The organism is Pseudomonas sp. Sample_10, assembly GCF_004321495.1.
Lineage (GTDB): Bacteria > Pseudomonadota > Gammaproteobacteria > Pseudomonadales > Pseudomonadaceae > Aquipseudomonas.
In genome coordinates this window covers 1-87,255 of the sequence record NZ_RCOE01000243.1, presented here as the reverse complement: position 1 = coordinate 87,255, position 87,255 = coordinate 1, and the positions used below count along the sequence as shown (strand labels likewise).

Below are 87,255 nucleotides of genomic sequence, written 5' to 3'. Positions count from 1 at the left end.
ATGTGCCGGCCTCTTCGCTGGCAAGCCAGCTCCCACAGGGTTTTGCGGCGTGCCTAAATCATGCGGCAACCACAGGACCTTGTGGGAGCTGGCTTGCCAGCGATGGCGGCTTTAGTGCCATCGATGCTGCATGTGCCGGCCTCTTCGCTGGCAAGCCAGCTCCCACAGGGTTTTGCGGCGTGCCTAAATCATGCGGCAACCACAGGACCTTGTGGGAGCTGGCTTGCCAGCGATGGCGGCGGATCAGGCGACAGGGATGCTGAATGCGTCGGCCTCTTCCGGCATCAAAGCCGAAACCGATCCACCGATTGCGACAATTGCCCGGCCAGGTTCGATAACTCGTCCGTCGTCGTAGCCGTTTGCCCGATTACTTTGCTGTTGCCTTCGGACATGCCGGCGATCATCTCGACCTGATGGGCGATTTCGTTGCTGGCCAGGCTCTGCTCGCCGATGGTGCGGCTGATATCGTTGACCAGTTGCGTGGTGTTGAGCGTGGCTTCGAGGATCTCGCGGATGGCGCGTTCGACGTCGGCAGTCACGGCCATGCCTTTGTCGACCTGGGCCACGCCCTCCTCCATGCTGATCACCGCTTCGCGGGTGCTTTGCTGGATGCGCGAGACCATGGCGGCGATTTCCTGGGTCGAGGCGCTGGTACGCCCGGCCAGGCTGCGCACTTCGTCGGCGACTACCGCGAAACCACGGCCCTGTTCGCCGGCACGGGCAGCCTCGATGGCGGCGTTGAGTGCCAGCAGGTTGGTTTGATCGGCGATGCCCTTGATGACCTGGATAATGCTGAAAATCCCTTCGGATTCCTTGTCCAGCGTGCGAATCACCTGCGCTGACTGCTGCGCCGAGCGGGCGATGCCGTCCATGTCGTTGACCACCTGATGGATCACCCGCCCACCATCCTTGGCCAAGGCTTCAGCCTGATTGGCCATATCCAGTGCGCGCTCGGCGTGCCGGGTGATTTCTTCGATGCTTGCCGTCATTTCACTGGCCGCCGCGGCCATGGTACTGGCGGCGGCGCTTTGCTGCTGGCTGCTGCCGGCGACTTCGTGGCAACCGCTGCTCAGTTGCTCGCTCATGCCGCTGACACCATGGGCATTGCTGCGTACCACTTCGATCATGCCGCGTAAATCGCGCTGCATGGTGGCGAGGCTGCGAATCAGCGTGCTGGCTTCGTCCTTGCGGGTCGGCTCGACGATGGTTTCGCTGAGGTTGCCGTGAGCGATGCGCTCGGCAATGCGGCTGGCCGTCTGCAAAGGCGCCATGATGCTGAGAATCACCCAGCGGCCCTGCGCCAACAGCAGCAACAGGCTGGCAACCAGAACGCAGGCAAGTGCGAAGTTAGCGTTGCTGATGGCTTGCGCTGTGCCTTGGCTGGTCTGTTGCGTGTTGCTCTCGATCAACTCGCTGAGCGCCGCCATCTGGTCTTCCAGTTGGCCGAAAGCCTGGTTGAACGTGCCCAGTTGCGCTTGCGCGGCTTGCGGATTCTCCAGCGCCAGCGCGACGATGCGTTCGGCGGTGCCGATGTAGGTGTCCAGGCTCGGCTTGATTTGGTTCAACGCGGTTTTCAAGGTGTCGTTGACCGGCAGCTTGAAATTTTCGCCCAATACTTCGCGAAAACGCGTGGAGTGCTCCTCGATGGAACTCCGTACCTCGGCCTGGCTGCTGGTGCTTTTGCCCAATCCCACCAACATCGCCGACAGCACATCGGCGCGCAAGGCGTCGTGCATCATGTCGGCTTCAAGGTGGTTACGCAGTGCAGTCATGCCGACGTCGTTGTCCTTCACCGCTTGCGCCATTTGGCCATTGCCCAGGTAACTGACCAGCCCCATGATCAAGGCAGTGATCACGCCTGTGCCGATCAGCAACAGTAAACGCAGTTTAATGGACACTCTGTGGTTCCTCTTCGTACGTTTATCGGGTGGCTTGCGCCAGCACAATTTGCATTGCTGAAGAGGTTATCGACTGCACCAAAAGGGAATTGAAGGGCTGACTTCACTGATTGCAGTTTTTGCGACACGCGGTAGGCAACGCGGGTTGGAACAGGCTGCTGCGCAGTGAAACCAGCGACAGGCTGATGAAGGCCCCAAGAATGGCGAGCGCCATGTCCTTTTGCGAATCCCACGGATCGTTTTGTGCACCAACGAAGGCTTTGGCAGTGTCGTCGCCGAGGTAAGCGCCGCCCACCCACTCCACCAGTTCATAAACCGCCGAGGTGGAAAGCATGATGTTCACGGTGACAAAAAACAGCCAGAACCCACGCAATGGCGTCAGCCGCGCCAGCACTTCACGAATGGGAAAGACCATCAACAGGCCGTAACTCAGATGCACCAGTCGATCGAAATGGTTGCGGTGCCAGCCAAAGGTTTTATCGAAACTGAACCCGGTAAGGGCGGAACACCATCGGTCGTAAGGCACCATGGAATAGGTGTAGTGCGAACCCAACTCGTGAATACACAGGAATACGAATACCAGGGTGATGGACGTCGCAGACAAACGAAACCGCCGATAAACCGCCAGCAATGTACCCACCAACAACAACACCAACAGATTTTCCAACGCCCAATCGATCCGGCTGCGCGGGGCAAAACCGGAAACCGCGACGATGACCAGAAATGTCACCAGCAACGTCAGTTCGTATCGCGGATGATCTTTGGGCTGCATGGCATTGATTCCTCGAAATCCGACACTTGAAATAAAAAACCGTGACGAACGTTTAACTTCGAGAAAAACCTGCGGCGCAAGTTCGCTTTTTTCCGCAAGCGCATGCTAGGTTGTACGATGACTGACAAATCTATTTTCAAGCTCAGTCACCCTAAACAACAACAAGGAAACCTTCATGAAAAAAACCACATTGCTGATCGGATTTTTCTGCCTGTTCAGCGGCTACGTTGCAGCCGCTCCTGCTGCCGCGGACAAGGAAGTAGCACAAGCTGTCGATCACCTGACCCAGGCCATGTTGCACAAGGACATCGCCGAACTGCAGGCATTGACCGCCGAGAACCTGACTTATGGTCATTCCAGCGGCAAGATCCAGGACAAGAAAGCTTTCATCGCCGACATCGAAACCGGCAAAAGTGCCTTCAAGACCCTTGAGATGCAGAACCAGACCATCACCTTGTCCGGCGATGTTGCATTGGTTCGCCACCACTTCTCGGCCCAGGCCCTCAAGGGCACCGAGGTGGTCCCGACTGAAATCGAGAACTTCCAGATCTGGCAAAAACAGCACGGGAAATGGCTGTTGGTAGGACGGCAGGCGTTCAAATTCTGATGCTTGGATAATCCCGCAAAAAAAGGGGACGAATCGGCGGCTACCCTCCGATCCCTCCCCTTTTGCGTGGCTGATGAAAAACGTGCCTCAGTGCCCGCGGATGTAATGTTCAAACTGACGAATCAGGTCGGCCTGCTCGACAATGGCTTGCTTGACCAGATCGCCGATCGACAGCAAACCGATCAGCTCGCCATTCTCAACAACCGGTAGATGCCGCAAATGGCTGTCAGTCATGACCGCCATGCAATGCTCGATGCTTTGTTGGCTATCAGCGGTAACCACCGGAGAACTCATGATGGCCCTGACCGGGGTGCCGACTGATGAACGCCCCAGCAGCACCACCTTGCGCGCGTAGTCACGCTCGCTGATCACACCAACGACTTCGCCCTTTTCGATCACCGGCAACGCGCCCACGTTCTTCTCGGCCATTTTCTTCACGGCCTCGAGCACCATGGCATCCGGTGCGATGCTGTGCACCTGCTGGTTTTCCACGACTTTGAGCTTGAGCAACTGTGCGGCTGTCTTCATGTGCGTCTCCTGATGCGAATCGCGTACAACGTCAGGCCAGCCCGACTTCCACCCGCCCTTCCTTCAACCGCACCGGCCAGACCCGCAAACGCTGTTGTGGATACTCCAGGCAGCTACCGTCTTCCAGGCGAAAATGCTGTTTGTAGATCGGCGACGCCACCACCAGATCCCCCTTGATACTGCCGACCAGGCCGCGCCCAATCACGTTGGCCCCGGATTGCGGGTCATGGTTGTCGATGGCGTAGAGTTTTTTGCCCTCCGCGCCCGGCAGGTAAAACAGCGCCACTTGCGCACCGTCGAGCCACACCACGACACCGGAATCGCTCACCAGATCCTGCTGGCTGCACACCGATTGCCAGGCATCGATATTCTCTACACGTGCAGCGCGCTGAGTATTGGACAGGCTCATCAGACAGTCTCCTCGGTGACAGGGATCAGGTTGAGTTCGGCGGCCATGATCGGCCGGCGTTGGCCGCGCTCCTGGACAAAGTGAATGTCCGGGTCCGGGCGTTTGTCGTTGACGAAGGTGCGGAAGCGCTTGAGTTTTTCCGGATCCTTGAGGGCGTTGGCCCACTCGCATTCATAGCGATTGACCACCAATTGCATCTGCGACTCGAGTTCGGCGCCCAGGCCAAGGCTGTCGTGGATGATCACGTCCTTGAGGTAATCCAGGCCGCCTTCCAGGCTTTCGCGCCAGACCGACGTGCGCTGCAATTTGTCGGCGGTGCGGATGTAGAACATCAGGAAGCGATCGATGTAACGGATCAGCGTCGCGTCATCCAGATCGGTGGCGAACAGTTCGGCGTGCCGTGGACGCATGCCGCCGTTGCCGGCGATGTAGAGGTTCCAGCCTTTCTCGGTAGCGATCACCCCCACGTCCTTGCTTTGGGCCTCTGCGCATTCACGGGTGCAACCGGACACCGCGAACTTGAGCTTGTGCGGCGAACGCAGGCCTTTGTAGCGGTCTTCGATGGTCAGCGCCATTTGCACGCTGTCTTGCACGCCATAGCGACACCAGGTGCTGCCGACGCAGGACTTCACTGTGCGGGTCGATTTGCCGTAGGCGTGGCCGGTTTCGAAACCGGCTTCGATCAGCTCCGCCCAGATGTCCGGCAATTCATGCAACTGCGCGCCGAACAGGTCGATGCGCTGGCCGCCGGTGATCTTGGTGTAGAGGTCGTATTTCTTCGCCACCACGCCGATGGCAATCAGTTTGTCGGCCGTGATCTCGCCCCCGGGAATGCGCGGTACCACTGAGTAGGTGCCGTTTTTCTGCATGTTGGCCATGAACGTATCGTTGGTGTCCTGCAACGGCACCAGCGACGGATCCATGATCGGCTGGTTCCAGCACGACGCCAGGATTGAGCCCACCGCCGGTTTACACACGTCGCAACCGGTGTGGCCACGGCCATGCTTGGCCAACAGTTCTTCGAAGGTGATCACCCCTTCTACCCGCACGAGTGCATACAACTCCTGACGGGTGTAGGCGAAGTGCTCACACAGACTCTTGTCGACGCTCACCCCACGGGCAATCAGCTCATGTTCGAAGACTTGCTTGAGCAACCCGGCGCATCCACCGCAACCAGTGCAGGCCTTGGTCTGCGACTTGAGCAGGCCGAGGTCGGTGCAGCCGCCGTCGATGGCCGAGCAAATGGCGCCCTTGGTCACGTTGTGGCAGGAACAGATGGTGGCAGCTTGCGGCAAGGCGCCCGGGCCGAGGGTCGGCGCACCTTCGGACGACGGCAGGATCAGCGCGGCCGGTTCCGACGGCAAGGCAATCGCGTTCTGCATGTATTGCAACAGCGTGTCGTAATAGCTGTTGTCGCCGATCAACACTGCACCGAGTACCCGTTTGCCGCTGGCATCGACCACCAGGCGCCGATAGCTGGCGGTGGTTTCGTCGATGAACTGGTAACTACGGGCGCCCGGGGTATTGGCATGGGCGTCACCGATGGAGCCGACATCGACGCCCAGCAGTTTGAGCTTGGTCGACATGTCGGCGCCCTGGAACGGTTCGGCGACGTCGTCGCACAACCGCGCCGCGACACTGCGAGCCATCTGGTAGCCGGGAGCGACCAGACCGAACAGGCTGCCGTTCCACGATGCGCATTCGCCGATGGCGTAAATGTTCGGATCGCAGCTCAGGCACGTGTCGTCGATCACTACGCCGCCGCGCGGGCCGATCTCCAGCGCGCATTGGCGAGCCAGGGCATCTTGTGCCCGAATACCAGCGGAAAACACGATCAGGTCGGTTTCAAGGAATTCGTCATTGGCAAAATTCATCCGATAGCGGTACTGCTCGCCAGCACTGATCGATTGCGTGGCGCGGGACAGGTGAACACCGACGCCCAATCGTTCGATCTGCGCCTTGAGCGCCAGCCCACCCAAATCGTCCAGTTGCACCGGCATCAGGCGCGGTGCGAACTCCACGACGTGTGCTTCCAGCCCCAGGCTTTTCAGGGCATTGGCCGCTTCCAGGCCGAGCAAACCACCGCCGACCACTACACCGCGCCTGGCGTTGGCTGCAGCAGCGCGAATGGCATCAAGGTCTTCAAGGGTGCGGTAGACCAGCCGCGAATCGCCTTCGGCGCCTTCGATCGGCGGTACGAACGGATAGGAACCGGTGGCCAGGACCAGTTTGTCGTAGGCAACAGAGCCTTGGGCGGTGATCACCTGTCGACGGGCACGGTCGATTTCCAGCACCGGCACTCCCAGGTGCAGGGTCACGCCCGGCGTCTGGTACAACGCCGCGTCACTCAGTGCCAGCGACTCGGCATCGCGACCGGAAAAGTATTCGGACAGATGCACACGGTCGTAGGCGCGCATCGGCTCTTCGCTGAATACGTGCAAGCGATAATGTTCAAGGGCACCGCGCTCGATCAACTGCTCGACACAGTGATGTCCGACCATGCCATTGCCGATGACGATCAGCGTTTGCTGCTTGTTCAAAGTGGCCACATTGGAATTCATAAACGACACCTGCCCAAAGCCCATCACGGTGAAAAAAAGCAAAAAAAAACGCCTGAAACCTTGCGGTTCCAGGCGTCTTTGCCTGTTCTTTTGCGGTGTTGAAACCAGACGGCCATGCCTGATCCACCGATATTGCCCACGACCTGTGCGGTTGATCGATCGTCGTTGACCGAGTGGGCGGTCCATCTTTTCCAGATGGCGCTGATGGGGTGGATGCAGTGTTTGTGCCAAGCGCGTACAGAAACTGGAAACAGACCTGCAGAGCCGTGTCCGCAACGCTTCTGGCGAAGTGAGCAGGATTGTCAGAGGTTGATGTTACAGGGGGGAATGGTTCAGGAAACCGCTTCGCACTGGTGCAAGTTGCCGGACATCGCGCTTTAAAAGTGCGCAAATCCCTGTAGGAGCCGAGCTTGCTCGCGATAGCGGTGCATCAGTCAGCCTTGATGTCACAGACATACCGCAATCGCGAGCAAGCTCAGCTCCTACAGGGGTTCTGGATGACCTTGTGGACGGGATCTTTGTCTCAGCAACACCGCGTATTACATTTCCCACGGCCAAACCGCGCTTCCTGACGCTCGCGGAAAAACGCCTCATAGCTCATCACCGGCTCGCCCGGCTGGTTGATCGCCATTTGCGCGACGTAATTGTCGTAGTCGGGCATGCCCACCATCAAACGTCCGCTCTGGCTCAGGAAACGCGCGGCTTGCTGCAGTTTACGAAACATGGCGATGCTCTCTTTGAGGTATTGGACGACCCTATCAAACCTGATGTTTGTATCTGCAATGTGTCGACAGCCGAGCGCTTTGTATTCTCTTGTATTTGACGGGCCCGCGACCTTTTGGCGCATGACCGGCCGGCCATCGATTGAGCGCCAACGGGCAACAGTTTGTTAACATCCCTGCGCTTTTTCTCGTCTGATTGATCAGCCACTGTAGATATCCAGTCGCTACACAGGATGCTTTTTTCCATGAGTACGTTGTATTCCCGTCGCACGGTCCTGCAAGGCATGAGCCTGCTGAGCCTCGGCCTGCTCGCCGGCTGCGATGACAGCAGCAAGCTGTCGTTCAAGTACGGCAAGGACCTGAGCGACAAGATCATGGGGCGTTCCTTCAAGCTCAAGGACACCCAGGGCGAAACCCGGATGCTCGGCAGCTATCAGGGCCTGATGCCGATGATCTTCTTCGGTTTCACCCAGTGCCCGGCCGTCTGCCCGACCACACTGGCCCGCGCCGCCCAGGCGAAAAAACTGATGGGCCGCGATGGCGAGCGCCTGCAAGTGATCTTCATCACCCTGGACCCGGAGCGCGATACCCCAGAATTGCTCGACCAATACGTCAAAGCCTTCGACCCGAGTTTCGAGGCGCTGTACGGCACGCTGGAAGAAACCGCGGCCACCGCCAAGGAATTCGGCGTATTCTTCGAGAAGGTCCCGAGCGGCGACACCTACACCCTGTCCCACACCGCCACCAGTTTCGTGTTCGACTCCCGGGGCAACCTGCGCCTTGGCCTGTCCGCGTCCCTTACCGCTCAAGAGTGCGCAGAAGACCTGCTCACCGTCATGGAGGTTTGTTGATGATTTCGTTCTGCGCGCCACGCATCAAACAATTGGCCCTGGGCCTTTCCCTGCTCGGCATGGCGTGGCAGGTGTCCGCGCAAACCGAGGTCAACGACGCCTGGGTCCGGGCAACCGTGGCCGACCAGCCTTCGAGCGGCGCCTTCATGACCCTCAAGGCAGACACCGACAGCAAGTTGTTGAGCGTGCAGTCGCCGGTGGCGAAGCTGGTGCAGATTCACCAGTCCAGCATGAAGGACGATGTGATGAGCATGCAGCAGGTCGACTCGGTTGCCCTGCCCGCCGGCAAGGCCGTGAGCTTTGACCCCCATGGCTATCACATCATGCTCATGAACCTGACGGCGCAGATCAAGGAGGGCGACAGCGTTCCCCTGACCCTGACCGTGGAAAACGCCAAGGGCGAGAAAGAAACGATCAAGGTCGATGCCCCGGCTCGTGCGCTTGGCACGATGGGTCATGGCAACATGGATCACAGCAAGATGGGTCACAGCAAGATGCAATGAGGGTCTGACGGCCTCCCCCACGAGGCCGTTATCTGATGGGAGGTGCATACCATGACGACGAACACCGAAACCGCCATTCTTGCCGGCGGCTGCTTCTGGGGCATGCAGGATCTGCTGCGACGCCAACCGGGCGTGATCACCACGCGGGTCGGCTACTCGGGCGGCGATGTGCCCAATGCAACTTACCGCAACCATGGCACCCACGCCGAAGCGATCGAAATCGTCTTCGACCCGACGCAGATCGGCTATCGACAGATCCTCGAGTTTTTCTTCCAGATCCACGATCCGAGCACCAAAAACCGCCAGGGCAACGATCTGGGCACCAGCTATCGCTCGGCGATTTACTACCTCAGCGAAGAGCAGAAACGCGTCGCGTTGGACACCGTAGCCGATGTGGACGCTTCGGGGCTCTGGCCCGGCAAGGTGGTCACCGAAATCGAGCCCGCTGGCCCCTTCTGGGAGGCAGAACCCGAACACCAGGATTATCTGGAACGGCTTCCTGAAGGTTACACCTGCCATTTCATCCGGCCGAACTGGACACTGCCCAAACGTGGTTGATGCAGCGAACGCATGGCCTGTCGGAGCTGTCGAGCGAAACGAGGCTGCCATCTCTGATTTTGTTTTTTAAAGCAAGATTCAAAGATCCAGCCTTCGGCAGCTCCCGCGTCAGACGCAATACCTCGACGAAATGCAGTGGGTGATCAAATTCAGCACAGGTAGCTGCGTTGCACCCAGATCCTGCGGTCAATCGCCTCTCGCAATCGATTCTGATGCTCAGCCCATACTTTTGGGTCAACCGTGGTGGTCGAGCGCATCAACTCGAGCATGGCCGCCTGAGCGGCTTGATACTCAGCCCGAGCATCATCGAATCTGATTTTGCGTCGCTGACTTTCAGTCAGTTCCATCCGCCGCAATGCCAGGATCGATTCGTCGGCGATCACCGTGCTCAACGTCAACTGCGGCCGATGGGGCGCCGTGAAAGGTTGCATGTCCAGAATAACTTCCCGAGCCCAGGACGCCCCCCACTTCAATGCTGAAGCCAGCGGTTCGCGGAAACCGCGATCCTGAAAGTCTTCAAACATCACGCCACCACGATTGTCGTAGATGCCGATGAAGACCTGCGTCATTCCTTCTTGCGTAATGCGTGATTGCACTTCGATCTGCCGACCGTCGTTCAGCGCATCTTCATAAATTTTGACCGGTAACCGATTGTTGAGCCATAACCAGAACTTTGCGCCTCTGTGTCGCATCCCCAGCCCTCCCCGGTATGGTTTTCGAGTAAGGCACAGGATCGAAGGCGGTGCCATGTCACCGGTCGCTCGATAAACGGAAGCATTGTCTTTCACACGTTCTGCCATCACATCGTCATTCGCGATCTAGACTCCATCTGTGAGGGTCAAAACCTCGCCGACTCCTGCAGAAGCCGATAAAAACAAGGACACTCAACCTTGAACATTTCTACCATCTGCCTTTTGGGGAACTTGTTTGTCTCGGCCGGGGCTTTTGCCAATGGCGTCATTCCTGTCCTCGAACTGGATTTCACCCGCTCAGCCACTGAAACCCTGAAAAAAAGTGGTATCCACGACGCCTGTATCATCGTCGCTGCCAACCCGAGCGGTTTTACCTATTGCCGGGAAGGTTCGGCAACGCTGTGGCAGTATCAGGCGCTGGACCTGGAGCAACAAGCGTCGTACCTCAAGGGTTCTGCGCTGGCTTCAATCAACAATGGAAGAATAAGCATCGCCGAAATCGACAGTGCCGCCTGCGAAGACGAGCTGCCCAAGCCGCGGATTGACCCGGTTTTCCTGAATGCATCTTCCCTTGGCCTGATCGCCCTGTTTATCCTGCTGGGCTTGCGCTACACCTACCGGGCCACCCTGGAAGGCCTCTTTGAGCGTCCCCTGGATTCAGGCATGCACTTGCCACGCTCCAGCGGCGCGCTGCGCACCAACCGATCGACGACGAAAGCGTTGGGCGCGTTCGCCCTCGCGGCGGGCATGGCTTTCATGTACTTCGGCTACATTGCGCTTTGATCCGCAGAGCCCGCGATCGCTGGTGCGGATCTTTTTCCGTTCAGGTCACGGATTGCGCCGCAGAACGTCGGTCCGCAATCGGCGCGTGCTGCGCCATCAGCTCAGCGACCCAATCGATGAATACGCGTACCTTGCGGCTGATATGCCGGTTCGGGGGGAACGCCACGTAGAGCGGCATCGGATCGAGCTGCCAATCCTCGAACAGCGCAACCAATTGGCCACTCGCCAGCCAGGGCCTGGACATGTAATCGGGCAACCAGAGGATGCCCATGCCGGCCAGGCCCGCTGCCATGTAAGCGTTGCCATCGTCGACCGCCAACACGTAGCGCCCCTTGATCTCCAGGCTTTCACTTTGATTGCGCATGGCATAGGGCAAAGCCTTGCCGGTTCGCGCCCACAGGAAACCGACGATGCGATGCTCGGAATCTTCCAGATCCTTTGGATGCGATGGCCTGCCGACACGCTCCAGATATCCCGGCGAAGCGAACACCCCCAATTGCAGGTCTCCCACCCTCCGGGCCATCAGCGATTGATCGGTCAACTCGCCTCCGCGCACAACGCAATCGACGTTCTCATCAATCAGATCGACGATGCGATCACTGACGCCCATGTCGACCTGGATATCCGGATAACGGGCATGAAATTCCGGCAATGCCGGGACCAGGATCAGACTGGCCAGTGGGCTGGGCACATCCACCCGAAGCCTGCCCCTGGGCACCGTCGAGGCACTCGACAGGCTGGTTTCGGCATCGTCCAGATCGGCCAGCAGTCGCACTACGCGCTCGTAATAGACGGCACCATCGGCGGTGACGTTGACCTTGCGTGTCGTACGGTTGAGCAATTTGACCCGCAAGCGCGCCTCCAACTGTTGCACCAGTTGCGTGACGCTGGTCTTGCTCAAGTGCAGCGTCTCGGCGGCTTTGGTGAAGCTGCCCGACTCCACTACCCGGGCGAACGCCTGCATTGCATCGAAACGGTCCATACCTGCCCCGAATTGCTATTCGATTGTTTGGGATTCGCAAACAGTGATAGTTGCAGTTGCGCGTTTATCGGGCAAGTGCCTGGCCTTAGAGTCTCCCCATCGTTAATCGAAGGAGGTTGTCATGACCCAACGTGATGTCGTTTTCCCACCCGCACGCCAGGCACTTTACGAGCGCAATCGCTACTCGCCGGCGATCCGTTCCAACGGTTTTTTGTTTGTGTCAGGGCAAGTGGGCAGTAACGAGGATGGCTCGCCCAAGGCAGACCTGGAGGAGCAAGTGCGGCAAGCGTTCAACAACCTGAACGGGATTTTGAATGCGGCCGGTTGCACCTTCGACGATGTAGTGGACGTCACCGTCTTCATGGTCGATCCCCAATCGACATTCGAGAGGATCTGGAAGGTAGTGCCAGAGTTCTGGGGCCAGGCACCGCATCCGACGTTGACCGCCGTCGGCGTCACCTGGCTCTATGGATTCGCGTTCGAAATCAAGGTTATCGCCAGGCTTGCAGAAACCGCTGCAAGCCAAGCGGCTCAATGATCACCGGCGCTTGCTGCGATCACTCCTTCGCCAGTGCGCCAGGCAGTGCGGCGCCTTGCTGGAAGATCACGGTTTGCGCCGGCATCGGCGCCGGGAAACCGGCTTCGCCAAGGGCATCCTTGATCACGCGATTGGTATCGAAATAGACCTGCCAGTAGTGTTCGTTATGGCAGTAAGGACGCACCGCCAACACCGGCCCTACCAGATTGAACTCGATGATTTCCACATCGACCGCAGGGGTCGCGAGCACATTGGGAATCGCCGCGATTTTTTCCTTGAGCAAAGCCGCCGCCGCTTTCCAGTCGCTCGCGCCCGACAGCTGCGCCTGGAGATCGACGCGGCGGAACGGGTTGTGGGTGAAGTTCTGGATGTTGTCGCTGAAGATTTTGTTGTTGCCCACCAGGGTCAGCACGTTGTCCGGGGTGTTGATTGCAGTGGCGAACAGACCGATCTCGGTGACCGTACCGGTGACCCCGCCAGCGCAAATGAAATCGCCGACCTTGAACGGCCGCAAGACAATAATGAATGCACCCGCCGCCAGATTGGCCAGCAACCCCGACCAGGCCATGCCGATGGCCAGGCCGACCGCAGCGAGCAGCGCGGCGAACGTGGTGGTCTGCATGCCGAGGTAACCGAGGATGGCAATCACCAGGATGATGTTCAGCGTCACGGTGATGGCCGACCCGACATATCGCAGCACGGTGGGGTCGACCTTCTGCTTGCCGAGGGCCTTCTGCACCATGCCGACCGCAAAACCGATCAGCCAGCGCCCGACGATCCAGAAGGCGATGGCGGTCAGCATCTTGACCGCAAAGGCGACGCCGTACGCCTGCACCACGGCGATCAGTGCGTTGAACTTCTCGGTGGTTACATTAACGATGGTCTCGTCCATGGCAGAGGCTCGCAAATGAGGGTTGACCTCAAGACGCTAGCACAGCTCGCGAAGCCCGCCAGTCGAGAACAAGCAAAGCGCGACGACCCGATCAACAGATTGCAACCTGCGGCAGTTCCTACAGTGGATTCCTGTAGGCGCTGCCGCAGGCTGCGATCTTTTCAGCTGCTACTCAGTGCGGAGCGCGGGGAATGGTCTTGAGCAGGTCTTCGGGGCTGATGTGGCCGACAACCGGTTGAACGCTGCCCGGTTGTGGCAAGCCAAGGATGTGGCCTTTCATCTTGCCGATGATGTGCATTTCACACGGCTTGCAGTCGAATTTCAGGGTCAGCACTTCATCGCCGTGGATCAGTTGCATCGGCGCGACCTTGGTGCGCACGCCAGTCACGCCCTTCGCCTGCTTGGGGCACAGGTTGAAGGAGAACCGCAGGCAGTGCTTGGTGATCATCACCGGCACCTCGCCGGTTTCCTCATGCGCCTCGTACGCCGCGTCGATCAGCTTGACCCCATGGCGGTGATAAAAATCGCGGGCCTTCTGGTTGTAGACGTTGGCCAGGAACGACAGGTGCGACTCCGGGTACACCGGTGGCGGTGTGGTTTCGGCTTTACGGCTGCCACGCGGGTGGGCGGCGATCCGTGCATCGGTCAAGGCTTCAATCACCTCGCGGCGCAAGGCCTTGAGCTGCGAATTCGGGACGAAGTACGCCTGTGGGGCGTCGAGCTTGATGTCGATGGCGTGATACTGAGTGGTCCCCAGCTGGCCGAGCAGGTCCTGCAATTGCTCCAGCGCCTGTTCCGGCTTGTTGGCGGCACCGAACGGGCCATTCAAGGTGACGCTGGCGCTGACGCCCTCTTCACTGGTGGCCGTCAATTCAAGCTGTTCTTCACGCAGACGAGCGACCCAGCGCAAGGCCACACGACGCTCGGCAGAAGTCTTTTGCAGCGCCTGTTGCCAGTTGTGATCGAGGTTGCGATTGAGCGGGTGGTTGGGACGCAGCTTGTACATGCCCTCCGGCATCTCGTTGGGCTCGACGCGATAGCGATAGCGCTTCTCGCCGTCCTCTTCGAACTCGCCTTTGGGCTCGGCGATGTTCGCGCGAAAACCCACCACTTCACGCTTGACCAGCACATTGAGGCCATCGCCGTTGGACAGTGGCTCGTGCGTCACGACCAGCATGTCGCGCTTGGCAACTTTCTCGACAACGCCGACTGGCAAACCGGTGAACGTCGGCGAGTCAAAGGCACCGATGTCGATCTTGCGGTCAGTGACGAAGTAATCAGTGCTGCCACGGTGGAAGGTTTTTTCCGGGTCGGGCAGGAAGAAGTGCGCGGTGCGGCCGCTGGAGGCGCGGGCCAGGTCCGGACGCTCTTCGAGCACGGCGTCGAGGCGCTGGCGGTAATAGGCGGTGATGTTCTTCACATAACCCATGTCCTTGTAGCGGCCTTCGATCTTGAACGATCGCACGCCTGCCTCGACCAGGGCGCGGATGTTGGCGCTCTGGTTGTTGTCCTTCATCGACAACAAGTGTTTTTCGTAAGCGATCACGCCACCCTTCTCATCCTTGAGGGTGTACGGCAAACGGCAGGCCTGGGAACAGTCGCCACGGTTGGCACTGCGGCCAGTCTGCGCGTGGGAAATGTTGCACTGCCCGGAGAACGCGACGCACAACGCGCCATGGATGAAAAACTCGATCGCCGCTTCCGTCTCGTCGGCGATGGCGCGGATTTCCTGCAGGTTCAACTCACGGGCCAACACCAGTTGCGAGAAGCCAGCCTGGTCAAGGAACTTCGCTCGCGCCAGGGTACGGATGTCGGTCTGGGTGCTGGCGTGCAGCTCGATCGGCGGGATGTCCAGTTCCATCACGCCCAGGTCCTGGACGATCAGCGCGTCGACACCGGCATCGTATAACTGGTGGATCAGCTTGCGGGCCGGCTCCAGTTCGTTGTCGTGCAGGATGGTGTTGATGGTGGTGAACACCCGGGCGTGATAACGACGGGCGAATTCCACCAGTTCGGCGATCTCGCTCACTTCATTGCAGGCATTGTGGCGGGCGCCGAAGCTCGGGCCACCGATGTAGATCGCATCGGCGCCATGCAAAATGGCCTCGCGGGCGATGGCTACGTCGCGGGCGGGGCTGAGCAATTCCAGGTGATGTTTGGGCAGGGACATAATATTTTTTTAGTCAGGCTGTCACGGTCGAGGCGCGCATTGTACCGGTGAAACGCCTGACCGGCACCCGTAGGCTGCCCGGTGGCTGCCTCGGGCAGGCCTGGAATGCCTCAAACCCTGTGGAAGCGCTGTAGCTGTGGCGAGGGAGCTTGCTCCCGCTGGGGCGTGAAGCGCCTCTGAAACAAGGACTGCTGCGCAGTCCAGCGGGAGCAAGCTCCCTCGCCACAGGATGCAAATTGTTCGACCAGGTTTGTGTGTGTGCTGCCGGGATCAGGCCTTGGCCGCCATTGCCGTGACTTCCACACGCATGCCTTCGACTGCCAGTGAAGCAACGCCTACGGCGGCGCGCACCGGCCATGGCTTGGCGAAGAAGCGCTTGTACACCTCGTTGAACGCGGCGCGGTCGGTCATGTCGGTGAGGTAAATGGTCAGGTGCAACACGCGGTCCATGGAACTGCCGGCACGCTCCAGCGCAACCTTGAGTGCTTGCAGGGTGCATTCGCTTTGCAGGGTAATGTCACCCAGCTCCAGGCTCCCGTCGGCGCGGGTGGGAATCTGCGTGGAGACCAGCATGCCGCCGAAACCGGCAACGTCGGAGGAAATGGAGTCTGCGTCGGGATCGGGGGTGAAAGTGATGTCTTGGTTGGCCATGGGACTCTCTTGCTTGCGAGGTAAAGGGGCACCGCCGCGATTCAACGCAGCGGCGCCTTTTGCGCAGGCAGTTTACCGCAAGTGAGTTAGCCGGATGCGATCAAGGATCCACCTGCCCCATCAACTCGGGCACCGATTCCGGGCGATTGGCGAAACGCTGCGCGAGGACCGCGCAGACCATCAATTGAATCTGATGGAACAACATCAATGGCAGGATCAGCACACCGATGGTGCTGCCGGCGAACAGCACCTGCGCCATCGGTACACCGGTGGCCAGGCTTTTCTTCGAGCCGCAGAAGAGGATGGTGATGCGGTCTTCCTGACTGAAGCCGCAGACTTTGCCCAGCACGGTAGAAGCCACCAGCACCAGCCCCAGCAACACACAGCAGGCAACCACCAGTCCGGCCAGATCACGCAACGGGATCTGGTGCCAGATGCCTTCGATCACCGCTTCGCTGAACGCGCCATAGACCACCAGCAAGATCGAACCTTGGTCGATAAATTTCAGCCAACCCTTGTTGCGTGCCACCCAGGCGCCGATCCAGCGGCGGGCGATTTGTCCGGCAACGAACGGCAGCAACAGTTGCACGCTGATTTTCAGGATGGCATCGACTGTCGAACCGCCATCGCCGTGCACGTCCATCAGCAACGTCACCAGCAACGGTGTGAGGAAGATCCCGAACAGACTCGACGCCGCCGCGCTGCAAATCGCCGCAGGGATATTGCCGCGGGCCAACGAGGTAAAGGCAATCGCCGACTGCACCGTGGCAGGCAGCGCACAGAGGTAAAGCATGCCCATGTACAGGTTGTCGCCGATCAACGGCGAGAGGAATGGCTTGAGTGCCAGGCCGAGCAACGGGAACAGCACAAACGTCAGGCCGAACACCAGCAAATGCAGGCGCCAGTGACCGGCGCCGGCGATGATCGATTCCCGCGACAGCTTGGCGCCGTGCAGGAAAAACAGCAGGGCAATGGCAATGTTGGTCAACCAGCCGAAGCCGACCGCGACCTGACCGCTGGCCGGTAGCAAACTGGCGAGAATGACCACACCGACCAGGGTCAGGGTGAAGTTGTCGGGTAAAAAGCGCGGGCGGGTCATCGGGATCATCCGGGTTGGCCAGGAACGTGATCTCGACTCTACCCCTGCGGCGAATTACCGACTAACGCTAATAAGCCAGTACATATCGCCTAAAGGACAAATCAGTCGGTCGAAAAGGCTAACTCGCGAATACCGACTGATTTTTCACTGAGTGGACTGAACAGTCGCTTTGAGCTTGGCCAGCGCGTCACTGGCGTTCTTTTCATCCGAGTCTTTCTTGTCGAACCAGCTGGTGCCGTTCTGCAGAATCTCGGCGAGGATCGGGAAATACAGTTGTTTTTTCTTCGCCAGCTCTACGGGATCGGCCGCCGTCGCTTGATCCAGCGCGGTTTGCAGCGTGTTGCGCTGGGACAGCCATTGCGGTGTGGCCTTCTCTTCGGTGCTCATGTTGTCCATGAAACTCAAGGCAGCCTTGGCTCGTCCGACCGGGTCATTGGCGAAAGGATCCCGCCAGTTCTTCTTCTGATCTTCCGGCCCGACGTAGTAGCCAGTGGCGAGCTGGGCCTGCTGGCGCATCACGTCCTGCGCTGCGGTTTGCTCTTGCTTGGTGAACTTCCCGCCTTCGTTGGTGGCGACCGCATACAACGAGCGCCGGTCAAGGTCGCCCATCAGCGCATTACGGTCGGCCATGCTGTTGTCGTAGGGCTTGCCGCTGCCCGACATCTGCGCATATTTTTCATCCATGCGCTTGCGGGCATCGAGGGCGACGTCGGCGAAGGTTTTGTCCCTGGAGCTGGAAATCGCACCGGGCTGGGCCACACCAAGAATCAACGCATCGGCGTTCATCCCCGCGCGCACCGGAAAGTACCGCGCGTTGCTGGCAATCGCATCGCTGTAATCAGTGGCCGCGCTGGAAAAGCTCACCGCGTCATCATTCTGCGTTTGATCCGGCGCTGCGCTGCTGTCCGCCACTTTGCCCCGGGCACTCGTCGTGCTGGTGTTGGCGGCAGAGGTATAGGCAGCGATCAAGGCGCTGGACGAGGACGAGGACGCAGTGACGTTCATGATTCTTCCCTGTTAGTGAGGCTCAAGTGCGGGCACCTCGGCGGGTGTCATTGTATATCGGCACGTCAGGCCGATCTTTATACCTTGGTGTTAAATCAACACACCGTTGTCTGGTGGTCAGCACCCGGTTTTATCCATAAATTCCTGCCGCCCGAAACCTGCACCATCCCCGGCATGACAATGAGGCGTTTTTTTTCCAGAAAAACGTGTCGCACTTTGTACAGCCGGAACTAAAATCTGAAGTAGCGGATGCGAGTTCATGTGACGCAGAGTCTTGCTGAAGTGGAGGTATACGACAACGGCCAAGGGATTGCATAGTCACGCCTTGCGCTGCAGTTCAATGCGCTCTACGACCATGCCTTTACTGCCTGCTTCGACAACGGACACTCATCCATGGACATAGCTCCACAATTCATCATCCATGAAACGGCACACTGGATACTCAACCATCACATGTCGTCAAAGCTCCCTGGCTATCTGGTGCTGGGGACGCGATACAACACCAGTTCACTGGCTGAACTTCCCGAAGCCGCGTTGATTGAACTCGGCAGCCTGCTCGGCAAAGTGCAGAAGATCCTGCAGACGCAACTGCAACCCAAATGGCTCTATATCAGCCGTTTTGGCCATGACCCGGCATTCCCCATTCATTTCCATTGCATCCCGGTCTATCACTGGGTCGAAGAATTGTTCTGGCAGGATGATCGCTACAGATTACTGAAGAACTTCGGTGCGGGTGCCCACGCTCATACACTGACCGATGGCGCCGAGCTGACGCTGTTCATCTGGCGCGAATTTGGCGAGAGCCCGGAACCGCCAAACATCCCGGGCCCGAGCGTCGAGCAAATCATTGACCGTTTGCGCCTGTCATTCCGGTAAGGACTGCGAAGGCCCGCCTTGGGCTGGTGCACCATTAAGTGCATCGCCATATAAAAGTGCACGCAGCACCCATGCCGATTTACCCTTTCCTGCCTTGAACCCCTGATTCGGCGCGGCCCCGGACATTCTGGCGCGCTGTTTGCTAAGTACCTCAAACGCAGTCAACGCTGATTGCACCTATACGACAAAGGCGCCGTGTAGCCCCCGTTTTTTACGGAGGGCCGCATGGCGCCTTTTGCGTTTGCGCACCGCTCAGGTGCCGGTAGAGATTCGAGGGGCGAGGATGGCAAATAAAACCGTGCGCAGTGTGTGTCCCTATTGTGGCGTGGGCTGCGGCATCGTCATGCACGTCGAAGACAACCGAGTGTTCAAAGTCACGGGTGACAAAAGCCATCCGGCCAACTTCGGCCGGCTTTGCACCAAAGGCACGACGTGCGGCAAGGCCATTGCCGAATCGGGGCGCATGGAAAATGCCTACCTGCGCCAGGAACGCAGTCGAGATCCGGTGCGTATGGCAATGGATTCGGCCATCACTGAGACAGCGACCCGTCTGCGCACCATTCTGGATAACCACGGTCCCGATGCGCTGTCGTTCTATGTGTCGGGGCAGATGTCGCTTGAAGCCCAGTACCTGATTACCAAACTGGCCAAGGGTTTTGTCCGCACCGCCAATATCGAGTCCAACTCGCGCTTGTGCATGGCCAGCGCCAGCAGCGGCTACAAGCTGTCGCTCGGCGCCGACGGGCCGCCGGGTTCCTATCAGGATTTTGACCGTTCGAATCTGTTTTTCGTGATCGGCGCCAACATGGCCGACTGTCATCCGATCCTGTTCCTGCGCATGATGGATCGGGTCAAGGCCGGCGCCCGACTGATCGTGGTCGATCCACGGCGCAGCGCCACGGCGGACAAGGCCGATCTGTATCTGCCGATCAAACCCGGCACCGACCTGGCCTTGCTCAATGGCCTGCTGCACCTGCTGGTGAAAAACGGCCACACCGACCCGGCCTTCATCGCCACCTTCACCGAAGGCTGGGAGGCGATGCCCGGTTTCCTAGAGGACTATTCGCCGGATGCCGTCGCAGAAATCACCGGCCTGCCCGAAGCGGACATCCGTCAGGCTGCGCAATGGATCGGCGAAGCCGCCGAGTGGATGAGCTGCTGGACCATGGGCCTGAACCAAAGCACCCACGGTACCTGGAACACCAATGCCCTGTGCAACCTGCACCTGGCCACCGGCGCGATCTGCCGCCCGGGCAGCGGGCCGTTTTCCCTGACCGGTCAACCAAATGCCATGGGCGGCCGCGAGATGGGCTACATGGGACCAGGCCTGCCCGGCCAGCGCTCTCTGCTGGTGGAGGCGGATCGCGCATTCATCGAGGATTTGTGGAACATCCCCCACGACAGCCTGCCGCGCGCAGCCGGTGCCGGCACCGTGGCGATGTTCGAACAGATGAGCGCCGGGCAGATCAAGGCCTGCTGGATCATCTGCACTAACCCGGTAGCGTCCGTGCCCAATCGCCAGAAAGTGATCGAAGGCTTGCAGGCCGCTGAACTGGTAATCACCCAGGACGCCTTTCTCGACACCGAGACCAATCGCTACGCCGATATCCTTCTGCCGGGTGCGTTATGGGCCGAGGCGGAGGGCGTGATGATCAACTCCGAACGCAACCTGACGCTGATGCAACAAGCCGTGCAGGCGCCCGGCGAAACCCTGCCCGACTGGCAAATCATTGCCAGGGTGGCGTGCGAAATGGGCTTCGCCGAGGCCTTCAGCTACACCGATGCCAATGAGGTGTTCGAAGAGATCAAACGCGCCTGGAATCCGCAGACCGGTTACGACATGCGTGGCGCCAGTCATGCCCGTCTGCGCGAACAGTCGTTGCAATGGCCGTGTGCCGACGCCAGCGCCGATATACGCAACCCGATCCGCTATGTGAATGACGGCGTAAGCCAGGCACTCAAGCTGGACGCCGACGGCAGCCGACCCGCCATCGTGTTCCCGAGCGCGAACGGCAAGGGCAAGTTCTTCGCCCGCCCGCACCTGTCACCGGCAGAGATGCCCGATGAAACCTTTCCCTTCGTGCTCAATACCGGTCGCTTGCAGCATCAGTGGCACACCCTCACAAAGACCGGCAAAGTCGACACCCTGAACAAACTCAACCCTGGGCCGTTCATCGAGATTCATCCTGAAGATGCCGCTCGCCTGGGCATCAAGGACAAGGACCCGGTCGAAGTGCGCTCGCTGCGCGGCCGCGCAGTATTGCCGGCGGTGGTGACCGAACGGGTGCGCGAGGGCAATTGCTTCGCGCCTTTCCACTGGAACGATGTGTTTGGCGACAACCTGGCCATCAACGCGGTCACCAGCGATGCCGTCGACCCGATCTCCCTGCAACCGGAATTCAAGTTTTGTGCCGTTGCCCTGCAACGAGTCGAACTGATCAACCATCAATTTCTCGATTCGCCTGCACCGGCCACCGCCCCACTCCCCGCTTGCACACTCTCCGAGGAACTCGTCATGTCGAGCATCGAGACCTTCGCCGATCTCGCGGGCATTCGCAGCCTGCCCTCCCCGTCACTCAGCGATAACGAACGCACCTACCTCGCCGGTTTTGTCAGTGGCCTGCAATCCACCGCGGGCCGCCAGATCGCTGGCGTACCGGTCATGCCGGCCAACGCGCCACTGGCTGCGACTACCCGGCTATGGCTTGACGGTGTGCTGGGTGGGTTGTTCAGTCGCGTCGAACTGGCCGACAGCCCGGCGCCAGCGACCCCGGTTGCGGCAGACCGTACACCCGCGCTGACCCTGTTGTGGGCCTCGCAAACCGGCAATGCCGAGGCACTGGCCGAGCGCTTTGCCAAGCGCCTGCGTGACGACGGGATAGCCGTGGAGCTGAGCCCGATGGCTGACTTTCCAGCCAGCAAACTGGCGACTACCGCCAACCTGGCGCTGATCAGCAGCACCTTCGGCGATGGCGACCCACCGGACAATGGCGAAGGTTTCTGGCACACCCTCAATAATGCCCAACTGCGCCTTGAATCCCTGCGTTTTGCGGTTTTGGCTTTGGGTGACCCGAACTACGACCAGTTCTGCCAGCACGGCAAGCAACTCGATCAACGCCTGCAGGAGCTGGGCGCTACCCGCCTGATCGAACGGGTCGATTGCGACACTGAGTTCGAAGAGCGTGCCGACAACTGGCTCGCTCAATTGCACAAAGTCCTCAAGCCTGCGCCTTCGGTGATCGACGAGCCGGCCATTATCGTAGCGCCCAGCACGGTCGAGGCACCCTGCAAGACCCGACCACATGCCTCGCGACTGCTGACCAATCTTCACCTCAACCGCCAGAGCAACAACAAGGAAACCCGCATGTTTTCCCTGGACCTGGCGGACTCTGGCCTCCGCTACGAGGCGGGTGACGCACTGGGGGTCTACCCGCGCAACTGCCCTGAACTGGTCGACGAATTGCTCGAACTGACGGGCATGAGCGCCGACGCCACCGTCACCCTCGACAAGCTCGGTGAGGTGCCGTTGCACCAGGCCCTGACCGAGCATCTGGAAATCGCTCGCCCCAGCCAGGAAACGCTGGCATTGATTGCCGAACGCAGTGCCAATCCCGCACTGAAACAACTGCTGGGCAGCGAGCGCAAGGCTGAGCTCAAAGACTGGCTGTGGGGCCGGCAACTGGCGGACGTGCTGCAAGCCTTTCCGGTCGATTGCTCGGCCAGCGAACTGCTCAGCACCTTCAAGCGCCTGCAACCGCGCCTGTATTCCATCGCGTCCAGCCCCAAGGCGCACCCGCAGGAAGTGCACCTCACCGTCGCCGCCGTGCGCTATGGCAAACGCAAAGGCGTGTCCTCGACGTTTCTTGCCGACCGCGCGCAAAACGGCGATGTGCCGGTTTTCGTCCAGCCGTCCAAGCACTTCCGCACGCCGGTCGATGGGGATGTACCGATGATCATGATCGGCCCCGGCACCGGCGTGGCGCCCTTTCGCGCCTTTCTGCAGGAGCGTCGGGCACGAGGTGATCAAGGCCATAACTGGCTGTTTTTTGGCGAGCAACATGCCGCCAGCGATTTCTACTACCGCGACGAATTGCAGGGCATGCAGCGCGATGGCTTGTTAACCCGATTGAGCCTGGCGTTTTCCCGCGATCAGGCGCAAAAAATCTACGTGCAGGACCGCATTCGCGAACAAGGCGCCGAACTGTGGCGCTGGTTGCAGGAAGGCGCGCAGGTGTACGTCTGCGGCGATGCCAGCCAGATGGCCAAGGACGTCGACCGGGCCTTGCGCCAGGTTGCGCAACAGCATGGCGGACTTGGCGCGGACTGCGCCGCCGATTACTGGCGGCAGATGAGCGAGCAAAAACGCTACCTGCGGGATGTTTATTGACGTTTGATCGCTGGCGTCTGGCGGTCCTTTCAGGTCGCCGGACGGCCTGATCAAACACACTGAATGCAAAGCAGGAGTTCATGCTCACCCTCCGTTTCGGCTACCCTCACACTGCGCCATGCCACTCACCGCCCATGCGGGACGCAGCGCCTTTTTTTGTAGTGAATGAAACGGAGAACTTTCATGCTCATGCGTACCCTGGCACTGGCCGTCGGCTTGACCCTGTCCATCAGCAGCTTGCTGGCGCAGGCCGCCGACACCCTTAAAGTCAGCGCCATTCCTGACGAAGCCCCCACCGAATTGCTGCGCAAGTTCAAGCCACTGGGCGCTTATCTGGAACAACAGTTGGGTATGAAAGTCGAGTTCGTGCCCGTCAGTGACTACCCGGCGGTGGTCGAAGCGCTGGCCACGGACCGCATCGACCTGGCCTGGCTTGGCGGGTTCACATTCGTCCAGGCCCGTTTGAAAACCGGCAACGCCATTCCCCTGGTCCAGCGTGAACAGGACGCGCAGTTCACCAGCAAATTCATCACCGCGGACCCGGCCGTCAAATCCCTCGCCGACCTCAAGGGCAAGACCTTCGCCTTCGGATCGGTGTCGTCCACGTCCGGCAGTCTGATGCCGCGCTACTTCATGCTCAAAGACGGCATCAAGCCGGAAACCTGGTTCAGCCGCGTCGGCTATTCCGGCGCCCATGACGCCACGGTTGCCTGGGTCCAGGCCGGCAAAGTCGATGCCGGCGTGCTCAACGCCAGCGTCTGGGAAAAACTGGTTGCTGCCGGCAAAGTCGATACCAACAAAGTCAAAGTGTTCGCCACCACGCCCGCCTATTTCGATTACAACTGGACCGTGCGCGGCACCCTCGACCCGGCGCTGGCCGCGAAAATCAAGGCAGCGTTCCTGGCCCTCGATCCGGCAAAACCGGCGGACAAGGCCATTCTCGACCTGCAGGCCGCCAACCGTTTCATCGAAACCAGCCCGGATAACTACAAGGGCATCGAGGAAGCCGCGCGCGCTGCCGACCTGCTCAAATGACCTTGCAGCTGACCCGGGTCAACCTGACCCATACCAATGGCGTCCACGCGCTGCATAACGTGGACTTGCACATCGCGGCGAGCGAACAGGTCGCCATCATCGGCCCGTCCGGTGCGGGTAAATCGAGCCTGCTCAATCTGCTGGGCACCGCCCTGCAACCGAGCAGCGGCGAGCTTCAACTGCTCGGCGAACGTGCGTGGCAACTGTCTGCCCGCCAACGCCAACGCTTGCGCGCGCGAATCGGCCTGGTCCACCAGTCGCCGCCGCTGCCGCCGCGCCAACGGGTGGTCACGGCGGTGCTGGCCGGCAAGATTGGCCAGTGGGGCCTGGGTAAAAGCCTGATGAACCTGCTGCATCCGCTGGATGTCGCCGGCGCACGGGCGGCGTTGGCCAGGCTGGACCTGGGCGACAAGTTGTTCGCCCAATGCCAGCAACTGTCCGGCGGCCAGCTTCAGCGCGTGGGCATTGCGCGCGTGCTGTATCAGGCGCCCGAGGTGTTGCTGGCCGATGAGCCGGTGTCGGCGATGGACCCGGTACTGGCCGAACACACCCTGTCAGTGCTGTGCCGTCATGCACGGGAACACAACGTCACGCTGGTCGCCAGCCTGCATGCAGTGGAACTGGCCCTGGCGCATTTTTCACGAATCATCGGCTTGCGCGACGGACAGATTATGTTCGACCTGCCGGCCAGCGCCGTCGACCGCGAACTGCTCGACAGGCTCTACGCCAACGAACAGTTGCTTTCGCCTCCGGTCCCACCGGTCCCTCTGGTTGTGCAGATTCCTCGATGCTGAAACGCGATACCCGAGACCCGGCCGCCCGACCGCGTCTGCTGCTGACGCTATCGGTCATTGCCTTGCTGTGGCCAGGCATTCACTTCAGTGAACTGGATTTGAGCGTGCTGGTGGCCAGCGACAGCCAAAGCGAGATGGGCCGTTTTGTCTCGGCGTTCTGGCCACCGGCCCATGGCGAAGAATTCTTCCAGTTGCTCCTGCAAGCCACCCTGCAAACCCTGGCCATCGCCACCGCAGGCATGGCCCTGGCGCTAATGCTGGCCGTGCCCGCCAGCCTGTTGGCCAGCCGGGCGTTGTCGTTGTCGGCGGCGTCCCGCGCAGGGCGTCCCGATTCCTGGGGTCAATGGCTGCGCTGGCCGGTGCGCGGCTTGCTGATCTTCCTGCGCAGCGTGCCGGAGATCGTCTGGGCGCTGTTGTTCGTGCGTGCCGTGGGCCTCGGGCCGACGGCCGGGGTCCTGGCCATTGCCATTACCTACAGCGGCATGTTGGGCAAGGTCTACGCGGAGATCTACGAGTCGGTGGACCAGCGCCCCGCCCATGCGTTGCTGCAAGCCGGCAGTGGTCGCCTCGCGGCCTTCGTCTACGGGATTGTGCCCAATGTCGCGGCGGAGCTGTTGTCGTACACGGTGTACCGCTGGGAATGCGCGATCCGCGCCTCGGTGGTGATGGGGTTTGTCGGTGCCGGGGGCCTCGGCCAGCAAATGGACCTGTCGTTGCGCATGTTCGCCGGGGGTGAAGTGGCCAGTCTGTTGCTGACGTTCCTGGTACTGGTGCTGTTCGCCGATCAACTCAGCCGTTTGCTGCGCTGGAGGCTGGCATGAATCGCTTGATCAACCTGGCGCTGTTGCTGGGCATCGTCGCCGCGGCCATCGCCTCTTTCGTCTACCTGGGCATCGACCTCGGCGAACTCGGCGCCACCGGCAATTTCGGGCGCATGGCCGATTATGCCCGGCGTTTCCTCAGCCCGGACTTGAGCCCAACTCACCTGCAAGCCATCGGTCATGGCGCAGTGGAAACCATCGCCATGTCGGCTTTGGGCACCTTGCTCGCGGCGGTATTCGGCCTGATGTTGGCATTGCCGGCGGCGGGACGGTTCGGCTGGCCGTTGCAGAGCGCGTCACGCCTGGTGCTCAACGCCCTGCGCGCAGTACCGGAACTGGTGTGGGCGGCGTTGATGGTGCTGGCCGCCGGGCTCGGTCCCAATGCCGGCACCCTGGCGCTGGCCCTGCACACCACTGGGGTACTCGGCCGGCTGTTCGCCGAAGCGCTGGAAAACACCCCGGCGCAACCCGCCGAAGCGATCCGCCTGCAAGGTGGCAACGCGATATGGGCGTTCTGTTACGGCACGCTGCCCAACCTGTGGCCGCAAATGGTGGCCTACATTCTGTATCGCTGGGAAAACAACATCCGCATGGCCAGCGTGCTCGGGTTCGTCGGTGCCGGTGGTCTGGGACAGATGCTGTACGTCAGTCTCAGCCTGTTTCAAGAGGCTCAGGCCAGCACAGTCATCCTGGCCATGCTATTACTGGTATTCGCTGTCGATACGTTGAGCAGCTGGAGCCGTCAACGCTGGGTCAAGGCCTGACGGCTTTTGCAAAACGGCTCGCCCTGAAAGATTTCGCCTATCGGCTGCCAATACTGCGGCTATTAGCTGACTTACCAAGGGGCGACTAGCATTATCTAACGCCGGTGCCATCTGGCCGGCCAAGACCTGATAACGAGATAAGAACGAGTCTGCAACTGACTGGGCGTACCGTGGGTCATCCTGTCGGCAATTGCGTTGCCTGTGTTCAGAATACCCGCATGGCCAGATCGATCAGAAGATCGTATTGCACGGCCGCAAGCCTGAGTCATTGATTTCAATCACCGCTGTCCGACCACAACCGGGGCGGTCAGCTGAATGACACGACCGAGGGTAGCTCACACATGGCAACTGAATCGAAATGCCCGTTTCATCAGGCCGCCGGCGGTGGCACAACCAACCGCGACTGGTGGCCGAATCAACTGAATCTGAAGATCCTGCACCAGCACTCGTCCCTCTCCGATCCCATGGACGAAGGCTTCAACTACGCCGAAGCCTTCAAGCAGCTGGACTTTGCAGCCGTCAAAAGAGACCTGACGGCACTGATGACCGACTCGCAAGATTGGTGGCCCGCCGACTTCGGCCACTATGGCCCGCTCTTTGTGCGCATGGCCTGGCACTCCGCCGGCACCTATCGCACCGGTGACGGCCGTGGCGGCGCAGGCTCCGGCCAGCAACGCTTTGCACCGCTCAACAGCTGGCCGGATAACGTCAGCCTCGACAAGGCTCGCCGGCTACTCTGGCCGATCAAGCAAAAATACGGCCGCAACATTTCCTGGGCCGACCTGATCGTGCTCACCGGCAACGTGGCGCTGGAGTCGATGGGCTTCAAGACGTTTGGTTTTTCCGGTGGCCGCCCGGACGTCTGGGAACCGGACGAAGATGTGTATTGGGGTTCGGAAAGCAAATGGCTGGCCGGTGATACCCGTTACGGCAAAAACGATCAACCGATGCAGAAACCCGGTGAAGGCCCGCTCGTTGCCGAGCCTGGGGAAAACGAAGACAGCCGTGTCGAGCCTGGCCGCAATCTGGAAAACCCGCTGGCCGCTGTGCAAATGGGCCTGATCTATGTGAACCCGGAAGGCCCCGAAGCCAATCCGGATCCGGTCGCCGCCGGCCTGGACATTCGCGAAACCTTCGGTCGCATGGCGATGAACGATGAAGAAACCGTGGCCCTGATCGCCGGTGGTCACGCCTTCGGCAAAACCCACGGCGCGGGTCCCGCGGACAATGTCGGGGCCGAGCCCGAAGCGGCCGGCCTGGAAGAGCAAGGGCTGGGCTGGCGGAACAAGTTCGGTACCGGTAAAGGCCCCGACACCATTACCAGCGGCCTGGAAGTCACCTGGACAACGACCCCGACCCAATGGAGCAACAACTTCCTGGAGAACGTGTTCGGCTTCGAGTGGGAACTGACCAAGAGCCCTGCTGGCGCGCATCAGTGGAAGCCAAAAAATGGAGCAGGCGCCGGCATCATCCCGGATGCCCACGATCCGTCCAAACGGCGTGATCCCACCATGCTGACCACCGACCTGGCGCTACGCTTCGACCCGATCTACGAGCCGATTTCACGGCGCTTCCTGGAGAACCCCGACCAACTGGCCGACGCCTTTGCCCGCGCCTGGTACAAACTGATCCACCGTGACATGGGTCCGCTTTCGCGCTACCTCGGCCCGGAAATGCCCAACGAAGAACTGCTGTGGCAAGACCCGATTCCAGCGGTCGATCATGAGCTGGTCAATGACAGTGATGTCGCTGCGTTGAAGAGCAAACTGCTGGCCTCGGGACTGTCAGTGTCGCAGCTTGTTTCCACAGCCTGGGCGGCGGCGTCGACCTTCCGCGGCTCCGACAAACGCGGCGGTGCCAACGGCGGGCGCCTGCGTCTGGCGCCACAGAAATTCTGGCAGGCCAATCAGCCGGAACAACTCTCGGGTGTGCTGGAAAAACTCGAAGGTATCCAGAAAGAGTTCAACGCTGGCGGCAAGAAAGTATCGCTGGCCGACCTGATCGTGCTGGCCGGTTGTGTCGGGGTCGAGCAGGCAGCGAAAAATGCCGGACACACCGTCACGGTGCCTTTCACACCCGGGCGGATGGACGCGAGCCAGGAGCAGACCGATGTCGAGTCTTTCGGCTTCCTTGAACCCATCGCCGATGGCTTCCGCAACTACCTCAAGGGCCGTTACACCGTCCCGGCGGAAAAGTTGCTGATCGACAAGGCCCAGTTGTTGACCCTCACCGCACCGGAAATGACTGCGCTCATTGGCGGCATGCGCGTGCTCAACACCAACGTCGGCAAAACCGCCCACGGCGTTTTCACCAGCCGCCCGCAAGCGCTGACCAACGATTTCTTCACCAACCTGCTGGACATGGGCGTGGAATGGAAACCGGTGTCGGAGGCCAATGAAGAATTCACCGGAACAGACCGCAAGACCGGGCAACAGAAATGGACCGCGACGCGGGTCGATCTGGTCTTTGGCTCCAACTCTCAACTGCGGGCGCTGGCCGAAGTTTATGCCAGCGCCGGCGGCCAGGAGAAATTGGTCAAGGACTTCGTGGCAGCGTGGACCAAGGTGATGAACCTGGATCGGTTCGACTTGAAAATGAAATAACGCAGTGTGTGTTGGCACCCCGGCATGAACGTGCCGGGGTGTTTTTTTTGGGGGACTTCGCTGATTATGGGATCACAGCGGCGGATCAATCTGATCCAGTACGCGGTTCGCCGTGATCTCCGCCAGCATGATGCTGTTGGAAATGCCCAGCAGCGCATTGCGGTCGCTCCCCTCCAGATGGTCGACCAATTGATGGACCATCACATCCACCGAGGCCAGCGTCTCCACCAGATACACCATCAGGGTTTCGGTCTTGACTTCGGGGTCTACCGTAAACAGCGTGCTGACTGTGCGCGGCATGGCTTTGATGTCGGCTGTCGAGGGGAAGTGGAAGTTGAGCGCACGCTCGGCGGCGTCGTTGAGCTTCTTCGAGTCGGATTCGTAGGGGGAAGCTGGATCGGTTTCTGGCGGATTCGGCGTGGGTTTGATCATGATGAAACTCCTTGTGTATTTAAAGGAGTCATCACCCTTGCTACCAAACGAAGGGTGGTGACCATACGAAGGTTGGTAGACCGGCACACAAGGCAAACCCGGCGCGCCCGAAGGCGCCCTGCGCATGGCCACCATAAAACAGGTGTCGAAAAGCACCTGCAAAAGGTGACGCTGTGCGCCTTGTGGTGGCCGGGCTACCAAACCCGATCGCTGTTTTTTTCAGCGACCGGCAAACAATAGGACCCAGCCCCAAGACGCACAAGCCGGCGGATTCTGGCGTAACCGTAGGCAACGGCGCAAGGTTTTGTAGCTTTCAGGAAAAAAGCCTGAGGACGTTTAAACACAAACCCCACATCGACGTTTAAAAACGCCAAACACTCACCTGTAGGAGCGAGCCTGCTCGCGAAAAGAGCCAGAGCGGACGGTGCCGCTCCAGCCGGAGCCCCCGTGGACCTGCCTCGCGTCACGGATTGAGTTTCAAATGCGCATTGACCCGCCCGCTTTTTGGATCAACAAACCAGAACTCATTATTAGCTACTTTCACCTGGCTGCATTCCGTTGGGTAGCCTTTGGGTATGACGCAAACAACACCCTCGTTAAGTGTCCAGCGTTCCTTCTCGGGAGGGTCAGGTGCCATTTGAAAAATGTCCGTTCCATCGGGCGAAAACAAAATCGAATACGGACGACTGCCCTCCCGAGTGGTGCCATACAGCTTCTTGTTCATTAACGTGCCGTGGATTTGCTCGTCATTTAACGTGACGGCGTTTGCCGGCACAGATGGCGGTTGATAAGCGCTACTGCTTGCGCATCCGGCGAGAAAAATCAACGAGGCGATCATTCCGAACTTTAAGAAAGTCATGCCGCACCTTCCTTGTATTTGCCGAAAAAATTTTCGGTAAATCAAAGCTTAGTCAACGCGTTTGACCCACCCCGATACAGGCGCCCAACGGTTGACGGTGAGGTGCACTCTTCTACTTTTTGTTGGCATTCGTTAGGTATGGGGCCGATAGTGGGTGTTGTAGACAGGCAGCGATCGGCCAATAGCTGCCGATCCTTACTCGCCGCTTTCGCCCCAAACTGACATCAAAGGCCGGCTACACCAAGGCACTTTTTGATCGCTTTAACTAAAGCGAATTCCCCGCCCCTCGTAGTTTAAGGAACCGGGGTAATGCTTCGAACCACTCGGCAACGGATAGCATTCGGTTTAAGCGATGTCGCCACGGCTTTGATCGCCTTTTGAAGGTGTTCAGTTTCGGGATCGTGAGCGAAACCCTCAAAGTCGGCCTTACTTTTCCATTGCGCATAGTTCACTACGTGCTTTCCGTCGAAACTCGCGTGGAAGGATGAAGAGATAAAGCCGGATCTGTGTCGTACCCATCGCTCAACCTCGCTAGCGATGGCGTCGATCAGCTCTAGCTGCTTGTCCGCGGGCACATCGAAGCGAACGATCTGTGTGAATGTGTCATCTTCTGCAATGCGAATGAGCGCCATGATCGACCTCCCTTGTTTGCGTCTTCTGATGACACCGGCCGTGCAAAACCGTGCAGTAAAAAATGCATGAACCGGTGCCTGATGAGAAGTTTCAGAGAGTGGAGCCCTCTATTCGCCGAATGCCTCCATGAGTACTTGAACCAACTCACCGCCTTCTGGTGTTGCCCAACTGCCCGCCAGTTCGGCGATCAATTGGTTGGTGGTGGTCAGCGTCACCCCGGCTTTGTCCATGCGGCGCAAAGCGATATCATCCGCCATGGCTGTCGGTGAGGCGCCGCCATCAGCAACAACTTGCACTTCGTAGCCATCACGTACCAGCGAGAGTGCTGGATAAACGGTGCACACATCGTTAGTTACGCCGGCAATAATCAGTTTCTTGCGGCCAGTCGCTTTCACGGCTGCGGCGAAGTTCTCATCGTCCATGGCATTGACGATGCCCATACGCTTGATACGTCCGGCAAACTCGGTCGGAAGGATCTCCTCCAGTTCGCTCAGCAGCGGGCCTTGGGCATACTCTTCCATACTGGACGTCAGTACGACGGGAAGCTTGAGAATGCGGGCGGCTTTGGCCAGCATCAGGGCGTTGCGCTTTAGTTCTTCAAAAGGCATGGATTTAGCCCAGCCCATGGTTCCGACCTGGTGGTCGATCAGCAGCAAGGCTGCATTATCGGCATTGAAGTTTTCGAATGACATTGTGATTCTCCTGACAACTGCGATGGGGACTGTTCCCCCGGTTAGACAGCTTGCAGTGTTCCGAACTCACCGCGCCGGTAGCCATCGACTGCTGCGGCCAGTGCGTCCATCGAAGCGAGGGCGATTGGCCCTTGCCAAAACACGGGTTGATTCAACGGAGTGCCGGAAAACAAGACTGCCTTGGCATTTCCGTTCTTTGCTTGCAGGATGACAATCCGATCCGCGCGCTGAGGAAGATTGACCGGCGCCCTGGCATCATTCAGATCGTACGGCTGACCATCCACATACACCTCACCGTCGATAGGCATCACGAACGCCACGTGTCCTTCTGGAACTGGGATCTTCACTTCGCTTGAGGCTTCAAGAGTGATGTCCAGAAGCCTTACGTCCGTAGGCAGTAGCAACGGAGAAGCCAGCCCTTCGAAGTTGCCTAACGGAACTCTAATTTTAGCCCCAGCCCGATAAACCGTAGGGACGTCCTGAGCTTCCACACTGAAGACAAATGGCGCATCTGCCTGTTTGTCCTGTGGGAGGTTGATGAAGATTTGCAACATGTGAACGGTCTTTCCCGGCTGGGCTGGGACCTCTTCATGAACGATGCCTTCACCCGCCGCCGTCCAGTGCAAACCACCCGGTTGTATCAGGTTGCGGTTGCCTAGCGAGTCCCGGTTATCGATGCCTGTTTCCGAATCCAGGAACAGGTAGGAGACCGCAGAAAAGCCCGCATGTGGATGTGCTGGAAAGGTTGGTCCGCTAATCCATGCATGGTCTACGCCCAAGAACGGATCGATAGGTTTCGCGTACTGATCACCCCGCAGGGTAAACGCCCGGAACTGGCTGCCGTGGTTCATGCGCTGTAAACGTGCAATGGGTAGCATGGTTGCGGTCCTCAGGCCTCTTGAGACAGAGTTGGATAATCGATATAGCCTTCTGCGCCTGGGGCGTAAAAAGTGTTCTTGTCCGGCGTATTCAATTCAGCGCCTACCCGGAACCGTTCAGGCAGATCGGGGTTGGCCAAGAAGGCGCTGCCAAATACTGCGGCGTCTGCCTTACCTTCATTAATCAGCGACTCGGCGCTTTCTTTGGTCTGGCCGCTGCCGATCAGGTAGCTGCCATCGAACAGCGGGCGCAGTGCCCCGTGGTAGTCAAACTTGGCGCCGAACAGCGCTACATGTAGATAAGCCAGCTTCAGGTCACGAAGCTGCTTAACCAGATAGGTGTAGGTTTCCTGCGGATTGGCATCGACGATGTCGTTGAAGTTCATCTCCGGGGAAATTTTGATACCGACACGGTCACTGCCCACTTCACTCACCATCGCGGCGAGCACTTCCAGTACGAAGCGAGTGCGGTTTTCAACCGAACCACCGTACTGGTCGTCGCGCTGGTTGCTTCCGGTGGAGAGAAACTGTTCAGGCAGGTAGCCCGAGGCTGCGTGCAGTTCAACGCCGTCGAAACCCGCTTCAATCGCCCGGCGCGCTGACTGGCGGTAACCGTCAACAACCTCGGCAATTTCAGTGATGGTCAGGGCGTGGGGTATTACAAAATCCTGCAATCCTGTAGCGGTGTAGGTCTGACCGGCGGCTTTGATCGCCGAGGGCGCCTGAGGTTGTGCGCCATCAGGCAGCAACGAAGGATGAGACACGCGTCCGCAATGCATCAGTTGCATGAAGATGCGGCCACCGCGAGCATGGACTGCGTCGGTGACTTTTTTCCACGCCGCGACCTGCTGTGTGGTTTCGACACCTGGTGTGCGGACATAGCCTTTGCCTAGCGCAACCGGGAATACGCCTTCGCTGATGATCAACCCCGCAGAGGCGCGTTGTGCGTAGTAGCTTGCAACCAGTTCGCTGGGCACACCGGCATCATCTGAGCGCGAGCGGGTCATTGGTGCCATGACCATACGGTTGGACAGTGTGTAGCGGCCGACCTGGACTTTGGAAAAAAGAGATTTCATTTCGGTGCCTCTTTGAGTGATGGGCCTATGATTAATCAATCCTTATTCGGGATAAATGCCGTAAAATCGAAATGACTAATCCATAGGCGGGATAATCATTTGGACTTTCTTAACGACATGGCGTTGTTTGTCGAAGTGGTAAAGGCTCGCAGTTTCACGCGTGCCGCAGAAACGTTGGGAATACCGAACTCGACCTTGTCACGGCGTATCAGTGAGCTAGAGAAAGGCATTGGCTTGCGGTTGTTGCACCGTACGACGCGCAAGATCGAGCCGACCGAAGCGGGCCAGCTGTACTTTGAACGCTGTAAGCGGATCGTTGATGAAGCTCGTCTGGCGCATGAGCAGCTAGGCGAAATCCTAGCCCGGCCCAGCGGGCTGCTGCGTGCCTCCTTGCCCGTAGACTTTGCCACCGTCTACCTGGCCCCGTTGATTGCGGAGTTTTCGCAGATCTATCCCGGTATCAATTTCGAATTCGATCTGAGCCCACGCCAAGTCGATCTGATCACTGATCCTGTGGACGTTGTGATTCGGATGGGGGAGCCTGCAAACTCAAATCTGATTGCTCGCAAACTCGCGAGTTTGAGGCGCGGACTGTATGCCTCGCCGCGATATCTGGAGATATCCGGTGAGCCTGGTCATCCATCGGAACTGGTAAATCATGAGTGCCTACGCTTACGTGGCCAAGGTGCAGGTCGTTGGACGCTGTCTTGCTCATCTGAGAGGTTGGATGTCGATGTCGGAGGGCGATTCGAACTGAACAGCGTAGGCATGCTGAGGCGTCTGGCATCGTTGAATCTTGGCGTGGCGTTATTGCCCGAGGGGATCGCAGCGCAAGATGTTTCGGACGGAAAACTTCGCAAAGTGCTGCCGCAATGGCAGGCCTTGCCCGTGTCGGTTTACGCGCTGACTGAAACCCGCTTGCTTCCAGCGAAAACGCAAAGGTTTATTGAGTTTTTGCGAGATAAGCTTGAGTGCGCATAGTGTCCAGATCGTATGGCTGCTTCTGGCCGTTTTCGGCCCTTCGCGACAGGCAGAAATCGGCCAATAGCAGTCACTCCTAAGGAGTCAGAGTCTTTTCTCTACGCATCTGAGTGACCAGCGTAAACCTGTCTTGAGGGTGGGTGGTTTCCGACACCACCATCACAGCCCCCGCCTCATCACGATACTGGCGAAGAATGTTCAAGCCCGGAGAACCGGCTTCAGCATTGAGGCTCTTGGAAATCTCCGGCGACAGCAGTACCGCACGTACCTGCTGATCCACCACATCGATGTGCCGACCAAAATGCTGTTCAATCAAAGCGGCAATCAGTTCGTCAGGATGCTGCTCGGCCAATTCAATGACCTGAGAGTAGATGTCCTGAGCGTACACGTCAGTCCAGCACAGTGGCGCACGCAGATTTTCCTGGTCGACCCGGATGCTCGACACACAAAAGTAATGCTCGCCAGGTTCCAGGCCCAGGCGTTTGGCCAACGCGATGTCGGCCACAAAGTGCTGCACGCTCTGAATACTGCGCACTTGAGTTTCGGCCAGATGAACCAGGTCTGATACCGAGGCCAGCGACTGCGAATACCCGCCCTTTGGTGTGGCGGACTCAACCCGCGTGCCCACCCGTTTTCGCCGTGACACCAGCCCTTGGTTCTGCAATTGGGTGATGGCGGCACGCACCGTATGGCGGCTCACGTCATACAGCTCGCACAGCTCGAACTCCGTTGGCAGCAACGTACCTACAGGAAATCTCCCGCTGGAAATCCCCTCCATCAAGTCTTTTGCAACGACCGCATAGCGCGTCTGGTTCATACCTTTCATCAGTCCGAAGCGTTCACCGAGTTGACAGTGTATCAGTGAGCACGTAAAAATTATGTACGGACATATTGAATATGTCCGATCAATAACAAACATATCAGGATTACCCCATGTCCAGCACTGTCTTCGACTCCGCCCTCTTTCGCGACATGTTCGGCACCGCCGAGATGCGCGGTGTGTTTTCCGACAAAGCCTTGATCGAACGCTACATCGAAGTGGAAGTGGCACTGGCCCGCGCCGAAGCACGCTGTGGCGTAATCCCGAGCCAGGCCGCCGAACAGATCGCTGAACTGGCGACCTATGCCTCCCTCGACTTGACGCTGATGCAGCACGAAACCGAAATTGTCGGTTACCCGATCCTGCCGTTGGTTGAACAACTGTCGAAAAGCTGTGGCGAAGCCGGCCGCTACGTCCATTGGGGGGCTACCACCCAGGACATCATGGACACTGCTGTTGTGCTGCAAGTGCGCGCGGCGCTGGCACTGGTCGAGCGCGACATCCAGGCTGTACGCGGCTTGCTGGCCGACCTGGCCAAACGCTACCGCGATACCCCGATGGCTGGCCGTACTCACCTGCAACACGCACTGCCGATCACCTTCGGCTACAAATGTGCCGTGTGGCTGAGCATGTTCGACCGTCACGCCGAGCGCCTGGTGGAGTTGCGCCCGCGAGTAGAGATCGGTCAATTCGCCGGCGCGGCGGGCACGTTGGCGTCATTGGGCGACAAGGGTCTGGAAGTCCAGGAAGCCCTGATGGCGGAACTGGGTCTGGGCGTTCCGCAAGCCACCTGGCATGTCGCGCGTGACGGCCTGGCGGAAACCCTGAACTTCCTCGGGCTGGTCACCGGTACCCTGGGCAAGGTTGCCCTGGACGTCATGATGATGATGACCAGCGAGCTGGGTGAAGTGTACGAGCCCTTCGTCAAAGGTCGCGGTGCGAGCAGCACCATGCCGCAGAAACGCAATCCGATCTCCTGTGAATTGATGTATGCCGCAGCCAAAGGTGTGCGTCAGCACGCAGGCCTGATGTTGGATGCAATGATTCAGGACTTCGAACGCTCCACCGGCCCTTGGCAGGCCGAATGGATCGCCATTCCTGAAGCGTTCGCCTTGAGCGCGGCATCCCTCGGCCAGGCGAAGTTCATGCTCGCCGGCCTGGAAGTCCGCACTGAGCGCATGCGCAAAAACCTCGACATGACCCAAGGTCTGATTGTGGCTGAAGCCGTGATGATGGGGCTGGCCCCAGCGCTCGGACGCCAGGTGGCGCATGACGTGGTGTATGCCGCCTGCCGCATGGCTAACGATGAAGGCACCAGTTTGCTTGATGCGTTGCTCGCTCAGGGCGAAGCCACCGCACAACTGGATATCGAGGAACTCAAGCGCCTGACCGACCCGTCTAACTATTTGGGTCTTGCGCCGCAGATGGTCGATATCGCCCTCGCTCGTGAGGGTAGCGTCAAACGCTGATTGTTTCGGGGCTCGGCAGCATCGAGCCCCTCTGCCTACCGCTCGCAAATAACAACAACGAGACTGCAGACATGACCACTATCAACAAAAAGCCGTTCTACAAAGACCTGACCTTCCAGGTCATTGCCGCCATGGTGCTGGGTATTGCCTTCGGCTTCATGGCTCCGGAACTGGCGGCCAAGTTCAAGATCCTCGGCGATATCTTCCTCAAGCTGATCAAGACTGCCGTTGCCCCCCTCGTGTTTTTTACCGTCGTCCATGGCATCGCCTCGGCAGGCGACATCAAGCGGGTTGGCAAGGTCGGCTTGCGCGCGCTGATCTATTTCGAAATCGTTTCTACCATTGCCTTGGCCATCGGTCTGCTGTGGGGCAATCTGCTGAACATCGGCTCGGGCATGCACGATGCTCATCCGAGCAGCGCGACGGCAGCGGCGGCCAGTGCGGCAGTCGCCAAGGGTCACGCACCTGCCTCGACGATGGATTTCATTTACGGGATTTTCCCGGACAACTTTGTCGGTGCCTTCGCTGGCGGACAACTACTGCAGGTGCTGGTGATCTCGGTACTATTCGGCTTCGCCCTGCTGGCCCTCAAGCCCGAGCGTCGCAGCGTGATTGAGGACGGCTTGAGCCGCGTCTCCGAATGCTTCTTCGAGTTCATCAACTTGATCATGAAGTTCGCTCCGCTGGGCGCCTTCGGTTCGGTAGCCTACGCCGTTGGCAGCAATGGCAGCGCGGTGCTGATGTCGCTGGCCAACCTTGTGCTGATGTTCTACGTCTGTGTCGCATTCTTCATTTTCGTGGTGCTGGGTGCCGTCTGCCGTATTTCAGGCTTCAGTCTGTGGCGATTCCTCAAGTACATCAAGGATGAGATTTTCATTGTCTTGGGAACGGCGTCCTCGGAAAGCGCCCTGCCACGCCTGCTGCAGAAACTGGAAAAATTCGGTTGCTCCAAACAGAGCGTCGGTTTGGTCTTGCCTACCGGTTACGCCTTCAACCTCGATGGCACCTCCATTTACATGTCGCTCTGCGTGTTGTTCATCGCCAACGCCTACGGCGTGCCGATGAGCTGGGAGCAACAACTGGGTACTATCGCCATCATGCTAGTCACGTCCAAGGGTGCAGCAGCGGTTTCCGGTGGGAGTTTCGTTGTGTTCGCCGCCACGGTGACGGCAATCGGCGTACTGCCAGTGGAAGGACTGGCATTGCTGTTCGGGGTCTATCGCTTCATGTCCATGGCCATCGCGACCTGCAACACCATCGGCAACAGCGTAGCGACCGTTGTGGTGTCGAAGTGGTCGGGGGAGTTTACCGAACAGACTGCCAAGGCCGAATACAACAGAGTGTTTGGGCGTAATTTGGAGGCAGCGCTTTAACGGATCTAAGGTGGTAACTGAAAATACCAACACCCTAGATTGATTAAAAATCGATAACAAAAAAGGGCCCTCGAAGGGGCCCTTTCTTGTACTCAAACCATACTCACTTGGTCAGCCAAGACTCGACTGTTTCGGAGCCGTGCTCAGCTTTCCACTCTTTCAAAGTCTTGTGGTTGCCGCCTTTGGTCTCTACGACTTCGCCAGTATGGGGGTTCTTGTAGATCTTCACCTGGCGAGGCTTGCGGCTACCAGACTTGGACTCGACTGTCGGTGCGCGACGACCAGACTTCGGATCAAGCAGGTTGATCACGTTCGGCAGGCTGTAGCTGTACTCGGCAAGCAGGGCTCGCAGCTTGGTTTCGAATTCGATTTCTTTCTTGAGGCCAGCGTCACCCTTCAGGGCTTCGAGCGCTTGAAGCTGTTCAGCCAAGTGTTTTTCGAGCTGACGGAATTCTGCGAGCTTGGACATGAGAGGTCTCTAGTTGGTTAGTCTCCTAACCGTACACTAAATAAAAAAAAGTTTGTAATTGGCGTAAGCCTACTTTCGTCAAAAGGCAGGCACGACATCGCCGTGATAGCGCTCAAGGATGAACTTCTTCACTTCAGGCGAATTGAGCAACGCGCCAAGTTTCAATACGGCCGGAGCGTTCGCCTTGTCGCGACGTACGTACAGGTAATTGGCGTACGGTGACTCCGAGCTTTCAATAAACAGAGCATCCTTATGAGGCTCAAGCTTCGCTTCCAGCGCGTAGTTAGCGTTGATCAATGCCAGGTCGACCTGGTTAAGCACGCGCGGCAGCATGGCCGCTTCCAACTCCTGAAATTTCAGGTGTTTGGGGTTGCTGACGATGTCGAGGCGAGTAGCCATGATGTTATCGGGATCCTTGAGGGTAATCAGGCCTTGCTTGGCGATCAGCAGCAGCGCACGACCGGAGTTGGTCGGGTCGTTGGGAATGGCGATGGTGGCGCCATCCTTGAGTTCACTAATGGATTTGATCTTTTTCGAATAGGCACCGAACGGTTCGATGTGCACGGCCACGATTGGCACTTGATCGCTGCTTGGGCGATCTTTTTTATACGCCTCGTAGTACGGCTTACTCTGGAAGTAATTGGCGTCCAACAAACCTTCATCCGTTTGCCGGTCTGGCTGGATATAGTCAGAGAAGACTTTGACATCCAACGTCACCCCTTCTTTGGCAAGCTCAGGTTTGAGGAATTCCAGGATCTCGGCATGGGGCACAGGCACCACTGCGATTTTCAGGGTTTCGGCATAGGCAGAACCCATGGCTGCGACGAGCAGTGCAACGGAGAGAGCGACGCGTTTCACGATAATTTACCTTCGAAGCGTTTCAGGGAAAAAGAAGAGAGATCCAGGTCGGTCGAGCCGCGCATGCACCACTGCGCAAACGCCTCGCCAAGTGCAGCGGAATGTTTGAAACCGTGGCCGGAACAGGCTGACACCACCAAGGTGTGCAGCAACGACGGATGCTCGTCGATGATGAAATGGCGATCCGGCGTAACGGTGTAGGCGCAGACAGCAGACTTGACCACCTTCGAGGTAACACCGGCGATGCGGCTGTGCACCTGGTGCTCATACATGTCCTGCTCTTCGGCAGCCGAGACTGTACGATCCATTGATTGTGGCAACGAGGTAGTGTGGTACTGCGCGGTAGCGATTTTCAGGCTGCCCTCGCCGTGTAACGCGGGGAAGCCATAATTGATTTTGTCGTCGCCGCGACCGTGGGTGAGGATAAACGTCGGTGAGTGGCCCACCAGCCCGGCGCTCTCCTCCAGCTCGAACCAGAACAGCTTCTGCCGGTAGACACTGAGCAGGCTGTCAAACGGCTTGCCCAGCAATTCGCTGCTCCAGTTGCCGGCGCTGATCACTAGCTTGTTGGCAAAGAGCGTCCGCAAGTTCGTGGTGACTTCAACACCCTGCTCATTCGAGCTAATCGCGGTGACGGTCTCGCCTTTGTACAGGATCGCGCCGTGCTGTTCGGCCAGCTTGAGCTGCACGTCGATGCAACGTTCAGGGCGTACAAAGCCTCCACCAGGCTCGAAATAGCCGATGGCATTGTCGTGCACGTTGGCAAACTGGGGAAAGCGCTGGCGAATCTGCTCGGCGGACAAGACTTCGTGCTCGATGCCATATGTCTGCGCCAAGCCGATGGTACGCAAGGTGAAGTCAGTTTTGTCGTTGGGGTCAAACTCGGGACTCGAGGTCAGCGCCAGTAGGCCCGACTGTTCGAACAGCGACTCCCCCGACAATTCCTCAAGCGCGCGCCAGATGCGGTGGGAGTTGCGCACGATGGGAACGTACTGCGCGCCCTCACCGACCGAAAGCCTAGTAATACGCGTATCGCCGTGGCTAGAGCCCTGATTGTGAGGTGGGTGATAGCGGTCGATACCAACAACACTCACACCGGCCTTCGACAACTGATACACCGTTGCAGCGCCCATGGCACCCAGGCCCAAAACCGCAACATCACACCGCTCGGACATCAGCTCTCACCTGTCAAAAAGAAGCTAGTTGAGAGTGAAAAAGATTAAGAATCAACATCTAAAAGAGCATATGCATATTCTAAATCACGTGCAAGCAGCCGCACTGCCTCGAGTGTTTTATCAGAAAGGCGTCAATACTTCGCGTTTGATCATCGTCAATTCTGATCACGACGCGACGAGTTTAAAGCTGTCATAAGTGGCATAGAGCAGGCAGTGGATTTCTAACGGGACACCATACAGACGGAACTCGACCCTGGTGAATCGTTTGCGGGATCACCATTTACAGGGATAGGCAGACCTCGCGTTATTGAACTCGACTCCCAAGTGTCTGGCGGAGCTTTCATGCTTCGTATAACTCAGCAGTACGTAATCTGTAGGACGGTCAATAGCAGTCAACCTCTACACCCTCTAACTTGCACCCCTCACACATTTGGGGAGGTCTTCCCGAATTTTTCATGCCCGCATAGAAATCAGCAAATGTGAAAATTTTGTTAACTAACTGACTCGTAAAGCTTTCTTCAAGACACTCGATCTGACATGCTAATGAGAATAGTTCTTACACGCACTCGCATCAGATTCGTTTTGTATCACTTGGGGAAGCAGATTGATGTCGTTTCACACCATTCACCGCCGTTCGAACCTTTCTCCTAACCTGTTGGCACTGGCTATCTGCATGGCCAGTATCACCACCGTCTCAGCGGAAGAAGCGCTTCAGACAACGTCCGAAAATGCCGCCCCGTCCAGCACTCTAGAGCTCGGCGCCACCGAAATCGGTGCCACTCAACTGGGCAGCACTACGGAAGGTACCGGCTCCTACACCACTGGCCCCATGCAAACCGCGACCAAGCTGCCGCTGACCATGCGTGAGACCCCTCAGGCGGTGACCGTCATCACCCGGCAACGCATGGACGATCAGGCCATGACTAGCATCAACGATGTGGTGAAGGCCACACCAGGCCTGTTTTTGGACTTTTCCAGCGGCCCCGGCCGGCAGACCTACTCGGCGCGTGGTTTCGACATCGATAACCTCATGTATGACGGTATCCCGAGTGGCTACCAAGGTTGGACGGTCGGCGCCCAGCCGAACCTGGCGATGTTCGACCGGGTCGAAATTGTGCGCGGTGCGACCGGGCTGGTCACCGGTGCAGGAAACCCTTCGGCGGCCATCAACCTGATACGCAAGCGGCCCCTCGCCGAGCAGAAGGTCACCTTGACCGGTGCCGCCGGCAGCTGGGACGACTACCGTGGCGAGATCGACGCTTCCAGCCCGCTTAACGACAGTGGCACCTTGCGCGGACGGGTAGTCACTTCGTACCGCGACGCCAACAGCTTCATTGATGATGTCGAGGAAGATCACGGCCTGTTCTACGCGGTCACTGAAGCAGACCTGAGTGATGACACCACCCTGACCCTGGGTTTCTCCCACCAGAAAGACAAGACCAACTACTTCTGGGGCGCCTCGATGATCGGCCTCGACGGCCACCACCTGAACCTGCCGCGCTCGTACAACCCGGGTACCGACTGGGAGAACAAGGATCAGGAGATCAACACCATTTTCGCCGAAGTGCGTCAGCGCCTGGCCAATGACTGGAATCTTCAGGTCAACGCCAACTACTCTGAACAGAACGCGCTGTTCACCGGTTCTTACCAGTCGCGCTGGGTCAACAACACGCTGGCCCGAACCGTCTACCAGTCGGCCCACGATGAAAACCAGGCCGGCGTGGACGCCTTTGTCAGTGGCCCATTCGAAGCGTTCGGGCGGACACACGAGCTGGTGGTGGGTGCCAGCAAGCGCATCTACGACATGACCACCCACAACTACGACCCGTACGACACCAACTGGCCGATCAACGCCGGCAAGCCAAACTTTGTCCACACTGACAATAGCCGCGAAGTCACCACCCAAGACGGCGTGTACATGACCACTCGCCTAAGCCTGGCCGACCCGCTGAAGCTGATCCTTGGCGGACGTCTGGATTGGTATGATTACGACAACCGTGACGGCGATGGAGACTACAAGGTCACCCGCAACGTCACCCGTTATGCAGGCTTGATTTACGACCTGGACGACCATCATTCGGTCTACGTCAGCTACAGCGATATATTCACTCCACAGAGTTCTAAAGACACCTCCGCGACCCCCGTCAAGCCGATTGTCGGCAAGAACTACGAGGTCGGCATCAAAGGCGAATACTTCGACGGTGCGTTGAATGCAAGCCTGGCCTTGTTCCGTGTCGACCAGGAAAACCGCGCAGTGCAGGTGTTCGTGGAAAACTGCCCACAGTCTTCCTGCTATGAGGCCTCAGGCGAGATTCGCAGCCAGGGCATCGACTTTGAATTGCAAGGCGCTCTTACCGAAAATTGGCAGATCGGCGGTGGCTATACCTACGCCCGCGTGCACACCATCAAGGATGACGCCAACCCGCAGACCGTGAACCAGCGCTTTGACACCGATACCCCTGAGCACCTGTTCAAGCTGGCCACCACCTACCGCTTCCAAGGCCAGCTGGAGAAACTGCGCGTCGGCGGCAACGTCTCCTGGCAGAGCCGTATGTACAACGACATCGAGTTGCTCGATGGCAGCAGCTACCGGCTCAAGCAGGGTGCCTACGCCGTTACCGATTTGATGACCGGTTACCAGGTCAACCAGAACCTAGACCTGCAACTCAATGCCAACAATATTTTCGACCGCAAGTACTACTCCTCCATCTCCAACTCCGTTAGCTATGGTGGCGACAGCTACGGTGCCCCGCGCAATTTGATGCTGACCGCCAAGTACAGCTTCTGAGTTATCTAGGCGCCGGGATGCGCCGCGCTGCAAACAGCACAGAAAGGGACGCACGTTAAGCCTGCTCCCTTTCTGTGCGGTGGTCGTAAGTTGAACGTGATTTTTGCCGTCACTACCACTTGAAAGCGGTCGATAACCCCGAACATCACAAAGCCGGATTTCCGCGTCATATCACGCGGTAAATCCCCATGCTCAACACGCAGGAGGCGTTCAGATGACCCTCATTTTGAGGCAAGCCCACGTGACCGATCTTCCTTCGATATACCGGGGAGAGCAGGACTACATTCGGTCTTGGGAGCCCACTCACGAAGATACCTGGCGGCTACAGTTGGAGCGTCACCTCACTCGATGGGTTGAAAACTTCGATCGATTGACGGTTGCGATCATTGACGAGCAGTTTGCCGGTTACTCGTTGTGGACACCCGAACAAGATTACGCGGAGCTCTGCACCATCAACGTCAGCCAGGTCTACAGGCGGAACGGCGTTGGCCTATCGCTGCTCAACGCTTACGCGGCCACCGCTAAGCAAAATGGATTTGCTTATCTGCGTTTAAGCGTGCGACCCGATAATCCAGCCGCACTCATGTACGAGAGAGCAGGCTTCTCATGCATGGGAACCGATTCCCATGGTTACCTCCGGTATGAGCGACTGAGCTGATCAAGGCTGTGATTTGCTCAGTTGCCAGAGTAGGCGACCGTCCACTTTTACCCGTTCTCTGCCGAGTATGGTGCTGGTGAATTCCGAGGCAATCGGTGGTCAGAATGAAAAAAATGAAAAAGGGGACAGATCTATTTTTAGAATAATAAATTCGTCCCGCTCGGCGGCGTCGTTGAGCTTTTTCGAGTCGGATTCGTAGGGGGAAACTGGATCGTTTTCCGGGGGATTGGGCGTCGGTTTGATCATGATGAAACTCCTAGAGAAATGGAGCTGACACCATTCGCTGCGAAACGAAAGTTAGGTGGCAACTGTACGCGGGTTCGCAGACCAGGACTCTAGGAACCTGGCAGACCCGAAGGTCTCCCACGCACAGCCGCCATGACATGAGAGGCAGACCTGACGATCTGCTCAGGGACGGTAGACGATGTGTGCCTAGAGATTACCGGGCTGCGAAACCCGATCACTGATGTGCAGTGACGCGAATCAAGTTACCGAGCAGCCCCAAGACGCACAAGCCGGCGGATTCTGGCGTAACCGTAGGCAACGGCGCAAGGTTTTGTGGCTTTCTGGAAGAAAGCCTGAGGACGCTTAAACACAAACCCACAACGACGTTTAAAACGCCAAACAACGCGCCCGCAGGAGCGAGCCTGCTCGAGATCGAAACAATTGAAAAATGTATTGTCTACGCGTGCATATCAATGTTTTTCGCCCCCTCCTGCTGTTCATTTCATTTGCGAATAGGTTGAAGCTGCCATTACTGCGACGGCCAACACAACCCAGCACTGATTTTCGGCGCCAACGTTTCCTAAAATTGATTACTCAATGTAATAAGTGAAATTCAATTATTGGTCTCTACCATCGCCAGATCTAGCAATAAGATGACTCCATCAAACCATCCCTGCTGGAGCATCCCGTGAAAAAAACCATTATTGCCGCCCTGCTCGCCGCTGCCACTAACTATGCCAATGCCGGCACGGTATTGGTTGTCCTGTCGGATCAGGCTCAACTGGACCTGAAAGACGGTAAGGTCATGCAGACAGGTTTCTTCCTGAACGAATTAATGCAACCGGTGCAGACTTTCATTGCCGCGGGTCAAACCGTTGTATTTGCCACCCCTAGCGGCAAGGCGCCAACGGCGGACGAGAAATCCAATGATGTGAACTTCTGGGGCGGCGATGAAAAGGCCCGTCAGGAAAGTCTCGCGCTGCTGGCCACGCTGAAGCTGACCTCGAAGAGCGACTCGCCGGCAATCAGCTTCGCGCAGGTTCAGAAAATCGGCTACGACAAGTTCGATGCCGTATTCGTGCCTGGCGGCCATGTCCCGATGCAGGATCTGCTGAAGGACAAGCAACTGGGCCAACTGCTGACCAACTTCCATGAAAAAGGCAAAGTCACCGGCTTCACCTGCCATGGCACCATAGCCATGTTGTCGGCGATCCCGGACGCGCGCGGTTTTGTCTCTGCGCTGGAATCGGGCAAGCAGCCGGCAGCGCCAGCCAACTGGATTTACAAGGGCTACAAAGTCACCGCCTTCACCGACGCGGAAGAAGAGCAGGCCAAAGGTTTCCTCGGTGGCGGTCATATGAAACTGTTCCCGCAGGATGGCCTGACGGCAGCCGGTGCGAACTTCTCCGAAGCCAAGCCATGGAGCGAGAACGTGGTCGAGGATCGCGAAGTCATTTCCGGCCAGAACCCACAGTCGGCAAAGGCAGTCGCCGTGGCCATGCTGGCGAAAATGAAGTAATCCCAGCCTGGTTGCAGGTGCTGCGGGTCAATCAGCTTTGGCTCCAGCACCGCCGTCTCTGCCGACACGCTGGAAGCTTGGGCGTCGGAAGACGACGCCCGCATTGTTCGCTCAGGCCCAAAGGCTCGCACCGCACCGGAGAGAAATCGGCCATCGGAACATGAAAGGCCGGGTCAGAAACGACAAATCTCCAATGTAGCGCGCAGTCCTGCAGGGATACGATTCTCTAATCTGATTTGCCCTCCCAAGCGTTCCGCAATCGTCTGAACGATAGCCAGCCCCAAACCTGCACCCTGGTCGTTTCCGCGACTGTAAAAACGCTCGAAAAGTCGCTCGCGATCTTCTTCGTTGATTCCCGGCCCCTCGTCTTCGACGCTGAGTTCGTAGCGATTGTCCTTTTTGCTCAGCCTCACCGTGATCACGCCATGCAGCGGGGAGAAATTCGCCGCATTGGTGACCAGGTTGTTCAAGGCAATATCAATGACAGCGGGGTCTACTCTCACAGGCTGGATGTCGGCGGTGACATCGAAAACCAGTTCGAGCTCCTTGCTCAACAACCAGGGCGTCAACTGAACAAGGCTCTCACGAACGGTGGCAACCAGATCGATCGGCGCGGGTGTTTGCGTGCCTGCCTGGGGTTCGATGCGGGCCATCGTGAGCAATTGATTGACCAGCCGACTGGTACGGTCCACGCCAGCGATGAGGTGTTCAAGTGAGGTGCGACGATCAGCTTCGCTCCCTGCCTCCAGAAGGTTCTGCGCATGGACCCTGAGCACGGCCAGTGGCGTGCGCATTTCGTGGGCGGCGTCAGCGACGAATCGTCGCTCACGCCCCAGCACTTCCTGAATCTGCGCGAGCATTCGGTTGAGCGCTGCCTGCATGGGTTCTAGCTCCGTGGGCAACGGCGTAAATTGCAAGGGCTCGAGCGAGCCAGGGTGCCTGGCCCGTAATGTCGCGGCCATGTTGACCAGCGGCTGCAAGCCCCAGCCAATGGCCAACCAGATCATGGCCGCCAGCATCAGGCTTCCCAGAATATTGGGCCACAACGTATGGCGCACAATTCGGTCGACCAGGTCCGAGCGGACGTCGTCTCTCTCCCCTACCCAGATGCGCAAACCGTTTTGCTTGTCTTCGAGCAGAAAGGCACGCCAGCGGCGATTGCTCAAGTCGACGACATCGCTGAAGCCTGGCGTCCTTGGCGGTGGGTTGAAAGACGGCGCGCTAGCGGTGTGTACCAGTACTTCGTTACTGGCGTTCCAGACTTGAAAGGCAATCTTCGTCTCGTAGGGATGGCCGTCGACCCTTGGCACCGCTTCGCTCAGGGCCTGATTGAAAGCCTGGTACAAATCAGCATGTTCTTTGCCGGTCATGGGCATGCGCATCACGCCTTGCAGCAGCCGGGCGTTCTGGGCCAGTTGTGCGTCATAGACTTCGGCGATTTCGTGGTTGCTGTCGTGCAGGTTGAGCAGGCTGATCACGGCCAGGCCGGCCAGCATCAGGCCGATGATCAGCGTCAGGGTGCGCCGCCTGATCGAAGTCATCCGCGCTCCTCCACCAGATAACCGACACCACGGATGGTGCGGATCAGGTCGGTGGAGAATTTCTTGCGCAAATGATGGATGTGAACTTCCAGCGTGTTGCTTTCGGCTTCCTCGCTCCAGCCGTACAGCAGTTGCATCAAATGGTCGCGAGTCATCACCCGCCCGGGCGGCGAAAGCAGTTCGTGCAGCAGTTGGTATTCCTTGGGCGTCAGGGCCACGGGCTCGCCCTTATAGCTGACTTGCTGAGTGCCGGGATTAAGGCTGATGCCCGCGTGCTCGATCGTCGATTGCGCGCGCCCGGCGCTTCTGCGCAAAAGTGCACGCAAGCGGGCTTTCAATTCCGCCAGGTCAAAAGGCTTGATCAGGTAATCATCGGCCCCGGCATCCAGCCCGGCGATACGGTCTTCGGTGGCATCGCGCGCGGTAAGGATCAGCACCGGCAGGTTGGAGCCACTGTCACGCAAACGCCGCAATACCTGCAGACCGTCCATGCGCGGCAGGCCGAGGTCGAGCACCACCAGATCGAAGGTTTCGCTGAGCAGCGAATGCAATGCGCTGCTGCCGTCCTGCAACCAGTCGACGGTGTAACCCTCGCGACCCAGGGATTGAGATATCCCCTCGCCGAGGGCCACGTCATCCTCTATCAGTAATAAACGCACATGGACTCCTGTCAGCCAAGTTTCTTGTTTATGTCCACCAACAGTGCTTCGATCTCCTTGCGACGCCCGGCATCGGCGGTTTCGCGTCCGGGTCTAGGCGCCGCCAGCAGTGCTTTTTGTAGCGCAGCCTTGGCTTCAACGTAACGCTTTTGACGGTAGAGGTGATCACCCCAGAAGTACAGGCTATCGATACCATTTGGGTTCATGCGCAGGGCCAGTTCGAGTAACTCCCCGGCCTTGTCCGAGTCGCCAAAACCGATGGGCCATCCCGGTACACGATCATACAGCGCGCCGAGGCTGGTGTAGGCTGAGCCTTGCAGCGCTTTGGGGTCAATCGCCAGTGCCTTTTCCAGATCGGCCCTGGCTTCCTTGACCTTGCCCAGCGCCCCCAGCCCTCCCTGGGCACCGGCCCAACTGCTGGTGACGATGCCGGACCAAATCCACGCTTCAGCAACCGATTGGCGCTCCTGAGTGAAGCGTGAGGCTTGTGCAGCGAGCTTTTCGAACGCGGCGGTTCGCTGCCCTTCCGGCACTTCGTACTGAATATGTGCCCAGCTTTGCTGGATATCGTTCAGGCGCTGCTGATCGGCAGCGTCCAGCGCCCAGGCGCCCTGGCTGAAGGCGCCAAGCAGCAGGCATGCGATGATGTATTTCATGGTTTGAGATTCTCCTGGTCTGTTTTCTGGCTCAAGCGGCGGATCAGCGGCAATTGCTTGCGCAAGCCACGGTCCACCAGGTGCGGTAGCAAACTGTTGAGGTGCACGAAAAAACGTTCCGGCCATCCCAGGTACAAGTCGCGACGGTCACCGGCAATGGCATGAATCACCGCGGTCGCCACGGTACGCGGATCGTCGACATTGGCCTTGAGCGCATCGTTCAGCGCCTGGGCTGCCGGACTGTTCATGCTGGTGCGGGTGGCTCGCGGGGCAACGTAGAGGACGCTGACCCGCGTGTCGGCCAGCTCCCGGCGCAGGGCTTCGGAAAACCCGCGCAGGGCAAACTTGCTGGCGCAATAATTGGCGTATCCGGCGTAGCCAATGGAGCCATAGGTCGAACCGACGTTTACCACCATGGCGCTGTCAGCTTGCTTGAGGATCGGCAGCAGGATTTTGGTCAGACAGATCGGCGCGCTGATGTTCACCGCCAACATCGCGTTGATCTCGTTGTCATCGAGTTGTTCGAGCATGGCGAAATGATTGACGCCGGCGGCATTGATCAACAAGTTGATGCCGCCCATGCTTTCGGCTTCTGCCTGTACCTCCCGGCGCTCGGCGGCGACGGTCAGATCGGCGCCTACCCAGCACAGATTATTCGGGTAGCGTTTAAGCAACGCATCCAACGGCTCCCTATGTCGAGCCACCGCCAGCACATGGGCACCACTGGCACAAAGGGCGGTGGCGATGGCCAGGCCGATGCCACCGCTGGCACCGGTCAACACGACTCGAGCTTCAGACAGGCGCATGGCGGTTCTCCCCGTCGCCCGGCAACCCACGGAACATGTCGGCGTATAGCTTATAGACCACTTTCGAAGCATGAATGACGGCGGCCTGGTCATCCGGATCATCCAGGGTGTCCATCAGTCGCCGGTAGGTCTGCATGTGCTCGATATCCAGAGAGCCGTGGGAACTGAGGTAGCTGAAGGCGCTTTCCGGCAGGTCCAGGCGTTCGCGAATGCTGCTGGCGGCGTGGGTGGCCAGGGCAATGCTGGTGCCTTCAAGCACATTGACCATGCCGAACAGTCCTACCGGGTTGTCTCGGGCAATCAGGTCGTAAAGGAAACCGACCATCAATTCGATAGGCAAGGACGGGCGGCCGTCGCGCACGGCATCCCTGTCACCGCCACAAGCCTCAATGTCATCGAGTATCCATTTTTCATGACCGTACTCATCTTCGATGTATTCGCATACCGCTTCACGCAGCCATTCCAGGCGCAATGGCAGGCGTGCACCGCAGGCCATCATCAACGGCACGGTATGACGCACGTGGTAATAGGCCTGCGTCAGAAAGGCCCGGTAGCTTTCGAGGCTGACGTTGCCCTGCAACGCATTGCGAATGATCGGCAGGTTGAACAACGTCAAGCGTTCTTGGTGAGTGGCTTCTTGCAGGGTTTCAAAAAAACTCATGGTGCGGATTCCTCGGAAAATGCAGATTCGCTCAGTTGCGCCCGGTAACGCTCGACGATGGCGTCCCGGCGGGGTCGACCATTGGCTGTCAGCAAGCCATTGGTGGCGGTGAACGGTTGGTTAAGGCGAGTCCAGTGGTGGACCCGGGCGTAATCGGGCAAAGCCTCGTTGGCCTGGGCCACGGCGGCGGCCAGTTGTTCGTCAGTGCAGTCGGGATGATGGGGCCAGAGCAGCGCATGGTTGCGTGGCATGGCTTCGCCGTAGACGAACGCCTGGGCGATATGGCGGCGCTGGGTCAATTCGGCCTCGACCCATTCGGGGTTAACATTGCGCCCGAAACTGGTGACGAATTGATGCTTCTTGCGGCCCTTGATGTATAGAAACCCGTCGGCGTCGAACTCACCGAGATCACCGCTGGGCCACCACTGGGCGGTATTCGGTGCGTCCCCCAGATAGCCCAGCAGGGTCGCACCCTTGATCAACACTTCGCCATCGTCGGCCAGGCAAATCTGCACATGGGACAATGGCCGCCCGACACTGCCGAGACGCCGTGCTTGCGGACGATTGAGACATACCACCGACGCACATTCCGACAACCCGTAACCTTCGTAGACCGCAATGCCCACACGCTCGGCACGCCGCAGCAAGTCTTCGCAAACCCGGGCCCCTCCCACGGCGGCAAAACGCAAATGCCGGGGATCAAAGGCTTTCTGCTCGGCAGCGCTGACCAGCATTAGCAGCAGCTGTGGCACCAGGATCAGACTGTGAGGGCATCGACTGGCCAGGCATCCCAGCAGCAGCGGTACATTCACACCGCTGGCGCCTTGAATACCCAGTGACTCCTGGCTTGGCAGACTCAAGGTGGCACCCGCGTACAACGCGGCATAACAACCAATGTTTTCCAGCAAAATGGCCAACGGCAGCAGGGCCAGGTGGTGTTGCGGATCAGTAGGCTTGCTGGCTTGGTCCAGTTCGCGGGTGACCCGCAGAATACTCTCGGCACTCAAGCACACACCTTTGGGGGTACCTGTCGTGCCCGATGTGAACGTCAGTTTGGCAGTGCCCTCAGGCAAACGGCTCGGGCTGTTGAAAGCGCGACACCAGAACTCGCCACTCTTCTGGTAGCCCGCGGCTTGCAGCTCCTCTTGCAATGAAGGCTCGGCGATCACCCGTTCGGCCTGGCTTTGTTCCAGGCAATGTTGCCGTTGCGCCGGGCTGAAAAACGGCGGCAAGGCCACACAGGTCAAGCCTTCAAACAACGCAGCCAAGTCCCAGAGCATGGCGTCGATGCCATTGCCCAGTGCCAATGCAAGCACTTTGACGTGCTCATCGCGCAAGCGCTGCTGGCGATGAACAACCTCTGCATACAGCGTGGCATAGTCCAGCTTTTGCTGATCGTCCCATAGCGCGGTGGTATTGGATTTTCGCTCGGCATGGTTGCGCAGGGTCAGTTTGAAACGTTCCACTTCAGGCGACATGACAGGCCCCCTCCATGGACGTTGGCAAGCCCAAGCGGCTAAACAGACCTATGTTGCTTAAATGAACGAACCCGGCCCGAATGTTGCCAACGTGGACCCAAGGTTTGCTTTCGTAGTAACTGCCCCAGGCGTGGCGGTCCTCGCCCAGCCGCGCAGGGTCGGCGGCACACAGCGTCACTGGCTTCAAACCCAAGCGATGGAAACTGTTTACCAGCCCCAGGTTTCCAGTAAATGCCACCCACTCAAGACCGCCCATGGCCAGCAGATAAGTCATCGCGATAATGCTCAGCCGAGCACTTCCTGTGCTGCTGGCCGCCAGATTGCCCACCTCGACGATACCCGAACGGACTATGGCCTGATCCGCGGCAGCACTGATCAGCGGATCAATCGCTTCATCCAGATAACCCTCGAGAAACAGCGGTCCGTCGCTTGCCAGACGTACACCCACCACCGCATGCAGCGCGCCGAGCGCATCGCTCATGCCAAACAATTGCGGCATGAAATGGCGAATGTCGGCACCATGGGCCTGGCGAAAACGTTGCTGGATGAAACTTTCGAAGGTGCACCGTTGCGGGTCGTCGGGCAGTGCTCTGACCAGACGCATCTGCGGCGTTTCGGCTTGGCCGAAATGCAGCGGCAACTGAACATTCCAGTTGAAATCGGACATTGAAAGACACCTCCCCCGGATCAATTTGGGAGAAGTATCAAACGCATTTCTTAACGAAGTCTGAAGGTGAAAAAAGTTTGACCAAAATCGTCTTCAGATTGCCTTAAGGCTTGGCGGGCAGTGTGACAGCCGTCGGCTCGATAGCCGAACCCACGCTGTTCAATCGAGTTGACAGTTTATTACCTGCATGAGGCCAAAAATGACTGGCGATAAAACAACACAACGCTACACAAGGCTGTCGATCACTTTGCACTGGCTGATGCTGGCGCTCTTCGTCGGCGTATACGTTTGCATCGAAACCAAGGGATTGTTGCCACGGGGCAACCCTTTAAAGGGTTTGTTTCTCGGGTTGCACGGGCTGTTCGGTCTTGCCATCTTTGCCCTGGTCTGGGTCCGTCTGCTCGGGCGACTGACACCACGCCCACCCATCACGCCAGCGTTGCCCGCCTGGCAAACCGCTATTTCTCACCTGATGCATCTGGCGCTGTATGTCCTGATGATCGCCACGCCATTGCTAGCCTGGCTGATGCTGGCAGCAGGCGGCAAACCGATGCCGTATTTCGGTTTTTTCCTGCCTGCACCGGTGGCGGTCGATCCTGACCTGGCCAAGCAATTGAAGCAATGGCACGAGCTGCTCGGCAGCGCCGGTTATTGGCTGATCGGCCTGCATGCGGCGGCGGGGTTGTTTCATCATTACTACGTGGGCGACAACACATTGACCCGTATGCTGCCAAGGCGTTGATTGCCCTTGAGCCCCGGACATTCAATCAAAATCCGAACGCCTTCGAATTCAACTCCACAAGAGGCCGGGGCAGGTTTTCCACCCACCCCGCCCTTCGCCTAGCCTTTTACGAACGCCAGCAAATCAGCATTGATTGCATCGGCGTGGGTGGTAGGCATTCCGTGCGGGTAGCCCGAGTAAATTTTCAGGGTGCTGTTCTGCAATAGTTTGGCCGACAGGAGCCCGGAGTTTTCGTAGGGCACGATCTGGTCGTCATCACCGTGCATCACCAGCACCGGTATCGTGATGCTCTTGAGATCGTCGGTAAAGTCGGTCTGGGAGAAGGCTACGATTCCGTCGTAATGCGCCTTCGCACAGCCCATCATGCCTTGGCGCCACCAGTTGCGAATGATGCCCTCGGACGGTGTTGCACCCGGGCGGTTGTAACCGTAGAAAGGTCCTGCTGGAACGTCATGGTAGAACTGCGCGCGATTGGCGGTCAGTTGCGCCTGCAAGTCATCGAAAACCGACTTCGGCAAGCCTCCAGGATTGCCTGGGGTCTGAACCATCAACGGTGGTACGGCGCCGATGATTGCGGCCTTCGACACACGGTCTTCGCCATGGCGCGCGATGTAGTGGATGACTTCGCCACCGCCGGTGGAGTGTCCTACATGGACAGCGCCTTGCACCCCAAGATGGTCGACCACGGCCGCGACATCGTCGGCATAGTGATCCATATCGTGCCCGTCCCAAACCTGTGTGGATCGTCCGTGGCCGCGCCGGTCGTGTGCAATGACCCGGTAGCCGTTTGCCAGGAAAAACAGCATCTGCGCATCCCAGTCATCCGCACTGAGTGGCCATCCGTGGTGAAAGAACAGCACCTGGGCATCACGTGGCCCCCAGTCTTTGTAAAAGATCTCAACACCGTCCTGCGTCGTCACATAACCCATGCTCGCATCTCCTGTATGAAATGGAGGTCACGATCGGCATCGTGTCCTGTTGCATCTGCACTGCTTCGCCGCCCAATCACTTCAGGTTTGAAGTCAACTTCAAGGTCAATGGTTTTGCCAGGCGGAATATGAGCATAGGCGAACTGGCAACAATCAGCGGATTGGCGCCTTCAAGACTACCCACGGCCTTTGACGATTGAGGATTCAGGCCTGATCGCAGGATCGGCCCTGCGCTTTTGTCGCGCCTGCTCGCCTTCCACCAGCGCCTGACGCACCAGCGCCCTCGCCGCCCAAGCGGCGCAGTCGAGTGATTCCTCGATGCTTGCACCGCTGATATCACGCACGGCAATCATCGCCTCGGTGCCCATGACGATCGACAGCGCCTGCTTCAGTCGTTTGCGTGCCCGGGGTGAAAGCGTGTCCTTGAGTGAGTCGACGATCGGCTCGATGTAGCTCATCCGCCGGCCTGGCCTTAACGGCTCGTGCGTCTCACTTTCCAGCCACACGGTCATGAAAGAACGCTCCATCACGTGCAGGCCGATTTCGTCCTCGATCAACAGTTTGTTCAACGCGATCGCCGCAAGCCCGACGGCCTTCACCGGATCGTCTCCCGGCTGCCAGAAATGCTCCAGCGGCTTCATCTCACGATCGGCCGCGGTCTCACTGATCAGGGCCTCCATGGAAGGAAAATAGCGATAGGCCGTGGCGCGCGAGACCATTGCGCGCTCGGCCACCTGTGCGACTGTCGGGTTATGGCCCTCGTCGCGCATGGCAATGGCGGCATCGATCAGCGCTTGGCGCGTGCGATGTTTCTGGTTGGCGCGGCCTTGGGAATCGATGTCGCTGACGGACGGGCTTGACTTCGGTTTCGGCATGGAATAAATGATACTCCGTCTATTCATGAGACTAGAGTCTCATAATAGGCAGAAGGCACGGGATATGCCAACAACCCCGAGCACGGCACGACCGCTGCGCCGGGCAGAACGACTTCACATCGATATCCGGCAACTGAGCGCGCCTCAGGCGCGCATGAGGTGAGTGTCATGAATTTCAATCCCCGTTCGCGGACCTGGTTTCGGCTGGCTGCTCTCTATTTTGCCTTTGGCGTGTTGATGGGTGTGACAATGGGCGCAACCGGCGACCACTCGCTCTTCGCGGTACATGCCCATGTCAATTTGTTGGGATGGGTGTCAATGGCCCTGTTCGGGCTCATCGGTGCGATGCACCCCTCAATGACTGAAGGACGCATTGCTGCAGCGCAATTGTGGACCTACAACGTCGGCGTGCCGGTGATGCTCGGCGCATTGACCCTGCGCCTCAAGGGCTTCGCCGCAGTGGAGCCGTTGATTGCCATCGCCTCGGTGCTGATTGGCTGCAGCGTGCTGCTTTTTGTCTGGCTGGTGTTCTCGCGAGTGGGTGTATCGGCCCAGCACCCAAATCAGGTTGCGGCCAGCCCACCATCAATCAGGTAGATGGCGAAAGAAAACGTCACGATCGACAGCACCGTACTGACCAGGATGGAAGTCGCGGCTTCACTCTGATAGGCGCCGGTCTGGTTGGCGAACATCGCCGGGATCGTCGCCGACGGAAGCGCGCAGAGCAGGATCATTTGTTGGGCGTAGAGCCCATGGGTGCCGAGCATCACAGTGGCAGCGAACATCAACACCGGGTGAATGAGCAGCTTGAGTCCAAGATTGCCCCAGACTTCACCCGACATCTTCAGTTTTTCGGAGGACATGATCAGTCCCAGGCACAGCAGTGACACCCCAGGTGTCGCCTTGCCGAGCAGATTGAGTGACTCCGCAGCAATTGGCGGCAGTTTGAACTGCAGCAGCGAGATCAGGATGCCAAGGGCTGGCGCCCACATCAGCGGACGGCGTACCGCTCCCGAGAGGCTCGATACGAACGCCTGGGTGCCGCTACCTTTTCCATCGGCGATGGTGAGCAGCATGGTGGTCAGCGGGATCATTACCAGGCTCGCAACCAGGTTCAGCACGAGCACTGAATAAATGCTCCCGGCGCCGTACATCGTCGCGAGGATGGGAATGCCCATGAACGCTGCATCCGGATAACCGTTGACGAAGCCCTTGAGCGTTGCAACCTTGAGGTTGCGCGTGGTGAACCAGCCGATCGCCAGCGCTATGGCGTACATGCCCATGATGCCGATAAACGTCGCCACGACAAATTTGAAGTCGAACAGCTGTTCACGAGGCGTGCTCGCCATCCCGACAAACAGCAGCGCCGGGAATATCCAGCCCAGCACCAGCCGGCTGATCAGCAGGCTGTCCGAATGGGTAAGCCGCCCGCGCTTGCCGGCGATATAGCCGAGCGCGATCACAAAGGCGACGGGCAAAATCGGCCCTACGATTCTGTCTAACATGTGCTCAATCCTCGTATTTGTTTTTATCAAGAATGTCGTCGTGACTGATCGCGGCCGACACGGCTACAGCCGTATGAGCGTCGATCCATCGTGGCAATGACCCGGCGGTCCTTGCGATCAGGGTTTGAAGCGATAGTCGCGGATGACGTCCTGGTCCGGTTCGATTCCGAGCCCCGGCCCCTGCGGCACGTCGATGCGGCCGTTACGCGGAATAATGGCGTCGCCATAGAGTTGCGCTTCGAGATCGAAGTAACGCCATTCGACCAGTGACTTCGCACCGCCGAGAGCGGCACTGCCATGCACGGCGGCCAGCAGGCCGGGGCCGTCATAGAAGGCGTGGACCATTACCGTGACGCCGTGGGCATTGGCCAGCGCATAAACTTTTTGCAGTTCGGTGATGCCACCCATTTTTGCCGGGCTCGGCTGGATGAAGTCGACCGCACCCGCCTCCAGCAGATGCTGGAAGTCCATCAGCGTCGAAGCATTCTCACCGGCCGCAACCGGGATGCCGCCGTGCTGACGAACCCTCGCCAGCCCCGAATAATCTTCCGGCGGCCACACCGGTTCTTCGATCCAGCGCAGGTTCAACGGGCGAAGTTTCTCGGTCATATCGAGCGCTTCGCGCACCGACCACGGGGCGTTCACGTCGAGGGTAACTTCCACACCGGGGCCTGCGGCTTCGCATGCGGCGCGGATGACATCGGCATCCACCTCATGCAATTTCAGATGACGGAAACCGCTGTTCACCGCACGCTGCACATTGATCCTGATCAGCTCAGGGTCGGCATAGCGGATCAAGCTTGCATACGCCGCCAGCGAAGTGGCCTCGCTGCCCCCCAGCAGTTGGTAAATCGGTTGACCGGCCGCTTTGCCGGCGATATCCCACAAGGCGATATCAATCGCCGACAAGCCATAAATGAACGCACCACTGCGACCGAAGACGTGAAACTTTCTCTGCAAGTCGCCCTGCAATTTCTCGCGTCGCGTGACATCCGCGCCGATCAGCTCAGGCGCGAGGATTGTGTCGATCACGATTTTCACTGCTGGTATTGCGGTGAAGCCGAAGGTTTCACCCCAGCCGACGATACCGTCATCCGTGGTGACTTTAACCACGAGGGAATCGACCATCTGAAGATCTTTCGGGCCCCATACGCCCCCGGCCGATTTGCCCCCCGTGGTGAAGGGAATTCGAAGCGGAATGGTTTCAATGCTGGCAATTTTCATAAGGCTGCGCCTCGGGCAGGTTGCAAGAGTGGCGCGGCGAGTTTTGGAGTTCGTCCGCGTCAGGGTTGAGAACAACGTATATGACGTCCTGTTGTCCCTCAACTGAACAACCAGCGCTTTTTCACACGCACTCACAAATAACAACATAACTTATTGTTTTAATTGGTTTTAATGATTGATGTCGTTGGCGTATTTCAGTTGTTACTGACTGGAACAAGTCTTCTCATGTAGATTAAGAAGACAAGTGAAAGGGATGAATGAGCATGAGTGAAATGAATGTGCAACCCGTCGCGCGGCGACCTCATCTTGCCGAGCACATTGCCCGCTCGTTGAGCGACGAGATCGCTTCTGGACGCCTGCGGCCGGGAGACCGTTTGCCGACGGAACAATTTCTCTCGCAGAACTTCGGCGTCAGCAGGAATGTCGTTCGCGAAGGGATCGCGACGCTTCGTGCTCAAGGGCTGATCCAGTCGCGCCAGGGCGTTGGCGTCTTTGTCTCGGCCGCGGCACACTCGCCGCAGCCTTCACCTCAGCGCGAGCGCGCGCCGTTGCTGGACGGCGATAATACGATCCGCAATATGTTCGAAGTGCGCGCCGTACTGGAAAGCCAGGCTGCTGCACTCGCGGCGTCGCACATGACCCCACACAAGCTGAAAACGATCCAGGCTGCCGTTCTGCGGATGCAATATGAAGGCGAACCGACGCTGGAGACGGTCAATGCCGACCTCGACTTCCATCGAGCTGTGGCCGCAGCATCGGGCAACGACTATCTGGAGACGATGATTCGTACCGTGCTCGAGCCGATGCGGGCTCTGATCACCATGAACTTCGCTCGGCGGGGCCCGGTGTTCAGCAATATTCCGCATGCGGCACGCGGTGAGCATGAAGACCTTGTGCAGGCGATGACCGACCGCAATGCGGCGGCGGCACGCCAGATCATGGGGCAGCACATCGTCAACGCCGCCTCACGATTCGGCTACGAAATTGATTTCTTTTAATGTGGACGGCCGGACGGCGGTTGTTTCGTTGTCCTACAAGAACAACATCCGAGAGCGCAGGTGCATTTGCCGGGTTCATCACAGTTGCGTCGCAGATATCAACTGAGAATCGACTCGCGACTTGCGAGCCACTATTGCGCTGCGACGCTTGAGTTCGGCACGTCACTGTCGAACACGACGACCAGCTTCGGATCGGACTCGATGGCAGTAACCACTTCGTTCAACTGCGGCATGGTTTCCGGCCCATAGATGTTGTAGGGCGGGTTGTGGAAAGTGACCCGCCAGTATTGAGGCGTGACCCGCGTGAGCTTGATTTCCTGTTTGACCGCGCTGGTGGGCGATGCTTTGTCGATTGCCGAGGGGGCGGCTTCACCAGCGAGCGCCGCGCCTGTCGTCGCCAAACTGGCGAATATCAGTGCAGCCGGTTTTCCACCCGCCCCGCCCTTCGCCGCCTCGTGATCGTCAATCCTGAGGGCACGCAACACCCTATCGAGCGCGTTGTCACGGCCGATGCATCGAGTCAGACGCACTGAACCGCCCTGCGTGCATCGTTGTACGACGGCCGCAAAGTGTCGTAGGGCGGCAGCATCATCCTGGTGGCCGCGAAGAAGCCCTGACAATAGACAGGGCGCATTTTGGAAAAGGTCTGAAAGCCTTCGTAACCGTGGTAATGGCCCATACCGCTGGCGCCGACGCCGCCGAAGGGCATGTCGTGCTGAGCCACGTGCAGTAGCGCGGTATCGGTGATTCGCAATAGCGACGACGGTTGAGATTTCTCCAGCCATCCGCCCCCCACCAAGATCGCTAACCTTTCATTCGGACAACTGACGGCGCCTGGATCCCGGCGACATGGAAAACCAGCGCTGGCAAGCGCGATTGAACACGCTCTGCTCGCTATAACCGAGCAGACCGGCAACCTGGGACATCGGCATGTGCCGCTCCGCCAGATAGTGATCGGCACGGTCACGCCGCAGGCTCTCGACTATTTCATCGAAGGTTCTCCCCTGCTCGGCCAGCCTTCGCTGCAACATACGCACGTGCATACCCAGTTGCTCGGCAATCAATGGCAAACGGCAACGCTGGATCGGCATCATGCGCAACACCAGGCGCTCGACCTGACTGACAACATCCGACGTCGCTTGCAAGTCGAACTGCTGGAAATACTGTTCCAGTGCACGATGCAGGTAGGGGGCCTGCTGTTCAATCCGTTGATTGAGTTGTTCGTCACGAAGCACCAGGGCGTTGCAGGTTTGACCGGTGCGCACCGTAGTTTTGAAATAGCGCCGGTAGCGTGCTTGAGCCACTGGGTGATGGGCGGAAAACAGAACGGCCTGGGCAACGAAGTTGTCGCCATACAGTAACTTCATACCGTTATGCGCCACCCCCATTGCCAGCTCCACCATTTGCCTTCGCGGGGCCGGTCCGGTCAGACGGATGTCGATCAACAGACGCGGCGCCTGGTTCTCGCTGAGATCCAGATCAAGCTGGATGCCCGGGCTGTGGTAGCCGATAAAACGGATAATCTGCTCCAACGCCTCCCCCGCCGTTGCGCACGTTCGAGCAATGACCGCAATCGGCCCCAAGACGTGCAAGTCCTGGTACTCAGCCATGCGCAGACCAAAGTCAGGGCAATCCAGCTCTCGTGCGGCAAACTCCAGCAGCCCGACCAGCGAACGCAACGGTACCCGTGCTTCCTCGTCCATCAGCACGTCCGGATGGATGCGAAAGCGCTCGAGCATGAGGTCCGCTTGCCCGCCGAGTTGGCTTGCCACCTCACGAAATCCGGTAAACGAACTTGTTCTGATCAATGTAGTCATGTCGTCAAAGATCAAATAAATGGCATGAGAGGTCAATAATTATCTAGCGCGTCCAGCCAACAATCGGTCCCAGGTAACTTTGTTGCTTCCTGGTGAAGCAGCCCCTGTTCGCTCGCTCGGGATCATTGTGTGATGGAATTCGACTACGTAATCATTGGTGCCGGCTCAGCCGGCTGTGTCCTGGCCAACCGCTTGAGTGCAAATCCCGATATCACGGTATGTTTGCTGGAGGCCGGTCCGGAAGACCGCTCGCCACTGATCCATGCCCCGGTGGGCGTCGCGGCGATCCTGCCGAGCCGACACGTCAATTGGGCATTTCACACAGTACCGCAACCCGGCTTGAACGGACGTCGCGGCTACCAGCCACGCGGCAAGGTACTGGGCGGAAGCAGTTCGATCAACGGCATGGTGTATATCCGTGGCCACCAAAGTGACTTCGACGATTGGCAAGCGCAAGGTAATCCCGGCTGGTCGTTCGCCGATGTACTGCCGTATTTTCGCAAGAGTGAAATGAGCCACCGTGGCGCATGCGACTACCACGGAGCGCAAGGCGAACTCTATGTCGGCAGGAACCCGATGCACCCCGTCACGCAAGCTTTCATCGAGGCCGGGCAGAAGGCCGGACACAGGCACAATCCCGATTTCAATGGCGTCGACCAGGAAGGCGTTGGCCAGTTTGATGTGACGATCCGCAACGGTCGGCGCTGGAGCACGGCCACCGCCTTCCTCAAACCGGTTCGACACCTGCGCAAGAACCTGACGGTGCTGACTTCGGCTGCTGCCGAACGCATTGTGCTCGAAGGCAAAAAAGCCGTCGGTGTCGAGCTGCGCCTGAAGGGCAATCGCCAGACCATAAAAGCTCGCCGGGAAGTCTTGCTCAGTGCCGGTTGTTTCGGCAGCCCACAATTGCTGATGCTCTCGGGGATTGGCCCGCAAGAGGAGCTCAAACCCCAAGGCATTAAGGTGCAGCACGAATTGCCCGGTGTCGGAAGAAACCTGCAGGACCATCCCGATGTCGTGCTCAGCTACAAGAGTCCGGATACGTCATTGATGGGTGTCTCACTGCGCGGCAGTGTCAAGATGGGCAAGGCATTGATCGACTATGCCAGACATCGGCGTGGCCCTTTTGTGAGCAACTTCGCCGAAGGTGGCGGCTTCCTGAAAACCGATGCCAAACTTGCACGCCCGGATATCCAGCTGCATTCAGTGATCGCGATGATCGACGACCACAACCGCAAGCTGCACTGGGGTCACGGCTTCAGCTGCCACGTCTGCGTATTGCGGCCCAAGAGCATCGGCAGCGTCGGCTTGCAATCGAATGACCCGAGCGCCCCTCCGCGCATCGACCCGAACATTCTCGGGCATGACGATGATGTCGAGACCCTGCTCACAGGCTACCGTATGGCCAGGAACATCATTCATCAAGCACCGATGGCGCGTTATGGCTTGAAGGACATGTTCAGCGCGGGCTTGTACGGCGATGAACAGCTGATCGAACTGTTGCGCCAGCGTACTGACACCATCTATCACCCGGTCGGTACCTGCAAGATGGGCAACGACGAACATGCGGTAGTGGACAGCCAATTGCGCGTGCATGGCATCGAGGGACTAAGGGTGGTGGATGCCTCGATCATGCCGACGCTGGTGGGCGGCAACACCAACGCCGCTTCAATCATGATTGCCGAACGCGCGGCGGACTGGGTGTTCGCGAGTGCGTGATCCTGCTGTCGAATCGACCTTCGGCGTTGCTGCTGAAGGTCATCGGTTTCGGCACAAACGTTGCGAACAGTGCGGCAGTGATTTGAGGTGATTTGTTGCTGATCAGCTAAGGTAAGTCGATCAAACACGTGTTTGGGCAGATCATCCATGAACGCCTACTTCACCTTGTTCTTCGGCATGTTCACTACCCTGCTGGCAATCATCAATCCACTGGAAGCCATTCCGGTATTCCTGGGTCTGCTGCAGGACAAAGACGCTGCGGAACAGCGCCGCGTAGCACGCAAAGCCTGCCTTTACGCGCTGCTGTTGATGTTTTTCTTTTTGATTTTCGGCAACCTGCTGCTGCGTTTGTTCGAAGTTCCGCTGAGTATGATCCGGGTGGTCGGCGGGGTGATCCTGATGCGGATCGGCTTCGAGCTTTTTGCGCCCTCGCCCAACAGCAGCCTGATTCCAAGCGGTGGCAAAGGCGACGAGGACGTCTCCTTCATACCCATGGCCATGCCGATCATGTTCGGCCCCGGCGCCATCGCGACGGTGATTGGCCTGACCAGCACCATCAAGGACTCCGACCGCGTCATGCTGTCCTTTGCTGTCGTGGCATTGGCGATCTGCGCGACCATGCTGGTCACTTACCTCTCTTTGGCCTACGCCAACACCATCCTCAAGAAGATTGGCCCCCAAGGCATCGACGCCGCGACCCGCATCGTCGGCTTTTTCGTTTCGGCGATGGGTGTGGGTCTGATCTTTCACGGGACGGTGGAGTTTCTGCAGTCTTATGGGGTTCTGCTTCACGCCGTGGCGAAATAGGGCATCTGCTATCGTTCATTTCGTATCTTCCGGAGCGCAACTGTTCTGAGTCCTCAGAGGTTGTGTGTGTTTTTACCGAACAGGAAAGAAAAACATGCAGCGACTACAGACGCCCATGGCTATTTTGGCCGCCGGTTTAGTTGTCATGGGGAGCGATTCAGTACAGGCCGATGAAGATACCGCCGAGTTGGCCAAGAAGGCGCTCAATCCCATAGCGGCGATGTATAGCCTGCCGGTGCAGTACAACTGGGATCAAAAAATCGGGCCATCGGGTGAGGGCATGCATAGCGTCACCAACATTCAGCCAGTGCTGCCATTCTCTATCGACCCTGACTGGAATCTGATCTCCCGAACCATTCTCCCCGTTATCGACCAGCATGGCCTGGTCGCTGATGGCCTCGCGGACAAATCAGGGATCGGTGATGTGACGCAGAGTTTCTTCTTCTCACCGACAAAGCCCACTGCCAATGGCTGGATCTGGGGCGCTGGACCCGCGATCCTGATTCCGACCGGCAGCGATGAATTGCTTAGCAATGAACAGTGGGCGCTCGGCCCGACAGCGGTCGCTCTAAAACAATCGAATGGCTGGACCCGAGGAATTCTGGCCAACCACCTCTGGAGCCTGGACAACAGTCCGCCTGATGATAAAGAAAAAGTTAACGCCACCTTTCTGCAACCGTTCTTGACGTACACCACCCACACCTACACCAGCTTCGGGGTGAATTCGGAGTCGACCTACGATTGGCAGAGCAAGGAGTGGTCCGTACCGATCAATTTGTTTGTTACGCAGATCCTGAAAATTGGCGGGCAACCCATCAGCCTTCAGGCCGGCCCGCGCTACTGGGTCGATAGCCCGGAGGATGGCGCTCAGGGTTGGGGTTTCAGGGCCGCGGTGACACTGCTGTTCCCGAAATGACGTCGTGGGTCGATGCTAAAAAAGCAGCACTCAAAAGGACTTTTTCGGACAGTGGCGACCTCGGGTGAGGCCGCCACTTTTCAGCGGATTTGATCAGTTGCCGTTTGGCAGTGACAGATTGATGCCTTCTTTCTTCAGCGCATCACGCACGTATTGGAATTTTTGGTACTGCGACAATTCCATCGGCCCGTCGTAACCCATGCTTTGCAACTTGCGTGGTGGGTATTCAACGTAGGTTTTCATCAGTTTCATGATCGCTGCCGAGATCGGCACCATGGTCCAGGTCCGCTCGGTGAAGTTGTTCATGAACAGGTCATAGCGCTCTTGCGGGTCTTGCCACAAGTCAAACACCTGCGGCACGGTGGCTACGTATTTTTGTGCGCCTTTCCAGCCCAGGTTCGAGTCCACGGCCAGCCCCCCTGTTTGTGCGCCATCGTCGCCTCGCAGGTTGAATACCGCTTTGTAGTTGCCGACACGCGCCGCGCCTGGGGACAGTTCATTCTCGGTAAAGTAGAACCACTCCTTGCGCGGCGAAGGCGCACTGCCGGTGAGTACTGGCGTCATGTCGTAGCTGTCGAAGATGGTCGGCTGACCCTCGCGATCTTTCTCAGGCAGTTTCACACCGGCCACAGCGGCGAACGTCGCCATCAAATCCAGGCCGCCGAGGATCTCGTGATTTTTCGTGTTCGGCTTGATCTTGTCTGGCCAGACGGCTATCGCCGGGACGCGGTTCCCACCCTCACGCACGGTGCCCTTGGTGCCGCGGAACGGGGTGTAGCCGGCATCCGGGTAAACGTCCTGCCAGGCCCCGTTGTCAGTGGTGTAAACCACCAGCGTGTTCTTATCCAGGCCCAGCGCCTTGAGCTTGTCCATGATGCGGCCAATATGGGTATCGAGTTCGACAACCGAATCGGCATACTTGGATTTGGACATCGACTTATGAACGAACTCCGGTGCCGGCAAGTTCGGTTGGTGCACTTTCATGAAGTTGACGTTGATGAAGAACGGCTTGTCGGATTTGGCCGCCGTGTCGAGAAACTCAAGGGCAGCTTTTTCGACGTAGTTATCAAAGAACGGAATGCCGACCACGCCGGGTTTACCGTCGACCACCGGCGTGTCCACGTATTGGCCATTGACCTTGAATTCCTCTACCGCTTTTTCGCCGGCCTTGCCGGACAGCGCGCCTTTGGTCACCTTCTGGAACATCTCACGGGTCTCCGGATCCATGTCGGGGAACCACGTGGGGTCGGCGTAGGTATAGGCATTGAGATGGTACAGGCCGACGTACTTCATCACGTCATAGCCCTGGGCATTGGGCAGTGCGTAGTCGGCTTCGCCCAAGTGCCATTTGCCGGTGAAGTAGGTGTCATAGCCGCCGGTCTTCAACACGGATGCCAGCGTCCATTCGGCGGCTGGCAAGCCACCGCCCTGCCCTTGAAACGCCACGGTGGTCATGCCGCTGCGATTGGGGATGCGCCCGGTTTGCATGGCCGCCCGGCCGGGTGTGCAACTCGGCTGCGCATAGAAGGAGTAAAAGGTCACACCTTCTGCCGCCAACTCATCGATTTTCGGCGTGGGCATGCCGCGTCCAATTCCACCTCCGTACGGCCCCAGATCGCCGTAGCCAGTGTCATCGGAAACGATGAACAGGATATTGGTTTTTTCTGTTTGAGCAGCGTGGGCAAGCCCGTTCAATGACAACAGTGCAACAAACACGACAGACAACTTGAAACGATTCGATAGCTTATCCATTCCAGCAACCTCGTGGTTCCATAATGTTGGCCGGTGATAAGTGCACAACTGCATGGGTCCATGGTGCATTGACCACCGTGTAATTAGCCCAGGTACTGCATACAGAATCATCCCCCCTTGTTGCATGAGCCCGTACGAATCAAGGCGCACGAAGGAGTCTAGTGCGGTTTTTTCAGCTCAGCGGGGTATTTGCTCATACGTTGAATTCACCTACAGCTGCGATTCACTCGAATGCAAATACCTTCTTCCAATCCTTTTTCATGCTGATGACCGTCCAGCCATCTCGCTTCGCCTGGTCATAAAGAGCTTGAGTAAAGGTGCCTACCTTGCTCTCCGGCAATGCTTGAGCCGGGCCATAGGCATACTCGCGCTCAGCGTCGTCATGCAACACCAGCATCGCCAGGCGCGCGCCTTGCCCGGCCTTGGTGTATTCCAGCATTTGCTTATCGCCGGTGGAGTTGCCAAAAGCCGCATTCGGCTGGCGGCCCGTCATCAGGTAAATGTTCTCTGGCTTGCCGGCATCGTTATCGTTGAGCACTACTTTGGGTTGTTTGATCAACTGCGGTTTGCCGCTCTTGTCGTAGACATACTCGGTGGCGCCAGCGCTACCGACGACCTGCTCTGGAGGCACGCCGTAGATTTCCTCGGAATAGGTGCGAACGAAGTCCTGCCCTCCCCCGGTGACAATGTAGGTTTTGTAGCCATTGTCACGCAGGTATTGCATGACTTCTTTCATGGGCTGATACGTCAGCTCGGTGAAAGGACGTTTCCAGCGAGGGTCGCGGGCTTCGGCCAACCAGCCGCGAACTTGCTGCCTGAACTCATCCGTGGGCATGCCGCTGAGAGTTACCATGGCGATTTTCAGGTAGTCGTCGAGGGTCAGTTTTGCCATGGCGGCGCGGTCGCCCGACAGTACCGTCTTGAAGGGTTCGGCGTTGGCCAGCTCAGGTTTTGCCTTGACCACTGCAGGAACGCGGCTCAGGCAATAGAACAATTGGCCATACGCGGGATGCTCAACCCATAGCGTGCCGTCCTGGTCGAAGGTCGCGATGCGATCGGCGGGTGCAACGAACTGGCTACCCCCATCCTGAGTGGTTGCCTTGACGAATTCCACGATGGCTTGCTTGGCCGGCCCTTCATTCCAGGAGGCTAAAGGGTCAGCCGCGAACACCGCCGTCGAAGTGATCAGGCTCAGTCCGAGTATGGCGAGAGGCGCACAATAACGGCGTTCGACGTGCGAGAGAGAGCGGTTAGCAGTGACTGCGGAGTTCCAGGTACGCTGCACCAAGATCATGAGATTCATGAAGTTCACCTGAGATTGAGTTAATCGTTGGCGGTTACATGGCTGCTCACGCTGGCGATGACTACAGCAGTCAGTTGGGAACCCAGTGTAGTGGCTTTGGGAATAATTGCTGTTTCTGCACTTGAATCAGACATTGCTCAATGCAGGGAGCGGCACGGGATGGTCAATTTTGAGAAGTCCATTCGTGAAAAAGTGCAACACCAGGTAATCAGCTATACACAATATTCCACTAGGCACTTCTTCAACCGATCGAGGTTGTGAATGAATTACACCATCCCTCTGACAGCGCTACTGATAGCCGTAAGCCTCTCGGGCTGTACCCGTTCATCCAACCAGCCGGTGACACTTCCCCTTACAGCCACCCAGCAGAATGCCGGCCAGATCGCCCATACGACGCTGACCGACGTGGACAACGAAACCAATTTTAACTTTTACATCTCTGGCGTCCCGACAGGCACCACCATGCCGTTGCGCATTTTCACGTTCGTCAACAGAGGCAATTGCCAACAGCCAGGCCCGGTTGCTTACGAGATGAATGACAGGATCACCACTCAGCGTAGTGCTCAGGCAGGCTGGACGTTTGAGCGGGTTGCCCCGATTTCTGTGGCGGATCTGTTGTCCGAGCACTATTCCGTTGTCGTGCGCACGACACCCGAAGATGGCAGCGTCGATCTTTTTTGCGGGAATATCGCCCAAACGGCTCGGTGAGCATTTTCATTGATCCGCGTGCGTAAGTGCCGCTGATGTTCAGCGGCACCCACTCGTTTATGCAACCAGCTGTCGCTTCAGAACTTTACCCACCGAACTGCGGGGCATGGTGTCAATCATTTGCACCGATTTCACGCACTTGAAGCCAGCCAGGCGCAGGCGGCATGCCTCAATGATCGCGGCCTCACTGGTAGCACCTGGGGACGCTGCAACGACGAAGGCTACGGGGACCTCGCCCCATCGTTCGTCAGGCTGGCCGACCACGGCGACCTCGGCGACACCTGGCAACGAGGCAATAACCGCCTCGAGTTCTGCCGGGTAGATGTTCTCGCCACCACTGATGATCATGTCCTTCAGGCGATCCACAACGTGGAGAAATCCGTGCTCGTCTATACGGCCGATGTCACCGGTTCTGTACCACCCTTGGTGAATAGCTGCCTGGGAGGCTTGCGGATTACGCCAGTAGCCGGAAAACATCATTGGCCCACGACACCAGATTTCGCCATCCAGACCAGGGGCCACTGGCGCCAGCCCGGACGGATCGACGATTCTGACCTCACCAAACATCAGCACTTTGCCGTGTGAGTGTGCATGGGCGAGGCCCATTTCGTGAGTCCAAAAAGTCACCGCGCCACAAAACTCGGTAATGCCGTACACCTGCTGCACCTTCACACCGATGGTCAGACAGTCTTTGATCAGCCTAAGGGGAACTGCCGAGGCGCCACAGGTCACGGAAACCAGGCTACTGCTATCGACTGCCTGTTTTTTTGCCAGCGTCAACAATGCCTGAAGCATCACCGGTACGGTCATCAGGCTGGTGATGCGTTCGCGGGCGATCACCTCCCAGACCTGTGTCGGGTCGAAGTCAGGTAGCAGCACCGTGGTGCAACCTTTGAACACGTTGGTCAGCATGGGTGAAAGGCCGCCGATGTGGAACATCGGCGCGATCAGGAGAAAATGATGGTCCTGATTCCATTCCAGCGTGGCGCTGTTGCTTTGCGCGGTCCAGATCAACGCTGCGTGGGAAAGCAAAGCTCCCTTGGGTTTTCCGGTCGTGCCCGAGGTGTACATGATCACCGCCGAAGCATCGCCGCCACTGCCCAACAACAGCGGCGCGTCCAGGCTGGTATCGGCGGTGATACGCTCGTAGGCGCCTGGCATTTGTTCGGCACCCTTGTTGACGAGGATCAGACCTGGACGCTCAGCGACCAATTGGCAGACAGTGGACGCGAACTCCCCCTCGAACAGCAGCGCTGCCGGTTCGCTGTCGGCCAGGATATAGCTCAGCTCGGGCGCCTGAAGACGCCAGTTGAGTACCACCAACGTGGCGCCGACCTTCGCGACGGCAAACAGCGCGCAGGCGAGAAATTCACTGTTCTTTGAATAGACCGCTACGCGATCGCCCTCGCCCACGCCTTGTGCAACCAGGTAATTGGCCAGGCGATTACAGCGTGCGTCGAATTGGGCGAAGGTCCATCTGCCCGTGGGTGATACCAGCGCCTCCCGGTCTGGCGTCAAGTCGGCGCGCTGTGCCAGCAGCCGTCCTAAATGAACGCTCATGGCGTCCTCCTTTTTTGTTGTTATGGCTGACAGGTGCCCATCAGAGACGGGGCATGGCGCGCTCGATCAAGATGCTCAGCGGTGCATTGGCGTTGAGACTGCCAAAGGCGAATCCACACTCACTGCCCAGGCGTGCCCGGCAGAAAATATCGGCGATCTCGCTATTGCCTGACTTCAGCAGCAGCCCGGCCTGGATGGCCAGCGCGGTGCGCTCCACCACCAGACGGCTTCGGCCCTCGAGGTTATCAATGTCCTGTAGTGCGTCGAGCAGCCACTGCAGGTGGCTGTCGTACAGCGGGTGCAAGCCTGCGGCGCTGTGCAGTTCGGCAAACAAGGCCTCACTGACCGCCGGGTCTTTTTGCAACGCGCGCAGCACATCCAGGCATTGCACGTTACCGCTGCCTTCCCAAATGGAATTCAAGGGTGCCTGGCGGTACAGGCGCGGCAGGATGTTTTCTTCGACAAAGCCAATCCCACCCAAACATTCCTGAGCCTCGTTGACGAACGCCGGGGTGCGCTTGCAAATCCAGTACTTGCCGATGGCCGTGGCGATACGAGCGAAGGCCGCTTCCTGCGGATCGTTCGGCGAGGCATCCACGGCGCGGGCGATGCGCATCGTGAAGGCCACGGCCGCTTCACTTTCCAGCGCCAGATCGGCCAGCACATTACGCATCAGCGGTTGTTCGATCAGCACATGACCGAAGGCATGCCGTTGACTGACGTGGCTCAGCGCCTGCACCAAGGCCTGGCGCATCAATGCCGAAGAAGCGATAACGCAATCCAGACGGGTCAGAGCGACCATTGCCAGAATGGTCGCCACCCCTCGACCTTCAGCGCCGACCAGATAGGCCGTGGCGCCCTGGAACTCCACTTCGGAGGACGCATTGCTCCAGTCGCCCAACTTGTCTTTCAGACGCTGGATACGCACGGCATTGAGCGAACCGTCGGGCAGGATCCGCGGCATCAGAAAACAGCTCACTCGCCCATTGAGCTGCGCAAGTACCAGATGCGCATCGCACATGGGAGCCGAGAAAAAGAACTTGTGACCGACCAGCTTGAAGCTGCCATCGGCCTGAGGGTGGGCCTGGGTGGTATTGCTGCGTACATCCGAGCCACCCTGTTTTTCGGTCATGCCCATGCCAATGGTGCAAGCGCGTTTTTGCTCGACGGGTAGCGGACGTGGATCGTAGTCCCGGGCGGTCAGTTTGGGTATCCAGATTTTTGCCAGCTCAGGGGTGTTCAACAGTGCCGGAATGGCGGCATGGGTCATGGTCAGCGGGCAGCAGGTGCCTGCATCTGCCTGGCCATTGAGATACAACAAGGCCGCGCGCACCACATGGGCTCCGGGTTGCCCCGGGTGGTTCCAGGAAAAACTGTGCACCTCGCCGCGCATCGCGTTGAGCATCAGTTGGTGATAGGCGGGATGGAACTGCACTTCGTCAATGCGCCGGCCATAACGGTCAAAAGCATGCAGCACGGGTTTGTTGCGATTGGCCAGCTCGCCCAGCTCCATCTGCTCGTCGCCACTCAAAGCTCCATGGGCCGATAACTGCGCTTGTGCCCAGTCACCACCGTTTGCAAGCACCGCCTCGCGCAGTGGGACATCACTGTCCCAGGCGTTGTAAGCTGGCAACGGCTGCGGCTGATTGAAAACTTCGTGGGTTGAAAACGGGGTGTCGATTTTTGACTGGGTTGCGGCAGACATGAGCTAGTTTCTCCGTGTAAGATCCGGAGAAAATTACACTCAATGTATTTTTTATGTCAATCACTGTAATTTACGATAACTCATCAGGTGCGGCCGAATCGTGCCTGGAGGGAGGACTGTTTCTTGTTAGAACCCGCTTCAGACGAGCTCGAAAATCCGACGCCTACGCCGCGTCAGTTGATCCTCAAACTGCTCCTGGTTGTCGAAGGCGGTGAGCTGGATGTCACCAGCGCAGTGCGCGCCTGCGCTTTGTTTGGACTGTCTGCGAACAACACACGCGTTGCGCTTGCCCGGTTGCAAAGTGCCGAACTGATCGAGACCGTCGTGCGCGGCGCCTATCGTCTTGGAAAGGCTGGCAGAGCGCTGGGCGAAGAGATAGGAGCCTGGCGTCAAGCCGAAACGCGTCTGCGTGAGTGGGATGGCAGCTGGGTGGTGGCGCTGACTGCCGCTTTGGGCCGCAGTGATCGCAAAGCATTGCGTACCCGGGAGCGCGCGTTCGGATTGGTGGGTTTGCGCGAACTGGATGAAGGGTTGTATCTGCGCCCTGATAACCTGGGCGGCGGAGTGGCGCACACGCGCGAACGTCTGCTGTCACTGGGCGTGGAAAACTCCACGGCAGTGTTCCAGGCGCAGCAGTTCGACCCGCAGCGAGACGCACGAGCCCGTTTGCTTTGGGATGCCAGTGAACTACAGAACGTCTACAAGGACGGCCAGCGCACGCTGGAAGCGTCGATGGCGCGCTTGCCCGGCATGCCGATTGAAGAGGCTGCCCGTGAAGCGTACCTGCTGGGTGACCAGGCCATGCGCCAGATCGTGTTCGACCCTATGCTGCCTGAGCCCTTGGTGGACGTCGCACACCGCCGTTCATTCCGTGAGCTGGTCAAGCGGTATGACGATATCGGCCACGATATCTGGCGAGATTTTTTCGCCAAGTAAGCAATGCAGCTCCTCTCATGCAGTGACAGAGCGGGCGCCTGGAAGAGGCGCCCGTCGTTTATGGCATCTGACGGATCACGGCGTTAATCGTGTCCGTTATGCCCCTTCTGCTTCATGGCCTTGAGAATGCCGTCCAGGTTGTAGGTTTCCGGCGCCTGCATGGGCGGGAAGTCCTGGTACGACATCAGCTCCTTCTCCCAGAGCAACTGCCCGATCGGCAACATGTTCCAGTTGTAGACATAGGCATTGCCAGGGGAGCCCAAGGCGCCGCCATAACCGGTTATGGACTTCGCGTCAGCGCCGACCGTTGTTTCAAACGGGTCGCGCTTGAGGTTGAGCAGTTGGGTCCAGTGGAACGTGGTCGCACCATACAAACCGCCTGTCGCGGTATCCGGCACCATGGTGTAGTACATCTTCCAGTTCTTGTAGCGCACCGCCGAAGGTTGCGAACCGGTGTAGTAGAAGAATGTATCGCGCGCCGATTTGTCGGTTTTCCCCGTCAGGTAGTCAGTCTGGTCCACCCCATCGAGCTTGGTCTTGACGATGCCCGGGTAGCTGCCCGCCATGATTTGCTCGTTGAGTTCATTGCCCTTCTTGCCGCCAGCGATATTGACCAGCGTCGGTACCCAGTCGAGCGAGGCAAAGATGTCAGTCAGGACGGTGCCAGGTTTGATCTTTCCGGGCCAGCGGATGACCAGTGGCGCGCGCATGCCTCCTTCCCAGGTGGTCAACTTGCCGCCCTTGAACGGGGTTGTGCCGCCGTCCGGAAAGGTAATGGTTTCCGCACCGTTATCGGTGGTGAAGACGACGATGGTGTTGTCCAACTGGCCCATGTCCTCGAGTTTCTTCAGGACATACCCAATGTTGTCATCGAGTTGCTTCATGCCGGCTTCGTTGGTGCCCCAGTCTTTTCCTCCGGGCTCACCGACCATGGCGTCGTACTTGGGTGGCAGCACCGTGGTGATGTGCATGCGCGCCGGGTTGTACCAGACGAAGAAAGGTTTGTTGGTTTTCTTCGGATCGTTGCGGTCGAGGAAGTCGATGACCTTGGCGGAGATTTCTTCATCCACGGACTTCGAGCGTTCCAGCGTCAGCGGACCTTCGTCCTTGCACGTGGTGTTCTTCTGCGTACCATCACTGGAAACGCAAGACATGACCGGACGAGGTGGCGTCAGGCAGGTGCCTTCCCGCGGATCGATCGCGCCAGGCACGTCCGGCAGCCCATTGATCGGTGTGGCCTTGCACGGTGGTGCGATGCCCTGCACTTGCGGCGTCTTGTTGATGTCGACAAAACTCACGCCCTGCATCGCGTCGAGGTGATAGAGATAACCCCAGAACTCCTGGAAACCATGGGATGTGGGCAGTGCTTCGAAGTTATCACCGAGGTGATTCTTGCCGAACTCACCGGTTGTATAGCCCAGGTCCAGCAAAAACTTCGACAGTGCAGGTGTGCCTGGCCGCAGCCAGGACGGACTGCCGGGCAGTTGCGGCGGAATCATCCCGGTACGCAGCGGGTGCATCCCGGTAAAGAAAGCGTTACGTCCTGCCGTACAACTCTGCTCGGCATAGTAGGTCATGAACTTCGCACCTTCCTGGGCGATGCGATCGATGTTCGGCGTCTCACCGACCGCCAGACCCTGGTGATAGATGCTCGGCTGCATCCAGCCGATGTCGTCGGCCATGATGAATACGATATTGGGTTTCTGATCGGCAGCTTGAATCACTGTCGACAGGCTGGCGCCTGCTGCCAGACTGCTCAACGCCAATCCCGTCAGTACAAGTTTTCTGAGCTTCATGAATTTGATCCTCTTGCAGTTGATTCACAGAACTACCCGTCTCGGATACGTCGTGCTCTCATCTCTCAAGGCTCAAAAACTGCAACTACCCCAATCCCTGTACCGACGGTCATCCGCCTTTCGTGTGGGACTCTTAATAAATTGAGCTTTGACCGTAATGGCTTGTGGCTCTTGCCTTGTACATACCCAATTCAGCCCCTGCCACTAACAGGAAAGTGAGTATAGACGCGCATTTACCAAGTGCCGGCCGCAAAGGCGCGTCAGGGTTCAGGTCATTTCACCGCTTTGCCTGGGCGACATCGCCGCAAAAGATATCGACGTTGCCGTCCTCGGGTGAAGTTCGTACGACGACGGAATACTGCCCGGACAGCAACTCTGATGTTGCGATAGGCGCATTACGGTAAAAACTCCAACCGTTGGACCCGGCTTCGTCTTTTGTATTGACCTTATCGTTCATCGCGTAAGCCACTGGCCCGGGTTTCTGGCAACTGCCTTTATTGATGAAGGTGTAAATGCGCGGTGGCAGAATCGTTCCGTCCGGAACACCCGAGATGAAGAAATCGAAGTTGGTTTGATTGCCCTCGGGGGTCAACGTGGCGTTGCCGGTATGTCCGACATTGGCGTGGGTGGCCGCCAGAGGCAAATTCATGGAGTGGTTTGAAGCGGTACTGCAACCGAACAGACTTGCCACGAGAAGCGCTAACGGGACGCTGCGAATATTCATAAACAACCTCCAAAAGTGGAAGAAGTGCATGGGGGGAACATTGGGTATAGCTCATAAATAAATGGGCGGTTCTCAATAAATCCGCGTCGTGAAACTTAACTTCCGTCACTCACTGCCCCGGACGGAAAATGGAAGAATCGCAGGTAGCGACCGCCACTCTCAAGCGAAGGCTCTGCGACGGGCATTCGGACTCACGCCTGCATGATCTTGATCAACAGACTTTCACGCTGACGAACATCGGCCTCCACTTCCCTGACTTCGTTCATGTACACCTCTACCGCAGGCGGCAGCGAGCGCTCCTTGAGATGAATAAAGCCGTAGCGCGTACGCAGTGCGAGGTCTTGAACCGGTAACGGCACGATTTCGCCTGCGTTGAGTTCGCGCTCGAACGTCGACAGATTCCCCAGCGTCAGGGCATTGCTGTGCTCGACGAATTGGACGATTTGCATGGGCACATCAATTTCGATTGCCGGAACGAAGTCCCCGGTCAGCGCATCATAGGCACCCGCACAACCGAGGGTTGCCGGAAGCAAGTGGGTCGCCAATCGCAAGGGAATGCGCGACGCCACCCACGGGTAATCGAGCGTTTGCGCAAGGGTCACGCGGCGGTTTTGTGCCAGCAGCGGATGATCGGGGCGACAAAACAGCCGGCCCTCGTGCTCGCCCAACAATTGGCAGGTGAGTTCTTCCCGGCCTTGCAGCGTACTGATTTCAGCGATGCCCAGGTCGACCACGCCTGTCAGCACTTGATGCGCCACCTCGCGCCACCCGGCGACATGGGCCGTCACTTTGATTTGCGGATGGCGGGCATGCATCCGCGCAATGGCGGCATAGCCGCTGATGACGCTGGGGTAAGGGCCAAAAGCGACTTTCAGCGCGCCGATGTCCCCGCCCGCGAGCAAGGCGATATCGCGCCGCAGATCCTGCTCAGCCACCAACAAGCGCTGGCTCTTCTCCCGCAGCAAATGACCAAATGCGGTCAATGCCACGCCATCGCTGCGACGATCGAACAACGTGACGCCCAGTTCGCGCTCAAGCAACTGAATGCTTTTGCTCAACGCCGGCTGAGAAACACCCAGCGCCTTTGCCGCGCGGCCAAAGTGGGCGTGTTCGATCAATGCCAGAAACTGGCGTAAACGGGTGGGCGTCATCTCATAACCTTTATGCTATCGAAACGCGTTAAACAGGAATTTTTTGGAATCAAATGAATATGCTATTCATGGTTCGGCTGGTCAAGCTGACAACGCAGAACACTCGCGTTGCCTTGACGCCCTTGAACACTTCATCTGGCGCAGGAACCTTTCATGTACAACAAGACCCTCCATCTGGCACTGGCGATCACACTTGGCGGTGGCATCAGCCCTTGCGTTTTCGCTGCCGATGCAAACGGCGCAGCTTCCGATCCGGCTCCATCGCAAAACGTGCACTTCGACAGCAAGGGCAAGGCGCCTTCGTCCTACACGGTCGACATGCAAAACACTGTGCGCAAGACACTCCCCTTTGCAGACAAGCGCGACCTTGAAGAAGCGAAAAAAGGCTTCATCGCCGCACCGCCCTACAAGAAGATCATGGCCGACGCCGGGAACGTCGCGTGGAACATGGGGAGCTACAACTTCCTGAATGAAGGCAAGGATTACGACAGCATCAATCCGTCGCTGCAGCGTCAGGCGGTTCTCAATACGGCCTATGGCCTTTATGAAGTCGTTCCGGACAAGATTTACCAGGTGCGCGGCTTTGACCTGGCCAATATCACGTTCATCAAGGGCGACACCGGCTGGATTGTCTTCGACACGCTGTTGTCGAAGGAAACCGCCAGGGCCGCCCTGGACTTCATCAACGAAAAACTGGGCAAGCGCCCGGTCGTAGCGGTGGTGATCTCCCACTCCCATGCCGATCACTTTGGCGGAATCCGCGGCGTGGTCGACGAGGCCGATGTCCGCAGCGGCAAGATCCCGCTGATTGCGCCGCAAGGTTTCATGGAGCATGCCGTGGCTGAAAACGTCTACGCCGGCAACGCCATGAACCGGCGGGCGTTCTTGCAATATGGTTTGCTGTTGCCGCACAGCCCCTATGGTCATGTCGACATGGCCATTGGTAAAAACACTTCCAGTGGCAACATGGGCCTGATCGAACCTAATCGCTTTATTACCAAAGATTTCGAAACCCTGACCATCGACGGTGTGGAGATGGAATTCCAGAGCACGCCAGGCACTGAAGCACCCGCCGAGATGAACACCTGGTTCCCACAGTTCAAGGCGTTCTGGGCAGCCGAGAACATCACTGGCACCATCCATAACATCTATACCCTGCGCGGCGCCCTTGTCCGCGACCCGCTGGTCTGGTCGAAGAACATCAACAATGCCCTGTATCGCTACGGTCAAACGGCAGACGTCATGTTCGCCTCCCACAGTTGGCCACGCTGGGGCAATGAGCGGATTCAGGATGTGATGCGCGCGCAACGCGATGCCTATGCAAACCTGAACAACGCCGTGCTGCATGCCGCCAACCAGGGCGTCACCATCAACGAGATTCAAAACGTCTACAAATTGCCCGAAAGCCTGAAAAACAACTGGGCGACCCATAGCTACCACGGCTCGGAAGAACACAACAGTCGCGCCGTGATCAACCGCTACCTGGGTTACTGGGATGCCAATCCGGCGACGTTGATGCCGTTGTCGCCCAAGGACTCGGCCCCGCTGTATGTGGAAATGATGGGCGGCGCCGACAAGATCATGAGCAAGGGACAATCCTTGTTCGATCAGGGCAAGTACCGCGAAGCCTATGAAATCCTCAACAAGCTGGTGTATGCCGAACCGCAGAACAGCAAGGCCAAGGACCTGCTGGCGGACGTCTATGAGCAAGTCGGTTATCAGAAGGAAAGTGCCGGTGTGCGCAACAGTTTCCTTTCGGCAGCGTATGAACTGCGCCATGGCATGCCCAAGGGCGTGCCGCCAAAAACCGGCGGCGCGGACATGATCCGCGGCATGAGCACCGAGTTATGGCTGGAGTACCTGGGCATTGCCCTGGATGGCAGCAAAGTGGCGGATCAGCACTTCACTTTCAATCTCAAGACACCGGATAACGGCGAGCAATTTGTCGTGGAATTGAGCAACTCGACGCTGACCAATATCAAGGGGCAACAAGCCAGCAAACCTGATCTCACCATCACCGTCGACCGAGCTGATCTGGAAGGTGTCATGGCCAGGAAAACCGGATTCGATCAACTTGTTGCAGCCGGCAAAGCCACTTTCGAAGGCGATCGTAAACCCTTCGAACTGTTGATGTCGGCCATTACTCCATTCACGCCGACGTTTGAACTCCTGCCGGGTACTCGTCAGTAAGTTGTAAGGAATAGCGTTTCATCCTGCCCAGGGTGAAGCGCTTTCGCGCTCGACCGTAACTATGGCCTAACTTGGTCCGCCTTATTTGAAAAGCCAGTCATCGGACTTTCATGACGCGGCGCGAGCAACTTTATTCGTACCTTGCCCCTTCCAATGTCACGAATATGAACTAACACTTATGAGTGATCGAATCGCGCTGATTCAATGCAGTTAAAGTTATTCGACATTTGCTATTAGCCTTATTTCGAAAATGCACACTTGCCGGGATCTAATCCATGCAAACAAGAACAGGTGCAATGCCCGCCTTCACGTTACTGGCCCTGTGCAGTCAACAAGCCTGGGCCGGCGGTATCATGCTCTACGAAATCGGCACCGATAACGCCGGGTTGGCCAACGCCGGTGCCGCCGCCCGAGCGCAAGGCCCTTCGACGATTGCCAGCAACCCGGCGGGGCTGAGCTACTTGCCCGGCACGCAGATCACCGGTGGTTTGCAGGTGCTGTATGGCGACCTGAGCTTCGATCGCGATGCCGACACCAATGTGTCTGGCAGCGGCAGCGGCAATGGCCTTGATCCGATTCCCGGCGGCAGTTTTTTCATCAGTCATGAACTGGATGATCATTGGAGCGTCGGTTTCGGCCAGTACGCCGACTTCGGCCTGGCGGTCAACTACGACAACGAATGGTCCGGACGCTACTTCGCGCAGAACGCCAGCATCGGTGGATTGTCGCTGGTGCCCAGCGTGGCCTATCGCTTTAACGAGCAGTGGTCGGTCGGGGTGGGCGTAAAAGCCATGTACGGCATGTTGCAGGCACAGACCGCCATCGACCGTTCGCCGTTCGGCTTTACCGACCGCGGCGACGGCCAGTTCAAATACAAGGACAACGACTGGGGGTTTGGCGCCAATGTCGGGGTGATCTACGCACCGCAAACCGGCACCCGCATCGGCCTGACCTACACCAGCAAAGTCGATCTGGATTTCGAAGACGGGCTGGATGTGAAAGGTAACGGTCCGGCACTGGATCGCCTCAACGGCTTGAACACCCAACTCGACGTGACCGTGCCACAGACTGTCACCCTGAGCCTGTTCCAGCAACTCGACCGGCAGTGGGCCTTGCTTGCATCGGTCAACTGGCAGGATTGGTCAAAATTCGGCGACATCGCCGTGCAGGTCGACACCACGGCTTTCGGTGCCCAATCAACCACGGTCGACGCCGACTTCAAGGACACCTGGCATCTGTCGCTCGGGGCGCAATACCAGGCCACGCCACAATGGCTGTGGAACGTCGGCGTGGCTTACGACAGCAGCGCCGTGTCCGACAACAAGCGCACCGTGACGGTACCGATGGCCGAATCCTGGCGCTTCGCGACAGGCGCCACCTATGCACTGAACAAGGACACCGACGTCAACGTCAGCTGGGCCATGATCTGGATCGGCGACATGCCGGTGGACCAGACCAAAAACGTTTCGGGCAATCGAATTTCCGGTCAATTCGACAGCGCCTGGATTCAAGCCGTGACCGGGAACATGACCTGGCGCTTTTGAGTACCTTGCCACCCCCGTGGCGACGGTTGGAACGATCCCGACAGAGGTATGGCTGAGATGGCTTCCCAAGCATTGCTTCGATTCTCGAGTTTGCACCGATCTTTTTTCATCGCCGCGCTCATCGCCAGTGCATTGGCGTTAGCCGCCTGCGCCACCGTCGATGCGCAAACCACCGCTTACGTCGGGGTCGAGCATCCCGCGCCGACCCTGCCCAGCGAAGTGCAGATATTACGCACCGAGCCAACGCGCCCCAGTGTGCGCTTGGGTGAAATCCTGATCGATGCCAGCATCGATCCGGCGCCGCCCATCACCCAGGTCGAACAGAAGCTGCGCGAAGAAGGCGCCAAACTGGGCGCAGATGCAGTGGTAGTGGTTTATGACCAGATCCAACCCGTCGCCGCCTATGTGACCGGCCCTCTGTGGAGCCGCGACATCGATACGATTCAGGGCCGCAAACTCAAAGGCATTGCCATCAAATACCAATGACGAGGAGCACAGCAATGAAAGCAATCATGTCCTGGCTGACGGTCACATTGACGGCGATCTTGATCAGCGGCTGTTCCGCCGTGGGGTCGAACGAGGGCGGCGCGGGTGAAATGGAAATTCGCTCGGGCAAGATCGAGCAGATATCGCTGACCCAGATGCAGACCAACCACGACAGTGGCGTCGGTGCCGTTCTCGGTGGCCTCGGCGGTCTCGGCATCGGTAGCCTGATCGGCAGTGGCACCGGGCGCGACGTCGCGATGGTTGCCGGTGCCCTTGCCGGTGCGGTAGGCGGCAACTATGCAGAGAAGAAAAAGTACGATCAGCCGGTCGCCGCGCAACAGATCATCGTGCGGGTGAAAAGTGGAGTGCTGGTATCGGTGACCCAGCCGATCAATCCGGCCCTGAACAAAGGCATGAACGTCTACATCGAAGGCTCCGGCAACAATGCCCGGGTAATGCCGCAAGGGGGTTAGTTTGCGGCGGTGAACATCAGTCGGCCAAGCCTTCTCTAACCATGTCCAGAAAGGTCGTCAAAATACGCCGCGAGCTCTGTGCTCGCAGGCACACCAATGTCTCGGTGAAATGCCGCTGACAGTCGGCGATCGGCAAGCCGCGAAGCCGTGAATCCGAGCCCAACTCGGCCGCGGAGACCACACCGACCCCCATGCCGATCGCCACCGCCTCGCGTGCGGCTTCACGCCCCTCCACTTCGATGGCCTTGCAAATTTGCAAACCCGCCGCGGCCATCTCCTCCTCCAGGGATAAGCGCGTGACCGAGCCCTGTTCACGCAGGACCATGGGCGTGTTGTCCAGGTCGGCCAGGCAGATGGAGTCACGTTGCGCCCAGGGATGGTCATGGGCGACGAAGGCGAGCATCGGATCGCTGCGCAGGTGCAACGTCAGCAGCCGGTCGTCTTCGATGCTGCGTCCCAGCAAGGCAATGTCGGCCTGGTGGCTGAACAACCGCTGCAACACCTCATCGGTGTTGGCGGTTTCTATCTTCACGTCGAGGCCGGGGTAACGCCTGCAGAAACGTGAAACGTAGGGCAGGACATGCACCGGCGCATCCACGGCAAGATTCAGTGTGCCCGTCGACAGCGTCCGATAGTCCGTCAGCATGTCGTGGGCATCGATACTGATATCGAACAGGCGCTGGGTCAGGCCAAACAACCGCTCGCCGACTTCGGTCAAGCGCACCAGGCGCTTGTCGCGAAAGAACACCATCACGCCGTAGTAATCCTCAAGCTTGCGCACCTGGTCGGATACCGCGGGTTGCGACAGGCAGAGTTGTTCGGCGGCTCGGGTAAAGCTGCCGTTCATGGCAACGGCGTGAAACGCCTTGAGCTGGGTATGGGAAATCATCGGCGCACCTCGCTATAGATTCAGCTTATTCGTCCATACGTTAAATCGATTTTATTTATGAACGATGAACTGCAAGCATGTTTTTCACAAGTGCCGCCCCTCGTACTCATCAGGAAAGCTCTATGGAAACTGAACGTTTCGCCGTGGCCAAACGAGATGACCTCATGCGCCCCTACTGGCTGGACCAGGCCCTGAAGAATCAACCCGCTACGCCCTGCCCTGCGCTGCAACAGGACACCCGCGCCGACGTCTGTATCGTCGGCGGCGGCTATACCGGTCTGTGGACCGCCATCATGCTCAAGGAACAGAATCCCGAACTGGACGTGGTCATTGTCGAAGCCGATATCTGCGGTGCCGGTGCCAGCGGGCGCAACGGCGGCTGCGCGCTGTCCTGGTCGGCCAAGTACTTCACCCTTGAGCGCTTGTTCGGCGTCAACGAGGCAATCCGCCTGGTCAAGGAGTCTGAGCAGAGCATCTACGCCATCGGTACCTTTTGCGAAAGGTATGCGGTGGATGCCGACTACCGTCTCGACGGCACGCTCTACACGGCAACCAACCGCGCTCAGGTCGGCTCGACCGACGGGGTCATCGCGGCGCTGGAGCGCCATGGCATCAACTCTTTCTCCAAATGCGCGCTACCTGAGGTGCAACGCATGGCCGGCTCGGTCCGGCACATCGAGGGCTGGTTCTCGCCGGCGGCTGCCAGTGTGCAGCCAGGCAAACTGGTCCGTGGACTGCGCCGGGTGGCTCTGGAACTGGGCGTACGGATTTTTGAGGGCACGCCGATGACCGGGCTGGAAGAAGGCATGCCCGCTGTCGTCAATACACCGAACGGCAAAGTGACCTGTGACCGGGTCGTGCTGGCAATGAACGCCTGGATGGCCCGCGCCTTTGCGCAGTTCTCGCGTTCGGTGGCGATCGTCTCCAGTGACATGATCATCACCGAGCCGCGACCCGACTTGCTCGAACGGATCGGACTGACCAGCGGGGTCACCGTACTCGACTCGCGGATTTTCGTGCACTACTACCACAACACCCCGGACGGCCGGATCATGCTCGGCAAAGGCGGCAACACCTTTGCCTACGGCGGTCGCATCCTGCCGGTTTTCGACCAGCCCTCGCCCTACGCCGGGCTGTTGCGCAACACGCTGACGGAGTTCTTTCCGGACTTCGCCGATGTTGGTATCGCCGCCACCTGGAACGGCCCCTCCGATCGCTCGGTCACCGGCCTGCCTTTCTTCGGCCGCATGGGCGCGGGCGGCAACATCTTCTACGGTTTCGGTTACTCCGGCAGCGGCGTCGGACCGTGCCATATGGGTGGCCAGATCCTTTCGTCACTGGTGCTGGGCCTGGACAATCCCTGGACGCGCTCGCCGCTGGTGCAGGGCCCGCTGGGGTATTTCCCGCCAGAGCCGATCCGCTACCTGGGTTCATTGATGGTGCGTAACGCCATTCGCCGCAAAGAACACGCCGAGGACCGCAACCGGCCTCCCCGCCGACTCGATGTGCGCCTGGCAAAATTCGCGGCAGCCGCCGGCAAGGCAGACAAGGGCTGAGTCCCGCCCCCCAAAACGCTGATCCTTGACCACAAAGAACCCCGCCCGGGATTCACCGCGCGGGGTTTTGCGCTGCTTGAAAATTGCTTCGGCAGATGAGCCGACCCTGCTCAGGCCTCATACACTCCAACTTATAAGCTCAGCTTGTTTGTGACATGTGATAAATCGATTTCAGTTATTTCTTGCCAAATGTTTTTATCAATCCATGCATCACTCCCCACAAAAACAACATCGCCGGAGAAGATCATGACCAAAGCCCAATTCCCGACAACCCAGCCACTGGCAAGCCCTGCCCTGGGTGAACCCTACCTGCTGACGCCAGGCCCGCTGACCACCTCGAAAGCCACCAAGGAAGCCATGCTTCGGGACTGGGGGTCATGGGACGGTGCCTTCAATAAGGTCACCGCGCAAGTTCGCCAGCAATTGCTCAGCATGGCTGGCGTAGAGGATGACAGCTTCGCCTGCGTGCCACTGCAAGGCAGCGGCAGCTACTCGGTCGAAGCCGCTTTGGCCACCGCCATCCCGCGTGATGGCAAAGCCCTGGTGCTGATGAACGGCGCCTACGGCCAGCGCGCCACCAAGACCCTGGAGTACCTCGGTCGCGCATTCATTACCCTGGACAAGGGCGATTACCTGCCGCCCCAGCCCGAAGAAGTGGACGCCCTGCTCAAGGCCAACCCAGACGTCACCAACGTCTTCGTGGTCCATTGCGAAACCAGCTCCGGCATCCTCAACCCGCTGCGTGAAATTGCCGATGTGGTGAAGGCCCACGGCAAGAGCCTGATCATCGATGCCATGAGTTCCTTCGGTGCCGTGCCGCTGACGGTGAACGACATAACTTTCGACGTGGTGGTGTCTTCGGCCAACAAATGCATCGAGGGCATCCCGGGCTTTGGTTTCGTGATCATCCGCCGCACCGTGCTGGAAGCCGCCAAGGGGCGCGCCAACTCGCTGTCCCTCGATCTCTACGAACAATGGGCCTACATGGAGCGCACCGGCCAATGGCGCTTCACACCACCGACCCACAGTGTGGTGGCGTTCCACAAGGCACTGGAACAGCACAGCGACGAAGGTGGCGTGCACGGCCGGTTGGCGCGCTACACCCGCAACCGCGACGTGCTGGTTGCCGGCATGCGCGAACTGGGCTTCAAGACACTGCTGGAAGACCGTTGGCTGTCGCCGATCATCACCACGTTCTTCAGCCCTGAACATCCCAACTTCGATTTCACGCGTTTCTACGAAGAACTCAAGGCCCGGCAGTTCATCATCTACCCCGGCAAATTGACCGTTGCCGAGAGTTTCCGCATCGGCTGCATCGGCCAGATCGACGAATACATCGTCCACCAGTTGCTTCGCGCTATCGCTGACTGTCTTGCCGCCATGGACGTAGACATTCTGAAGCCCGCGGCCTGAGCGCTTTAAGGTCTCTGCCAATTCGAGCACAGGTGCAATGGGTAGCACCTGGGGGCAGGGATCTTTTTTAAACCATGGATTCGGTGGCGAATCGCTCGGCAGTGCCGGGCAGGAGTCAGCGACCACAGTCATTCATAACGTTTAAAGCCTGATGCCATTCTCACGGCCATCGGATCGATGGCGTGCGTCTGGACAGACTTGTGCACCGAAAACAAAAACAAAAACCGACCTAAATTGCGCTGTCTGGCACCACATACGGGATCAGAACACCATGACGAACACGACAAGCCCTCTCGCAACAGGCTGGAAATCCCTCCAGCGTTGGCGCGTGCAGATTTTCCTGATCACCTGGGTGGCGTATGCCGCCTTCTACTTCACTCGCAAAGCGTTCTCCGTCGCCAAGCTGGGTATTGGCGAAGACCCGGACTTCATGCTCGAAAAGTCCATGATGGCCAATCTCGACGCCCTTTACCTGATCGCCTATGCCGTGGGTCAGTTCCTCTGGGGCAATTTCGCTGACCGCTTCGGGCCCAGGGTCGTGGTACTTAGCGGCCTGGTCATCTCGGCCCTGGCGGCGCTGCTCATGGGCACCTACGCCACCTTGCCGATTTTCGTCTCCTGCATGTTGGTACAGGGGCTTGCGCAGTCCACCGGTTGGTCAGGCCTGTGCAAGAACGTCGGCAGTTTCTTCAGCACTGGCGAACGTGGCCGTGTACTGGGTTACTGGTGCACCTGCTACGCCTTCGGCGGTCTGGTCGCCACGCCGTTTGCCGGTTGGTGGGCTTATCAGGCCTATCACGACTGGCGCATCGCGTTCATCAGCAGTGCCCTTGTCGTGCTGGTAGTGGCGGTGTTGTTCTATTTCCTGCAACGCAACCGTCCGGAAGACGTGGGCCTGCCTGCTGTCGAAATCGAGATCGAACCCGTCAGCGGCGTCGTGGTTCCCCGCGAAAGCATGTGGGCCGGTTTACGGACCGTGATGAAAAATCGCACCGTCCTGATTCTCGGCCTGGCCTACTTCATGCTCAAGCCCGCGCGCTACGCCATCCTGCTGTGGGGCCCGGTGATCATCTACGAACGCATGCCCGAGATCGGCAAGGTTGCATCGGCCATCGTTCCCACTGCGTTTGAACTGGCAGGTCTGGTAGGCCCCATCCTCATCGGTATCGCATCGGACAAATACTTCGGCGCTCGCCGTATACCGGCCTGCGTGCTCAGCCTGGTGGTCCTCACTGTCTGCCTGGGACTGTTCGTTCCCGCCATGCAAAGCGGCAGTCTGTACATGGTGGTCGGCCTGCTGTTCATGATGGGCCTGACGCTTTACGGGCCGGACTCGATGATCAGCGGCTCGGCGGCCATCGATTTCGGCAGCAAGGACGGGGCTGCCTCCGCCGCGGGCTTCGTCAACGGCTGTGGTTCGGTGGGTGCGGTCCTTGGCGGCCTGCTGCCGGGTTACTTCGACACCATCACCGTGTTCCTGGTGTTCACCGGTGCAGCACTGCTGGCCAGCCTGATGTTGGTGCCCTTCTGGAACAGCCGACCGAAAACACTGGAAAACCCGCTGCTGGCATCGACCCCGGTACAACCGGTCATTGTCAGCACCACACCCTGAATTCGTACTACTCACTTACCTTTCCAAGGAGCAATCATCATGCAATACCAACAACCTTCCCACCTGCAAGCCGTGGTTCTGGACTGGGCGGGCACCGTCGTTGATTTCGGTTCCTTTGCCCCCACGCAAATTTTTGTCGAAGCCTTCGCCGAGTTTGGCGTAGCCGTCTCTCTGGCAGAAGCCCGTGGCCCCATGGGCATGGGTAAATGGGATCACATTCGCACGCTGTGCAACGAGCCCGAGATTGCCGAACGCTATCGCGCGGCGTTCGGTCGCTTGCCGACCGACGATGATGTCACTGCCCTTTATGAGCGTTTCATGCCCTTGCAGATCGAAAAGATCGCCCTGCACTCGGCGCTGATTCCCGGTGCCCTCAGTACGATCGATGCCTTGCGCGACAAGGGCCTGAAAATCGGTTCGTGCTCCGGTTATCCGGCTGTGGTCATGGAAAAAGTCGTCGAGCTGGCACGCCAGAACGGTTATGTCGCCGACCACGTCGTGGCGACTGACGAAGTGCCCAATGGCCGCCCTCACCCGGCCCAGGCACTGGCCAACGTAATCGCGTTGGGGATCAGCGATGTGGCGGCTTGCGTCAAGGTCGACGACACCTGGCCAGGCATTCTCGAAGGCCGCAGCGCCGGCATGTGGACGGTTGCCTTGACCTGCTCCGGCAACGCACTGGGCCTGACCTATGACCAGTTCAGGGACTTGCCCTCGGACAAGCTGGCCGAGGAACGCGCGCGCATCATCAAAATGTTCGAAGGCTCGCGCCCGCACTACGTGATCGACACCATCGTCGATTTGCCAGCGGTCATTGAAGACATCAATGCGCGCCTGGCTCGTGGCGAAACCCCTCAGGGTTGCTGACCCGTTGCCGTTTGTGCTCCTGACAGTGACCGTCCCCGGGACGGTCACACCCAAAAACAACAAGAGAACCCGATCATGATCTACGCCCATCCAGGCACTCCCGGTGCCATTGTTTCCTTCAAGTCGCGCTACGGTAACTACATCGGCGGCGAGTTCGTCGCGCCTGTCAAAGGTCAGTACTTCA

Annotated in this window: 81 protein-coding genes and 1 pseudogene; 36 read left to right on the top strand and 46 right to left on the bottom strand. The window is 58.5% G+C overall.

Annotation, left to right across the window (positions count from 1 at the left end; genetic code table 11):
- Window positions 1–284: 284 nt before the first annotated feature.
- Window positions 285–1,898 (bottom strand): methyl-accepting chemotaxis protein, encoded by a 1,614-nt coding sequence (locus D8U18_RS24660; RefSeq protein ID WP_130906612.1) that lies wholly within the window; start codon window positions 1,896–1,898, stop codon window positions 285–287.
- A gap of 103 nt (window positions 1,899–2,001) precedes the next feature.
- Complete coding sequence (locus D8U18_RS24655) at window positions 2,002–2,670, bottom strand: DUF2238 domain-containing protein (protein ID WP_131108757.1); 669 nt, start codon at window positions 2,668–2,670, stop codon at window positions 2,002–2,004.
- 175 nt (window positions 2,671–2,845) lie between these two features.
- On the opposite strand from D8U18_RS24655, the gene D8U18_RS24650 reads away from it, so the two are divergent.
- Entirely contained in the window at window positions 2,846–3,277 is a 432-nt protein-coding gene (locus D8U18_RS24650) for a nuclear transport factor 2 family protein (protein ID WP_056853365.1), read from the top strand.
- 87 nt (window positions 3,278–3,364) lie between these two features.
- On the opposite strand, the gene D8U18_RS24645 is transcribed toward D8U18_RS24650, so the two are convergent.
- The 4 genes from D8U18_RS24645 to D8U18_RS24630 form a co-directional block, all read right to left on the bottom strand.
- Window positions 3,365–3,805, bottom strand: a complete 441-nt coding sequence (locus tag D8U18_RS24645; protein WP_056853364.1) for a CBS domain-containing protein — start codon at window positions 3,803–3,805, stop codon at window positions 3,365–3,367.
- A 31-nt stretch (window positions 3,806–3,836) separates the two neighbouring features.
- Complete coding sequence (nirD, locus tag D8U18_RS24640; protein ID WP_056853363.1) at window positions 3,837–4,214, bottom strand: nitrite reductase small subunit NirD; 378 nt, start codon at window positions 4,212–4,214, stop codon at window positions 3,837–3,839.
- Window positions 4,214–6,775, bottom strand: coding sequence for a nitrite reductase large subunit NirB (gene nirB / locus D8U18_RS24635; RefSeq protein WP_130931523.1), 2,562 nt, complete (start codon window positions 6,773–6,775; stop codon window positions 4,214–4,216). The genes nirD and nirB overlap by 1 nt, the downstream gene beginning before the upstream one ends.
- 523 nt (window positions 6,776–7,298) lie before the next feature.
- Window positions 7,299–7,499, bottom strand: coding sequence for a CstA-like transporter-associated (seleno)protein (locus tag D8U18_RS24630; protein ID WP_056853361.1), 201 nt, complete (start codon window positions 7,497–7,499; stop codon window positions 7,299–7,301).
- A 243-nt stretch (window positions 7,500–7,742) separates the two neighbouring features.
- Here D8U18_RS24630 and D8U18_RS24625 point away from each other — a divergent pair, with 243 nt between their 5' ends.
- Genes D8U18_RS24625 through msrA form a run of 3 tightly spaced genes read left to right on the top strand, consistent with a single transcriptional unit; the run spans window position 7,743 to window position 9,409 of the window.
- A complete protein-coding gene (locus D8U18_RS24625; protein WP_056853360.1) occupies window positions 7,743–8,348 on the top strand; it encodes an SCO family protein in 606 nt (201 codons plus the stop codon).
- Entirely contained in the window at window positions 8,348–8,851 is a 504-nt protein-coding gene (locus D8U18_RS24620) for a copper chaperone PCu(A)C (protein ID WP_131108755.1), read from the top strand. The genes D8U18_RS24625 and D8U18_RS24620 overlap by 1 nt, the downstream gene beginning before the upstream one ends.
- Window positions 8,852–8,902: 51 nt before the next feature.
- Window positions 8,903–9,409 (top strand): peptide-methionine (S)-S-oxide reductase MsrA, encoded by a 507-nt coding sequence (msrA, locus tag D8U18_RS24615; RefSeq protein WP_131108753.1) that lies wholly within the window; start codon window positions 8,903–8,905, stop codon window positions 9,407–9,409.
- Between the two features lie 149 nt (window positions 9,410–9,558).
- Here msrA and D8U18_RS24610 read toward each other — a convergent pair whose 3' ends face one another.
- Window positions 9,559–10,101 (bottom strand): hypothetical protein, encoded by a 543-nt coding sequence (locus D8U18_RS24610; RefSeq protein ID WP_056853357.1) that lies wholly within the window; start codon window positions 10,099–10,101, stop codon window positions 9,559–9,561.
- A gap of 198 nt (window positions 10,102–10,299) precedes the next feature.
- Here D8U18_RS24610 and D8U18_RS28820 point away from each other — a divergent pair, with 198 nt between their 5' ends.
- The gene (locus tag D8U18_RS28820) at window positions 10,300–10,884 is read left to right on the top strand and encodes a hypothetical protein (RefSeq protein WP_177435057.1); all 585 of its coding nucleotides are present in this window, start codon (window positions 10,300–10,302) and stop codon (window positions 10,882–10,884) included.
- Between the two features lie 40 nt (window positions 10,885–10,924).
- Here the strand turns inward: D8U18_RS28820 and D8U18_RS24600 are convergent, their stop codons facing one another.
- Window positions 10,925–11,866: a LysR family transcriptional regulator gene (locus D8U18_RS24600; protein ID WP_056853355.1), complete on the bottom strand. Its 942-nt coding sequence runs from the start codon at window positions 11,864–11,866 to the stop codon at window positions 10,925–10,927.
- Window positions 11,867–11,987: 121 nt separating this feature from the next.
- Between D8U18_RS24600 and D8U18_RS24595 the strand changes: the two genes are divergently transcribed.
- Window positions 11,988–12,404 (top strand): RidA family protein, encoded by a 417-nt coding sequence (locus tag D8U18_RS24595; RefSeq protein ID WP_130904671.1) that lies wholly within the window; start codon window positions 11,988–11,990, stop codon window positions 12,402–12,404.
- Window positions 12,405–12,423: 19 nt separating this feature from the next.
- Here D8U18_RS24595 and D8U18_RS24590 read toward each other — a convergent pair whose 3' ends face one another.
- From D8U18_RS24590 to D8U18_RS24565, 5 genes are all read right to left on the bottom strand, one after another.
- Window positions 12,424–13,296 (bottom strand): mechanosensitive ion channel family protein, encoded by an 873-nt coding sequence (locus D8U18_RS24590; RefSeq protein ID WP_056853353.1) that lies wholly within the window; start codon window positions 13,294–13,296, stop codon window positions 12,424–12,426.
- Window positions 13,297–13,468: 172 nt separating this feature from the next.
- On the bottom strand, window positions 13,469–15,466 hold the full coding sequence (locus D8U18_RS24585; protein WP_056853352.1) for a U32 family peptidase: 1,998 nt from the start codon (window positions 15,464–15,466) through the stop codon (window positions 13,469–13,471).
- 270 nt (window positions 15,467–15,736) lie between these two features.
- On the bottom strand, window positions 15,737–16,117 hold the full coding sequence (locus D8U18_RS24575; protein WP_131108751.1) for a RidA family protein: 381 nt from the start codon (window positions 16,115–16,117) through the stop codon (window positions 15,737–15,739).
- Between the two features lie 100 nt (window positions 16,118–16,217).
- Window positions 16,218–17,216, bottom strand: coding sequence for a bile acid:sodium symporter family protein (locus D8U18_RS24570; RefSeq protein WP_130904660.1), 999 nt, complete (start codon window positions 17,214–17,216; stop codon window positions 16,218–16,220).
- Window positions 17,217–17,360: 144 nt separating this feature from the next.
- A complete protein-coding gene (locus D8U18_RS24565) occupies window positions 17,361–18,221 on the bottom strand; it encodes a hypothetical protein (protein ID WP_131108749.1) in 861 nt (286 codons plus the stop codon).
- Between the two features lie 393 nt (window positions 18,222–18,614).
- On the opposite strand from D8U18_RS24565, the gene D8U18_RS24560 reads away from it, so the two are divergent.
- The 7 genes from D8U18_RS24560 to katG all read left to right on the top strand — a co-directional run bounded on the left by D8U18_RS24560 (window position 18,615) and on the right by katG (window position 29,501).
- A complete protein-coding gene (locus D8U18_RS24560; protein ID WP_056853348.1) occupies window positions 18,615–19,097 on the top strand; it encodes a hypothetical protein in 483 nt (160 codons plus the stop codon).
- Window positions 19,098–19,380: 283 nt separating this feature from the next.
- Entirely contained in the window at window positions 19,381–23,484 is a 4,104-nt protein-coding gene (locus D8U18_RS24555) for a bifunctional nitrate reductase/sulfite reductase flavoprotein subunit alpha (RefSeq protein WP_131108747.1), read from the top strand.
- Between the two features lie 183 nt (window positions 23,485–23,667).
- On the top strand, window positions 23,668–24,519 hold the full coding sequence (locus D8U18_RS24550) for a putative selenate ABC transporter substrate-binding protein (protein WP_131108745.1): 852 nt from the start codon (window positions 23,668–23,670) through the stop codon (window positions 24,517–24,519).
- Window positions 24,516–25,313: an ATP-binding cassette domain-containing protein gene (locus tag D8U18_RS24545; RefSeq protein WP_131108742.1), complete on the top strand. Its 798-nt coding sequence runs from the start codon at window positions 24,516–24,518 to the stop codon at window positions 25,311–25,313. The genes D8U18_RS24550 and D8U18_RS24545 overlap by 4 nt, the downstream gene beginning before the upstream one ends.
- Window positions 25,307–26,134 (top strand): ABC transporter permease, encoded by an 828-nt coding sequence (locus D8U18_RS24540; protein ID WP_131108740.1) that lies wholly within the window; start codon window positions 25,307–25,309, stop codon window positions 26,132–26,134. Before D8U18_RS24545 ends, D8U18_RS24540 begins: the two co-directional genes overlap by 7 nt.
- Window positions 26,131–26,898: a phosphonate ABC transporter, permease protein PhnE gene (gene phnE, locus D8U18_RS24535; RefSeq protein WP_130904654.1), complete on the top strand. Its 768-nt coding sequence runs from the start codon at window positions 26,131–26,133 to the stop codon at window positions 26,896–26,898. The genes D8U18_RS24540 and phnE overlap by 4 nt, the downstream gene beginning before the upstream one ends.
- Before the next feature lie 341 nt (window positions 26,899–27,239).
- Window positions 27,240–29,501 (top strand): catalase/peroxidase HPI, encoded by a 2,262-nt coding sequence (gene katG, locus D8U18_RS24530; RefSeq protein ID WP_131108738.1) that lies wholly within the window; start codon window positions 27,240–27,242, stop codon window positions 29,499–29,501.
- A gap of 72 nt (window positions 29,502–29,573) precedes the next feature.
- On the opposite strand, the gene D8U18_RS24525 is transcribed toward katG, so the two are convergent.
- The 6 genes from D8U18_RS24525 to D8U18_RS24500 form a co-directional block, all read right to left on the bottom strand.
- Entirely contained in the window at window positions 29,574–29,933 is a 360-nt protein-coding gene (locus D8U18_RS24525) for a DUF6124 family protein (RefSeq protein ID WP_131108736.1), read from the bottom strand.
- A 463-nt stretch (window positions 29,934–30,396) separates the two neighbouring features.
- Window positions 30,397–30,792: a hypothetical protein gene (locus tag D8U18_RS24520; RefSeq protein WP_130904652.1), complete on the bottom strand. Its 396-nt coding sequence runs from the start codon at window positions 30,790–30,792 to the stop codon at window positions 30,397–30,399.
- Window positions 30,793–31,085: 293 nt separating this feature from the next.
- The gene (locus tag D8U18_RS24515; RefSeq protein ID WP_131108734.1) at window positions 31,086–31,424 is read right to left on the bottom strand and encodes an antibiotic biosynthesis monooxygenase; all 339 of its coding nucleotides are present in this window, start codon (window positions 31,422–31,424) and stop codon (window positions 31,086–31,088) included.
- Window positions 31,425–31,532: 108 nt separating this feature from the next.
- Entirely contained in the window at window positions 31,533–32,117 is a 585-nt protein-coding gene (locus D8U18_RS24510; RefSeq protein ID WP_123332497.1) for an isochorismatase family protein, read from the bottom strand.
- 41 nt (window positions 32,118–32,158) lie between these two features.
- Window positions 32,159–32,995 carry a pirin family protein gene (locus D8U18_RS24505; protein WP_131108733.1) on the bottom strand — a complete coding sequence of 279 codons (837 nt, stop codon included), beginning with the start codon at window positions 32,993–32,995 and terminating at the stop codon, window positions 32,159–32,161.
- Between the two features lie 11 nt (window positions 32,996–33,006).
- A complete protein-coding gene (locus D8U18_RS24500; RefSeq protein WP_131108731.1) occupies window positions 33,007–34,071 on the bottom strand; it encodes an alkene reductase in 1,065 nt (354 codons plus the stop codon).
- 99 nt (window positions 34,072–34,170) lie between these two features.
- Here D8U18_RS24500 and D8U18_RS24495 point away from each other — a divergent pair, with 99 nt between their 5' ends.
- Window positions 34,171–35,052, top strand: coding sequence for a LysR family transcriptional regulator (locus D8U18_RS24495; RefSeq protein WP_131108729.1), 882 nt, complete (start codon window positions 34,171–34,173; stop codon window positions 35,050–35,052).
- A 76-nt stretch (window positions 35,053–35,128) separates the two neighbouring features.
- Here the strand turns inward: D8U18_RS24495 and D8U18_RS24490 are convergent, their stop codons facing one another.
- The gene (locus D8U18_RS24490; protein WP_131108727.1) at window positions 35,129–35,869 is read right to left on the bottom strand and encodes a GntR family transcriptional regulator; all 741 of its coding nucleotides are present in this window, start codon (window positions 35,867–35,869) and stop codon (window positions 35,129–35,131) included.
- A gap of 116 nt (window positions 35,870–35,985) precedes the next feature.
- Here D8U18_RS24490 and D8U18_RS24485 point away from each other — a divergent pair, with 116 nt between their 5' ends.
- Together D8U18_RS24485 and dctA are read left to right on the top strand one after the other, a co-directional pair.
- Window positions 35,986–37,341: an adenylosuccinate lyase family protein gene (locus D8U18_RS24485; protein ID WP_131108725.1), complete on the top strand. Its 1,356-nt coding sequence runs from the start codon at window positions 35,986–35,988 to the stop codon at window positions 37,339–37,341.
- 71 nt (window positions 37,342–37,412) lie between these two features.
- Window positions 37,413–38,714 carry a C4-dicarboxylate transporter DctA gene (dctA, locus tag D8U18_RS24480; RefSeq protein ID WP_131108724.1) on the top strand — a complete coding sequence of 434 codons (1,302 nt, stop codon included), beginning with the start codon at window positions 37,413–37,415 and terminating at the stop codon, window positions 38,712–38,714.
- A 103-nt stretch (window positions 38,715–38,817) separates the two neighbouring features.
- Here dctA and D8U18_RS24475 read toward each other — a convergent pair whose 3' ends face one another.
- The 3 genes from D8U18_RS24475 to solA form a co-directional block, all read right to left on the bottom strand.
- Window positions 38,818–39,183 carry a histone-like nucleoid-structuring protein, MvaT/MvaU family gene (locus tag D8U18_RS24475; protein WP_131108720.1) on the bottom strand — a complete coding sequence of 122 codons (366 nt, stop codon included), beginning with the start codon at window positions 39,181–39,183 and terminating at the stop codon, window positions 38,818–38,820.
- Window positions 39,184–39,261: 78 nt separating this feature from the next.
- A complete protein-coding gene (locus tag D8U18_RS24470; RefSeq protein ID WP_052321298.1) occupies window positions 39,262–39,999 on the bottom strand; it encodes a MetQ/NlpA family ABC transporter substrate-binding protein in 738 nt (245 codons plus the stop codon).
- A gap of 38 nt (window positions 40,000–40,037) precedes the next feature.
- Window positions 40,038–41,216, bottom strand: coding sequence for an N-methyl-L-tryptophan oxidase (gene solA / locus D8U18_RS24465; protein WP_131108718.1), 1,179 nt, complete (start codon window positions 41,214–41,216; stop codon window positions 40,038–40,040).
- 607 nt (window positions 41,217–41,823) lie between these two features.
- Here solA and D8U18_RS24460 point away from each other — a divergent pair.
- Together D8U18_RS24460 and D8U18_RS24455 are read left to right on the top strand one after the other, a co-directional pair.
- Complete coding sequence (locus D8U18_RS24460) at window positions 41,824–44,004, top strand: TonB-dependent siderophore receptor (protein ID WP_056853330.1); 2,181 nt, start codon at window positions 41,824–41,826, stop codon at window positions 44,002–44,004.
- Window positions 44,005–44,218: 214 nt separating this feature from the next.
- Window positions 44,219–44,662, top strand: a complete 444-nt coding sequence (locus tag D8U18_RS24455) for a GNAT family N-acetyltransferase (protein ID WP_131108716.1) — start codon at window positions 44,219–44,221, stop codon at window positions 44,660–44,662.
- A gap of 99 nt (window positions 44,663–44,761) precedes the next feature.
- On the opposite strand, the gene D8U18_RS28815 is transcribed toward D8U18_RS24455, so the two are convergent.
- A complete protein-coding gene (locus D8U18_RS28815; protein ID WP_177434465.1) occupies window positions 44,762–44,908 on the bottom strand; it encodes a hypothetical protein in 147 nt (48 codons plus the stop codon).
- A gap of 667 nt (window positions 44,909–45,575) precedes the next feature.
- On the opposite strand from D8U18_RS28815, the gene D8U18_RS24450 reads away from it, so the two are divergent.
- Complete coding sequence (locus D8U18_RS24450; RefSeq protein WP_130904647.1) at window positions 45,576–46,406, top strand: type 1 glutamine amidotransferase domain-containing protein; 831 nt, start codon at window positions 45,576–45,578, stop codon at window positions 46,404–46,406.
- Window positions 46,407–46,579: 173 nt separating this feature from the next.
- Here the strand turns inward: D8U18_RS24450 and D8U18_RS24445 are convergent, their stop codons facing one another.
- The 7 genes from D8U18_RS24445 to D8U18_RS24415 are packed head-to-tail and all read right to left on the bottom strand — an operon-like array spanning window position 46,580 to window position 52,874.
- Complete coding sequence (locus D8U18_RS24445) at window positions 46,580–47,947, bottom strand: ATP-binding protein (protein ID WP_130906627.1); 1,368 nt, start codon at window positions 47,945–47,947, stop codon at window positions 46,580–46,582.
- Window positions 47,944–48,606 (bottom strand): response regulator, encoded by a 663-nt coding sequence (locus D8U18_RS24440; RefSeq protein WP_056853326.1) that lies wholly within the window; start codon window positions 48,604–48,606, stop codon window positions 47,944–47,946. Before D8U18_RS24440 ends, D8U18_RS24445 begins: the two co-directional genes overlap by 4 nt.
- Window positions 48,607–48,617: 11 nt before the next feature.
- Window positions 48,618–49,262: a tetratricopeptide repeat protein gene (locus D8U18_RS24435; RefSeq protein WP_130906628.1), complete on the bottom strand. Its 645-nt coding sequence runs from the start codon at window positions 49,260–49,262 to the stop codon at window positions 48,618–48,620.
- Complete coding sequence (locus D8U18_RS24430) at window positions 49,259–50,068, bottom strand: SDR family oxidoreductase (protein WP_131108714.1); 810 nt, start codon at window positions 50,066–50,068, stop codon at window positions 49,259–49,261. The genes D8U18_RS24435 and D8U18_RS24430 overlap by 4 nt, the downstream gene beginning before the upstream one ends.
- Window positions 50,055–50,729, bottom strand: coding sequence for an iron-containing redox enzyme family protein (locus D8U18_RS24425; protein ID WP_130904643.1), 675 nt, complete (start codon window positions 50,727–50,729; stop codon window positions 50,055–50,057). The genes D8U18_RS24430 and D8U18_RS24425 overlap by 14 nt, the downstream gene beginning before the upstream one ends.
- Window positions 50,726–52,207, bottom strand: coding sequence for an AMP-binding protein (locus tag D8U18_RS24420; RefSeq protein ID WP_131108713.1), 1,482 nt, complete (start codon window positions 52,205–52,207; stop codon window positions 50,726–50,728). The genes D8U18_RS24425 and D8U18_RS24420 overlap by 4 nt, the downstream gene beginning before the upstream one ends.
- Window positions 52,197–52,874, bottom strand: a complete 678-nt coding sequence (locus tag D8U18_RS24415) for a thermostable hemolysin (protein WP_131108711.1) — start codon at window positions 52,872–52,874, stop codon at window positions 52,197–52,199. Before D8U18_RS24415 ends, D8U18_RS24420 begins: the two co-directional genes overlap by 11 nt.
- 199 nt (window positions 52,875–53,073) lie before the next feature.
- Between D8U18_RS24415 and D8U18_RS24410 the strand changes: the two genes are divergently transcribed.
- The gene (locus D8U18_RS24410; RefSeq protein WP_056853320.1) at window positions 53,074–53,616 is read left to right on the top strand and encodes a cytochrome b; all 543 of its coding nucleotides are present in this window, start codon (window positions 53,074–53,076) and stop codon (window positions 53,614–53,616) included.
- A gap of 98 nt (window positions 53,617–53,714) precedes the next feature.
- On the opposite strand, the gene D8U18_RS24405 is transcribed toward D8U18_RS24410, so the two are convergent.
- Together D8U18_RS24405 and D8U18_RS24400 are read right to left on the bottom strand one after the other, a co-directional pair.
- Complete coding sequence (locus D8U18_RS24405) at window positions 53,715–54,545, bottom strand: alpha/beta hydrolase (RefSeq protein ID WP_056853319.1); 831 nt, start codon at window positions 54,543–54,545, stop codon at window positions 53,715–53,717.
- Window positions 54,546–54,721: 176 nt separating this feature from the next.
- Window positions 54,722–55,420, bottom strand: coding sequence for a TetR/AcrR family transcriptional regulator (locus D8U18_RS24400; protein ID WP_130906631.1), 699 nt, complete (start codon window positions 55,418–55,420; stop codon window positions 54,722–54,724).
- A gap of 168 nt (window positions 55,421–55,588) precedes the next feature.
- On the opposite strand from D8U18_RS24400, the gene D8U18_RS24395 reads away from it, so the two are divergent.
- The gene (locus D8U18_RS24395) at window positions 55,589–56,017 is read left to right on the top strand and encodes a hypothetical protein (RefSeq protein ID WP_056853317.1); all 429 of its coding nucleotides are present in this window, start codon (window positions 55,589–55,591) and stop codon (window positions 56,015–56,017) included.
- Here D8U18_RS24395 and D8U18_RS24390 read toward each other — a convergent pair.
- On the bottom strand, window positions 55,984–56,955 hold the full coding sequence (locus D8U18_RS24390; protein ID WP_241664352.1) for an AEC family transporter: 972 nt from the start codon (window positions 56,953–56,955) through the stop codon (window positions 55,984–55,986). The two genes, D8U18_RS24395 and D8U18_RS24390, sit on opposite strands and share 34 nt — an antisense overlap.
- 87 nt (window positions 56,956–57,042) lie before the next feature.
- The gene (locus tag D8U18_RS24385; RefSeq protein ID WP_206663171.1) at window positions 57,043–58,053 is read right to left on the bottom strand and encodes a mandelate racemase/muconate lactonizing enzyme family protein; all 1,011 of its coding nucleotides are present in this window, start codon (window positions 58,051–58,053) and stop codon (window positions 57,043–57,045) included.
- A gap of 359 nt (window positions 58,054–58,412) precedes the next feature.
- Here D8U18_RS24385 and D8U18_RS24380 point away from each other — a divergent pair, with 359 nt between their 5' ends.
- Window positions 58,413–59,147, top strand: coding sequence for a FadR/GntR family transcriptional regulator (locus D8U18_RS24380; RefSeq protein ID WP_056853314.1), 735 nt, complete (start codon window positions 58,413–58,415; stop codon window positions 59,145–59,147).
- Between the two features lie 131 nt (window positions 59,148–59,278).
- On the opposite strand, the gene D8U18_RS24375 is transcribed toward D8U18_RS24380, so the two are convergent.
- From D8U18_RS24375 to D8U18_RS24365, 3 genes and pseudogenes are all read right to left on the bottom strand, one after another.
- A complete protein-coding gene (locus D8U18_RS24375) occupies window positions 59,279–59,677 on the bottom strand; it encodes a hypothetical protein (protein WP_241664351.1) in 399 nt (132 codons plus the stop codon).
- A pseudogene (locus D8U18_RS29130) lies at window positions 59,668–59,880 on the bottom strand (hypothetical protein); the annotation flags it as partial. The pseudogene D8U18_RS29130 and the gene D8U18_RS24375, both read right to left, overlap by 10 nt.
- 79 nt (window positions 59,881–59,959) lie before the next feature.
- On the bottom strand, window positions 59,960–60,919 hold the full coding sequence (locus tag D8U18_RS24365) for an AraC family transcriptional regulator (RefSeq protein ID WP_241664350.1): 960 nt from the start codon (window positions 60,917–60,919) through the stop codon (window positions 59,960–59,962).
- Between the two features lie 177 nt (window positions 60,920–61,096).
- On the opposite strand from D8U18_RS24365, the gene D8U18_RS24360 reads away from it, so the two are divergent.
- The 3 genes from D8U18_RS24360 (at window position 61,097) to D8U18_RS24350 (ending at window position 64,406) form a co-directional block, all read left to right on the top strand.
- Window positions 61,097–62,683: a choline dehydrogenase gene (locus tag D8U18_RS24360; RefSeq protein ID WP_131108707.1), complete on the top strand. Its 1,587-nt coding sequence runs from the start codon at window positions 61,097–61,099 to the stop codon at window positions 62,681–62,683.
- Window positions 62,684–62,830: 147 nt separating this feature from the next.
- Entirely contained in the window at window positions 62,831–63,490 is a 660-nt protein-coding gene (locus D8U18_RS24355; protein ID WP_131108705.1) for a MarC family protein, read from the top strand.
- A gap of 145 nt (window positions 63,491–63,635) precedes the next feature.
- On the top strand, window positions 63,636–64,406 hold the full coding sequence (locus D8U18_RS24350) for a transporter (protein WP_241664354.1): 771 nt from the start codon (window positions 63,636–63,638) through the stop codon (window positions 64,404–64,406).
- Window positions 64,407–64,499: 93 nt separating this feature from the next.
- On the opposite strand, the gene D8U18_RS24345 is transcribed toward D8U18_RS24350, so the two are convergent.
- The gene (locus D8U18_RS24345) at window positions 64,500–66,158 is read right to left on the bottom strand and encodes an arylsulfatase (protein WP_056853312.1); all 1,659 of its coding nucleotides are present in this window, start codon (window positions 66,156–66,158) and stop codon (window positions 64,500–64,502) included.
- 223 nt (window positions 66,159–66,381) lie between these two features.
- Window positions 66,382–67,461, bottom strand: a complete 1,080-nt coding sequence (locus D8U18_RS24340; protein ID WP_131108701.1) for an HAD family hydrolase — start codon at window positions 67,459–67,461, stop codon at window positions 66,382–66,384.
- A gap of 261 nt (window positions 67,462–67,722) precedes the next feature.
- On the opposite strand from D8U18_RS24340, the gene D8U18_RS24335 reads away from it, so the two are divergent.
- Entirely contained in the window at window positions 67,723–68,169 is a 447-nt protein-coding gene (locus D8U18_RS24335; protein WP_131108699.1) for a hypothetical protein, read from the top strand.
- A 57-nt stretch (window positions 68,170–68,226) separates the two neighbouring features.
- Here D8U18_RS24335 and menE read toward each other — a convergent pair whose 3' ends face one another.
- Window positions 68,227–69,729: an o-succinylbenzoate--CoA ligase gene (menE, locus tag D8U18_RS24330; protein ID WP_131108697.1), complete on the bottom strand. Its 1,503-nt coding sequence runs from the start codon at window positions 69,727–69,729 to the stop codon at window positions 68,227–68,229.
- A gap of 40 nt (window positions 69,730–69,769) precedes the next feature.
- The gene (locus D8U18_RS24325) at window positions 69,770–71,434 is read right to left on the bottom strand and encodes an isovaleryl-CoA dehydrogenase (RefSeq protein WP_131108695.1); all 1,665 of its coding nucleotides are present in this window, start codon (window positions 71,432–71,434) and stop codon (window positions 69,770–69,772) included.
- Between the two features lie 123 nt (window positions 71,435–71,557).
- Between D8U18_RS24325 and D8U18_RS24320 the strand changes: the two genes are divergently transcribed.
- Complete coding sequence (locus tag D8U18_RS24320) at window positions 71,558–72,370, top strand: PaaX family transcriptional regulator C-terminal domain-containing protein (protein ID WP_131108693.1); 813 nt, start codon at window positions 71,558–71,560, stop codon at window positions 72,368–72,370.
- Between the two features lie 83 nt (window positions 72,371–72,453).
- On the opposite strand, the gene D8U18_RS24315 is transcribed toward D8U18_RS24320, so the two are convergent.
- From D8U18_RS24315 to D8U18_RS24305, 3 genes are all read right to left on the bottom strand, one after another.
- The gene (locus D8U18_RS24315) at window positions 72,454–74,166 is read right to left on the bottom strand and encodes an arylsulfatase (protein ID WP_177434466.1); all 1,713 of its coding nucleotides are present in this window, start codon (window positions 74,164–74,166) and stop codon (window positions 72,454–72,456) included.
- A 277-nt stretch (window positions 74,167–74,443) separates the two neighbouring features.
- Window positions 74,444–74,890, bottom strand: coding sequence for a hypothetical protein (locus tag D8U18_RS24310; RefSeq protein ID WP_056853310.1), 447 nt, complete (start codon window positions 74,888–74,890; stop codon window positions 74,444–74,446).
- Window positions 74,891–75,081: 191 nt separating this feature from the next.
- A complete protein-coding gene (locus D8U18_RS24305) occupies window positions 75,082–76,041 on the bottom strand; it encodes a LysR family transcriptional regulator (protein WP_130904634.1) in 960 nt (319 codons plus the stop codon).
- 153 nt (window positions 76,042–76,194) lie between these two features.
- On the opposite strand from D8U18_RS24305, the gene D8U18_RS24300 reads away from it, so the two are divergent.
- The 4 genes from D8U18_RS24300 (at window position 76,195) to D8U18_RS24285 (ending at window position 80,734) form a co-directional block, all read left to right on the top strand.
- Window positions 76,195–78,231 (top strand): alkyl sulfatase dimerization domain-containing protein, encoded by a 2,037-nt coding sequence (locus tag D8U18_RS24300; protein WP_130906634.1) that lies wholly within the window; start codon window positions 76,195–76,197, stop codon window positions 78,229–78,231.
- 275 nt (window positions 78,232–78,506) lie between these two features.
- Window positions 78,507–79,775 carry an outer membrane protein transport protein gene (locus D8U18_RS24295; RefSeq protein ID WP_056853307.1) on the top strand — a complete coding sequence of 423 codons (1,269 nt, stop codon included), beginning with the start codon at window positions 78,507–78,509 and terminating at the stop codon, window positions 79,773–79,775.
- A gap of 57 nt (window positions 79,776–79,832) precedes the next feature.
- Window positions 79,833–80,261 carry a hypothetical protein gene (locus tag D8U18_RS24290; RefSeq protein ID WP_056853503.1) on the top strand — a complete coding sequence of 143 codons (429 nt, stop codon included), beginning with the start codon at window positions 79,833–79,835 and terminating at the stop codon, window positions 80,259–80,261.
- A gap of 14 nt (window positions 80,262–80,275) precedes the next feature.
- A complete protein-coding gene (locus D8U18_RS24285) occupies window positions 80,276–80,734 on the top strand; it encodes a glycine zipper 2TM domain-containing protein (protein WP_056853306.1) in 459 nt (152 codons plus the stop codon).
- Window positions 80,735–80,750: 16 nt separating this feature from the next.
- Here the strand turns inward: D8U18_RS24285 and D8U18_RS24280 are convergent, their stop codons facing one another.
- The gene (locus D8U18_RS24280) at window positions 80,751–81,623 is read right to left on the bottom strand and encodes a LysR substrate-binding domain-containing protein (protein ID WP_131108691.1); all 873 of its coding nucleotides are present in this window, start codon (window positions 81,621–81,623) and stop codon (window positions 80,751–80,753) included.
- 164 nt (window positions 81,624–81,787) lie between these two features.
- On the opposite strand from D8U18_RS24280, the gene D8U18_RS24275 reads away from it, so the two are divergent.
- From D8U18_RS24275 to D8U18_RS29125, 5 genes are all read left to right on the top strand, one after another.
- Window positions 81,788–83,179, top strand: coding sequence for an FAD-dependent oxidoreductase (locus tag D8U18_RS24275; protein ID WP_130904725.1), 1,392 nt, complete (start codon window positions 81,788–81,790; stop codon window positions 83,177–83,179).
- 246 nt (window positions 83,180–83,425) lie between these two features.
- Window positions 83,426–84,592, top strand: a complete 1,167-nt coding sequence (locus D8U18_RS24270; RefSeq protein ID WP_130904630.1) for a 2-aminoethylphosphonate--pyruvate transaminase — start codon at window positions 83,426–83,428, stop codon at window positions 84,590–84,592.
- A gap of 271 nt (window positions 84,593–84,863) precedes the next feature.
- Window positions 84,864–86,204 (top strand): MFS transporter, encoded by a 1,341-nt coding sequence (locus D8U18_RS24265; RefSeq protein ID WP_130904629.1) that lies wholly within the window; start codon window positions 84,864–84,866, stop codon window positions 86,202–86,204.
- A 39-nt stretch (window positions 86,205–86,243) separates the two neighbouring features.
- The gene (phnX, locus tag D8U18_RS24260; RefSeq protein WP_056853302.1) at window positions 86,244–87,071 is read left to right on the top strand and encodes a phosphonoacetaldehyde hydrolase; all 828 of its coding nucleotides are present in this window, start codon (window positions 86,244–86,246) and stop codon (window positions 87,069–87,071) included.
- 75 nt (window positions 87,072–87,146) lie between these two features.
- Window positions 87,147–87,255, top strand: a 109-nt coding sequence (locus D8U18_RS29125; RefSeq protein WP_241664353.1) for a hypothetical protein, incomplete at its 3' end; no start/stop codon positions are given.

Bases quoted from the DNA above. Each gene is read 5' to 3' on its own strand.
- D8U18_RS24595 (WP_130904671.1), top strand. From the start codon at position 11,988: ATGACCCAACGTGATGTCGTTTTCCCACCCGCACGCCAGGCACTTTAC.
- D8U18_RS24420 (WP_131108713.1), bottom strand. From the start codon at position 52,207: ATGTCGCCTGAAGTGGAACGTTTCAAACTGACCCTGCGCAACCATGCC.
- D8U18_RS24650 (WP_056853365.1), top strand. From the start codon at position 2,846: ATGAAAAAAACCACATTGCTGATCGGATTTTTCTGCCTGTTCAGCGGC.
- D8U18_RS24285 (WP_056853306.1), top strand. From the start codon at position 80,276: ATGAAAGCAATCATGTCCTGGCTGACGGTCACATTGACGGCGATCTTG.
- D8U18_RS24555 (WP_131108747.1), top strand. From the start codon at position 19,381: ATGGCAAATAAAACCGTGCGCAGTGTGTGTCCCTATTGTGGCGTGGGC.
- D8U18_RS24520 (WP_130904652.1), bottom strand. From the start codon at position 30,792: ATGACTTTCTTAAAGTTCGGAATGATCGCCTCGTTGATTTTTCTCGCC.
- D8U18_RS24610 (WP_056853357.1), bottom strand. From the start codon at position 10,101: ATGCGACACAGAGGCGCAAAGTTCTGGTTATGGCTCAACAATCGGTTA.
- D8U18_RS24455 (WP_131108716.1), top strand. From the start codon at position 44,219: ATGACCCTCATTTTGAGGCAAGCCCACGTGACCGATCTTCCTTCGATA.
- D8U18_RS24335 (WP_131108699.1), top strand. From the start codon at position 67,723: ATGAATTACACCATCCCTCTGACAGCGCTACTGATAGCCGTAAGCCTC.
- D8U18_RS24360 (WP_131108707.1), top strand. From the start codon at position 61,097: ATGGAATTCGACTACGTAATCATTGGTGCCGGCTCAGCCGGCTGTGTC.
- D8U18_RS24620 (WP_131108755.1), top strand. From the start codon at position 8,348: ATGATTTCGTTCTGCGCGCCACGCATCAAACAATTGGCCCTGGGCCTT.
- D8U18_RS24340 (WP_131108701.1), bottom strand. From the start codon at position 67,461: ATGAATCTCATGATCTTGGTGCAGCGTACCTGGAACTCCGCAGTCACT.
- D8U18_RS28815 (WP_177434465.1), bottom strand. From the start codon at position 44,908: ATGATCAAACCGACGCCCAATCCCCCGGAAAACGATCCAGTTTCCCCC.
- D8U18_RS24395 (WP_056853317.1), top strand. From the start codon at position 55,589: ATGAATTTCAATCCCCGTTCGCGGACCTGGTTTCGGCTGGCTGCTCTC.
- D8U18_RS24380 (WP_056853314.1), top strand. From the start codon at position 58,413: ATGAGTGAAATGAATGTGCAACCCGTCGCGCGGCGACCTCATCTTGCC.
- D8U18_RS24270 (WP_130904630.1), top strand. From the start codon at position 83,426: ATGACCAAAGCCCAATTCCCGACAACCCAGCCACTGGCAAGCCCTGCC.
- phnE (WP_130904654.1), top strand. From the start codon at position 26,131: ATGAATCGCTTGATCAACCTGGCGCTGTTGCTGGGCATCGTCGCCGCG.
- D8U18_RS24505 (WP_131108733.1), bottom strand. From the start codon at position 32,995: ATGCTACCCATTGCACGTTTACAGCGCATGAACCACGGCAGCCAGTTC.
- D8U18_RS24515 (WP_131108734.1), bottom strand. From the start codon at position 31,424: ATGGCGCTCATTCGCATTGCAGAAGATGACACATTCACACAGATCGTT.
- D8U18_RS24565 (WP_131108749.1), bottom strand. From the start codon at position 18,221: ATGAACGTCACTGCGTCCTCGTCCTCGTCCAGCGCCTTGATCGCTGCC.
- D8U18_RS24600 (WP_056853355.1), bottom strand. From the start codon at position 11,866: ATGGACCGTTTCGATGCAATGCAGGCGTTCGCCCGGGTAGTGGAGTCG.
- D8U18_RS24550 (WP_131108745.1), top strand. From the start codon at position 23,668: ATGCTCATGCGTACCCTGGCACTGGCCGTCGGCTTGACCCTGTCCATC.
- D8U18_RS24500 (WP_131108731.1), bottom strand. From the start codon at position 34,071: ATGAAATCTCTTTTTTCCAAAGTCCAGGTCGGCCGCTACACACTGTCC.
- D8U18_RS24545 (WP_131108742.1), top strand. From the start codon at position 24,516: ATGACCTTGCAGCTGACCCGGGTCAACCTGACCCATACCAATGGCGTC.
- nirD (WP_056853363.1), bottom strand. From the start codon at position 4,214: ATGAGCCTGTCCAATACTCAGCGCGCTGCACGTGTAGAGAATATCGAT.
- D8U18_RS24435 (WP_130906628.1), bottom strand. From the start codon at position 49,262: ATGAAATACATCATCGCATGCCTGCTGCTTGGCGCCTTCAGCCAGGGC.
- D8U18_RS24315 (WP_177434466.1), bottom strand. From the start codon at position 74,166: ATGAAGCTCAGAAAACTTGTACTGACGGGATTGGCGTTGAGCAGTCTG.
- D8U18_RS24290 (WP_056853503.1), top strand. From the start codon at position 79,833: ATGGCTTCCCAAGCATTGCTTCGATTCTCGAGTTTGCACCGATCTTTT.
- D8U18_RS24485 (WP_131108725.1), top strand. From the start codon at position 35,986: ATGTCCAGCACTGTCTTCGACTCCGCCCTCTTTCGCGACATGTTCGGC.
- D8U18_RS24275 (WP_130904725.1), top strand. From the start codon at position 81,788: ATGCGCCCCTACTGGCTGGACCAGGCCCTGAAGAATCAACCCGCTACG.
- D8U18_RS24460 (WP_056853330.1), top strand. From the start codon at position 41,824: ATGTCGTTTCACACCATTCACCGCCGTTCGAACCTTTCTCCTAACCTG.
- D8U18_RS24645 (WP_056853364.1), bottom strand. From the start codon at position 3,805: ATGAAGACAGCCGCACAGTTGCTCAAGCTCAAAGTCGTGGAAAACCAG.
- D8U18_RS24570 (WP_130904660.1), bottom strand. From the start codon at position 17,216: ATGACCCGCCCGCGCTTTTTACCCGACAACTTCACCCTGACCCTGGTC.
- phnX (WP_056853302.1), top strand. From the start codon at position 86,244: ATGCAATACCAACAACCTTCCCACCTGCAAGCCGTGGTTCTGGACTGG.
- D8U18_RS24655 (WP_131108757.1), bottom strand. From the start codon at position 2,670: ATGCAGCCCAAAGATCATCCGCGATACGAACTGACGTTGCTGGTGACA.
- D8U18_RS24560 (WP_056853348.1), top strand. From the start codon at position 18,615: ATGGACATAGCTCCACAATTCATCATCCATGAAACGGCACACTGGATA.
- D8U18_RS24510 (WP_123332497.1), bottom strand. From the start codon at position 32,117: ATGTCATTCGAAAACTTCAATGCCGATAATGCAGCCTTGCTGCTGATC.
- D8U18_RS24585 (WP_056853352.1), bottom strand. From the start codon at position 15,466: ATGTCCCTGCCCAAACATCACCTGGAATTGCTCAGCCCCGCCCGCGAC.
- D8U18_RS24295 (WP_056853307.1), top strand. From the start codon at position 78,507: ATGCAAACAAGAACAGGTGCAATGCCCGCCTTCACGTTACTGGCCCTG.
- D8U18_RS24590 (WP_056853353.1), bottom strand. From the start codon at position 13,296: ATGGACGAGACCATCGTTAATGTAACCACCGAGAAGTTCAACGCACTG.
- D8U18_RS24415 (WP_131108711.1), bottom strand. From the start codon at position 52,874: ATGTCCGATTTCAACTGGAATGTTCAGTTGCCGCTGCATTTCGGCCAA.
- katG (WP_131108738.1), top strand. From the start codon at position 27,240: ATGGCAACTGAATCGAAATGCCCGTTTCATCAGGCCGCCGGCGGTGGC.
- D8U18_RS24625 (WP_056853360.1), top strand. From the start codon at position 7,743: ATGAGTACGTTGTATTCCCGTCGCACGGTCCTGCAAGGCATGAGCCTG.
- D8U18_RS24540 (WP_131108740.1), top strand. From the start codon at position 25,307: ATGCTGAAACGCGATACCCGAGACCCGGCCGCCCGACCGCGTCTGCTG.
- msrA (WP_131108753.1), top strand. From the start codon at position 8,903: ATGACGACGAACACCGAAACCGCCATTCTTGCCGGCGGCTGCTTCTGG.
- D8U18_RS24305 (WP_130904634.1), bottom strand. From the start codon at position 76,041: ATGACGCCCACCCGTTTACGCCAGTTTCTGGCATTGATCGAACACGCC.
- D8U18_RS24575 (WP_131108751.1), bottom strand. From the start codon at position 16,117: ATGGCCAACCAAGACATCACTTTCACCCCCGATCCCGACGCAGACTCC.
- D8U18_RS24400 (WP_130906631.1), bottom strand. From the start codon at position 55,420: ATGCCGAAACCGAAGTCAAGCCCGTCCGTCAGCGACATCGATTCCCAA.
- D8U18_RS24425 (WP_130904643.1), bottom strand. From the start codon at position 50,729: ATGAGTTTTTTTGAAACCCTGCAAGAAGCCACTCACCAAGAACGCTTG.
- D8U18_RS24410 (WP_056853320.1), top strand. From the start codon at position 53,074: ATGACTGGCGATAAAACAACACAACGCTACACAAGGCTGTCGATCACT.
- D8U18_RS24630 (WP_056853361.1), bottom strand. From the start codon at position 7,499: ATGTTTCGTAAACTGCAGCAAGCCGCGCGTTTCCTGAGCCAGAGCGGA.
- D8U18_RS24350 (WP_241664354.1), top strand. From the start codon at position 63,636: ATGGGGAGCGATTCAGTACAGGCCGATGAAGATACCGCCGAGTTGGCC.
- D8U18_RS24475 (WP_131108720.1), bottom strand. From the start codon at position 39,183: ATGTCCAAGCTCGCAGAATTCCGTCAGCTCGAAAAACACTTGGCTGAA.
- D8U18_RS24490 (WP_131108727.1), bottom strand. From the start codon at position 35,869: ATGAACCAGACGCGCTATGCGGTCGTTGCAAAAGACTTGATGGAGGGG.
- D8U18_RS24265 (WP_130904629.1), top strand. From the start codon at position 84,864: ATGACGAACACGACAAGCCCTCTCGCAACAGGCTGGAAATCCCTCCAG.
- D8U18_RS24355 (WP_131108705.1), top strand. From the start codon at position 62,831: ATGAACGCCTACTTCACCTTGTTCTTCGGCATGTTCACTACCCTGCTG.
- D8U18_RS24405 (WP_056853319.1), bottom strand. From the start codon at position 54,545: ATGGGTTATGTGACGACGCAGGACGGTGTTGAGATCTTTTACAAAGAC.
- D8U18_RS24310 (WP_056853310.1), bottom strand. From the start codon at position 74,890: ATGAATATTCGCAGCGTCCCGTTAGCGCTTCTCGTGGCAAGTCTGTTC.
- D8U18_RS24430 (WP_131108714.1), bottom strand. From the start codon at position 50,068: ATGCGCCTGTCTGAAGCTCGAGTCGTGTTGACCGGTGCCAGCGGTGGC.
- D8U18_RS24525 (WP_131108736.1), bottom strand. From the start codon at position 29,933: ATGATCAAACCCACGCCGAATCCGCCAGAAACCGATCCAGCTTCCCCC.
- D8U18_RS24280 (WP_131108691.1), bottom strand. From the start codon at position 81,623: ATGATTTCCCATACCCAGCTCAAGGCGTTTCACGCCGTTGCCATGAAC.
- D8U18_RS24300 (WP_130906634.1), top strand. From the start codon at position 76,195: ATGTACAACAAGACCCTCCATCTGGCACTGGCGATCACACTTGGCGGT.
- menE (WP_131108697.1), bottom strand. From the start codon at position 69,729: ATGAGCGTTCATTTAGGACGGCTGCTGGCACAGCGCGCCGACTTGACG.
- dctA (WP_131108724.1), top strand. From the start codon at position 37,413: ATGACCACTATCAACAAAAAGCCGTTCTACAAAGACCTGACCTTCCAG.
- solA (WP_131108718.1), bottom strand. From the start codon at position 41,216: ATGTCCGAGCGGTGTGATGTTGCGGTTTTGGGCCTGGGTGCCATGGGC.
- D8U18_RS24325 (WP_131108695.1), bottom strand. From the start codon at position 71,434: ATGTCTGCCGCAACCCAGTCAAAAATCGACACCCCGTTTTCAACCCAC.
- nirB (WP_130931523.1), bottom strand. From the start codon at position 6,775: ATGAATTCCAATGTGGCCACTTTGAACAAGCAGCAAACGCTGATCGTC.
- D8U18_RS24445 (WP_130906627.1), bottom strand. From the start codon at position 47,947: ATGACTTCGATCAGGCGGCGCACCCTGACGCTGATCATCGGCCTGATG.
- D8U18_RS24470 (WP_052321298.1), bottom strand. From the start codon at position 39,999: ATGGGTTCTGCCTATGCCGAAACCCTGAAAATCGCAGTGGTGCCTGTG.
- D8U18_RS24345 (WP_056853312.1), bottom strand. From the start codon at position 66,158: ATGGATAAGCTATCGAATCGTTTCAAGTTGTCTGTCGTGTTTGTTGCA.
- D8U18_RS24385 (WP_206663171.1), bottom strand. From the start codon at position 58,053: ATGGTCGATTCCCTCGTGGTTAAAGTCACCACGGATGACGGTATCGTC.